Annotated in this window: 97 protein-coding genes and 1 riboswitch (2 of these 98 running past the window's edge); of the genes, 60 read left to right on the top strand and 37 right to left on the bottom strand. The window is 74.0% G+C overall.

The features are described 5' to 3' along the window. The 3 genes in view from AB0J76_RS30335 to AB0J76_RS30345 are tightly spaced (each overlapping or abutting the next) and all read left to right on the top strand, a layout consistent with a single transcriptional unit that may run on beyond the window. Positions 1-1,293, top strand: the 3' portion of a protein-coding gene (locus tag AB0J76_RS30335) for an aldehyde dehydrogenase (protein ID WP_352326643.1). The gene continues 168 nt to the left of window position 1, outside the view; 1,293 of the gene's 1,461 nt are visible here — the last part of the coding sequence; the start codon falls outside the window, past its left edge; the stop codon is at positions 1,291-1,293. Beyond that, positions 1,286-2,194 carry a 3,4-dihydroxyphenylacetate 2,3-dioxygenase gene (locus AB0J76_RS30340; RefSeq protein WP_352326645.1) on the top strand — a complete coding sequence of 303 codons (909 nt, stop codon included), beginning with the start codon at positions 1,286-1,288 and terminating at the stop codon, positions 2,192-2,194. The genes AB0J76_RS30335 and AB0J76_RS30340 overlap by 8 nt, the downstream gene beginning before the upstream one ends. Further along, positions 2,187-3,035: a fumarylacetoacetate hydrolase family protein gene (locus AB0J76_RS30345; protein WP_352326647.1), complete on the top strand. Its 849-nt coding sequence runs from the start codon at positions 2,187-2,189 to the stop codon at positions 3,033-3,035. The genes AB0J76_RS30340 and AB0J76_RS30345 overlap by 8 nt, the downstream gene beginning before the upstream one ends. 45 nt (positions 3,036-3,080) lie before the next feature. On the opposite strand, the gene AB0J76_RS30350 is transcribed toward AB0J76_RS30345, so the two are convergent. Genes AB0J76_RS30350 through AB0J76_RS30360 form a run of 3 tightly spaced genes read right to left on the bottom strand, consistent with a single transcriptional unit; the run spans position 3,081 to position 5,699 of the window. After that, the gene (locus AB0J76_RS30350) at positions 3,081-3,521 is read right to left on the bottom strand and encodes a GNAT family N-acetyltransferase (protein ID WP_352326648.1); all 441 of its coding nucleotides are present in this window, start codon (positions 3,519-3,521) and stop codon (positions 3,081-3,083) included. Next, positions 3,499-4,224: a gamma-glutamyl-gamma-aminobutyrate hydrolase family protein gene (locus AB0J76_RS30355; protein WP_352326650.1), complete on the bottom strand. Its 726-nt coding sequence runs from the start codon at positions 4,222-4,224 to the stop codon at positions 3,499-3,501. Before AB0J76_RS30355 ends, AB0J76_RS30350 begins: the two co-directional genes overlap by 23 nt. Further along, the gene (locus AB0J76_RS30360; RefSeq protein ID WP_352326652.1) at positions 4,221-5,699 is read right to left on the bottom strand and encodes an aldehyde dehydrogenase; all 1,479 of its coding nucleotides are present in this window, start codon (positions 5,697-5,699) and stop codon (positions 4,221-4,223) included. The genes AB0J76_RS30355 and AB0J76_RS30360 overlap by 4 nt, the downstream gene beginning before the upstream one ends. A 224-nt stretch (positions 5,700-5,923) precedes the next feature. Between AB0J76_RS30360 and AB0J76_RS30365 the strand changes: the two genes are divergently transcribed. After that, entirely contained in the window at positions 5,924-6,562 is a 639-nt protein-coding gene (locus AB0J76_RS30365) for a hypothetical protein (protein ID WP_364391241.1), read from the top strand. 86 nt (positions 6,563-6,648) lie between these two features. Here AB0J76_RS30365 and AB0J76_RS30370 read toward each other — a convergent pair whose 3' ends face one another. After that, positions 6,649-7,551 carry a polysaccharide deacetylase family protein gene (locus AB0J76_RS30370; protein WP_352324577.1) on the bottom strand — a complete coding sequence of 301 codons (903 nt, stop codon included), beginning with the start codon at positions 7,549-7,551 and terminating at the stop codon, positions 6,649-6,651. A 219-nt stretch (positions 7,552-7,770) separates the two neighbouring features. Between AB0J76_RS30370 and AB0J76_RS30375 the strand changes: the two genes are divergently transcribed. The 7 genes from AB0J76_RS30375 (at position 7,771) to AB0J76_RS30405 (ending at position 14,649) form a co-directional block, all read left to right on the top strand. Further along, the gene (locus AB0J76_RS30375) at positions 7,771-8,949 is read left to right on the top strand and encodes an Ig-like domain-containing protein (RefSeq protein WP_352324578.1); all 1,179 of its coding nucleotides are present in this window, start codon (positions 7,771-7,773) and stop codon (positions 8,947-8,949) included. An 81-nt stretch (positions 8,950-9,030) separates the two neighbouring features. Continuing rightward, positions 9,031-9,720 (top strand): hypothetical protein, encoded by a 690-nt coding sequence (locus tag AB0J76_RS30380; RefSeq protein ID WP_352324579.1) that lies wholly within the window; start codon positions 9,031-9,033, stop codon positions 9,718-9,720. A 227-nt stretch (positions 9,721-9,947) separates the two neighbouring features. After that, complete coding sequence (locus AB0J76_RS30385; RefSeq protein WP_352324580.1) at positions 9,948-10,967, top strand: ABC transporter substrate-binding protein; 1,020 nt, start codon at positions 9,948-9,950, stop codon at positions 10,965-10,967. Beyond that, positions 10,964-11,800, top strand: a complete 837-nt coding sequence (locus AB0J76_RS30390) for an ABC transporter ATP-binding protein (RefSeq protein WP_352324581.1) — start codon at positions 10,964-10,966, stop codon at positions 11,798-11,800. Before AB0J76_RS30385 ends, AB0J76_RS30390 begins: the two co-directional genes overlap by 4 nt. Continuing rightward, positions 11,793-12,797 carry an ABC transporter permease gene (locus AB0J76_RS30395; protein WP_352324582.1) on the top strand — a complete coding sequence of 335 codons (1,005 nt, stop codon included), beginning with the start codon at positions 11,793-11,795 and terminating at the stop codon, positions 12,795-12,797. Before AB0J76_RS30390 ends, AB0J76_RS30395 begins: the two co-directional genes overlap by 8 nt. Continuing rightward, complete coding sequence (locus AB0J76_RS30400; protein WP_352324583.1) at positions 12,794-14,125, top strand: LLM class flavin-dependent oxidoreductase; 1,332 nt, start codon at positions 12,794-12,796, stop codon at positions 14,123-14,125. The genes AB0J76_RS30395 and AB0J76_RS30400 overlap by 4 nt, the downstream gene beginning before the upstream one ends. Next, positions 14,122-14,649 (top strand): NAD(P)H-dependent oxidoreductase, encoded by a 528-nt coding sequence (locus AB0J76_RS30405; RefSeq protein WP_352324584.1) that lies wholly within the window; start codon positions 14,122-14,124, stop codon positions 14,647-14,649. The genes AB0J76_RS30400 and AB0J76_RS30405 overlap by 4 nt, the downstream gene beginning before the upstream one ends. Positions 14,650-14,774: 125 nt before the next feature. On the opposite strand, the gene AB0J76_RS30410 is transcribed toward AB0J76_RS30405, so the two are convergent. The 3 genes from AB0J76_RS30410 to AB0J76_RS30420 all read right to left on the bottom strand — a co-directional run bounded on the left by AB0J76_RS30410 (position 14,775) and on the right by AB0J76_RS30420 (position 18,570). After that, a complete protein-coding gene (locus AB0J76_RS30410; protein ID WP_352324586.1) occupies positions 14,775-15,569 on the bottom strand; it encodes an SDR family oxidoreductase in 795 nt (264 codons plus the stop codon). Positions 15,570-15,612: 43 nt separating this feature from the next. Then, positions 15,613-17,613 (bottom strand): glycosyl hydrolase family 28-related protein, encoded by a 2,001-nt coding sequence (locus AB0J76_RS30415; RefSeq protein ID WP_352324587.1) that lies wholly within the window; start codon positions 17,611-17,613, stop codon positions 15,613-15,615. 177 nt (positions 17,614-17,790) lie between these two features. Next, positions 17,791-18,570 (bottom strand): CPBP family intramembrane glutamic endopeptidase, encoded by a 780-nt coding sequence (locus AB0J76_RS30420; RefSeq protein WP_352324588.1) that lies wholly within the window; start codon positions 18,568-18,570, stop codon positions 17,791-17,793. A gap of 144 nt (positions 18,571-18,714) precedes the next feature. Here AB0J76_RS30420 and AB0J76_RS30425 point away from each other — a divergent pair, with 144 nt between their 5' ends. Continuing rightward, positions 18,715-19,611, top strand: a complete 897-nt coding sequence (locus AB0J76_RS30425) for an NAD(P)H-binding protein (RefSeq protein WP_352324589.1) — start codon at positions 18,715-18,717, stop codon at positions 19,609-19,611. 27 nt (positions 19,612-19,638) lie between these two features. Then, the gene (locus AB0J76_RS30430; protein ID WP_352324590.1) at positions 19,639-20,025 is read left to right on the top strand and encodes a DoxX family protein; all 387 of its coding nucleotides are present in this window, start codon (positions 19,639-19,641) and stop codon (positions 20,023-20,025) included. Between the two features lie 4 nt (positions 20,026-20,029). Here AB0J76_RS30430 and AB0J76_RS30435 read toward each other — a convergent pair whose 3' ends face one another. From AB0J76_RS30435 to AB0J76_RS30450, 4 genes are all read right to left on the bottom strand, one after another. Then, positions 20,030-20,362: a putative quinol monooxygenase gene (locus AB0J76_RS30435; RefSeq protein WP_352324591.1), complete on the bottom strand. Its 333-nt coding sequence runs from the start codon at positions 20,360-20,362 to the stop codon at positions 20,030-20,032. Positions 20,363-20,486: 124 nt separating this feature from the next. Beyond that, positions 20,487-21,092 carry a superoxide dismutase family protein gene (locus tag AB0J76_RS30440; protein WP_352324592.1) on the bottom strand — a complete coding sequence of 202 codons (606 nt, stop codon included), beginning with the start codon at positions 21,090-21,092 and terminating at the stop codon, positions 20,487-20,489. Positions 21,093-21,213: 121 nt separating this feature from the next. Beyond that, positions 21,214-23,406, bottom strand: coding sequence for a transglycosylase domain-containing protein (locus tag AB0J76_RS30445; protein ID WP_352324594.1), 2,193 nt, complete (start codon positions 23,404-23,406; stop codon positions 21,214-21,216). Positions 23,407-23,586: 180 nt separating this feature from the next. Then, positions 23,587-24,750 carry an SRPBCC family protein gene (locus tag AB0J76_RS30450; protein ID WP_352324595.1) on the bottom strand — a complete coding sequence of 388 codons (1,164 nt, stop codon included), beginning with the start codon at positions 24,748-24,750 and terminating at the stop codon, positions 23,587-23,589. Between the two features lie 221 nt (positions 24,751-24,971). On the opposite strand from AB0J76_RS30450, the gene AB0J76_RS30455 reads away from it, so the two are divergent. Then, the gene (locus AB0J76_RS30455) at positions 24,972-26,015 is read left to right on the top strand and encodes a DUF6221 family protein (protein WP_352324597.1); all 1,044 of its coding nucleotides are present in this window, start codon (positions 24,972-24,974) and stop codon (positions 26,013-26,015) included. Positions 26,016-26,034: 19 nt separating this feature from the next. Here the strand turns inward: AB0J76_RS30455 and AB0J76_RS30460 are convergent, their stop codons facing one another. Then, entirely contained in the window at positions 26,035-26,517 is a 483-nt protein-coding gene (locus AB0J76_RS30460) for a proteasome activator (RefSeq protein WP_352324598.1), read from the bottom strand. Positions 26,518-26,632: 115 nt separating this feature from the next. On the opposite strand from AB0J76_RS30460, the gene AB0J76_RS30465 reads away from it, so the two are divergent. From AB0J76_RS30465 to AB0J76_RS30495, 7 genes are all read left to right on the top strand, one after another. Further along, positions 26,633-26,995, top strand: coding sequence for a hypothetical protein (locus AB0J76_RS30465; RefSeq protein ID WP_352324599.1), 363 nt, complete (start codon positions 26,633-26,635; stop codon positions 26,993-26,995). Between the two features lie 77 nt (positions 26,996-27,072). Further along, positions 27,073-27,324, top strand: a complete 252-nt coding sequence (locus tag AB0J76_RS30470; protein ID WP_352324600.1) for a hypothetical protein — start codon at positions 27,073-27,075, stop codon at positions 27,322-27,324. A gap of 115 nt (positions 27,325-27,439) precedes the next feature. After that, positions 27,440-27,973 carry a 2,4'-dihydroxyacetophenone dioxygenase family protein gene (locus AB0J76_RS30475; protein ID WP_352324601.1) on the top strand — a complete coding sequence of 178 codons (534 nt, stop codon included), beginning with the start codon at positions 27,440-27,442 and terminating at the stop codon, positions 27,971-27,973. A 36-nt stretch (positions 27,974-28,009) separates the two neighbouring features. Then, positions 28,010-29,251 (top strand): MFS transporter, encoded by a 1,242-nt coding sequence (locus AB0J76_RS30480; RefSeq protein WP_352324602.1) that lies wholly within the window; start codon positions 28,010-28,012, stop codon positions 29,249-29,251. Beyond that, positions 29,248-30,297, top strand: coding sequence for a 2,3-butanediol dehydrogenase (locus AB0J76_RS30485; protein ID WP_352324603.1), 1,050 nt, complete (start codon positions 29,248-29,250; stop codon positions 30,295-30,297). The genes AB0J76_RS30480 and AB0J76_RS30485 overlap by 4 nt, the downstream gene beginning before the upstream one ends. Continuing rightward, positions 30,294-31,028 (top strand): SDR family NAD(P)-dependent oxidoreductase, encoded by a 735-nt coding sequence (locus AB0J76_RS30490; RefSeq protein WP_364391260.1) that lies wholly within the window; start codon positions 30,294-30,296, stop codon positions 31,026-31,028. Before AB0J76_RS30485 ends, AB0J76_RS30490 begins: the two co-directional genes overlap by 4 nt. A gap of 54 nt (positions 31,029-31,082) precedes the next feature. Beyond that, complete coding sequence (locus AB0J76_RS30495) at positions 31,083-32,048, top strand: helix-turn-helix domain-containing protein (protein WP_352328079.1); 966 nt, start codon at positions 31,083-31,085, stop codon at positions 32,046-32,048. A 49-nt stretch (positions 32,049-32,097) separates the two neighbouring features. Here the strand turns inward: AB0J76_RS30495 and AB0J76_RS30500 are convergent, their stop codons facing one another. After that, positions 32,098-33,567 (bottom strand): IclR family transcriptional regulator C-terminal domain-containing protein, encoded by a 1,470-nt coding sequence (locus AB0J76_RS30500; RefSeq protein ID WP_352328078.1) that lies wholly within the window; start codon positions 33,565-33,567, stop codon positions 32,098-32,100. A gap of 142 nt (positions 33,568-33,709) precedes the next feature. Between AB0J76_RS30500 and AB0J76_RS30505 the strand changes: the two genes are divergently transcribed. Genes AB0J76_RS30505 through AB0J76_RS30540 form a run of 8 tightly spaced genes read left to right on the top strand, consistent with a single transcriptional unit; the run spans position 33,710 to position 41,261 of the window. After that, on the top strand, positions 33,710-34,492 hold the full coding sequence (locus AB0J76_RS30505) for a CoA transferase subunit A (protein ID WP_352328077.1): 783 nt from the start codon (positions 33,710-33,712) through the stop codon (positions 34,490-34,492). Further along, positions 34,489-35,118 carry a CoA transferase subunit B gene (locus AB0J76_RS30510; RefSeq protein WP_352328076.1) on the top strand — a complete coding sequence of 210 codons (630 nt, stop codon included), beginning with the start codon at positions 34,489-34,491 and terminating at the stop codon, positions 35,116-35,118. Before AB0J76_RS30505 ends, AB0J76_RS30510 begins: the two co-directional genes overlap by 4 nt. After that, on the top strand, positions 35,115-36,263 hold the full coding sequence (locus AB0J76_RS30515) for a thiolase family protein (protein WP_352328075.1): 1,149 nt from the start codon (positions 35,115-35,117) through the stop codon (positions 36,261-36,263). Before AB0J76_RS30510 ends, AB0J76_RS30515 begins: the two co-directional genes overlap by 4 nt. Positions 36,264-36,268: 5 nt before the next feature. Continuing rightward, positions 36,269-37,021: a protocatechuate 3,4-dioxygenase subunit beta gene (gene pcaH, locus AB0J76_RS30520; RefSeq protein ID WP_352328074.1), complete on the top strand. Its 753-nt coding sequence runs from the start codon at positions 36,269-36,271 to the stop codon at positions 37,019-37,021. Continuing rightward, positions 37,018-37,542, top strand: coding sequence for a protocatechuate 3,4-dioxygenase subunit alpha (gene pcaG, locus AB0J76_RS30525; RefSeq protein WP_352328073.1), 525 nt, complete (start codon positions 37,018-37,020; stop codon positions 37,540-37,542). The genes pcaH and pcaG overlap by 4 nt, the downstream gene beginning before the upstream one ends. Next, positions 37,529-38,704, top strand: coding sequence for a 3-carboxy-cis,cis-muconate cycloisomerase (pcaB, locus tag AB0J76_RS30530; RefSeq protein ID WP_352328072.1), 1,176 nt, complete (start codon positions 37,529-37,531; stop codon positions 38,702-38,704). The genes pcaG and pcaB overlap by 14 nt, the downstream gene beginning before the upstream one ends. Before the next feature lie 2 nt (positions 38,705-38,706). Next, entirely contained in the window at positions 38,707-39,804 is a 1,098-nt protein-coding gene (pcaC, locus tag AB0J76_RS30535) for a 4-carboxymuconolactone decarboxylase (protein WP_352328081.1), read from the top strand. Beyond that, positions 39,801-41,261, top strand: coding sequence for an aldehyde dehydrogenase family protein (locus AB0J76_RS30540; RefSeq protein WP_364391267.1), 1,461 nt, complete (start codon positions 39,801-39,803; stop codon positions 41,259-41,261). Before pcaC ends, AB0J76_RS30540 begins: the two co-directional genes overlap by 4 nt. A 72-nt stretch (positions 41,262-41,333) precedes the next feature. Here AB0J76_RS30540 and AB0J76_RS30545 read toward each other — a convergent pair whose 3' ends face one another. Next, positions 41,334-44,228 carry a M36 family metallopeptidase gene (locus tag AB0J76_RS30545; RefSeq protein WP_352327823.1) on the bottom strand — a complete coding sequence of 965 codons (2,895 nt, stop codon included), beginning with the start codon at positions 44,226-44,228 and terminating at the stop codon, positions 41,334-41,336. A gap of 171 nt (positions 44,229-44,399) precedes the next feature. Here AB0J76_RS30545 and AB0J76_RS30550 point away from each other — a divergent pair, with 171 nt between their 5' ends. From AB0J76_RS30550 to AB0J76_RS30560, 3 genes are read left to right on the top strand one after another with little or no spacing between them, the layout of a single operon-like run. Continuing rightward, complete coding sequence (locus AB0J76_RS30550) at positions 44,400-45,146, top strand: SDR family oxidoreductase (protein ID WP_352327824.1); 747 nt, start codon at positions 44,400-44,402, stop codon at positions 45,144-45,146. 34 nt (positions 45,147-45,180) lie between these two features. Next, a complete protein-coding gene (locus AB0J76_RS30555; protein WP_352327825.1) occupies positions 45,181-45,528 on the top strand; it encodes a metalloregulator ArsR/SmtB family transcription factor in 348 nt (115 codons plus the stop codon). Continuing rightward, entirely contained in the window at positions 45,521-45,991 is a 471-nt protein-coding gene (locus AB0J76_RS30560; protein WP_352327826.1) for an SRPBCC family protein, read from the top strand. Before AB0J76_RS30555 ends, AB0J76_RS30560 begins: the two co-directional genes overlap by 8 nt. 4 nt (positions 45,992-45,995) lie before the next feature. Here AB0J76_RS30560 and AB0J76_RS30565 read toward each other — a convergent pair whose 3' ends face one another. Both AB0J76_RS30565 and AB0J76_RS30570 read right to left on the bottom strand, forming a co-directional pair. Then, positions 45,996-47,354, bottom strand: a complete 1,359-nt coding sequence (locus tag AB0J76_RS30565) for a hypothetical protein (protein ID WP_352327827.1) — start codon at positions 47,352-47,354, stop codon at positions 45,996-45,998. 81 nt (positions 47,355-47,435) lie between these two features. Continuing rightward, positions 47,436-48,176, bottom strand: coding sequence for a lytic polysaccharide monooxygenase (locus AB0J76_RS30570; protein ID WP_352327828.1), 741 nt, complete (start codon positions 48,174-48,176; stop codon positions 47,436-47,438). Between the two features lie 328 nt (positions 48,177-48,504). Here AB0J76_RS30570 and AB0J76_RS30575 point away from each other — a divergent pair, with 328 nt between their 5' ends. From AB0J76_RS30575 to AB0J76_RS30585, 3 genes are all read left to right on the top strand, one after another. Beyond that, positions 48,505-49,509, top strand: a complete 1,005-nt coding sequence (locus tag AB0J76_RS30575; protein ID WP_352327829.1) for a TerC/Alx family metal homeostasis membrane protein — start codon at positions 48,505-48,507, stop codon at positions 49,507-49,509. Positions 49,510-49,610: 101 nt separating this feature from the next. After that, a complete protein-coding gene (locus tag AB0J76_RS30580; RefSeq protein WP_352327830.1) occupies positions 49,611-50,327 on the top strand; it encodes a GNAT family N-acyltransferase in 717 nt (238 codons plus the stop codon). Next, positions 50,324-51,271: a lysophospholipid acyltransferase family protein gene (locus AB0J76_RS30585; RefSeq protein WP_364391275.1), complete on the top strand. Its 948-nt coding sequence runs from the start codon at positions 50,324-50,326 to the stop codon at positions 51,269-51,271. Before AB0J76_RS30580 ends, AB0J76_RS30585 begins: the two co-directional genes overlap by 4 nt. Here the strand turns inward: AB0J76_RS30585 and AB0J76_RS30590 are convergent. From AB0J76_RS30590 to AB0J76_RS30600, 3 genes are read right to left on the bottom strand one after another with little or no spacing between them, the layout of a single operon-like run. Further along, positions 51,232-52,116, bottom strand: coding sequence for a carbohydrate ABC transporter permease (locus AB0J76_RS30590; RefSeq protein ID WP_364391278.1), 885 nt, complete (start codon positions 52,114-52,116; stop codon positions 51,232-51,234). The two genes, AB0J76_RS30585 and AB0J76_RS30590, sit on opposite strands and share 40 nt — an antisense overlap. Before the next feature lies 1 nt (position 52,117). After that, positions 52,118-53,041: a sugar ABC transporter permease gene (locus AB0J76_RS30595; RefSeq protein WP_352328307.1), complete on the bottom strand. Its 924-nt coding sequence runs from the start codon at positions 53,039-53,041 to the stop codon at positions 52,118-52,120. Next, entirely contained in the window at positions 53,038-54,390 is a 1,353-nt protein-coding gene (locus AB0J76_RS30600; RefSeq protein ID WP_352328308.1) for an extracellular solute-binding protein, read from the bottom strand. The genes AB0J76_RS30595 and AB0J76_RS30600 overlap by 4 nt, the downstream gene beginning before the upstream one ends. Before the next feature lie 353 nt (positions 54,391-54,743). On the opposite strand from AB0J76_RS30600, the gene AB0J76_RS30605 reads away from it, so the two are divergent. Together AB0J76_RS30605 and AB0J76_RS30610 are read left to right on the top strand one after the other, a co-directional pair. After that, complete coding sequence (locus tag AB0J76_RS30605; RefSeq protein ID WP_352328309.1) at positions 54,744-57,155, top strand: glycoside hydrolase family 3 N-terminal domain-containing protein; 2,412 nt, start codon at positions 54,744-54,746, stop codon at positions 57,153-57,155. After that, complete coding sequence (locus AB0J76_RS30610) at positions 57,142-58,167, top strand: substrate-binding domain-containing protein (protein ID WP_364336868.1); 1,026 nt, start codon at positions 57,142-57,144, stop codon at positions 58,165-58,167. Before AB0J76_RS30605 ends, AB0J76_RS30610 begins: the two co-directional genes overlap by 14 nt. Here AB0J76_RS30610 and AB0J76_RS30615 read toward each other — a convergent pair. The 5 genes from AB0J76_RS30615 to AB0J76_RS30635 form a co-directional block, all read right to left on the bottom strand. Then, positions 58,154-59,710 carry a PQQ-binding-like beta-propeller repeat protein gene (locus AB0J76_RS30615; RefSeq protein WP_352325886.1) on the bottom strand — a complete coding sequence of 519 codons (1,557 nt, stop codon included), beginning with the start codon at positions 59,708-59,710 and terminating at the stop codon, positions 58,154-58,156. The two genes, AB0J76_RS30610 and AB0J76_RS30615, sit on opposite strands and share 14 nt — an antisense overlap. Then, positions 59,707-61,296 (bottom strand): carboxylesterase family protein, encoded by a 1,590-nt coding sequence (locus tag AB0J76_RS30620; RefSeq protein WP_352325887.1) that lies wholly within the window; start codon positions 61,294-61,296, stop codon positions 59,707-59,709. Before AB0J76_RS30620 ends, AB0J76_RS30615 begins: the two co-directional genes overlap by 4 nt. A 129-nt stretch (positions 61,297-61,425) precedes the next feature. After that, on the bottom strand, positions 61,426-62,805 hold the full coding sequence (locus AB0J76_RS30625) for a xylan 1,4-beta-xylosidase (protein ID WP_352325888.1): 1,380 nt from the start codon (positions 62,803-62,805) through the stop codon (positions 61,426-61,428). 160 nt (positions 62,806-62,965) lie between these two features. Then, the gene (locus tag AB0J76_RS30630) at positions 62,966-64,546 is read right to left on the bottom strand and encodes a glycosyl hydrolase family 18 protein (RefSeq protein WP_352325889.1); all 1,581 of its coding nucleotides are present in this window, start codon (positions 64,544-64,546) and stop codon (positions 62,966-62,968) included. Between the two features lie 165 nt (positions 64,547-64,711). Next, positions 64,712-68,281, bottom strand: coding sequence for a discoidin domain-containing protein (locus tag AB0J76_RS30635; RefSeq protein WP_352325890.1), 3,570 nt, complete (start codon positions 68,279-68,281; stop codon positions 64,712-64,714). Positions 68,282-68,516: 235 nt separating this feature from the next. Between AB0J76_RS30635 and AB0J76_RS30640 the strand changes: the two genes are divergently transcribed. The 5 genes from AB0J76_RS30640 (at position 68,517) to AB0J76_RS30660 (ending at position 74,530) form a co-directional block, all read left to right on the top strand. After that, positions 68,517-69,509, top strand: a complete 993-nt coding sequence (locus AB0J76_RS30640; RefSeq protein ID WP_352325891.1) for a LacI family DNA-binding transcriptional regulator — start codon at positions 68,517-68,519, stop codon at positions 69,507-69,509. A gap of 141 nt (positions 69,510-69,650) precedes the next feature. Further along, complete coding sequence (locus tag AB0J76_RS30645; protein ID WP_352325892.1) at positions 69,651-71,024, top strand: extracellular solute-binding protein; 1,374 nt, start codon at positions 69,651-69,653, stop codon at positions 71,022-71,024. Between the two features lie 71 nt (positions 71,025-71,095). Then, positions 71,096-72,016 carry a sugar ABC transporter permease gene (locus AB0J76_RS30650; RefSeq protein WP_352325894.1) on the top strand — a complete coding sequence of 307 codons (921 nt, stop codon included), beginning with the start codon at positions 71,096-71,098 and terminating at the stop codon, positions 72,014-72,016. A gap of 2 nt (positions 72,017-72,018) precedes the next feature. After that, complete coding sequence (locus AB0J76_RS30655) at positions 72,019-72,978, top strand: carbohydrate ABC transporter permease (protein WP_352325895.1); 960 nt, start codon at positions 72,019-72,021, stop codon at positions 72,976-72,978. Between the two features lie 34 nt (positions 72,979-73,012). Beyond that, positions 73,013-74,530, top strand: a complete 1,518-nt coding sequence (locus AB0J76_RS30660) for a glycoside hydrolase family 13 protein (RefSeq protein ID WP_352325896.1) — start codon at positions 73,013-73,015, stop codon at positions 74,528-74,530. A 33-nt stretch (positions 74,531-74,563) separates the two neighbouring features. Here the strand turns inward: AB0J76_RS30660 and AB0J76_RS30665 are convergent, their stop codons facing one another. Continuing rightward, positions 74,564-75,550, bottom strand: a complete 987-nt coding sequence (locus AB0J76_RS30665; RefSeq protein ID WP_352325897.1) for an endonuclease/exonuclease/phosphatase family protein — start codon at positions 75,548-75,550, stop codon at positions 74,564-74,566. A 41-nt stretch (positions 75,551-75,591) separates the two neighbouring features. Then, on the bottom strand, positions 75,592-77,847 hold the full coding sequence (locus tag AB0J76_RS30670; protein ID WP_352328162.1) for a protein kinase: 2,256 nt from the start codon (positions 77,845-77,847) through the stop codon (positions 75,592-75,594). Positions 77,848-77,982: 135 nt separating this feature from the next. On the opposite strand from AB0J76_RS30670, the gene AB0J76_RS30675 reads away from it, so the two are divergent. Beyond that, positions 77,983-78,453, top strand: coding sequence for a PPOX class F420-dependent oxidoreductase (locus AB0J76_RS30675; RefSeq protein ID WP_352328161.1), 471 nt, complete (start codon positions 77,983-77,985; stop codon positions 78,451-78,453). Between the two features lie 81 nt (positions 78,454-78,534). Here the strand turns inward: AB0J76_RS30675 and AB0J76_RS30680 are convergent, their stop codons facing one another. Continuing rightward, positions 78,535-79,341, bottom strand: a complete 807-nt coding sequence (locus AB0J76_RS30680) for an alpha/beta hydrolase (protein ID WP_352328160.1) — start codon at positions 79,339-79,341, stop codon at positions 78,535-78,537. Positions 79,342-79,438: 97 nt separating this feature from the next. After that, complete coding sequence (locus tag AB0J76_RS30685) at positions 79,439-80,917, bottom strand: hypothetical protein (protein WP_352328159.1); 1,479 nt, start codon at positions 80,915-80,917, stop codon at positions 79,439-79,441. Between the two features lie 125 nt (positions 80,918-81,042). On the opposite strand from AB0J76_RS30685, the gene AB0J76_RS30690 reads away from it, so the two are divergent. Together AB0J76_RS30690 and AB0J76_RS30695 are read left to right on the top strand one after the other, a co-directional pair. Continuing rightward, positions 81,043-82,374, top strand: coding sequence for a hypothetical protein (locus tag AB0J76_RS30690; RefSeq protein ID WP_364391293.1), 1,332 nt, complete (start codon positions 81,043-81,045; stop codon positions 82,372-82,374). A gap of 85 nt (positions 82,375-82,459) precedes the next feature. Beyond that, the gene (locus AB0J76_RS30695) at positions 82,460-82,963 is read left to right on the top strand and encodes an NUDIX domain-containing protein (RefSeq protein ID WP_352328157.1); all 504 of its coding nucleotides are present in this window, start codon (positions 82,460-82,462) and stop codon (positions 82,961-82,963) included. A 22-nt stretch (positions 82,964-82,985) separates the two neighbouring features. Here the strand turns inward: AB0J76_RS30695 and AB0J76_RS30700 are convergent, their stop codons facing one another. Further along, positions 82,986-84,440, bottom strand: coding sequence for a glycine hydroxymethyltransferase (locus tag AB0J76_RS30700; RefSeq protein ID WP_352328156.1), 1,455 nt, complete (start codon positions 84,438-84,440; stop codon positions 82,986-82,988). 22 nt (positions 84,441-84,462) lie between these two features. Beyond that, positions 84,463-84,549: riboswitch (ZMP/ZTP riboswitch) on the bottom strand. 82 nt (positions 84,550-84,631) lie between these two features. Here AB0J76_RS30700 and AB0J76_RS30705 point away from each other — a divergent pair. Beyond that, positions 84,632-85,576: a MerR family transcriptional regulator gene (locus tag AB0J76_RS30705; protein WP_364391297.1), complete on the top strand. Its 945-nt coding sequence runs from the start codon at positions 84,632-84,634 to the stop codon at positions 85,574-85,576. Positions 85,577-85,599: 23 nt separating this feature from the next. Here the strand turns inward: AB0J76_RS30705 and AB0J76_RS30710 are convergent, their stop codons facing one another. Next, positions 85,600-86,817: a multidrug effflux MFS transporter gene (locus tag AB0J76_RS30710; protein ID WP_352329786.1), complete on the bottom strand. Its 1,218-nt coding sequence runs from the start codon at positions 86,815-86,817 to the stop codon at positions 85,600-85,602. A gap of 213 nt (positions 86,818-87,030) precedes the next feature. Between AB0J76_RS30710 and AB0J76_RS30715 the strand changes: the two genes are divergently transcribed. Beyond that, positions 87,031-87,615: a carboxymuconolactone decarboxylase family protein gene (locus AB0J76_RS30715; RefSeq protein ID WP_352329788.1), complete on the top strand. Its 585-nt coding sequence runs from the start codon at positions 87,031-87,033 to the stop codon at positions 87,613-87,615. Positions 87,616-87,623: 8 nt separating this feature from the next. On the opposite strand, the gene AB0J76_RS30720 is transcribed toward AB0J76_RS30715, so the two are convergent. The 6 genes from AB0J76_RS30720 to AB0J76_RS30745 form a co-directional block, all read right to left on the bottom strand. Beyond that, the gene (locus AB0J76_RS30720) at positions 87,624-88,640 is read right to left on the bottom strand and encodes a class I SAM-dependent methyltransferase (RefSeq protein ID WP_352329790.1); all 1,017 of its coding nucleotides are present in this window, start codon (positions 88,638-88,640) and stop codon (positions 87,624-87,626) included. Positions 88,641-88,660: 20 nt separating this feature from the next. After that, the gene (locus AB0J76_RS30725) at positions 88,661-89,716 is read right to left on the bottom strand and encodes a GNAT family N-acetyltransferase (RefSeq protein WP_352329792.1); all 1,056 of its coding nucleotides are present in this window, start codon (positions 89,714-89,716) and stop codon (positions 88,661-88,663) included. 29 nt (positions 89,717-89,745) lie between these two features. Then, positions 89,746-90,960 carry a hypothetical protein gene (locus AB0J76_RS30730; RefSeq protein ID WP_364391302.1) on the bottom strand — a complete coding sequence of 405 codons (1,215 nt, stop codon included), beginning with the start codon at positions 90,958-90,960 and terminating at the stop codon, positions 89,746-89,748. Beyond that, on the bottom strand, positions 90,957-92,567 hold the full coding sequence (locus AB0J76_RS30735; protein ID WP_352330275.1) for a carbamoyltransferase C-terminal domain-containing protein: 1,611 nt from the start codon (positions 92,565-92,567) through the stop codon (positions 90,957-90,959). Before AB0J76_RS30735 ends, AB0J76_RS30730 begins: the two co-directional genes overlap by 4 nt. A gap of 4 nt (positions 92,568-92,571) precedes the next feature. After that, positions 92,572-93,810 (bottom strand): hypothetical protein, encoded by a 1,239-nt coding sequence (locus AB0J76_RS30740; RefSeq protein WP_352330277.1) that lies wholly within the window; start codon positions 93,808-93,810, stop codon positions 92,572-92,574. A 125-nt stretch (positions 93,811-93,935) separates the two neighbouring features. Then, positions 93,936-94,997 (bottom strand): trypsin-like peptidase domain-containing protein, encoded by a 1,062-nt coding sequence (locus AB0J76_RS30745; RefSeq protein ID WP_352330278.1) that lies wholly within the window; start codon positions 94,995-94,997, stop codon positions 93,936-93,938. Positions 94,998-95,164: 167 nt separating this feature from the next. Between AB0J76_RS30745 and AB0J76_RS30750 the strand changes: the two genes are divergently transcribed. Both AB0J76_RS30750 and AB0J76_RS30755 read left to right on the top strand, forming a co-directional pair. Then, a complete protein-coding gene (locus AB0J76_RS30750; protein ID WP_364391307.1) occupies positions 95,165-95,824 on the top strand; it encodes an AMP-binding protein in 660 nt (219 codons plus the stop codon). 69 nt (positions 95,825-95,893) lie between these two features. Further along, on the top strand, positions 95,894-98,368 hold the full coding sequence (locus AB0J76_RS30755) for a LuxR C-terminal-related transcriptional regulator (protein WP_352324388.1): 2,475 nt from the start codon (positions 95,894-95,896) through the stop codon (positions 98,366-98,368). 86 nt (positions 98,369-98,454) lie between these two features. Here the strand turns inward: AB0J76_RS30755 and AB0J76_RS30760 are convergent, their stop codons facing one another. Next, on the bottom strand, positions 98,455-101,760 hold the full coding sequence (locus tag AB0J76_RS30760) for a BTAD domain-containing putative transcriptional regulator (protein ID WP_352324387.1): 3,306 nt from the start codon (positions 101,758-101,760) through the stop codon (positions 98,455-98,457). 214 nt (positions 101,761-101,974) lie between these two features. Here AB0J76_RS30760 and AB0J76_RS30765 point away from each other — a divergent pair, with 214 nt between their 5' ends. The 11 genes in view from AB0J76_RS30765 to AB0J76_RS30815 are tightly spaced (at most 14 nt apart) and all read left to right on the top strand, a layout consistent with a single transcriptional unit that may run on beyond the window. Continuing rightward, complete coding sequence (locus AB0J76_RS30765) at positions 101,975-103,600, top strand: amino acid adenylation domain-containing protein (protein WP_352324386.1); 1,626 nt, start codon at positions 101,975-101,977, stop codon at positions 103,598-103,600. A 14-nt stretch (positions 103,601-103,614) separates the two neighbouring features. Next, positions 103,615-103,833 carry a phosphopantetheine-binding protein gene (locus AB0J76_RS30770; RefSeq protein ID WP_352324385.1) on the top strand — a complete coding sequence of 73 codons (219 nt, stop codon included), beginning with the start codon at positions 103,615-103,617 and terminating at the stop codon, positions 103,831-103,833. Continuing rightward, entirely contained in the window at positions 103,830-105,158 is a 1,329-nt protein-coding gene (locus AB0J76_RS30775; RefSeq protein WP_352324384.1) for an FAD-dependent oxidoreductase, read from the top strand. Before AB0J76_RS30770 ends, AB0J76_RS30775 begins: the two co-directional genes overlap by 4 nt. After that, positions 105,151-106,848, top strand: coding sequence for a class I adenylate-forming enzyme family protein (locus tag AB0J76_RS30780; protein ID WP_352324383.1), 1,698 nt, complete (start codon positions 105,151-105,153; stop codon positions 106,846-106,848). The genes AB0J76_RS30775 and AB0J76_RS30780 overlap by 8 nt, the downstream gene beginning before the upstream one ends. Continuing rightward, positions 106,845-108,332 carry a lysine 2,3-aminomutase gene (locus AB0J76_RS30785; RefSeq protein WP_352324381.1) on the top strand — a complete coding sequence of 496 codons (1,488 nt, stop codon included), beginning with the start codon at positions 106,845-106,847 and terminating at the stop codon, positions 108,330-108,332. Before AB0J76_RS30780 ends, AB0J76_RS30785 begins: the two co-directional genes overlap by 4 nt. Then, positions 108,329-109,387: a hypothetical protein gene (locus AB0J76_RS30790; RefSeq protein ID WP_352324380.1), complete on the top strand. Its 1,059-nt coding sequence runs from the start codon at positions 108,329-108,331 to the stop codon at positions 109,385-109,387. The genes AB0J76_RS30785 and AB0J76_RS30790 overlap by 4 nt, the downstream gene beginning before the upstream one ends. Before the next feature lie 5 nt (positions 109,388-109,392). Continuing rightward, positions 109,393-110,622 carry an AMP-binding protein gene (locus AB0J76_RS30795; RefSeq protein ID WP_352324378.1) on the top strand — a complete coding sequence of 410 codons (1,230 nt, stop codon included), beginning with the start codon at positions 109,393-109,395 and terminating at the stop codon, positions 110,620-110,622. Positions 110,623-110,624: 2 nt separating this feature from the next. Then, the gene (locus AB0J76_RS30800) at positions 110,625-111,881 is read left to right on the top strand and encodes an MFS transporter (RefSeq protein ID WP_352324377.1); all 1,257 of its coding nucleotides are present in this window, start codon (positions 110,625-110,627) and stop codon (positions 111,879-111,881) included. Next, positions 111,878-112,729 (top strand): SDR family NAD(P)-dependent oxidoreductase, encoded by an 852-nt coding sequence (locus AB0J76_RS30805; protein ID WP_352324376.1) that lies wholly within the window; start codon positions 111,878-111,880, stop codon positions 112,727-112,729. The genes AB0J76_RS30800 and AB0J76_RS30805 overlap by 4 nt, the downstream gene beginning before the upstream one ends. After that, on the top strand, positions 112,726-113,148 hold the full coding sequence (paaI, locus tag AB0J76_RS30810; protein WP_352324375.1) for a hydroxyphenylacetyl-CoA thioesterase PaaI: 423 nt from the start codon (positions 112,726-112,728) through the stop codon (positions 113,146-113,148). Before AB0J76_RS30805 ends, paaI begins: the two co-directional genes overlap by 4 nt. Then, on the top strand, positions 113,145-113,647 hold the beginning of the coding sequence (locus tag AB0J76_RS30815; RefSeq protein WP_352324374.1) for an MFS transporter. It continues 811 nt past the right edge of the window; 503 of the gene's 1,314 nt are visible here — the first part of the coding sequence; its start codon is at positions 113,145-113,147; its stop codon lies beyond the right edge, outside the window. Before paaI ends, AB0J76_RS30815 begins: the two co-directional genes overlap by 4 nt.

Raw genomic sequence — 113,647 nt, forward strand, 5'->3', positions numbered from 1 at the left:
GCCGCCCAGGACGCCTTCCCCGGCTGGGCCGCCACCCCGCGCGCCGGCCGGGCCGCCGTGCTGCGGGCCGTCGCCGACGGCGTCGAGAAGCGGCTGGAGGAGCTGGCCGCCGTCGAGACCTGCGACAACGGCGCCCTGCTGCGCTCGCACCGCCGCGGCGTCATGCCCCGCGTGGCGCACAACTTCCGCTTCTTCGCCGACTGGCTGGAGAGCCTCGGCCACGACGACTTCGACACCCGCGGCCACGCCAACCACGTCTCCTGGGACCCGGCCGGCCCCTGCGCCCTGATCACGCCGTGGAACGCGCCCCTCATGCTGGCCACCTGGAAGATCGCCCCCGCGCTCGCCGCCGGCAACACGGTGGTGCTCAAGCCCGCCGAGTGGTCGCCGCTCACCGCCTCCCTGCTGGCCGACATCGCCGCCGCGGCCGGGCTGCCGGACGGCGTGCTCAACGTCGTCCAGGGGTTCGGCGAGGAGGCCGGGCAGGCTCTGGTCGAGCACCACGGCGTGCGCCGCGTCAGCTTCACCGGCTCGGTGCCGACCGCGCGGCGCATCGCCCGCTCGGCCGCCGCCAACCTCACCCCGCTCAGCCTGGAGCTGGGCGGCAAGTCGCCGCTGCTGGTCTTCGCCGACGCCGACCTCGACCTCGCCGTGGACCTGGCCGTCGAGCAGTACGACAACGCCGGGCAGGTCTGCCTGGCCGCCACCCGGCTGCTGGTCGAGGCGCCGATCGCCGGGGAGTTCGTCCGGCGCTTCACCGAGCGGGCCGCGGCCCTGGTCCAGGGCGACCCGCGGGACGAGGCCACCGACGTCGGCCCCAACATCCACCCGCGCCAGGTGGAGAAGATCGACGGGTTCGTCCGCCGGGCCCTCGCGGCCGGGGCCCGCGCCGTCATCGGCGGCGAGCGCGGGGACGGCCTGTACTACCGGCCCACCCTGCTCACCGACGTGGCACAGGACAGCGAGATCGTCCAGGAGGAGGTCTTCGGCCCGGTGCTCACGCTCCAGACGTTCGAGACCGAGGAGGAAGCCGTCCGGCTGGCCAACGACACCCGCTTCGGCCTGGCCGCCACCGTCGCGACCGGTGACCGCGAGCGCGCCCGCCGGGTCACCGAGCAACTGGTCGCGGGCACGGTCTGGGTCAACTGCTTCTTCGTGCGCGACCTGCGCGCGCCCTTCGGCGGCTCCCGCGAGTCCGGCGTCGGCCGCGAGGGCGGCACCTGGAGCTTCGACTTCTACTGCGACCTGAAGAACACCGTCACCGCGCCGAAGGGCTGGAACGACCATGGGTGAGATCGTCGGGGCGGGCCTGCTCGCGCACGTGCCCACCATCGTGCTGCCCGAGCGCACCCGGCTGGAGCTGAACGAGGGCAAGGAGATCAGCCTCGTCACCGGCCTGCGCGAGCTGCGCAGGGACGTCTTCGAGCGCGACGACTACGACACCGTCGTGGTGCTGGACTCCCACTGGGCCACCACGGTCGAGTTCGTGGTCACCGCGCAGGCGCGCCGGGCCGGGCTGTACACCTCCGAGGAGCTGCCGCGCGGCATGTGCCGGATGCCGTACGACTTCCCCGGCGACCCCGAGCTGGCCCGCAGCGTGGCCTCCTTCGCGGGCCGGCACGGCACCTGGATCACCCCCATCGACGACGAGTACCTGCCGATCTACTACGCCACCACCAACCTGTGGAAGTACCTCGGCGAGGGCCTGCCCGCCAAGCGCTGGGTGAGCATCGGCGTCTGCCAGACCGGCGACATGGAGGACCACCTGCGGCTCGGCCGCGCGCTGGCCGACGGCGTCGCGGCCACCGACCGCCGGGTGCTGGTGATCGCCTCCGGCGCGCTGTCGCACACGTTCTGGCCGCTGCGCGAGCTGCGCGACCACGAGTCCAGCGACCCGCGGCACGTCTTCACCCCCGAGGCCCGCGCCGCCGACCTGCGGCGCATCGAATGGTTCCGGCAGGGCCGGCACGACGAGGTGCTGCGCACGATGCCGGAGTTCCGGACGTACAAGCCCGAGGCCCGCTTCCACCACTACGTCATGCTGGCCGGCGCCCTCGGCGAGGAGCGCTGCACGGCCCCCGCCCGCCAGTACGGCGAGTACGAGAACTCCGTCGGCACCGGCCAGGCCCTGCTCTGGTTCGACCGCCCGTCCGGCGGCTGGACCGCACCCCGACAGGAGAACGCCCATGCCTGAGTACCGCCGCGTCCTGCTGGACGGCGCCGTCACCGAGACCGTCCGCGACGGGGACGAGCTCGTCGCCGCGGACGGCCGCCGGATCGGCGCCGACGAGGCCGCGCACCTGCCGCCGGTCGTCCCCACGAAGATCATCGCGGTGCACCTCAACCACCGCAGCCGGGTCGAGGAGTTCCGCACCCGGCTGCCGGACGCGCCGACCTACTTCCACAAGCCCACCTCCTCGCTCAACTCCCACCGGGGCGCGGTCGTGCGGCCCGAGGGCTGCAAGTGGCTCAACTACGAGGGCGAGATCGCCATCGTCATCGGCCGGACCTGCCGCAACATCGCCCCCTCCGAGGCCGGCGCGCACATCGCGGGCTACACCGTGGCCAACGACTTCGGGCTGCACGACTTCCGCGACACCGACGCCGGCTCCATGCTGCGCGTCAAGGGCTCCGACACGCTCTGCCCGCTCGGCCCCGGCCTGGTGACCGGCTGGGACTTCCGCGGCAAACGCCTGCGCACGTACGTCAACGGCGAGGTCGTCCAGGACGGCAACACCGACGAGATGACCTGGGACATGCACTACCTGGTCGCCGACATCGCCCGGACGATCACCCTCTTCCCCGGCGACGTGCTGCTGTCGGGCACCCCGGCGGGCTCGCGGCCCGTCCGGCCGGGGGACGTCGTCGAGGTCGAGGCCGAAGGGCTCGGCCGGCTGACCAACCACGTCGTGACCGGGCCGGTGCCGATCCGCTCCGACGTCGGCGCGCAGCCGACGGAGTCGGAGGAGGTGCGCTCGACCGCGCTCGGCGGCGACTGGGAGTTCCGCGGCGTCCGCCCGCCGCGCCGCTCGTGAGCCGCCCGTGAGCCGCCCGGGGCGGCGGACGGCCGCCCCGGGCGTTCACAGGGGGTGGCTGAGGATGCGGCGGCCCTCGTCGCGGAAGCCGCGCTTGCCGTAGTAGGCGAACAGGTGGCTCACGTCGGCGCCGTTCGGGGCGATCACGACCTCCAGGGCCGTGCAGCCGCGGGCGGCGGCCCACCGGCGGCTGTCCTCGATCAGCTGCTCCGCCTCGCCCCGCCGCCGCGCCTCCGGCGCGACGAACAGGTCCTCCAGCTCGGCGTACAGCCCCTGCTCCAGCCCGAACGTGGTGGTGGTGATGCCGAACGCGACCAGCCGGCCCGCGCTCTCGCTCACCGCCACCCGGACGCCGGGCTCGGCGATCAGCCTGGCGAGGTTGGCCTTCAGCGTCTGCGCCGGGGTGGTGAAGCCGTCCTCGGCGTAGAAGGCGACGGCGAGGTCATGGAGTGCGGGCAGGTCGTCAGGGACGGCGGCGCGGATCATGGCAGCCATGATGCCCCGACTCGCGGACGAGCGCGTCGAACAGGGCTTGCTGGGCCGGATCACGGTGGGCGGTGTCCTCGGGATGCCACTGCACGGCGGTGAACCAGCCGGGCGCGCCGCCGTGCTCAAGGGCCTCCACCGTGCCGTCGGCGGCGTGCGCGGCGGGGGACAGGCCGTCGCCGAGCCGCTCGACGCGCTGGTGGTGGAAGCAGGACGCCTCCATCTTCGCCGCGCCGGTCGCGCGTTCCAGCAGGGTGCCGGGGCGCAGCGACACCGGGTGCACGACGTGCCGGTGGCCGCCCTCGGGGCCGCCCATGTCCTGCTCCAGCGTGCCGCCGAGGGCCACGTTGACGACCTGCAGGCCGCGGCAGATCGCCAGCGTGGGCAGCCCGGCGGCCAGGGCGTGGCGGGCCAGGGCCAGGTCGAAGGCGTCCTGGTCGTCGTCCACGTCGTAGACGTCCTCGTGGGTGTCGGGGGCGCCGTAGCGGTGGGGGGCGACGTCGCCGCCGCCGGGCAGCAGCAGGCCGTCGAACCTGGCCATCCGGCCCGCCACGTCGTCCGCGGCCGCCGGATGGATGGTCGCCGGTTCGCCGCCCGCCCGCCACACGGCCTCCACCAGGGCGCGGGCGCTCACCTCGGCGGCGTACCGCAGGGCCGAGGCGGTGGCGGAGAAGCGGGCGGGGATCGCGATCAGGGGTCTCACAGCTGGATCCAGGTGGTCTTGAGCTCGGTGTACTTCTCCAGCGCGTGCGCCGACTTGTCGCGGCCGTTGCCCGACTGCCGCATGCCGCCGAAGGGCACGGTCAGGTCGCCCTCCTCGTAGCAGTTGACCCAGACGGTGCCCGCCCGCAGCGCGCGGGCGATGCGGTGCGCGGTGCCCAGGTCGGAGGTCCACAGGCCGGCCGCGAGACCGTACTCGGTGTCGTTGGCCAGGCGGACGGCCTCCTCGACGTCGTCGAAGGCCAGCACGGACAGCACCGGGCCGAAGATCTCCTCCCTGGCCAGCCGGGAGCCGGGGTCCACCCGGTCGAAGACGGTGGGTTCGAGGTAGGCGCCGCCGGTGCCGGCCAGGATGCGGCCGCCGCCCGTACGCAGCCGCGCGCCCTCGGCGAGACCCGCCTCGACGTGGCCGCGCACCCGTTCCAGGTGGGCCTCGCCGACCAGGGCGCCCATCTCCGTGGCCGGGTCGAGCGGGTCGCCGACGCGCAGCGCGCGGGCCCGGGCGACCACGGCCTCCGTCACCCGGTCGGCCACCGACCGGTGGACCAGCAGGCGGGACGGCGCGGTGCACATCTCGCCCTGGTTGAAGAAGACGCCCCAGGCGGCGGTGGCCGCGGCGGCCTCCAGGTCGGGGGCGTCGGGAAGGATGATGTTGGGCGACTTGCCGCCCAGCTCCAGCCACACGCGCTTGAGGTTGGAGTCGGCCGAGTAACGGAGGAAGTGCCGTCCGACGGCGGTGGAGCCGGTGAAGGCCAGCACGTCCACGCCGGGGTGCAGGCCGAGCGCCCGCCCGGCGGTGGGGCCGTCGCCGGCGACCACGTTGAGCACGCCCGGCGGCAGCCCGGACTCGGTGGCCAGCCGCCCCAGCTCCAGGGCCGACAGCGGCGACAGCTCCGACGGCTTCAGCACGACGGTGCACCCCGCGGCCAGGGCGGGGGCCACCTTCCACGAGGCCAGCGTGAGCGGGAAGTTCCACGGCACGACCGCGCCGACGACGCCGGCGGGCTCGCGGGTGACCAGCGCGAGGGCGTCGGCGGGCACGTGCGGGGCCTCGTCGGCCAGTTTGCCGGCCAGCTCGCCGTACCAGCGGAAGGTGGTGATCGCGGCGCGCAGCTCGATGTCGTGCGCGTCGGTGATCGGCTTGCCCATCTCCAGGCTGACGAGCAGCGCCAGGTGCTCGCGCCGCTCCTCGATCAGGGACGCCAGCCGCACCAGCGCCCGCCCGCGCTCGGCGGGCGCCATCCGCGGCCACGGGCCCGAGTCGAACGCCCGCCGCGCCGCCGACACCGCGAGCCCGACCTCCGCCTCGCCGCCGTCGGCCACCTCGGCCAGCACCCGGCCGTCGCGCGGCGAGCGCACCGTGAAGGACGCGCCGCCGGGCTCGTCGGCGCCGTCGACGTGGTGCGCGGACGGCGGCGTGACCGCCGCGGCCCGGCTCAGCCATTCCTCGTGGGTCACGACGTGCCCCGCTCGCCGGCGGCCACGTGTTGTTCGGTGGCGAACGTCTGGTCGAGCGTCGGCATGTCGCCGTTGACCGGCATCGTCGGCCCTTCTGTCGCGGACGGGTGCTCCGAAAATGTACGGTCCCAAACGATCGGCCGTCAATGGCCTGCCGCCGCGCGCGGGGAACCGGGCCCGGCGGCCCGCTCGTTGGCCGGTCGTCACCCTTCCGTGGAGGATCCTTGTTACGACTCGCCTGCCTCGCGCTCGTCGCCGCGCTGACCGCCGGGTGCACCGTCGCCGACACCGGCCCGCCGGCCTCGCCGGAGGAGACCGAAGAGGTCATCGACGACGAGCCCGACGGCGGGTCCGACGACGGGTCCGACGCCGCGGCCCAGGACGGGTCCGCCCGCATCGCCGTCTGCGTGGACACCGGCACGCAGACCAGGGCCGACTACCGCCCGTGCGAGGACGAGCGCCGCGGCTACGCGTGGTACTTCTACGCCGGCGACGCCACCGTCCCCGCGGTGGGGAAGCGGGCCGACGGCGGCACGTACGAGGACCCCGGGGACGACGAGCTCACCAAGGCGTCGCCGCAGGGCGGCCCCGGCGCCGAGACGGCCATCGAGACGCCCTCGGAGTGGGTCGAGGTGTGCGTCGCGAAGCCGTCCCGGCGGCGCGTGGTCAACAACTTCTGCGAGGACCGGCAGGGCGGCTACGGCTGGTACTACATCGCCATCGACGGCCGCGTGCCGCCCGTCGGCGAGCGGGCCGACAACGGCGCCTTCAGGTTCTACGGCGGCGACAGCTACCGGGCCCGCGAGTCGGGCGGCGACGCGGCGGACGCCGCGATCGGCTACGAGGAGACCGTCGAGGAGTGACCCCCGCGGGCCGGCGGTTCGCGGGGACGGCAAGGCGGGCCGGCGGTTCACGGGTTCGCCCGGTCAGCCCGAAGGAGGGCCGGCCGCTACCTGGGGCCGCCGGAGAGCCCGCGGGCGTTGCGGACGACCTTCGGCGGCCGGCCGCCGAACAGCTCGCTGACCGTGACGAAGCGGTAGCCGCGGGCGGACAGGCCCTTCAGCACCCGCGGGAGGGCCTTGACCGTGGTCGGGTGGATGTCGTGGAACAGGATGACGCTGCCGGGGCGGACCCGCTTGAGCGAGACGCGGGCCACTCTGGCGCTGTCGCGGTAGCGCCAGTCGAGGGTGTCCACGCTCCACAGGACCAGCGGCCGGTGCGCCTGCCGCCGCACGTCGCGGTCCGTCGCACCGTACGGGGGGCGTACCAGGCCGGGCACGACGCCCGCGGCGGACTTCACGGCCTGGTCGGTGCGGGCGAGCTGGGACCTGATCGCGGCCGGCGACAGCCTGGTCAGGTCGGGGTGGGACCAGGTGTGGTTGCCCAGCTCGTGCCCCGCCTCGGCCGTGCGGCGCACCACGTCGGGGTAAACGCCGACGTTCCGGCCGACGACGAAGAACGTGGCGTGGGCCCGGTACTTCGCCAGGTGGCGCAGCAGCGTCCCGGTGTAGGGGCCCGGGCCGTCGTCGAAGGTGAGCGCCACGCACTTGACCTTGCGGCAGTCGGGCTTGTCCGCCTCGACGGGCTCGGCGGGCCTGGCGGGCTCGGCGGGCTCGGCAGGCCCGGTGGGCTCGGCGGACGGCCCGGTCCGGTCCGGCCGGTGGCCGGGCTTGTGGTCCGGCTTGTGGCCGGGCCTGTGGTCGGGCTTCGGCGCGGGGGAGGCCGACGGCGCCGGGTGCGTGGGGGAGGGCGTGGGGCCGGCGGGGGTGGCCCCGGTGAGCGCGGTCGTGACGGCCAGTGTCGCCGCGGTCATCCCGATACCGGACAGGTACCGCTTCATGCCGCCGTTCATGACGTTCCCCCTCATGCACCGCCCCCGGTGCGTCATCCCCTGAGAACGGCCCAGAAGGACCGTTCCACAGAGTTGGACACCAGATCCGCCCGCAAGGTTCGCAAGAGTGCTCCGGATGAAGGTTTCTCCCATGCTCATGGGGCAGAGGTGTCCGCACGTGACAGCACAGACCGTTCAATGAAGAAGCTGACGCCTTGTCAGGCACGGGAGGCATCGAGGATGCGGAACGGCCGGACCAGTACGACGCTCGCCCTCGCGGGGCTCCTGCTCGCCGGATGCGCCTCCGGTGGCGGCGGCGCCCAGCCGGCGGACGGCCCGCGGCAGGCCGAGGGCCCGGTGGCCAAGCTGGCGATCACCCCGGCGGACGGCGCCGAGAAGGTCGCCCCCGACACCGGGATCAGCGTGCGGGTCACCGGCGGCAAGGTCACCAAGGTGACCGTCGCCGACGCCAAGGGACGCCAGGTGACCGGCTCGACGGCGGCCGACGGCGCCTGGCGGCCACGGTGGCCGCTGCGGCCGGCGACGTCGTACACGGTGAGCGCGCAGGCCACCGGCGCCGACGGCAAGGCCGTCACCGGGCGGTCGTCCTTCACCACGCTCAAGCCCAGGAAGGCCCTGCAGAGCGGCATGTCGCCGCTGGACGGCGAGAAGGTCGGCGTCGGGATGCCGGTCCAGCTCCTGCTGTCCCACCCGGTCACCTCCAGGCAGGCCCGCGCGGCGATCGAGCGCTCGCTGGTGGTGGAGATGTCCGAGCCGGTCGAGGGCGCGTGGAGCTGGGTGAGCGACCGCGAGGTGCAGTTCCGGCCGCGCGAGTACTGGCCGGTGGGTGAGAAGGTCAAGGTCGTCGCCCATCTGGCCGGGCTGCGCGCGGGCGAGGACCTGTGGGGGACCAGGGACCGCAGCCTGTCCTTCACCGTCGGCCCCCGGCACGTCACCAAGGTGGACGCCGACCGCCACCGGGCCGTCGTCACCGCGGACGGCAGGGTCGTCCGGACGATCCCCGTCAGCCTGGGCAAACCCGGCGACGACAGCTACTCCGGCATCATGATCGCCCAGGAGAAGGCCGCGGAGACCGTCATGGACTCGGCCACCATCGGGGAGCCGGGCGAGTACCGGATCAAGACCAAGTGGAACGTCCGGATGACCTACAGCGGCACCTTCTTCCACGCCGCGCCCTGGTCGACCGGCGCGCAGGGCAACTCCAACGTCAGCCACGGCTGCGTCAACGCCAGCCCTGCCGACGCTCGCTGGTTCTACGACTTCACCCAGCGCGGCGACGTCATCGAGGTCAAGGGCACCTCGCGCAAACTCCGGTTCGGCAACGGCCCGACCCCGTGGGCCAAGTCGTGGACGGAATGGCTCGCCGGCAGCGCCACGGGCAAGCCCGTGACCGGTTAGACCCCCATCTGAGGGCAGGACCTGCGCGAACATCAGAATGTCGCCTTGCCCGCGGGGGCCCGCACCACGATCATGTCGCCAATGGACGCCGACGTACCCCTGGACTACTACCTGATCTACGCCGCCGACCGTGGCCGCGGAACACTTCCCCTGGGCATCCTGGTCGAGGAGTTCGTGCTCTGCGACGACTACACGGCCGCGGGCATCGACTGCGCGGAATGGACGGCCGAGTGCGGCGAGTGGCGCGAGTCGCCCGGATCCAGCCGGGCCATCCGGGCCGACCCCGCGCTGCGCGACCGGGTGCTGCCCGTGACCCGGCGCGACGCCCGCGAGACCTACTCGATGCTCGGCGGCGGCGCGCTGCCGGAGGAGGCCGAGCTGCGGGCCTTCTTCCAGTACCGCCAGGCGCTGCCCGCCGCGCCCCCGCTCGACCTGGGCGGCTCCCCTTCGGCGCAGACCCGGCGCTACCGCATCCTGTTCGCGGGCGAGCTCGGCGAGCGCGGCCTGGCGAACGTGCGCACGGTCCTGCGCCTGGAGCCGCCGCGGGAGAACCCGCGGGCCAGGATCGCCGGCACCGCCACGGCGACCGCCGCCGGGCACACCTTCACCTGGGAGCTGCGGCGCATCGGCCCCGGCATCGCCTGGTGCCTGGACGTCACCGTACGCCTGAGCGCCGGCCCGCTGGCCGCCATCGGCGCCCTGCTGCACCACCACCGGCAGGCGATCCGCGGCCAGGGCCTGATCCCCGTGACCATCGAACGCTTCGCCTGACGCGGGAGGGCGGGGAAGGGGCGGGGCCAGCTATTCATGTAAAGCCAGTAGGAAATGTTGACTTAGCGTTCCGGGTTCCGTAGCTTCGTACGCATGAGCCCCGGCCTCTACCTGACCCGGCGCCCGCACGTGGACTACGGCCACGTCGCCAGCGCGCAGTGTCGCTGATCACGCACCTCCGGCAGACCTCCCTCCCCCCTGCGCAGTTCTCCCCAGAGGAACTCATCGTGATCAACGTCAGACGTGCACTCCTCGCCGTGCTGCTCGCGACCGTGACCGTCGGCTGCGGCGCGGCCGAAGGCTCGGCGATACCCGGCGAATCGGAGGTGAAGGAGCTTCGCTACCAGGGCAGCGTGGGCGCCGTCACCTTCCCCGAACTGGCCGCGGAGCTCGGCTACCTCGGCGACGTCAAGCTCAAGTGGGTGGGCAACACCACCTCCGGGCCGCAGGACATCCAGTCCGCGGCCACCGGCCAGACCGACTTCGGCGGCGCCTTCAACGGCGCCGTCATCAAGCTCAAGGCGGCCAAGGCCCCGATCAAGGCGGTGATCGGCTACTACGGCTCGGACGAGAAGTCGTTCAGCGGCTACTACGTCAAGGACGACAGCCCCATCAAGACCGCCCGCGACCTCATCGGCAAGAAGATCGGCGTCAACACCCTCGGCGCCCACCACGAGGCCGTGATCAAGGAGTACCTCAAGCGTCAGGGGCTGACGCCGGCCGAGATCGAGCAGGTCCAGCTCGTGGTCATCCCGCCGGTCAACACCGAGCAGGCGCTGCGGCAGGGGCAGCTCGACGTCGGCACGCTCGGCGGCGTGCTCAAGGACAAGGCGCTCGAACGCGGCGGGCTGCGTCCGCTGTTCACCGACGTCGAGCTGTTCGGGCCGTTCACGGCCGGGTCCGTCGTGCTGCGCGAGGACTTCATCGCCAAGAACCCCGGCACCGTCAGGACCTTCGTGGCCGGCTTCGCCAAGGCCATCGCCTGGGCGCAGACCCACCCGCGCGAGGAGGTCGTCGCCAAGTTCGAGCAGATCATCGCCAAGCGCGGGCGCAACGAGACCACCGACGTCGTGAAGTTCTGGAAGAGCACCGGCATCGCGGGCAAGGGCGGCGTCATCGACAGCCGGGAGTTCCAGCGGTGGATCGACTGGCTCCAGCGCGAGGGCGAGATCCGTCCCGGCCAGGTCAAGGTCACCGACCTCTACACCAACGAGTTCAACCCCTACGCGAACGGGAGCGGCTCATGACCGCCACGATCAGCGAGACCGGCGTCCAGACGAAGATCGGCATCCGGAACGTCTCCAAGGAGTTCACGGTCAGGGACGCGGGCGAGCCGTTCACCGCCCTGTCCGGGATCGACCTCGACGTCCGCGAAGGGGAGTTCCTGACGCTCGTCGGGCCGAGCGGCTGCGGCAAGTCCACCCTCCTCGACCTGGTCGCGGGCCTCACCGAGCCGACGTCGGGCCAGATCGTGGTCAACGGCGCGCCCGTCACCGGGCCCGGCCTCGACCGGGGGATCGTCTTCCAGCAGTACGCGCTGTTCCCGTGGCGGACCGCGCTGGCCAACGTGGCCTTCGGGCTGGAGGCCAAGGGCGTGCCCAGGGCCGAGCGTACGGAACGGGCGCGGCGGCACCTGGAACTGGTCGGACTGTCCGGCTTCGAGGACCGCTACCCGCACGAACTGTCGGGCGGCATGCGCCAGCGCGTCGCCATCGCCCGCAGCCTGGCCTTCGACCCCGACGTCCTGCTGATGGACGAGCCGTTCGCCGCGCTCGACGCGCAGACCCGCGAGTCGCTCCAGGAGGAGCTGCTGCGCATCTGGCAGCACACCCGCAAGACCGTCGTGTTCATCACGCATGGCATCGACGAGGCCGTCTACCTGGGGCAACGCGTCGCCGTGATGACCTCCAGGCCCGGCCGGATCAAGGAGATCATCGAGGTGGAGTTCGACTCGCGCGAGGGCGACCTGCGGGCCGACCCGCGTTTCGGCGAGTACCGGCACCACGTGTGGGGGCTGCTGCGCGACGAGGTCGCCGCGGCGCAGGTGCAGGAGCGGAAGGCGGCGATCCGGCATGACTGACGCGCGCGCCGACGAACGGACGCGCCCCGAGGGCGACGTCCACTGGTACGACCTCCCCGACGACGACCCCGACCCCGCCACGCGGGACGAGCCCACCGCTGTCCGGCCCACCGCTGTCCGGCCCACCGAGGGGGAGGACCGGAAGGCGGCGCCGGCGGGAACGGCGGGAACGAGCCGGAAGGCGGCGCCGACCGGAACGAGCCGGAAGGCGGCGTCCCCCGCGGCGACGTGGCGGCGGGCGGGCGGGCTGGCGCGGCGGGCGGGGCGGAACTCGGCCGCGATCCTGCTGCTGATGGCCGCCTGGGAGGCGCTGCCCCGCCTCGGCGTGGTGGACCCCGTCTTCGTGCCCCCGCTGTCGGAGAGCCTGGCCGCCGGCGCGGACCTGCTGCTCACGGGCCGGCTCCCGGAGCACCTGGAGGCGTCGCTGGCGCGCTCGCTGTCCGGGTTCGGGCTGGCGATCGTGCTGGCCATCCCGCTCGGGCTGCTGATCGGCTGGTACAAGCCCGTCGCCGACTTCCTCACCCCGCTGCTGGAGGTGTTCCGCAACACCTCGGCGGTCGCGCTGCTGCCGGTCTTCACGCTCATCCTCGGCATCGGCGAGACGACGAAGGTGGCGTTCGTCCTGTACGCCTGCTCCTGGCCCATCCTGCTCAACACCGTCAGCGGCGTGAAGACCGTCGAACCCCTGCTGATCAAGTCGGCCCGGTCGATGGGCCTCGGCCCGGTGCGGCTGTTCCAGAAGGTGATCCTGCCGGCCGCCGTGCCCACCATCTTCACGGGGGTGCGCCTGGCGGGCGCGTACTCGATCCTCGTCCTGCTGTTCGCCGAGATGGTCGGCGCCAAGGCCGGGCTCGGCTACCTCATCCTCGACGCCCAGTCCAGCTTCCGCATCCCCGACATGTACGCCGGCATCATCACGATCTCCGTGGTCGGCCTGCTGTTCAACCTGCTCCTGATCGGCGTCGAGCGCCGCTTCTCCACCTGGAGGACCACGTGACGAGAAAGCTCCACCTGAACGCCTTCCTCATGGGCGTCGGCCATCACGAGGCCGCCTGGCGGCACCCCCGCACCGAGCCGAGCCGCCTGACCGACGTCCGCCACTACCAGGAGCTGGCCAGGATCGCCGAGCGCGGCAAGCTCGACTCGCTCTTCCTCGCCGACGGCGTGGCGCTGCAGGGCGACGTCCGGCACAACGCGCTCGGCGGGCTGGAGCCGCTCACGCTGCTGGCCGCGCTCGCCTCGGTGACCGACCACATCGGCCTGATCGCGACCGTCTCCACGACCTACAACGAGCCCTTCCACGTGGCGCGCAAGTTCGCCTCCCTCGACCACATCAGCGGCGGCCGGGCCGGCTGGAACATCGTCACCTCCGCCAGCGAGGCCGAGGCGCTCAACTTCGGCGTCGAACGCCCCACGCACGCCGCCCGCTACGCCAGGGCGGACGAGTTCCTGGAGGTCGTCGGCAAGCTCTGGGACAGCTGGGAGGACGACGCCATCGTGGGCGACCGCACCGGCGGCCGCTACGCCGACACCGGCAAGATCCATCCCGTCGAGCACATCGGCCGCCACTTCGCCGTCCGGGGGCCGTTGAACACCTCCCGCTCCCCGCAGGGCCGCCCGCTGCTGGTGCAGGCCGGGTCGTCGGAGGACGGCAAGGAGTTCGCCGCCCGGCACGCCGAGGCCGTCTTCACCGCCCAGCAGACCCTGGAGGAGGGCCAGGAGTTCTACAGCGACCTCAAGCGGCGGGTGGCCGCCCACGGCAGGCAGCCCGGCGACGTGCTCGTCCTGCCCGGCGTCTCGCCGATCATCGGCTCGACCGAACGGGAGGCGCTGCACCTGGAGAAGGAGCTCGAAGACCTGATCATCCCCGCCTACGGCCTGGCCCAGCTCTCCCACCTGACCGGCATCGAGCTGACCGAGGACGACCTCGACCGGCCGCTGCCGGACGTGGCCGTCGAGACCGAGGGTGCCCAGAGCCGGCGCAAGCTCGTCATCGACCTGGCCAGGCGGGAGCGCCTGACGGTCAGGCAACTGCTCAACCGGCTGGCCGGCGGCCGCGGCCACCGCGTGGTCGCCGGGACGCCCGAGCAGATCGCCGACCAGCTCCAGGAGTGGTTCTTCACCGGGGCCGCCGACGGCTTCAACATCATGCCGCCGCTGCTGCCGTCGGGCCTGTCCGACTTCGTGGACCACGTCGTGCCGGAATTGCAGGTCAGGGGCCTGTTCCGGTACGAGTACGAGGGCCGTACCCTCCGCGACAACTACGGCCTGACCCGGCCCGTCTCCCAGTACGCGGCCGGGCTGGCGGCGGCGGTGGCCGGATGAGCGTCGTCGCGCTGGTCGGCAACCCCCGCGAGGGCTCCAGGACGCGGACCGTGGCCGTGGCGGCCGCCGAGGCCGTCGCGCTGCGGCTCGGCCTGCCGGGCGTGCAGGACGTGATCGACCTGTCCGCGCTGGGGCCGCACCTGCTCGCGCCCGGGCCCGCGCCCGGCGTCGAGGTGGCGCTGGAGCTGGTCGCCGAGGCTCGGGTGCTGGTGGTGGCCAGCCCCACCTACAAGGGCACGTACACCGGGCTGCTGAAGGCGTTCCTCGACCGGTTGCGGCCGGAGGCGCTGGCCGGGGTGGCGGCGTTGCCGCTGCTGGTCATGGGCGATCCGAAGCACGCGCTGGCGGTCGAGGTGCACCTGCGGCCGCTGCTGGTGGAGCTGGGCGCGACCGTGCCGACGCCGGGGCTCGCGGTGCTGGAGTCGCAGCTGCCCGTGCTGGAGGAGCTGCTGGGCCGCTGGGCGGAGCGGGTCACGCCGCAGGTGGCCGCGGCCCTCGCGGTCGGCCATCCGGCCACCGCCTGAAGGGCGGTGGGCCGGCTGAATAGCCGCGGCCCGCCTGAAGGACGGCGGGCCGGCCGAAGGACCGCAGTGCCGTGCGCCTGAGGGCGGGGGCGCCGCGTGGGTAGCGGGCGGGCGGGGGTGCGGGGTCAACGCCAGTCGCCGGACTGGAGCGCCCCCGCCGCCTGCGGTCCCATCGTGACCAGGCCGCCGTCCACGAACACCGACGAGCCCGTCATGTACGAGGCGGCCGGCGAGGCCAGGAAGGCGATGACCGCGGCGACCTCCCGGGCGTCGCCCGGCCGCGGGATCGGGTACCCCGGACGGCTCCCGGCCCGCGGCGGCCGGTCCTCCTGCCCGGTCATCGGGGTGGCGATCTCGCCGGGCGCGACCGTGTTGACCGTGATGCCGTGCGCGGCCAGCTCCAGCGCCAGCACCCGGCTGAGCAGCTTCAACCCGCCCTTGGCCGCGCAGTACGGCCCCGCCCCCACCCTCGGGTACTCCTCGTGCACGCTGGTGACGTTCACGATCCGGCCGCCGCGCCCCTCGGCGACCATCCGCCGGGCCGCCCGCTGCGCGCACAGGAACGGCCCGTCCAGGTCCACCGACAACACCGAACGCCAGCGCTCGTAGTCCATGTCGAGCAGCGGCTCCGACGACCCGGTGCCGGCGTTGTTGACCAGCACGCCGAGCCCGCCCAGATCCCCGGCCAGCTCGTCGACGACGTGCGCGGCGCGTACCGGGTCGGTCAGGTCGTGGCGGCGCACGGCCGCCGCCTTGCCCGCCTCCCGTACCAGCGCGGCGGTCTCCCGGGCGCCGTCCTCGTCCTCGTGGTAGGTGATCCCCACGTCGAACCCGTGCTCGGCCAGCAGCACGGCGGTGGCCCTGCCGATGCCGGAGTCGGCGCCCGTGACGACGGCGACCCGGTCGTAGGTGTCGGTCATGCCGTCCCCCTGCCCCGCACCCCGGCGCCTAACGCGGCCGGGCTCACCAGGGGGCGGGGGCCGGTGGGGGGACCACCGGAGGGCGGTCGTCGCAGGTGAGGGTGTTGGGCAGGAGCCAGGGGGCGAGCCAGCCGTCGTTGCCGCCGCCGTCCGTCAGCGCGAACTCCGAGCCGGACGGGGTGAAGTGGAAGGTGCCGCAGTTGTTCACGGGGACCGCGCCCACGTTGCGGGCGTGCACGTTCTCGAAGGCGGCCGAGCCGGCGGCGCGGGCGCTGAGCACCGAGGTGCCCGTGCCGTCCACCCGGACGTCCTTGAAGCGCAGGCCGGTGATGGAGTAGAGGTCCTTGACGGGCCAGTCGGCGACCAGCATGACGGCGTTGTAGGTGTTGTCCAGGTAGTGGTCGCCGGTCACCCGGATGTCGGCGTCGATGTCCCGCTCCAGGGCGTAGAACCAGATGGCGCCGAGGCCGATCTTCCAGTTCAGCTCGTACGTGCCGGCCCGCACGGTGGTGTTGCCGGTGATGTCCAGGCGGCCGGTGAACGGCTCGGCGCCGAAGCGGGAGCCGACCTGCAGGGCGCTGCCCTCGCGGACGGGGTCGGCGATCAGGTTGGCCGAGACGGTGTTGTCCGTGCCGCCGTAGATCGCGATGCCGTTGGCCAGCACCGGCGTCTGGACCGTGTTGTGGTCGAACGTGTTGCGCGCGTCCGCCGTGCGCTCCGACCACATCGCCAGGCCGTCGTCGCCGGAGTTGCGGACGAAGTTGTCCGACACGACCGTGCCGGTGACGCCGGTGTGCAGGTTGAGCCCGTCGGCGATCTGGTCGGCGATCACGTTGCCGGTGACACGGGTGCCGCTCATCGGGCCGTCGAACCAGAGGCCGACCTTGGTGTGGTGGATGTAGAGGCCCTCGATCGTGGAGTCGCTCATCGCGCCGCCGACGCCGTTGACCTGGTCGGTGTCGATGCGGCGGCGGACGTCGCCCTCGATGGCGAACCCGGACAGGTGCACGTTGCGGCTGCCGCCGGCCGCGGCGTCCTTGCCGTAGAAGCCGACGCCGGTGTGGACGGACCCGTCGGGCGCCGGGGCGTCCAGGGCGACCTCGCGGCCCTTGATGATCGTGTACCAGCTTCCGGCGCCGGTGATCGTCACGTCGTCCACGACGATGTGCCGGTTGACCTGGTACGTGCCGGGCGGGACGTACACCTTCAGATGGGCGCGCCTGGCGAAGGCGACGGCCCGGTCGAAGGCGGCCGACGACTCGCGGCGCCCGGACGGGTCGGCGCCGAAGGCCAGCACATCGGCCGCGACCGGCTCGATCCGCGGCGGGGCGACGAGCTCGGAGTCGAGCAGGTCGATGACCGTCCAGGCGGCCCCGGCGCCCGCCGTCAGCCGGATCCGGTCGCCCGCCCGGTAGGTGCGCCCGAGCAGCAGGCGCTGTTCGTCGTAGAAGTGGCTGGGCCGGAACGGCTTGACGATCGCCGGGGCCGGGGTGGTGGCGCTGGGCACGCAGGAGCACTCGGTGATCCACCAGTCGGGGTGCAGCAGGTCGGCCCCGGGGTCGTCGGTGAAGGGGTACTGGTTGTACAGCCAGGAGTACTGCGAGGTCAGCGTCATGGTGGCCCGGTGGCGGCCGTTGACCGCGACGTCGAGCGGCGCGGTGATGCCGCCGCCCGCGGGCGCGTCGGGGATGCTGTAGCGCACCGTGATCGCGTTGGCCGCGGCCGGCAGGGTGAACTCGACGTGCCGGCCGGGCGTCAGCCGGACCGCCCGCCGCCCGGACGCCTCGGCGGGCAGCGTGTAGGCGGTGCGGTCGGGGCCGATGACCGTGCCGTCCGTCGGGGCGTTCTCGGCCTCCTGCTCGGCGAAGCCGACGCGCGCGCCCCGGCCGGCGACCAGGGCGGGGTCGAGGGCTGCCCTGGTGACCACGGGCCGCGGCGCCGTACCGGCCTTGGTGGCGGTCTCGGCGGCGGTCTCGGTGGCGGCCTGCGCGGGGACGGCGAGCGAGGCGAGGGGGAGAGCGAGAGCCGCGGCGAGCACCGCCACGACCCTCCGGGATGTGCTCGTGCCTGACATCCGAAGCTCGATTCTCTCGGGGGGTGAGGTGACAGTAGGACCCCACGCCCCCGAGACACAAGCCTTCTGTGAAGGAGTTCCGGAGTTCTGTGTTTGAGCTGCAAATGTTTGTCGATTTCTTGCGCGCAGGCGCGCAAGCGGTTTGCGTCAGGGCAGCCAGCTCACCCGGCCGTGCAGGGCGGCGTACCCGACGAAGGCCACCACGTCGATCAGCGTGTGCGCGATCACCAGCGGCATCGCGCGCCCCCACCGCTGGTACAGCCGCCCGAACACCAGCCCCATGACCACGTTCCCGACGAACCCCCCGAACCCCTGATACAGGTGGTACGACCCCCGCAACACCGACGACACGACCACCGCCCGCCACGGCCCCCAGCCCGCCTGGTTCAGCCGGTGCAGCAGGTAGCCGCTGACCAGAACCTCCTCCAGCACGCCGTTCTGCGCGGCGGCCAGCAGCAGGACCGGCACCCGCCACCACACCTCGGGCAACTGGCCCGGCACCACCGTCAGGTTGACGCCCAGCGCGTAGACCACCAGGTAGAAGGCCAGCCCCGTGCCGCCGATCGCGGCGGCGAGCAGCGCGCCGCGCAACGTGTCGCGGCCCGGCTCACGCAGGTCCACCCCGATCGTCCGCAACGACTCGCCCGAGCGGACCAGCAGGTACGCCACCAGCGCGACCGGCGCCACCGAGATCGCGATGTCCACGAGCTGCAACGTCAGGTCCAGCCACGGCCGCCCGGGGGCCAGCGAGCCGACCAGCACGGCCTGCTGCCCCTTCAGCTCCTTGGGCGCGGTCAGCGAGCCAATCAGCCGGACCAGCGACAACACCGCGCTGGCGCCGAGCGAGACCGACAACACGACGAGGATCTCGGCTCTGATGAGCCTGGGGCCGAGGGCCGGAGCGGGTGCGAGTGACTGGGTGTGCATGGGCCGCAGAGTAGCCGCCCAGCGCTCCGATCCGGATAAAGCACCCCTTGTCGGCGGGTCCCGGAGCTCGGTGGCCGGAGCGGGCGGACTTCCGCCGGCTCAAGCCGATGTCACACTTCCCGTCCCGGGTTCCTCTCAACGGGCATGAACGACATGATTCTGGTCACCGGCGCCACCGGGACGTTCGGTCGCCCGCTGGTCGAACTGCTCACCGCCCGAGGGGTCAAGGTGCGCGCCGTCACCCGATCGGCGGCCGGGGTGCGCCTGCCCGCCGGGGCCGAGGCCGTCGAGGGCGACCCGGCCCGCCCCGAGACCCTCGCCGGCCACCTGGACGGCGTCACCGCCGTCTTCCTGCACCCGCGTGCCATCGGCGACGGGGCGCCCGGCCTGCTCGCCCGTGCCGCCGAGCGCGGGGCGCGGCGGGTGGTGGCCCTGTCCGCGATGAACGTCGACGAGCCCCTCGACGAGCAGCCCTCCCGTTTCCGCGGCGACCGCAACAAGGAGGCCGAGGCCGCCGCCGTGGACAGCGGCCTGGAGTGGACCAGCCTGCGCGCCGCCTCCTTCGCCGGGAACGCCCTCCAGGCGTGGGCCCCGCAGATCCGGGCCGGGGACGTCGTCCGGTACGTGCACGCCTCCTTCCAGGAGGTGCCGATCGACGAGCGGGACCTGGTCGAGATCGCCGCCAGGACGCTGCTCGGCGGCCACGCCGGACGCCGGCTCGAACTGACCGGGGCCGAGTCGCTGACCCACGCCGCGATGGTGGCCGTGCTCGGCGAGGCGATCGGCCGGCCGCTGCGCCTGGAGGAGATCCCGCCGGAGGCCGCCGCACGGCGCCTGGTCGCGGGCGGCCTGCCGGAGCCGTTCGTCCGTGCTCTGCTGGCCCGCTACGCCAGGTACGCCACGCGCCCCCAGCACCCGGTCACCGGGGACGCGGCCGCGGTGCTCGGCCGCCCGCCCCGCACCTTCGGCGACTGGGCCGCCGCCCACGCCCCGGCCTTCGCCCGCCAGGACCACCCGGCCGCCCGCCAAGAGCAGGGCTGACCAGCCGACGCCGACCGGAGGTTTCCCGTGCCGCACTCCACCGCCTACGTCGTCATCGCGCTGGTGACGATCGCCTGCAACGCCTTCTCCGGATTCGCCGCCATGACCCGGCTCGCACCGGTCATGCGGTCGCTCGGCCCCGCGCTCGACCGGTGCGGGGTGCCGCGGTCGTGGCTGGTCTGGCCGATCGGCACGCTGAAGGCGGCCGGCGCGGCGGGGCTGACGCTCGGCCTGTTCGGCGTGCCGCTGGCCGGGACGGCCGCCGCGGCCGGGCTCGTCCTCTACTTCGTGTGCGCCCTCTACACCCACCTGCGCGTGGCCGACCGATCGCCGCAGTTCTACCTGGCGATCGGGTTCCTCGCGCTCGCGGTCGCCACCCTGGCGCTGGACCCGGCGCTGGTGCTGCGGCCCTGAGCGGTCAGCCGCGCTCGGGGACGGCCATCTCGCCGAGGGGCGACCAGTCGTCCTGCGGGACGTTGGCGTTGACGATGCGCGGCGTCTCGGCCAGGTAGCCGGGCAGCACCTGCTGGGCCTGCTTGAAGTGCGCCGACGTCACGTGCGCCGCCCCGGCGTCGTCGTCGCGGAAGGCCTCGACGAGGACGTACTCGGCCGGGTCGTCGAGGCTGCGCGACCAGTCGAACCACAGGCAGCCCGGCTCGGCGCGGGTGGCCTCGGTGAACTCGGCCGAGATCTCCGGCCAGCGGTCGGCGTGCTCCGGCAGGACGCGGAACTTCGCGGTGATGAAGATCATGACGGGCACTCCCCAGGTCGGCGGCGTTACGGCACGAGACTAGCCGCACACCGCCACCCGCCCACGGCGGGCCTCACACGCGTCGCGTCGCCGCCCGCCCACGGCGGGCCGCACGCGCGTCGCGTCACCTGATCACGCCGCAGGCGGTGCGGCCGCCCGCGTCGCCGGTCCTGTGGGTGGCCTCGTCGGGGCCGTCCGGGGCGTAGCGGGCGGGGATGTTGGCCAGGTTGTCGGGGAGCGCGTGCACGATGACCGCGCTGCCGTCGGCGTCGGTCAGCTCCCGCAGCCCGAACCGGTCGGTGACGACCGACGCGGAGCCCGACCCGTCCTTGCCGACCAGCAGCGGCGGCAGGTCGCCCGAGTGCCCGGGGTGGACGGCGCCGGCCAGGTCGAGGTGGCCTCCGGCGGTGAAGAAGGGGGAGACCTGGCCGGTCGCGGGATCGACGGCCTTCGGGTCGCACAGACCCGTCGTGTGGATGTGGAAGCCGTGGAAGCCGGGCGTCAGGCCCTTGACCGAGACCGAGACGCGCGCCGTCCCGAACCCCTCGCGCAGGATGCTGAGCCGCCCGACCGCGACGCCGCTCGTGTCGCGGATGACCACGGGCCGCGGGTCGCCCGGGCGCGCGGCGGTGGCGTCGGCCACCGCGCTCACGCCGATCGCGGCGACCCCGGCGGCGAGCGCGAGGCAGAGCGCCAGATGTGTCCGGCCGAACGTCCGTGCCTTGGGCATGGCGGAACCGTCCCTCGTGAGGCGGAGATGTGCGGACTCATCGAGGGTACGGGCGCGCCGCGCCGCCTGTCGTATAGCTCTTGAGTCACCCGTCGGGGTTATGGACCGGCCGGCGCGCCGCTCAGGGCGTTCCGCCCGCGCCCTGGTCGCCGGGGCCGGTCTCGCCCGGGTCCGTCTGGCCGAGGTCCGGCTCGCCCGGGTCCGTCTGGCCGAGGTCCGGCTCGCCCGCGTCGGGACGGGCCGGCGCGCAGGCGTCCCCGCAGCCGCCGAAGCGCCCGGCGTCGATCGGCGTGAACCGCGTGGCGGGCACGCCCTTCAGCGCCGCCCGCATCGTGTCGTTCCAGATGGGCCCCGGCAGCGAGGCCCCGGCCACGATGGCGAAGTACCGGCCGCCGATCGTGGTGTTCACCAGCTTGTACCGCTGCGACCCGCGCGGGTCGCCGATGCTGACCGCGCCCGCCAGGTCCGGGGTGAACCCGGCGAACCACGCCGAGGCGTACCCGTCGGTGGTGCCGGTCTTGCCCGCCGCCGGGCGGCCGATGCCGCCGACGCGGCTCATCGTGCCCTTGGTGAACACGCCCGACAGGATGTGCGCGGTCGCGTCGGCGACGCCCGGATCGAGCGCCTGCCGGCACGAGGGCCGGTACGAGGTCGGCCGGCCGGTGGCGGCATCGGTGATCCTGGTGATGGCCATCGGCGCGCAGTACCTGCCCCGGGCGGCGAGGGCGGCGTACGCGGTGGCCACCGTCACCGGGTCGGTCTCGTTGATGCCGAGGGTGAACGTCTCGTACTCCTGGAGCTTGCGGCCGTCGGCGCGGGCGATCCCGAGCGACTTGGCCGTCTCCACCGTCCGGCACAGGCCCACCCGCTGCTCCAGCGCCATGAAGAACGTGTTCACCGAGCCCCACGTGCCGGTCCGCAGCGTCTTGAAACCGGGGGAGCCCTCGTCGTTGGTGACCGTCCAGGACGGGTCGCCGACGCCGGCGCCGGCGCAGTTCCTGAAGGCGGCGTTGGAGGGCGCGGTGTAGCCGTTGCCCACGGTGATGCCGTCGTCCACCTTCATGCCCTGCTTGAGCGCCTCGACCAGGGTGAACGTCTTGAACGTCGAGCCCGCCTGGAAGCCGATCAGCCCGCCGTGCCGCGCGTCGGCCACCGCGTTGAAGGAGATCTGCTTCTTCCCGGCCGAGGAGCCGTAGCCGCGGCTGGCGGCCATGGCCCTGATCGCGCCGGTGCCGGGCTCGACCAGCGCCTCGGCGGCCAGGGCGTGGTCGGTGGCGTCGACGTGCTTCCTGATCGCCCGGTCGGCGGCGGCCTGGGCCTTCGGGTCGAGCGTGGTGTAGATCTTCAGGCCGCCCTGCGCGAAGGCGTGTTCCCTGGCCCGCCGCGTGCTGCCGAAGGCCGGGTCAGCCAGCAGCTCGTGCCGGACGTACTCGCAGAAGTACGGGTAGGCGCTGTCGCCGCAGCCATTGGGCAGCCGGACGTCCTTGAACCCCAGCTTCTTGGCCTTGGCCGCGGCCGCCTGCTCCGGCGTGATCCGGCCCAGCTCGGCCATCCGGTCGAGCACCACGTTCCGCCGGGCCAGCAGCAGCGCACGGGCCTTCCTGCCGCGGCTGGGGTCGGTGGTGTTCGGGTCCTGCACGGCGCCCGCCAGCGTGGCGGCCTGTGCCAGGTCCAGCCGGGACGCCGGGACGCCGAAGAACCGCCTGGCCGCGGCCTGCACGCCGTTGGCCCCCGCGCCGAAGTAGGCGATGTTGAGGTAACGGCGCAGGATCTCGTCCTTGCCGTACTTCTTCTCGACGCCCATCGCGTAGCGCAGCTCCTTGAGCTTGCGGGCGTAGCTGGCCTCCAGGGCCTTGTTCTTGTCCTGCTCGGTGTCGGCCGCGTTGAGCAGCACCTGCTTGACGTACTGCTGGGTGATGCTGGAACCGCCCTGGCTGAGCCGGTCGGAGCTGAGGTTCTTGACCAGGGCGCGCAGCGTGCCCTCCATGTCGATCGCGCCGTGCTGGTAGAACCGGTCGTCCTCGATGGCGACGACCGCCGTCCGCATCACCTCGGAGATCTGGTCCAGGCGGACGATCTCGCGGTTCTGGTCGTAGAAGCGGGCGATCACGTTGCCGCGGACGTCGTACACGGTGGAGGTCTGCGCGAGTGGCGGCTCGGCCAGCACCACCGGCTTGAGGTTCAGCTGCTCGGTGGCGGAGACGACCAGCGTGCCGGTGCCGCCGACGGCGGGCAGCGCGATCGCGGCCGTCAGCAACCCGGCCGACATCGCCGCGACCGTGAGCCGGGCGACGTTCGACAGGCGATGGGGCATACGAGAGCACCTCCGGGCGGAAACAGGGCAAGCCCGGACATGACAGCACAGCACGAAAGGCGGCGTCCAAGACCGATATCAGCCGTCCGGTGATATCGGGAGCGATATCACGCCAGCTTACGGGCCACGCGCGAACCCGCGTCGCGCGTGGCCGTCCGGCGGTTCGGAGGGGGAGAGCGGTCAGAGCAGGGACGGCGCGGCCGGCTGCACCTGGTTCTCGACGTGCTCCTTCAGCCGCACCAGATCCTGCCGCAGCTTGCGCGCGGGATGCGCGCCGAGCAGCCCGGCGATGGCGTGCCCGGCCGCCCCCGCGATGGGGTTGTAGCACAGGTGCACCTGGACGCGGGTCCGGCCGTCGGCCTGGGCGTCCACGCGCAGCACGCCGGTGTGGGCGATGAGCTCGCCGTCGCCGGACTTCCAGGCGATCTCCGCGCCCTCCTCGCGCTTGGTCTCGGTGGCGGTGAAGCGGATGCGCGTCCCGGCCGGGCCCCTGATCACCCAGTGGGAGCGCAGCTCGTCGGCCGACAGCCGGACCTCCTCGACGTCCGGCATGAAGCGCGGGAACAGCGAGTAGTCGCTCACCAGCGGCCACACGGCCGCCACCGGCGCCGCGATCGAGACGGCCGCGTTGACGTCGATCGCCTCGCGACCGGCGTTGACGCCGGTCAGGCGGCGCAGCGGCAGGTTCGTCGCGGCCCGCACGGCCAGCGCGGACGCGGCGCAGCGGGTCAGCCAGGACAGCGGCCTCGGCAGCTTGCCGGTGACCGCCCAGACCGAGGCCGCCGCCCCGCCCGCGACCAGCCTGGCCGAGGGCGACCAGCGCTGCTGCAGCAGCTCCGGCACCGCCTTGCGGCGGCGGCCCTGGCCCTGCAGCCGGGGCGCGTCGGTGCCGTCCCTGTGCACATGCCAGTTGGTCTCCACCCGCTTGACGCCCGGGATGCGGCGCACCTTCTGGCGGGCGCGCTCGTCCTCGCCCGCGAGCACGTCGCCGGAGAGCGTCACGACGCGCTCGCGCACGTCGACCTCGACGGCGTGCGGGTGGCTGATGTGGCGGCCCAGTTCGGCGCGTACGCGTTCGTGCAGGACGCGGTCGTCGGCGGTGCCGCCGGTCAGGCGGTACCTGGCCGCCGCGGCCGACCCGCGGCCCCTGTTGGACAGGTCGCGGCCGAGCACGCCCAGGCCGTCGCGCACCTCGTGGGTGGCGTGCGAGCCCTTGTCCCGGACGCGGGCGCGGCGCGACCGGCCCCGGTCCGGATCCAGCAGGTACGTCACCGCGGCCCCGGCGCAGGCGCCCAGCACGGCCGCGACGAACGGGTGCGACCGTCCTCGCGACTCCGTGTGCACGATCTGGATGCGCCGCGGAGCCGGTTGCCGCGATTCCCCGTTGAAGGAGCTGATGCCCCGAAAAGCAGTCGTGCGCATGACCACAATCCCCCTCGCTCGCACTTCCCGCTGGCCGTGGCCTACCCCGCAGGTCACAGCGCTAACGGAGGGCCGTCCGGAGGCGTTGGTCGCCCGCGATACCGGGCAGAGGTGACGATAGGGGATTTAAGGGGAGTTTTGCGATGAAGAGCACGGTTCGCACCGCGACGCAGGCGTTCTGGATCGACGCCGGGCACGGCGGGACGCAGGAGCACTACGGCGAACAGCTGCGCAGGTGGCGGCACGCGTTCGCGGCCACGGGCGGGGAGCCGGGAGCGAGCGGCGTCACGCTGGACCCCCTGCACTTCGCGCTGGCCGCCTGGGAGGTCGCCACCAGACCCGTCGCCGACTCCCCGTACGTGCGCACCCACCCCCGGGTCCTGGACGCGGCCTGCCACCGGGCCGAGGACGGCCGCGACCCGCTGGCCGTGGTCGAGCTCGCCACGCCGCCGCCCGTCCCGCTGCCGGACGGCTGGTCGAGCTGGCGGCGCCAGGGCGAGCAGCCGTACGCGGCCGGCGCGGAGGGCACGCCGACCGCCCTGAGCACGCTGGAGCTGCGCATCCCCCTGTCCGGCGACCGGCTGCCGACGCCCACCCGGCCGCGCGCCGAGGGCCTGCCCAACCTGGACGACGCCCAGGCGTCGCTGGAGGCGTTCGTGGCCGAGCTGAACGCGGCGGTCACCCCGTTCCTGCGCGAGCTGGACGGCGCCGAGGGCGTCCCCGGCACCGGCGGCGCCACGCTGGTCCAGTGGCTGCGCACGCAGATCGAGGCCGACAAGGCCACCGCGGAGGCGGCGGGCGCCGGGCCCTGGCGCTACCTCACGGCCGCCGGCCCGGCCGGCGCCCCGGTACGCCAGGGCGCGGGCGGCGCGCGACGGCTGGAGTTCGGCGGCGGACGGACGGTCACCCGCGTCGGCTTCCACGACGACGACCTGCTCCACCCGGTCGAGGCGATCCACATCGCCCTGCACGACCCGGCCGACGCGATCGCCCGCTGCGGCGCCGAGCTGGCGTTGCTGAACGAGCACACTCCGCCGCTGTCGGCCGGGGACACCGGGGACGCCCGGGACGCCATCTGCCCGCTGTGCGGCGAGGCCGCCGGCTCCCCCTGCCAGACGCTGCGCCACCTGGCCTACGGTTACCGCCTGCGCCCCGGCTGGCGGCCCGAATGGAGCCCCTCCCGCTGACCGCTCCCGGCCCTCGTGTCTACATGTAGTTGCCGTCGCCCTGGGCGCGGACGCCGTCGGGGAGGGGGAGGGCGGCGCGGCCGGCGTGCAGGCCGAGCTGCTGCTGGCGGGCGGCGGCCTGCTGGAGCTGGAGCCCGGCCTGGATGCCCTGGAAGACGCCCTCCAGCCAGCCCACGAGCTGCCCCTGCATGACCCGGATCTCCATCTCCGTCGGCGTCTCGCCGTTCGGGGTGGGCCGCAGGCGCTCCAGCTCGTCGCGCAGCTCGGGCGCGACCGCCCCGGCGACCTCCCGGATGGCCTGCTCGTAGATGCGGTGCATGCGCTCCCTGGCACGCTCCTCCAGGTGCACCCCCTTGGCCTCCTCCAGCAGGCTGCGGGCCATCGCGCTCACGCGGAGCAGCCGGGCGGGCTCCTCGACGCTTTCGATGTCCGTCCTCACGGCATCGCGCAGGGTGTGCTCGCGCTGCTCGTCCCCCGATGCTGGATGCGGCGTCGTCGTCATGTCCTCAGTCCTCGTTCACGCAGGTGAGCGGCTCGCTACCGCCAGCAACAGCCCTTCCCGGTGCCCCGCGGTTCACTCGTGGGAGCGGCCGGAATCCTGGGTAGGGGTCACCCTCATGAACCGGCGAGACGACGATCCAGAGGACGAGTTCTTCGCTCCGGTGCTGCGCGAGCCGCCGCCCCCGGACGAGATCAGCCGCACAGGCGTGGTGAGCGACACCGGCGTGCCCGGCGTGCACGGCGGCGGCGAGGGGCACTGGCCGCGCAGGCCGCCGCCGTCGAACGCGCTCGGCGTGCGGCTGCTGGCCGCCGCGCTGCTGCTGCTCGCCGGGGTCGTGCTGGCGGTGCTCGCGGTGCTGGCCGGACGGCTGCCGCTGGCGCTGCCGCCGGCGGTCCTGGCGGTGGCAGCCGCCGCGTACCTGGTGGTGTTCGCACGGCGGCGCGCCCGCGACGACGGCGGCCCGCCCACCTTCGGCTAGCGCGACGCCGGGGCGGCCACCTGGGGTTTCGTCCTGGCTGTGGGGGTACACGCCCGCTGAGGGGAAGAGGAGCCGAGATGTCTCTCATCGACCGTGACTGTGTCCGCAGGCTGCTGGAGTCCGAGCACGCCGACGCGACGCTCGTGTTCGTCCGGGGCGACTGCGTCGTGCTGCGGGCCGCGGAGATCGACGACGCCCACCGGGGGCTGGTGATCGCCAGCCGCGAGGACGTCATGTCCCAGCTCCCCGACGGCGCCGCGACGGACGGGCAGGCCCTCGACGACCTCGCCGTGCGGCTGGACAACGTGGTGCGCGACCTCGGCGCCTGACCGCGCCGCGGCCGCATGTCCTGAATCTGCAAGCCGCCACGTCCACCTGGGGAAAGACGGTGTCGGTCCCGCCGGGATTCACTGCCGGGAACACGACACGAAAGGGGCCGTTCAGATGCCCGACAACCCCACCGGCGAGTTCTGGAAGGACCTGCGGCCGATCGAGAACTCCTTCCGGCCGGACGCGCTGCCCGAGGTGTACCTGTCCAAGGTGGCCACCGACGACGACCGGTACTACGTGCCGTTCACCGAGACCGTCGGCTCCCGGCCGCTGTGGATCAACGTCAAGGACAACAGCTGGGCCGACATCCTGCGGGCCAAGGAGGCCGGGCTGGTCAACCGGCACTACCACCCGCACGAGGTGTTCGCGTACACGATCTCCGGCAAGTGGGGCTACCTGGAACGCCCCTGGACGGCCACCGCCGGCGACTTCGTCTACGAGGCCCCTGGCGAGGGCCACACGCTGGTCGCCTACGACAGCGGCGAGCCGATGAAGACGTTCTTCATCGTCAAGGGCCCGCTGGTCTGGCTGGACGAGAACGGCGACCCCGACGGCTTCTTCGACGTGCACGACTACATCAAGATGTGCCGCGAGCACTACGAGAAGGTCGGCATCGGCGCCGACTACGTCAACTCCCTGTTCCGCTGACCGCTGCCCCGCCGCATCCCCCGAAATGAGTGCGTCATGACCGACCTCGCGGCCGCGCCGGACACCAGGGCCGCCGACCGGTACGAGAACCGCCTTCTCGTCATCCTCTTCCTGTCCTTCGGCTTCGTCTTCTTCGACCGGCAGGCGCTGTCGTTCCTGGCGCCGTACATGGACCAGGACTTCGGCCTGTCCAACGCCGAACTGGGCACGCTGTCCGGCGTGCTCGCGCTCACCTGGGCGCTGGCCGGGATGTTCGCCGGCCGCCTGTCCGACGCGCTCGGCCGGCGTAAGCCCATCCTGGTCGTGGCCGTGGTGCTGTTCTCGCTGTTCTCGGCCTCCTCCGGGCTGATGGGCGGGTTCGCCGGGCTGCTGGCCGCCCGCGCGCTGATGGGCACGGCCGAGGGCGCCGTGCTGCCGATGGCGCAGTCGCTCATGGTCGAGGCCAGCCGGGAGCGCCGCAGGGGCTTCAACATGGGCCTGCTGCAGGGCTCGTCGGCCGGGCTGCTCGGCGGCATCCTCGCGCCGCTGGTCGTGGTGTGGATCGCCGAGACCTACGACTGGCGGGTCGCCTTCTACGTCACGATCCTGCCGGGCCTGGTGATGGCCCTGCTGATCGCGAAGTTCGTCCGCGAGCGGTCGCCGCGGACGGCGGCCGAGGCGCCCGCCAAGGAGCCGCGGGTGCCGCTGGGCGAGGTGCTGAAGCTGCGCAACATCGTCGTGTGCATGCTCATCGCCTGCTGCTACCTGACCTGGTTCGTCACCATCATCACCTTCACGCCGACGTACCTGACGCAGGTGAAGGGCTTCGGGCCGGGCACGATGAGCGGCGTCATGACGTGCCTGGGCGTGGCCTGGGTGCTCTGGGGCTTCGCCACCCCGGCCATCTCCGACCGGCTGGGACGCAAGCCCGCGCTGATCGGCTTCACCGCGCTCGCGGTGTTCTGCCCGCTGGCCGTGGTCTACGTCGAGAGCCCCGTGCTGCTCGGCGCGATCATGATCGTCACCTACACCGGGCTCGGCTGCTTCACGCTGTTCATGGCCACCATCCCGGCCGAGACCGTGCCGCGCGGCGCGCTGGCCACCGCGCTCGGCGTGATCATGGGCGTGGGCGAGCTGGCGGGCGGCTTCCTGGGCCCGATGGTCGCCGGGTGGGCGTCCGACCAGTGGGGGTTGCAGGCCGCGATGTTCATCGCCGCCGGCGGCGCGCTGGTCGTGGTGGGGCTCGCCTTCGCCCTGAAGGAGACGGCCCCCGCCGTGCTGCGCAGGGCGGCCGCGTGAGGGCCGCGGTCTGGCACGGGGCCAAGGACGTGCGGGTCGAGGACGTCCCCGTGCGCGAGCCCGGCCCCGGTGAGGCGGCGATCGCGGTGGCGTACTGCGGGATCTGCGGCAGCGACCTGCACGAGTACGCCGACGGCCCGCACGCGATCCCCGTGGCCGAGCCGCACCCGGAGTCCGGCGTGCGCGCGCCGATCGTGCTCGGCCACGAGTTCTGCGGCACGGTCACCGGCCTCGGCGCGGGCGTGACCGGCCTGGCCGTGGGCGACCGGGTCGCGGTCGAGCCGCACTACCGGTGCGGGAACTGCCCGCGCTGCCTGGCGGGGGAGTACAACATCTGCCGCCATTTCGGGTTCGCCGGGCTGATGGGGCACGGCGGGCTCGCCGAACGGGCCACGGTGCCGGCGTACATGCTGCACCGGCTGCCCGAGTCGGTGCCGCTGGAGCAGGCGGCCGTGTTCGAGCCCGCGGCCGTCGCCCTGCACGCGGTGCGGCGGGCCGGGATCCGCGCCGGCGACACCGTCGCGGTCCTCGGGCTCGGCCCGATCGGGCTGCTCGTGGCCCGCTTCGCGGCGCGGGCCGGCGCGGGCCGCGTGGTGGCCGCCGACCGTTCGCCCGCCCGCCTGGAGCTGGCCCGCCGCCTCGGCGCGGAGACGGCGGCGGGCGACGGGCTGGCCGCGGCGGTCGGCGGGGAGGGCGCGGACGTCGTCTTCGAGGCCGCCGGCTCGGAGGGCACGCTGCGCGCCTGCCTGGCCGCCACCAGACGCGGCGGCCGGGTGGTGTTCCTCGGGCTGACCGGCACGGTCTCCCTAGACGCCTTCGCCCTGGTCAACAACGAGCAGACGATCGTGACCAGCGTCGGCTACCGCGACGCCTACCCCGAGCTGATCCGCATGGTCGCCGAGGAGGGCGCGGACCTGGCCGCGATCGTCACCGCGACCATCCCGCTGGAGCACGTGGTCCGCGACGGGTTCGAGGCGCTGCTGCGCGGCGAGGACCAGGTCAAGGTGCTGGTACGACCCACTCAGGACGGGGGGCGGCTCCCGTGACCGGCGCACTCGCCCCCGGGCTGTTCGCCGGGCGGCACGCGTTCGTGACCGGCGGCACCTCCGGCATCGGCGCGGCGACCGCCGTGCTCCTCGCCGAGCTGGGCGCCGCCGTGACCGCGCTCGGCCTGCCGCCCGCCGACCCGGCCGAGCTGCCCGTGCACCCGCTGGTCCGGGTGGTGGAGCACGACGTGCTCGACCGGGGCGGCCTGGCCCGCCTGCTGTCGGCCGGCGACCCGCTCGACGCGCTGGTCAACTGCGCGGGCGTCAGCCACGACCGGCAGGAGTACGACCTGGCCCGCTGGCAGCGCGTCATCGAGGTCAACCTGACCGCCACCATGGTCGCCTGCCAGGCCGCCCGCCCGGCGCTGGCCGAGCACGGCGGCGCGATCGTGAACGTCTCCTCCATGTTCGCCTTCTCCGGCAGCAGGGACCGGCCCGCCTACAGCGCCAGCAAGGGCGGCGTCTCCCAGCTCACCAAGTCGCTGGCGGCCGAGTACGCCGCCGACGGCATCAGGGTCAACGCCGTCGCCCCCGGATTCGTGGTCACCCCGCTGGCCCGCGGCGTGCTGGACGACCCGCCGGCCCTGGCCCAGGTGCTGGCCCGCATCCCCGGCGGGCGGCTGGGCAGGCCGGACGAGGTCGCCTCGGTGGTGGCGTTCCTGTGCTCGCCGGCCGCGTCGTACGTCACCGGGGCGGTCGTCCCCGTGGACGGAGGCTATCTGGCTGTGTGACATCTCACCTAAGCTGTGTGTCCCCTGACCGGCACGAACGCGAGGAGGGTCGCCTTGTCCGCCGTCTCCGTGATCTCCCAGGCCACGACCGAGCACGTCGAACCCGCCGAGCGCATCCATTTCTGGGAGGACTACAACCGCAGGGCGCTGGTGGGCCTGTCGTGCACGTCGTACTCCGAGCACGGCCTGCTGGCCAGGCAGACCAACATCGAGCTGGCCGGGCTGCGGCTGGCCGAGATCGCCGGGAACGCCCACGCGATCGAGCGCAGCCCGCAGACCGTCAGGTCCGCGCCGAAGGACTCGGTGTTCGCGACCCTGCTGCTCAAGGGCGAGGCGGTGTTCCTGCACGAGAACGGCTGCCTGGCCGCCACGGCGGGCGAGCTGGTCGTCTACGACACGCGCCGGCCGTACCTGTTCGGGTTCTCCTCCTCGATGCGGCAGATCCTGGTGGACGTCCCGCGCGAGCTGTTCACGCAGGCGTGCGTGGCGGGCGGGCTGCCGGGGCCGATGGTGTTCGGCAGGGCGACGGCGCGGGAGGGCGCGCTCGTGGCCGCGCTGCGCTCGATGATCGGCGGCCTGGCCGCCCTGCGGGCCGCGCCCGACCCCGCCGAGGCCGAGCGGGCCGTGCTCGACCTGCTCAGGCAGCTCGCCGAGGAACGTACGGGCGGGCGCCCCGGGCCGGACGCCTACCGGTCGCAGCTCATCGTCGCCGAGGACTACATCGACCGGCACCTGCACGACCCGTGCCTGGGGGCGGCGCAGGTGGCCGGGGTCATGGGCATCTCCGTGCGGCACCTGGCGCGCATCTTCGAGTCCACCGGCCGCTCGCCCGCCCGGCACATCGTGGAGCGGCGGCTGGTCCGGGCGCACGCCGAGCTGACCGGGCCGCGCGCGCTGGAGACCACGATCGCCGACGTGGCCCACCGGTGGGGCTTCTCCAGTCAGGCCCACTTCGCCCGGCTCTTCCGCACCCGGTACGGCCTGACCCCGAGCGAGGCCCGCGCCGAGGCCACACGGTAGGCAGCGCCCGCTCAGGCCCGCTTAGACAGGGCCCGCTCAGGCAGGCCCGCTAGGGGAGCCGGCCGGTGTGCGCGAGGTCGGCCTCCATGCGCGCGGCCGTCCGCCTGAGCTCGGGCAGCACCTCGCGCAGCAGGTGGTCACGGCTGGCCCGGCCGGCGTGCGTGGCCACGTTGACCGCGGCCACCACGCGCCCGTCCGGCCCGCGCACGGGCACGGCGATCGACCGCACGCCCTCCTCCAGCTCCTGGTCCACCAGCGCGTACCCGTCGGCGGCGGCCTGCCGCACGGCCGCGGCCAGCCCTTCCGGCGAGGTGATCGTGTGCCGGGACAGCGGCTTCGGCTCGATGGCGGCCACCCGCGCGGCGGGCTGCCCGGCCAGCAGCACCCGGCCCATGGACGTGGCGTACGCCGGGAAGCGGGTGCCCACCGTGATGTCCACGCTCATGATGCTGACCGTGGGCACCCGGGCCACGTAGAGCACGTCGTCGCCGGACAGCACCGCCACCGACGCCGACTCGCGGACGCGCGCCACCAGGTCGGCCAGGTGCGGCTGGACGACCTCGCCGAACGTCCGCTCCGACAGGTGGGCGTAGCCCAGTTCGAGCACCTTGGGCAGCAGCACGTGGCGGTCACCTGCGGCGGCGGCGTAGCCCAGGCGCTCCAGGCTCTGCACCGCGCGCCGTACGGTGGCCCGGGGCAGGCCGGTCACCCTGGCGGACTCGGCCAGCGTGCAGCCGCCGCGCGCCGACCCGAGCGAGACCAGCACGGCCAGGCCGCGGGCGAGCGACTGCAGGTAACCCATGCCCAGCTCCTCCTTGACGGCCCGCGAACCGTCGAGGCCGGCGGGCGCGCGGCGCGGCTCCCGAGGGCGGGCGGACAGCGCCGCCAGGACGGCCTCCATGTCCGCCACCGTCGCGCGCAGGCGGGGCAGGGCGTGCTCGCGCAGCCCGGCCACCGTGTGCCTGCTGGTGTGGCTGACCACGCTGACCGCGCAGACCGCCGTGCCGCCGGGGTCGCGGACGGGCAGCGCGACCGCGATCAGCCCCGGCTCGATGAGCTGGTCGTCCTCGGCCCACGGCGCGGCGGGGTCGAGCAGGGCCAGCCCGGCCGCGCACCGCCCGGCGGGCAGGAGGTCGCCCACCCGGAAGGCCACCGACATCGTGCGCCGCCGGGTGAACTGGCCGACGAAACGCACGCCGTCGCCGTCGCGCACGGCCAGCGAGACCGACTCCTCCAGCTCGGCGGCCAGCCGCTCGGCCAGGGGCGACATGCTCTCCTGGAGGCCGTCGCAGGCCAGGTAGGCCGCGCCCAGCTCCATCAGCGGCGGTGCGAGCAGCACGTCGCGGCCGTCGGCCCGCAGGTGGCCGAGGTGCACGAGCGTGGCCAGCACGCGGTCGACCGTCGACCTGGCCAGCCCGGTGGCGCGGACGAGGTCGGTCGCGCGCATGGGCCGCCCGGGGTCGGCGGCCAGCACGCGCAGCACGGCCAGGCCGCGCTCCAGGGTCCCGGCCGGTTCCATCGGCGGCTCCTCGTCCAGGTGGGGGCTTTGACAGGAACGCCCCGGTTACAGATACTCGAACCCATAATAGTGAACTAAAGTTCGCAGAGCGAACACCCCCTGGGCGGGCACTCGGCGGACATCCTCGGCTGAACGGAGCGTCGTGCGGAGAGACAAGGTGGTCGCGACGGCCGCGGAGGCGCTGGCCGGCGTGCGGGACGGCGCGTCGTTCGCGGTCGGCGGCTTCGGGCTCAGCGGCATCCCCAACGTGCTGATCCAGGCCCTCTACGACACCGGCGTGACCGGCATCGGCGTCGTGTCCAACAACTGCGGCGTCGACGGCGGCGGCCTCGGCATCCTGCTGGCCGCCGGGCGCATCGCCCGCGTGACCGCCTCCTACATCGGCGACAACAAGGAGTTCGCCCGGCAGTACCTCGGCGGCGACCTGGAGGTCGAGCTGACCCCGCAGGGCAGCCTGGCCGAGCGGCTGCGGGCCGGCGGCAGCGGCATCCCCGCCTTCTACACCCCGGCCGGCGTCGGCACCCCCGTCGCCGACGGCGGCCTGCCGCTGCGCCACCACCCCGACGGCACGGTCGCCGTCGCCTCGCCGCCGAAGGAGGTGCGCGAGTTCGACGGCCGGGAGTACGTCCTGGAGCACGGCATCCGCACCGACTTCGCGCTGGTCCGGGCGGCCAGGGGCGACCGGTCCGGCAACCTGGTCTTCCACCGCGCCGCCAGGAACTTCAACCCGCTGGCCGCCATGGCCGGGCGCGTCACCGTCGCCGAGGTCGAGGAGCTGGCCGAGCACATCGACCCCGACGAGGTCCACCTGCCCGGCGTGTTCGTGCAGCGCGTGCTCCCGCTGACCCCGCAGCAGGCCGCCGACAAGGGCATCGAGAGGCGTACGATTACCCCGCCTCCGGCAGGAGGGACGGTCACCGAATGAGCTGGACCCGTGACCAGATGGTCGCGCGGGCGGCGGCCGAGCTGCGCGACGGCGACTACGTCAACCTCGGCATCGGCCTGCCCACCCGCATCCCGTCGTTCCTGCCGCCGGGCGTCGACGTCGTCCTCCACTCCGAGAACGGCATCCTCGGCGTCGGCCCCTACCCCGCGCCCGCCGACGTCGACCCCGACCTGATCAACGCGGGCAAGGAGACGGTCACCGTGCTCCCCGGCGCGTCGTTCTTCGACTCCTCGCTGTCGTTCGGCATGATCCGAGGGGGTCACATCGACGTGGCCGTGCTCGGCGCGATGCAGGTCTCGGCCCGCGGCGACCTGGCCAACTGGATGGTCCCCGGCAAGCTGGTCAAGGGCATGGGCGGGGCCATGGACCTGGTGCACGGCGCGCGCAAGGTCATCGTGATCATGGAACACAACGCCAAGGACGGCTCACCCAAGATCGTCGAGGAGTGCTCGCTGCCCCTGACGGGCCGGCGATGCGTGCACCGGATCATCACCGACCTCGGCGTCCTCGACGTCACCGAGCAGGGGCTGGCCCTGGTCGAGAGCGCGCCGGGCGTGGGCCTGGACGAGCTGCGCAACCGTACCGACGCGGAGGTCACCGCATGAAGGACGTCTACATCGTCGACGCCGTCCGCACGCCGTTCGGCCGCCACGGCGGCGCGCTGGCCAAGGTGCGCCCCGACGACCTGGCCGCGCACGTCGTCGCGGCGCTGGTCGAGCGGACCGGCCAGGAGAGCGCCGACGAGGTGGTCCTGGGCAACGCCAACGGCGCGGGCGAGGAGAACCGCAACGTCGCCCGCATGGCCGCGCTGCTGGCCGGGCTGCCGGTCACCACGCCCGGCGCCACCGTCAACCGGCTGTGCGGCTCCGGCATGGAGGCGATCATCCAGGCGTACCGGGCGATCGCGGTCGGCGACGCCTCGGCGGTGATCGCGGGCGGCGTGGAGTCGATGACCCGCGCGCCCTGGGTGCTGCCCAAGCCCGACCGCGCCTTCCCGGCGGGCGGCGGGGAGCTGGTCTCCACGACGCTCGGCTGGCGGCTGGTCAACCCGAGGATGCCCGCCGAGCACACGGTCGCGCTCGGCGAGGGCGCCGAGCTGATCGCCGACAAGCACGGCATCACCCGCGAGGAGCAGGACGCGTACGCGCTGGGCAGCCACCGGAAGGCGGCCAAAGCGGCCCTCGACCGCGAGATCGTCCCGATCGCCGGCCTGACCAGGGACGAGGGCATCCGCGACGACACCTCGGCCGAGGCGCTGGCCCGGCTCAAGCCGGTGTTCAGGAGGGACGGCGGCACGGTCACGGCCGGCAACTCCTCCCCGCTGAACGACGGCGCGGCGGCGCTGCTGCTGACCGACGAGGAGGGGCTGCGCGGCCGCGAGCCGCTGGCCCGCCTCACCGCGAGCGCCGCGAGCGCGCTGGAGCCGCGCTACTTCGGGCTCGGCCCGGTCGAGGCCGTGCGCAAGGCGCTGGCCAAGGCCGGCAAGGGCTTCGGCGACCTGTCCACCGTCGAGCTGAACGAGGCGTTCGCCGCGCAGGTGCTGGGCTGCCTGGCCGAGCTGCCCGAGCTCGACCCCGCCCTGGTCAACCCCGACGGCGGCGCGATCGCGATCGGCCATCCGCTCGGCGCCTCCGGGGCCCGCGTCACCGGCGCCGTGGCCCACCGGCTGGCCGCGGCCGGCTCGGGCGTCGGGCTCGCCTCCCTCTGCATCGGCGTCGGCCAGGGGCTGGCCGTCGTACTCGAAAGGTAGCGTCCATGTCCGAACCACTCACGCAGGCTGACATCGACCGCGAGATCGCCGCGCTGAGCGAGTCCCGCGGCGAGCGGCCCGCCGACCACCCCGCGCGCGACTACGCCCCCTACCGCAGCACCCTGCTGCGCCACCCCAAGCAGCCGCTGGTCGCGCTGAAGGACCCGGAGGCGAGCGAGCTGTCCGGCCCGGTGTTCGGCGTCACGGACGTGACCGCCCTCGACTCCGACCTGACCCGGCAGCACCTCGGCGAGCCGCTGGGCGAGCGGATCACCGTGACCGGCCGGGTGCTCGACCGGCAGGGCCGGCCCGTACGCGGCCAGCTCGTGGAGATCTGGCAGGCCAACTCCGCCGGCCGCTACCTGCACCAGCGCGACGACCACCCCGCGCCGCTCGACCCCAACTTCTCCGGCGTCGGCCGCTGCCTGACCGACGACGACGGCCGCTACCACTTCACCACGATCAAGCCCGGCCCCTACCCCTGGCGCAACCACCTCAACGCCTGGCGGCCCGCGCACATCCACTTCTCGCTGTTCGGCACGGCCTTCGCCCAGCGGCTGGTCACCCAGATGTACTTCCCCGGCGACCCGCTGTTCCCCTACGACCCGATCCTGCAGTCGGTCACCGACGACGGCGCCCGGCAGCGGCTGGTCTCCACCTACGCCCACGACCTGTCCAAGCCCGAGTGGTCGCTCGGCTACCGGTGGGACATCGTGCTCGACGGGCCCGCCGCGACCTGGATGGAGGAAGGCCGATGAACCCCACCCCCTCGCAGACGGTCGGCCCGTTCTACGGCTACGCGCTGCCCTTCCCCGGCGGCGGCGACCTGGCCGCCGGCGGCATCACCGTGCACGGCCGCGTCTACGACGGCGCCGGCGACCCGATCCCCGACGCGCTGCTGGAGTTCTGGCAGGCCGACCCCACGGGCGACCTGTCGGGCGCGCCGGGCTCGCTGCGCCGCGACCCGGTCAACGGCGCGGTCATCGGCCGGCACGGCGTCGACTTCACCGGGTTCGGCCGCGTCCCCACCGACGCCGACGGCCACTGGACCCTGCGCACGGTCGAGCCGGGCAACGGGTACATCAGCGTGTGCGTGTTCGCCCGCGGCCTGCTCCACCACCTGTTCACCCGCATCTACCTGCGGCCCGACGCCTTCCTCGACTCGCTGCCGCCCGAGCGGGCGCGCACGCTGGTCGCGGTCGAGGAGCGGGAGGGCGTGCACCGCTTCGACATCCATCTGCAGGGCGAGAAGGAGACGGTCTTCCTTGACTTCGGCTGACCCCGCCGGCGCATCCTCCGCAGGCGGTCTGGGGGACTTCGGGCTGCTCGCGCCCATGCGCGGCGGGGCCGAGGCGACCGGCGACCTGGCGGTCCTGCAGGCCATGCTCGACGCGGAGGCCGCGCTCACCCGGGTGCTGGCCGCGCTCGGGCGCGCGCCGCGGGAGGCGGCCGACGCCGTCACCGCCGCGGCCCGCGCCGAGCTGTTCGACCCGGCCGGCCTGGCCGCGCGGGCGCGTTCGGGCGGCAATCCGGTCATCCCGCTGGTGGAGGACCTGCGCGCCGCCGCCGGGCGGTACGGGGAGCACGTGCACGCGGGCGCGACCAGCCAGGACATCCTGGACACCGCCCTCATGCTGGTCGCCCACCGGGCGCTCGGGCCGGTCCTGGCCGACCTCGACCGGGTGGCCGCCGGGCTCGCCACGCTGGCGTGGGACCATCGCGACACCGTCATGGCCGCCCGCACGCTCACCCAGCAGGCCGTGCCCACCACGTTCGGGCTCAAGGCGGCGGGCTGGCGGAAGCTGGTCCTCGACGCCCGCGACCGCCTCCGCGCCGCCCGCGAGGCCCTTCCCGCTCAGCTCGGCGGCCCCGCCGGCACCCTCGACCGGTTCACCGCCCCCGACCAGGACGACGCAGGCGCGGGGGCGCTGGAGGTGGCCGTCCGGTTCGCCGCCGAGCTGGGGCTGGCCGCGCCCACGCTGCCCTGGCACGTGCTGCGCACCCCCGTCGCCGACCTGGCCGGGGCGCTGGCGTTCACCGCCGGCGCGCTGGGCAAGCCGGCCGCCGACGTGCTGGTGATGTCGCGGACCGAGATCGGCGAGCTGTCCGAGGGCGTCGGCGGCGGCTCGTCGTCGATGCCGCACAAGCACAACCCCGTGCGGGCCACGATGATCGCCGCGGCGGCCCGCCAGGTGCCCGCCCAGGCCGCCGTCCTGTACGCCTCGCTCGCCGCCGAGGACGAGCGGCCGCCCGGCGCCTGGCACGCCGAGTGGCAGCCGCTGCGCGAGGCGCTGCGCCTGGTCGCCGGCGCCGCCCGCGACGCCGCGGAACTCGTCGCCGGCCTGCGGGTGCATCCCGGGCGCATGCGCGCCGCCCTGACCGTCGCCGGACCGCCCGGCGCCGCCGCCGCCCTGGTCAAGCGGGCGCTGGAGGAGAAGTGACGTTGTTGCAGCACCGGCTGGACGGCCCGGAACACGCCGAGCCGATCGTCCTCGGCCCGTCGGTCGGCACCTCGGCCCGGGTGTGGGAGCCGCAGGTCGCCGCGCTGGCCCGCAGGTTCCGCGTGGTCCGCTTCGACCTGCCGGGGCACGGCGGCTCCCCGTCGCTCGGCGTGTCCACGATCGACGGCCTGGCCGGGCTCGTCCTCGACCTGGCCGACGAGCTGGGCCTGGACGCCTTCCACTACGCCGGCATCTCCATCGGCGGCGCGATCGGCGCCACCCTGGCCCTGCGCCACCCCGGACGCCTGCGGTCCCTGGCGATGATCTGCTCCTCGGCCCGCTTCGGCGAGCCGGCCGGCTGGCGCGAGCGGGCCGCGCTGGTCCGCGAGCGCGGCACCGCGCCGCTGCTGGAGCCCACGGCCAAGCGCTGGTTCGCCGGGCCGGGCGACCCGGCGCTGCTCGACGACCTCGCCGCCGCCGACCCCGCCGGCTACGCCGCCTGCTGCGACGCCCTGGCCGGCTACGACCTGCGCGCCGAGCTGCCCGGCATCGCCGTCCCCACGCTGGTCCTGGGCGGCCGCGACGACCCGGCCACGCCGCCCGCGCACGCCAGGGAGCTGGCCGACGGCATCCCCGGCGCGACGCTCGTGGAGGTGCCGGGAGCGGCCCACCTGGCCGGCGTCGACCAGCCGGAACGGGTCACCGCCGCGCTGCTCGCCCACCTGCCCGCCGCCCCCGGCATGCGGGTGCGCCGGGAAGTGCTCGGGGACGCCCACGTCGATCGGGCCGTCGCCCGCACCACCGCCTTCACCAGGGACTTCCAGGACCTCATCACGCGCTACGCCTGGGGGGAGATCTGGACCAGGCCCGGCCTCGACCGGCGCACCAGGAGCTGCGTCACCCTCACCGCGCTGGTCGCGCACGGGCACCTCGACGAGCTGGCCATGCACGTCCGCGCCGCCGTGCGCAACGGGCTGACGGCCGACGAGATCGGCGAGGTGCTGCTGCAGAGCGCGATCTACTGCGGGGTGCCGGCCGCCAACGCGGCGTTCGCCGTCGCCCAGCGCGTCCTTACCGAGATATCAGGGGAGTCCGCATGACCATCACCCGTGAGCTGCTGATCGGCGGCAAGAACGTCCCCGCCCTGAGCGGCCGTACGACGCCCGACCTGGCCCCCTACACCGGCGAGGTGTACGCGACCGTGGCCGCCGCGGGCGTCGAGGACGTCACCTCGGCCGTGGACGCGGCGCAGGCCGCCTTCGACGGCTGGGCCGCCACCAGCCCGTTCGCCCGCCGGGCGATCTTCCTCAAGGCCGCCGACCTGCTCCAGGAGCGCGGCGAGCAGGCCGTGGCGCTGATGGCCGCCGAGGTCGGCGGCACCCGACCGTGGGCGCTGTTCAACGTCGGGCTGGCCGCGAACATGCTGCGCGAGGCCGCCGCCGCGATCACCGCGCCGCGCGGCGAGGTGCTCACCGCGCAGGAGGAGGGCGTGCTCGGCCTGGCCGTGCGCGAGCCGCTCGGCGTGGTGGCCGCCTTCTCGCCGTGGAACGCGCCGATCATCCTCGGCGTGCGCTCGGTGGCCGCCGCCCTGGCCGCGGGCAACACCGTCGTCATGAAGCCCAGCGAGGACGCCCCCATCGCGTGCGGCCTGTTCGTCGCCGACCTGCTGCACGAGGCCGGGCTGCCCGCGGGCGTGCTCAACGTGGTCACCAACGACCCGGCCGACGCCGCCGTGGTCGCCGAGGCGCTCATCGCCGACCCCCGCGTGCGCGCGGTCAACTTCACCGGCTCCACCGAGGTCGGCCGGATCATCGGCACCCACGCCGCCCGCCACCTCAAGCCCGCCCTGCTGGAGCTGGGCGGCAAGAACGCCATCATCGTCCTGGACGACGCCGACCTCGACCACGCCGTGGACGCCGCCGCGTTCGGCGTCTACATGAACGCGGGCCAGATCTGCATGTCGGGCGACCGCGTGCTGGTGCACGAGTCGCTGGCCGAGGAGTTCGGCCGCCGGTTCGCCGACAAGGTGCGCGCGCTGCCCGCCGGCGACCCGTCCCGGCCGGAGACGGTGATCGGGCCGCTGGTCAGCGCGGACGCCGCCCGCCGGGTGGCCGGGCTGGTCGCCGACGCGGTCGCCAAGGGCGCGACGGTGCTGGCCGGCGGCGGCGAGCCCGACGGCGCGGTGCACCCGGCCACGGTGCTGACCGATGTGCCGAAGCACGCCCGCCTGTACTACGGCGAGGCGTTCGGCCCGGTGTGCGTGGTCGGCGCCTTCGCCACCGACGACGAGGCCGTGGCCCTGGCCAACGACACCGAGCACGGCCTGACCGCCGGGATCATCACCGAGAACGGCACCCACGGCCTGCGCGTGGCCAGCCGCCTGCGGACCGGCATCGTGCACGTCAACGACCAGTCCGTGGGCGACGAGCCGCAGGCGCCGTTCGGCGGCGCCGGCTCCTCGGGCTACGGCCGGTTCGGCGGCCGGTGGGGTCTGGAGGCGTTCAGCAACACCCGCTGGATCACCCTGGCCACCGAACAGGCCCACTACCCGTTCTGACCGCCCGGCCCGCCCCTGGGAGCGGCGGGCCGTGCTCCGAGCGGCGGGCCGGTCGGCCGGCCCGCCGCCGGGTCAGTGGGCGTACGCCTGGAACTCCGCCGCCCGCACCTGCTCGCGCGCCGGGCTCGCGGTGGCGCAGTCGGTCGCGGAGCCGGGGTCGGCGTCCTGCTCGCCCGCGTAGCGCGGGTTGCCGGTGCACTGGCTGCTGACCACCCGCAACATCAGGTGGGTGGCGCTGGTCGGCGGCACCCGGAAGGAGCGCACCAGCAGGTCCGCGCCGCGCGGCCGGGGCAGCGTGGCGTCGAACGCGTCCGCCGGGCTGGTGTAGACCTTCCTGAAGCTCGCCGGGTCGGCGCAGTTCGCGGCGCAGGCCAGCACCTCGAACGCGCGCAGCGCCGAGAACCTGTTCTGCCCGCCCGGGTCGGCGGCGTCGCCGACGTCGGGCCGGAGCATCGCGCTCACCTGGACCCTGCGCACCGTGACGGGACGGTCGCCGGCCAGGTCCACGACGACCGACCGGCCGACTGGCGCGCCGGTGCGCGAGGCCCAGTTCGTGGCCTCGGTGTCGTCGATCAGCCGGGCCTGGTTGACGCCGTCGCCGGCGGCCGTCGCGCCCGCCGCGGCCGAGGCGAGGTTGCGCGGCAGCGGCAGCGGGAGCGGCCGCCTGGCCCCGGCCACCACCGGGAACGTCAGCCGCGCGTGCCCGAACCCGGCGCCCGCCACCACGAACCGGTACGTGCCCGGCGTCATCTCGACGGTGTCGCCCAGCGGCGTGGCCGGGTCGGTGTCGGCGACCGGCACCGCGCGGCCCTCGTAGTCGCCCACGTACAGCCGCAGGGCCGCGTCCCTGGCCTCGCCGAGCGGCTTGAGCTGCAGGGAGCCGTTGCGGCCGGCCGGGTCGACGAAGCTCGGCGTCGGGTCGGGGTCGTTCGGGCCGTTGCTGGCCGCGCCCTTGCCCAGGCCGTGCTCGGCGAACGCCCGCCACAGGATGTCCTGGTTCGCGCCGTCGAAGCGGATGGCGTCGGCGGCCAGGATCGCGTCCCGGTGGTCGACGTAGCTGACCGCGCCGGAGGCCATCAGCAGCAGGGCGTCGTACGAGAGCTGCGCCCACCGCCGGTTGCCCGGGCACCTGTCCACCGCCACCTTGCCGTCGGCGCAGTCGCGCTGCCGGGCCGGCGTGCCCTTGCCGTACCGCCTGACGAACGCCTCGCGGACGTCGAACTGGGTGGCGGTCCAGATCTCGCCGTCCGCGTGCACCTGCGCGCCGACCAGGTCGTAGGCGATGTCGCTGTAGTTCAGCGGCGACCTGGACATGTCGTAGTTGCGGATGCCGCGCGTCCGGTCGCCCGTGACGTACGGGCCGATCACGTACGGGGTCGCGCCGGAGGAGCGGAAGCCGTACTCGTCGAGGTACTCCATGGCGAACAGGTCGGAGGTGCTCTCGTTCATGGCGCCCGCCTGCGCGCCGCTCCAGCCGGCGTTCGGGCCGCCGATCATGCGGCCGGAGATGGCGTGGCTGTACTCGTGGCCGATGACCGACATGTCGTAGTCGCCGTCCACGCAGGGGGAGTAGAACGAGCCGGCGATCGGCTGCCACAGGTACATGTTGGTGATCGGGGCGAGGCCGTCGGGGCCGGTGATCTGGTTGGCGTTGTCGCGCACCGACGCCACGCGCGCGCCCGCCTGGGCGTTGCCCAGCTCGGGGTCGTTGCCGAGCCCGCCGCGGTCGCCGTTGTCCACCTGCATGTTCCAGGCCGACTCGGTGAAGCCGAGCCGGTAGGACCAGTCGTGCATGCGGTTGTGCATGGCGTTGAGGTTGGCGATGGCGGCCTCCAAGTCCGCCTCGCCCGGCTGGTCGAACGTCGCCGGGTCGCACTTGGCCCGGTGCCAGGTGTTGCGCCACGGGTAGACGTAGTCGCGGCTGGGGGAGGGCGCGTTCGCGCGGGTGCCGACGGTGAACGGGTCGCCGCTCGCGCGGTTCTCATACGTCCGGGCGGCGTTGCCCGCGCTGGTGTGGGTGGGCGCGCCGGTGGCGTGGTCCACGTCCCAGGCGCGGCCGGTCGCCGGGTCGCCGCCGGTGGCGAGGTCGCAGCCGGGCCCGGCCGCCTGGCACCAGGTCCGCCGGGTGTCGGTGGCGGAGTAGTCGCCGGGCGGGTTGACCGGGAAGGCCGCCCAGCGCGGGTTCTCCGGGTCGAAGTGGTCGACCAGGTTCTCGCGGGTGAGGATGGCGCCGCTGACCGCGTCCACGTGGGTGGTGTACGCCGCCGCCTCGCCCTTCCCGCCGCCGATCAGCACCACCTGGTACGCGCTGTGCACGCCGTCGGGCGCGGGCACGGCCACCTTCGTGACCTGCTTGGTCGTCGCCGTGGCCAGGTCCACGCCGCCGTCGCGGGCCGCGATCTCCAGGGCCCGCGCCTCACTGATCGCGGCGGCGGGGGGCGCGGCCTGCCCGCGGGCGAGCGAGGAGGTCACGTGGCGCACCTTCCCCCGCACGACGCCGACCGCGACGAGCCCGTCCACCCCGGCCGGCAGCCCGCCGAACCGCTGGCGCAGGAGCACGACGGCACCGGCGCCGAGGGGGTTGACCGCGACCTTCTCCAGCCCGGCGACCTCCTCCGCCGACAGGCCGAACAGCGGCTCGTTGGCGGCCAGGTAGGCGCGGGCGGCCCGTTCGGGGTCCTCGCCCAGGCCCTCGGCGAGCGGCGCGGCGCCGGTGACGACGGCGGGGGTGCCGAGGGCGTTCCAGCGGATCTCCGCGCCGGCGGCCCGCGCGCCGAGCCCGGCGGGCGGCGGGACGCGGCCCTGCCGGTTGTCCAGGTCCGGTCTGCCGTGCTGCTCGGCCTGGAAGTCGTGGACGATCGGGGCCTGCCCGCCGGGTTCGCCCCGGGCGGCGCCGGTCAGGGGCAGGGCAGTGGCGGTGACCGCGAGGGCGATCACGGCGCTGCGTAACCAGGGTCTGGTGGACACGGTTCCTCCTGGGCGCGAAAGACGCGCGGTTGACGCCCGTCCCGCCAGAGGTAACACCGTCCCGGGGTCCTGACAAGATCGGATCGAGCCTCCAGGACTGTCCAGTTCTTGACAACGCCGCGTACTCAACCTGTAGGTTGATAAACCAGTGGGTTGAACAAGGAGGAAGAGATGCTGCTCCGAGAAAAGGTCGCGGTGGTCTACGGCGGCGGCGGCTCGATCGGCGGCGCGGTGGCCCGCGCCTTCGCCCGCGAGGGCGCCCGCGTCTTCCTGGCCGGCCGCACCCGGGCCCCGCTCGACGAGGTCGCCGACGACATCCGCGCGGCCGGCGGCACGGCGGAGACCGCCCTCGTGGACGCGCTGGACGAGCAGGCCGTCGACGCGTTCACCGGCTCGGTGGCCGCCCGCGCGGGCCGCATCGACGTCTCGTTCAACGCCGTCTCCGTCCAGGACGTGCAGCGCCCGCTGGCCGAGATCTCCGTCGAGGACTTCCTGCGGCCGATCCAGGTCGCCGCGCGCACCCAGTTCCTCACCATCAGGGCCGCCGTGCGGCACATGGCCGGTTCGGGGGTCGTCCTGCTGTTCGGCGGCGGCGGGCCGCAGACGCAGCCGGGGCTGGGCGGGTTCAAGGTGTCGCTGGACACCATGGAGGGCATCCGCCGCCAGTGGGCCTGCGAGGCCGGGGCGCAGGGCGTGCGCGTGGTCACCCTGATCACCGGCGGCGTGCCGGAGAGCATCCCCGACTCGTTCCCCGGCAAGGCCGCGCTGGAGGCGGAGCTGCGCGCGCCCACCCTGCTCGGCCGGCTCGCCACCCTCGCCGACGTGGGCGACGTGGCGGCGTTCGTCGCCTCCGACCGGGCGCGGACCATGACGTCGGCGACCGTGAACGTCTCCTGCGGCGCGATCGTGGACCATTAGGGTCGGGACCGCCCAGGAAGGAACGTACGCACCGATGCCCGACGACCAGCTCAGCCTCACCTTCGCCGCCCTGGCCGACCCCACCCGGCGGGCCATCCTCGCCCGGCTGGCCGACGGCGAGGCGACGGTCAACGAGCTGGCCGAGCCCTTCGAGATGAGCCTGCAGGCCGTGTCCAAGCACCTGAAGGTGCTGGAGCGGGCCGGGCTGATCAGCCGCGGACGCGACGCCCAGTGGCGGCCGTGCCGCCTGGAGACGGAGCCTCTGGACGGCGCCTCCGCGTGGATCGACCGCTACCGCGAACGCTGGACCGGCAGCTTCGACCGGCTCGACGAGGAGATCAGCAGGCTCCGGCACAGCGAGGAAGGACGTGACCATGGGTGAGACCGAATTCGTCATCGAACCCGGCCGCCAGGACATCATCATGATCCGGGCCTTCGCCGCCCCCAGGGACGTGGTGTTCCGGGCGGTGACCGACCCTGCGCTGATCCCGCGCTGGTGGGGCCCCCACTGGCTGGACACCCGGGTGGACGCCATGGAGGTCGCGCCGGGTGGCCGGTGGCGCTTCGTCAACACCGACGCCCGCGGCCGGGAGTACGCCTTCGGCGGCGTCTACCACGCGGTCGTGCCGCCGGAGCGGTACGTGCGCACGTGGGAGTTCGAGGGCACGCCGGGCGAGGTGGCCCTGGAGACCGTGCGGCTGGAGGAGGCCGGCGGCCGTACCCGGTACGTGGCCCGGTCGGTGCATCCGTCCGTGGAGGCGCGCGACGCCATCGTCCGCGCCGACGGCCCCAAGGGCGGCGCCCAGTCCATGGACCGCCTCGCCGAGCTGCTGAAAGCGCGCTGACGCCCTACTGCGGGCAGGCCAGGCGGCAGCCGCCGAAGCGGGCCTCGTCCGGCTCCGGGAAGCGGGACTTCGGCGCCCCGCGCAGCGCCTCGGCCATCGAGGCGCGCCAGATGGGGCCGGGGACGGTGGTGCCGTCCACGGTGTCGTAGCGGCGTCCGCCGACGGTCAGGCCGGTGAGCGTGGGCCGATCGGGCCCGGCGGTGGGCGGGCGCCGCTGGGACCCGTCGGGGAACGTGCGGGGCTCGGACTCGTCGGGGAACCCGAGGCTGACGGCGGTGGCCAGGTCGGGGGTGTAACCGGCGTACCAGGCCGACCGGAAGTCGGGGATCCTGCCCGCCAGGCCCGCCGCGTCGCGGCCGAGCCCGCCGGTCCGCAGCAGGCCGGTCACCGCGTCGGCGACGGCCGCGTCCAGAACCTGCTCGCACCGCGGGGCGAGGGCGTGCAGGACCTTGCCGGAGCCGTCGCGGACCTCCTTGACCGCCCTCGGCGCGCAGCGCAGGCCGTGGGCGGCCAGCGTGGCGTAGGTGGCGGCGACGGTGACGGTGTCCGCCTCGTTGATGCCGAGCGTGAACGTCTCGTACTCCTGCAGCGGTGTCCCGTCGCGGCGGGCGAGGCCGAGCCGCTGCGCCATGCGCACGGTCCGGCAGAGGCCCACCCGCTCCTCCAGCCGCAGGAAGAACGGGTTCGGCACGGCGCGGGCGGCCGAGCGCAGGGTGGTGAACGCGCCGCCGTCGTCGCCGCCGGGGCCGATGATCGTGTGGGCGGGGTCGCCGACGTTCTCGCCCCTGCAGTTGGTGAAGGAGGCGTAGCCGGTGGCCTGGAAGGAGCGGGCGCGGGGGAAGCCGTCGTCGTAGCGGAAGCCGCCCGACAGCGCCGCGGCCAGCGTGTACGCCATCGCCGTGGAGCCCTGGGGCAGGGCGTGCGCGCCCTCGCCGCGGCTGGCCGCCAGCGCCCTGATCTCGCCGCCGCCCGGCGCCACCATGGCCTCGACGGCGACCGGCGTGTCCCCGGGGCGCACCCGCGCCTCGACGGCCCGCTGCGCCGCCCGCTGCGCCCGCGGGTCGAGGGTGGTCGCCACGATCAGGCCGCCCCGGGTGAGCAGCCGCGGATCGATCGCGGTCAGCTCGTCGTGCACCCGGCGGCAGAAGGCGGGGTGGCGGCTGGCCGCGCAGTCGGCGGCGAGCTTCTCGACGACCTGGCCGCCGCCGTCGACGATCACGCTGTCGCGCACGACCAGCGGGGCGACGGCCAGTCGCTGCCTGGCCGGAGACTGCTCGGCCGTCGCCGACAGCAGCAGGACTACTCCCCAGACGGCCGCCGCCACCCCGGCGACGACGCCGACGGCGAGGAGAGGTCGCTTCATGGACGTCCTTCCGGAAGGGGGGTGCGGCCGGCCCGTCCATCATGGCCGACCGCACCGCCCCCGCGCACCGGAGCTAGACGATCACACCCGTTGCCACAGGGCGGGCACGTTCGGCGGCTCCCAGCCGGGCAGCGCCGTGTGCGGCTGGAGGCAGCGGTAGGTGACGTTGTTGTAGACCACCTGGTCGCCCGACTTGTACGCGGTGCCCGCCGTCCAGTTGCCGGTCGGGCCCTGGGTCGGGGTCACCGTGGGGGTCGGGGTGGGCGTGGGGGTCGGCGTCGGGGTGGCGGTGGGGGTCGGCGTCGGGCCGCCGGGGCCCACCTGCAGGTCGACGCAGTTGTAGAAGGCGTTCTCGGTGTCGGCGATGTTCCAGATGGCCAGCAGCTTGATGCGCCCGGTCCGGCCGCCCAGGCTGACCGAGTGGGTCACCGTGGAGCCCGGTTGCCTGCCGTGGTCGTCGAAGACCGCGATCCTTGTGCCGCCGACGTAGTACTCCCACGTGCTGGTGGCGTGCCGGGCCTCGATGAGCCACTTGAAGTTGACCGTGTCGCCGACGGACGCGGCGGGCCAGGCCTTGCTGTCGTCGTCCAGCGGGGCCCACCGGGGGTCACCGCCGCTGCAGTTGCGCAGGCCCTTGGGCCCCTCGACGCTCTGCGGCTCCCAGATGATCTGGCCGCAGTTCTTGACCTTGCCGGCCGCGCAGTTGGCCTGGCGGCTGGGCGGGTCGGAGATGTAACCGTGCGCCGAGGCCGGCGGGGAGAGGGCGACGACGGTGGCGACGGAGACCGCCGCCATGGCTAAGAAGGTCCATACTCTGCGCATGTCACCGTTCCTTCATGCTGGGGGATGCTCCCAAATATAAAGGAAAGTTTCCTAACGGTAAATGGCCCAGTCAGCGCTTTTCCGCCCGCCAGTCAGGTGGTCGTCACCTTCCGCCGGTGGCGAGGGCCCTGCGCCTGATGGCAGACGGGGCCGCCCAACAGGTGGTGACATGTCGTGACTTAGCCTAGGCTGAGGGTGCCGAGGGGAGTACTTCGCAAGCGCCGGCCCGGTCAGTACGGACGTCCCAGACGTCCCCGGGCGGCCGCCCGCGCGATCGGCGCACGGGCGAAGGAGACCTCGAACGATGACGCGCGTTCGAGGAGGACCCATGCCCCCGGGCACATTGCAGGCTGCCCCCGCCCTGACCACCATCGCCACGCCCACTCTCTGGCTGGTCGCGATCGCCGGGCTCGTGCTGCTGCTGGCGCTGGATCTTCTGCTGACCAGACGCCCGCACGAGGTCCGCATGCGCGAGGCGGCCGGCTGGTCGGTGTTCTACCTGGTGCTGCCGGTGATCTTCGGCTGCTACCTGTGGGCGGACCACGGCGGCGGCGTCGCCGTGGAGTTCTTCACCGGGTTCGTGGTGGAGAAGTCGTTGTCGGTGGACAACCTGTTCGTGTTCATGTTGCTGCTGGCCGCCTTCGCCGTCCCGCCCGCGCTGGCCCGGCAGGTCCTGCTGTACGGGATCGTCGGCGCGCTCGTCCTGCGCGGCGTCTTCATCTGGCTCGGCGCCGCCGCCCTGCAGAGCGGCACGTGGGCGTTCCTGCTGTTCGGCGCGATCCTCATCGTCACCGCCGGGAAGATCCTCAAGGACGTGCTCGGCGGCCACGAGCAGCAGGTGGACATCTCCAACATGCGCAGCGTCCGGCTGGTGCGCCGGTTCATGCCGGTCACCGACGACTACCGCGGCTCCCGGCTGGCCGTGCGCGAGGGCGGGCGGCTGGCCCTGACGCCGCTGGCCCTGGCCGCCGTCGCCGTCCTGGGGACTGACATCGTCTTCGCCGTGGACTCCGTGCCGGCCGTGTACGGCGTGACCGAGGACCCGTTCCTGGTCTTCGCCACCAACGCCTTCGCGCTGATGGGCCTGCGGGCGCTGTACTTCGTGCTGCAGGGCGTCCTGACCAAGCTGCGCCACCTCAACCACGGGCTGAGCGTCATCCTGGCCTTCATCGGGGTCAAGCTCGTCCTGCACTGGGCGCACGGCGTCTGGGACTGGATGCCGCAGATCCCGACGCTCGCCTCGCTCGGCGTGATCGTCGCCGTCCTGACCACGGTCACCCTGACCAGCCTGTACGCCAACCGCCGCGACCGCGAGAAGGAGGCCGCGAGCTAGTTCACCGCTCCGACGCCTGGGTGCCCCCGACGAGAGAGCCCGCCGTCATGTCGGCATGACGACATGGTCGCGAGACGCTTTCAGGGAAGGACCCCGCGCCCATGACGATCTCTCTTGACACGAGCCGGTACACGGTCGGCATGGCCACGAGCCCCGCCGACCTCCAGGCGGCCCAGCGGCTGCGGTACGAGGTCTTCGCCGAGGAGATGGGGGCGCGGCTCGACAGCCCGGTCTCCGGCCTCGACGTGGACCGGTTCGACGCCTACTGCGACCACCTCCTGGTGCGGGAGGGGCGGCGGGTGGTGGGGACGTACCGGCTGCTGCCGCCGGGGCGGTCCGACCGGCTCTACTCCGACGGCGAGTTCGACCTGCGGGCCCTCGCCCCCATCCGCAATGACCTCGTCGAAGCAGGACGTACCACCGTGCACCCGGACCACCGGGACGGCGCGGTGGTCGCGCTGATGTGGGCCGGGATCGCCCGGTACATGGTGAGCGGCGGCCACCAGTGGCTGGCCGGCTGCTGCTCGGTGCCGCTCGACGACGGCGGCGCGCTGGCGGCCGGGGTGGCCGGGCGGGTGCCGCTCGGCCCCGAGCAGCACCGGGTCACGCCGTACGTGCCCTGGGCGGACGGCGGCGCGCCGCGCTCCGACCGGTTCGTGCCGCCCGCGCTGCTCCGCGGCTACCTGCGGCTGGGCGCGTGGGTGTGCGGGCCGCCCGCGCACGACCGGGACTTCGGCACGGCCGACTTCTTCGTGTTGCTCTCGATGGCCCAGGTGAACACCCGCTACCTGCGTCACTTCCTGGGCGGGACGCCGTGACCGGCCCGTGGCTGCGTACGGGCCCGTGCACGCCGGACATGTGCGTGGGTGCGGCGGTCGTCGCGGCGGGGGCGGCCCGCCGGGCGCTGCGGCTGCTCGCCGCGGCCGTGGTGGTGCTGGCCGGGGTGCCGGTGGCGCTGTCCCTCCGCCACGCCGGCCCGGCCGTGCGGGCGCGCGTCACCGGAACGTGGGCCCGGCTGCTGCTGCGCGCCCTGGGCATCCGTCTGGACCTCGTCGCCGAGGAGGCGGCGGAGGCGACCCGGCCGCCGAATGCGGCCGGGGTGGGGGGCGGGGCCGCGGGTTCAGGGGGACGTGGGGAGGCCGGGGAGCTGGTCGTGGCCAATCACGTGTCGTGGCTGGACCCGCTGGTCATCGCGGCCGCCGTGCCCTCGCGCCCGCTGGCCAAGCGGGAGATCGCCGCCTGGCCGGCCGTCCGCACGCTGGCCGCGGGCTCGGGCGCGCTGTTCATCGACAGGGAACGCCTGTCCGCGCTGCCGTCGGCGGTCGCCGCCGTGGCCGCGGCGCTGCGGGCGGGCGACTCCGTCGTGGCCTTCCCCGAGGGCACCACGTGGTGCGGGCTCGGCATGGGCGACTTCCGGCCGGCGGTGTTCCAGGCGGCGATCGACGCGGGCGCCGCCGTACGGCCCGCCGCGCTGCGCTACCGCGAGGACGGCCGGCCCTCGACCCGCGCCTGCTACGTGGGCGAGGACTCGCTGCTCGCCTCGGTGCTGCGGGTGGCCGCGACCCGGCGGCTGGCCGTCGAGGTGCGCCTGCTGGCGCCCCTGCGCGCCGCGCCGCCGGCCGGTCGGCCGCGGGCGCGCGCCGCCCTGGCCGGGACCGCCGAGGCCCTGGTGCGCGCCGCGGCGGACGGCCCTCCCCGGCAGGAGCGGGGGAGGGCCGTCGCTCACTTGCCGAAGCCCGCGGTCAGCCCGCTGAGCAGCTGACGGCGGCCCACCACGTAGAGGATCAGGATGGGCAGCGTGGTCAGGACGACCGAGGCCAGCACGGCGGGCACGTTCACGCTGTACTGGCCCTGGAACGTCCACAACGCCAGCGGCAGCGTGCGCTTGTCCGGGCTCTGGGTCAGGATCAGCGGCAGCAGGAAGCCGTTCCAGATCGTCAGCGCGTTGTAGATGGTCACCGTCACCACGGCCGGGCGGGTCAGCGGGAACGTCAGCCGCCAGAGCATGCCCCAGTCGGTGGCGCCGTCCAGCCGCATCGACTCGAACAGCTCCTTGGGCACGTCCCTGATGAAGTTGGACAGCACCAGCACCGACAGCGGGATCGCGAACGCGATGGAGGGCAGGATCATGCCCAGCAGCGAGTCGTACAGGTGCAGCCGGATGATGATCAGGTAGATCGGGATGATCGTGGCCTGGAGCGGGATCGCCAGCCCCATGAGGAACAGCGAGTTCACCCCGCGCAGGAACCGCCCGCCGCCGCGCACGATCGCGTACGCCGCCATGAACGACACCCCGACGGCCGGGATCACCGCGCCGAGGGTGACGAGGAGGCTGTTGAGGAAGTACAGCGCGAAGTCCGACTCCAGCACCAGCCTGTAGGCCCCCAGCGTCGGCTCCGCCGGCGGCGCCAGCGGGTTGGAGGCGTAGTAGGAGCTCTGCTCCTTGAAGCTGGTGATGACGATCCAGTAGATCGGGACCACCACGATCGCCAGCCAGATCCACCCGGCCACCCCGGCCACCCAGTTGCGGCGGGCGGCGGCCGGCCCGCCCGCCCGCCGGGACGCCTCGGCGGCCCGCCGCGCCGGTTTCGTCAGCGTGGTCGCCATGTCAGGCCCCTTCCAGCTGGCTCGCCGCGGCGTCGCGGCCGCCCAGGCGGCGCAGCAGCAGCGCCAGCGCCAGGCCCACGAGGACGAGGATGACCGCGATCGCGCTGGCCGGTCCCATCAGGTTGGCCTGGAACCCCCGCTTGTACATGTCCAGGGCGAGCACCCGGGTGGCGTCGCCGGGACCGCCGGCGGTCAGCACGAAGATCAGGTCGAAGAACGTCAGCGACCCGACCACCATCAGCGTGGAGGACGTGATGATCGTGTACTTGAGCTGCGGCAGCGTGATGCTGAAGAACGTGCGCACCCGGCCCGCGCCGTCGAGTTGGGCGGCCTCGTACATCGAGCGCGGGATCTGCCGCACGCCGCCCTGGTAGATCAGCGAGTGGAACGGGATGAACTGCCACGACACCACGAAGATCACCACGCTGAAGGCGAGGACGGGCTCGCCCAGCCAGTCCTGGGCCAGCAGGTCCAGGCCGAGCCCGGCGCCGAGCCCGAAGTTCGGGTCGAGCAGCGCCTTGTAGGTGATGGCGATGGCGGCCGAGCTGAGCAGCAGCGGGATGAAGTAGAACACCGACAGCACGGCCCGATAGCGCTGCTGACCGGCCAGGAACACCCCGAGCAGGATGCTGGCCGGCGTCTGCACCGCCCAGGACGCGGCCATCACCAGGAACGTCACCCACAGCGCGTGCGGCAGCCCGGGATCGGCGAGCACGGCCTGCCAGCTCGACAGGCCGGCGAAGCCGATGTCGCCGAGCCCGTCCCAGGAGGTGAAGCTGAGGACGAGGACCCCGGCCAGCGGGATCACGCCGAAGGCGACGAAGAGCAGCAACGCCGGGACGGCCAGCCAGGCGAGGGAGCCGCGGCCCCCTCGCCCGGCCGCCGCCGGCGCCCGCCGCCCGGCGGGGATCGGGATCACGCTCACTTGCCGATGACCGCGTTCATGTTCGTCTGGAACTGCTGCGGCGAGATGGACAGCTGGAACAGCTTGGCGATGTTGTCCAGCAGCACTTCGGCGGCGGTCGGGCTGAGCGCCTGGTCCCACGACTGGGCGAAGGTCTTGGCGTTGCTGGCGATGCCGTAGACGAACTTCAGGAACTCGGCGTCGGGGGAGGAGGCGAAGGCGGCGTCGGCGCCCTTGACGATCGGGACGGCCCCCGTGTCCGCCCACTCCTTGACCTCGGTCTGGTCGAGCACGCCGCTGGTGAAGAACTTCTTGGCGATCTCCTTCTGCTCGGGCGTGGCCTTGGCGGAGATCGACAGGTACTGGCCGGGGTTGCCGACGGTGTTGCTCGGGTCGCCCTTGCCGCCGTCCACGGGCGGGAAGTTCATGTAGCCGAGGTGGCCGCCGGGGACGAAGTCGCCGCCGTCGTTCTTCATGCCGCCGTACGTCCAGCCGCCGTGCAGCATCATCGCGGCCTTGCCGGTGTAGAGCAGCGCCTGGTCGGCGTTGGAGTCGGCGGTGATGGAGGAGAAGCCCTTGATGAAGCCGTTCGCCTTGATCAGGTCCTGCATCTTGGTCAGGGCGTCGAGGGCGGCGGGGTGGGACCAGGCGTCCTTCTGGCCCTCGAACACCGCCTGGAACACCTCGGGGCCGCCGATCCGGTCGAACAGGAACTCCAGCCACATCATGTTGGTCCAGCGCGACTGCCCGCCGAGCGAGAACGGCGCGATGCCCTTGGCGTTGATCTTGGGCACGATGTCCATGATCTCGCCCCAGGTCGTCGGCGGCTGCACGCCGACCTTCTCCAGGACCTCCTTGTTGTAGTACAGGACGATCGGCTGCACGGTCTCGCACGGCATCGCGTAGATCTTGCCGTCCACGGTGGCCGCGCCGAAGGAGGAGGGGAACAGCCGGTCCTTGACGGCGGCGTTCTCGGAGAACCAGGACGTGAGGTCCTCGACCTGGCCCGCCTGCACGTAGCTGCGCAGCGTGCCGCCGCCCCAGCCCCAGATCAGCGTGGGGGCCTGGCCGGCGCCGATGGCCGTCTTGATCTTGGTCTTGTAGGCGTCGTTCTGGAACGCCGTGCCCTCGATCTGGGTGGTGGGGTTCGCCTTGTTGAAGCGCTCGATCGCCCGGCGGCGCACGCCTTCCTGCGGCTCGACCGACAGGTACCAGTAGGTGGCCTTGGCGCCGCCGCCGCCACCGCCGGTCGGGCCGCCGCCACCCGCGCGGGTGGGGCCCGACGTGCCGCAGGCGGCGAGCGCGGCTCCCAGGGGCAGCCCCATCGAGAGGCTGAGGAAGGTGCGGCGAGAGGTTGTCCTGGTCTCCACGCTGATCTCCGTACTCGAATGCCGTGGCCTGGCCGCGGCTCGGTTGTCCTTGGGACGCGTTGGCCGGCGGTCGGATCGGCAAACCCCCCAATGCCGCTCGTCCGCTCGCCGTTGAGTGAACTAGTCGAAACATTTGCGACATGACCGCGCGGCACGTCAATCTAGATTTCGACCATTACCCTGTCAAGACCCTGTCCCGGAAACCGGATCTGGGCGCCGGGCGGTCCTGTGTAGTAATCTCGCGCGGGCATCTAGCTGGCTATTCTGCGCCAGTTGCGGCATTGTGCAGGTGGCAGGCCCAGCTCCGAAACATTTCGAAATTTTGCGGCAGAACTCTTGAAGGAGTGCAGTTCATGACGGCTCTAGATCGGACCCCGGCGGATCGGGTCCTCGGTCCGTGGCTGGACCCGGCGCTTCCCGTGGCCGAGCGCGTCGAGGCCCTCCTTCAGGAGTTGACGCTGGAGGAGAAGGTCGCCCAGCTCGGCAGCCGGTGGGTGGGCAACGACATGGCGCACGAGGAGGCCGCGCCCGCCCCCGACCCGGACGGCACGGGCACCCACAACGTGGCCCCCATGCAGGACGTTTTCGCCGCCTCCGGCACCGTGCCCCTGGGCGAGGCCGCCCGGCACGGGCTCGGCCACCTGACCCGGGTGTTCGGCAGCGTCCCGGTGACGGTGGCCGAGGGCGCCGCCGAGGTGGTGCGGCTGCAACGCGAGGTCGTCGGACTGTCCAGGCTGGGCATCCCCGCCCTCGTGCACGAGGAATGCCTGACCGGTTTCACCACCTACGGCGCCACCGTCTACCCGGCGGCCATCGCCTGGGCCGCCACCTTCGACCCCGGCCTGGTCGAGCGCATGGCCGCGGCCATCGGGCGGGACATGCGCGCCGTGGGCGCCCACCAGGGCCTGTCCCCGGTGCTCGACGTGGTCCGTGACTACCGGTGGGGCCGGGTCGAGGAGACGATGGGGGAGGACCCGTACCTCGTCTCGATGCTCGGCGCGGCGTACGTGCGCGGCCTGGAGAGCGCCGGCGTGATCGCCACGCTCAAGCACTTCGCCGGGTACTCGGCCTCGCGGGCCGCCCGCAACCACGGCCCGGTCCCGATGGGCCGCCGCGAGCTGATGGACATGATCCTGCCGCCGTTCGAGGCGGCGATCACCCTGGGCGGCGCCCGCTCGGTGATGAACTCCTACTCCGACGTGGACGGCGTGCCCGCCGCCGTCGACTCCTGGCTGCTGACCGAGCTGCTGCGCGAGGAGTGGGGGTTCACCGGCACCGTCGTGTCCGACTACTGGGCGGTCCCGTTCCTGGCGACCATGCACCAGGTGGCCGCCGATCCGGCGGACGCGGGTGCGCAGGCGCTGGCCGCCGGCGTGGACGTCGAGCTGCCCGACACCCTCGGCTTCGGCGCCCACCTGGTCGAGCGGGTGCGCCGGGGCGAGCTGCCCGAGTCGCTGATCGACCGCGCCGCGCGCCGGCTGCTCACCCAGAAGGTGCAGCTCGGCCTGCTCGACCCCGGCTGGACGCCGGAGGGCTCGGTCGCCGGCGCGCAGGACGTCGAGCTGGACTCGGCCGCCAACCGCGCGCTCGCCCGCGAGCTGGCCGAACGCTCGATCGTGCTGCTGGACGCCGGGACCGCGCTGCCGCTGAGCGCGGACCTCGGCCGGATCGCCGTCGTCGGCCCGTGCGCCGACGACCCGCGCACGTTCATGGGCTGCTACGCCTTCCCCAACCACGTGCTGCCCCGCTACCCCGGGCTCGGGCTGGGCGTCGAGGCCCCGACCGTGCTGGACGCGCTGCGCGCCGAGCTGCCCGGCGCCGAGATCGTGCACGAGCCGGGGTGCGCGGTCCAGGGCGGCGACCGGTCCGGGTTCGCCTCGGCGGCCGCCGCCGCCCGCGCGGCCGATCTGTGCGTCGCGGTCGTGGGCGACCTGGCCGGGCTGTTCGGCCAGGGCACGTCGGGCGAGGGCTGCGACGCCGAGGACCTGCGGCTGCCCGGCCTCCAGGCCGACCTGCTGGCCGAGCTGTTCGCGACGGGCACGCCGGTCGTCGTGGTGGTCGTCTCCGGCCGCCCGTACGCGCTGGGCGAGGTGCACGACGGCGCCGCCGGGCTGGTCCAGGCGTTCATGCCGGGAGAGGAGGGCGGCGGGGCGATCGCCGGTATACTGAGCGGTCGTGTCCAGCCTGGAGGCAAGCTTCCCGTGCAGATACCCCGCCATCCTGGCGGGCAGCCGGGCACCTACCTGCAGCCCCCGCTCGGAGCCGACAGCAAGGGCATCAGCAACCTCGATCCCACCCCGCTGTTCCCCTTCGGGCACGGCCGCTCCTACACCACCTTCGAGGTCGGCGACCTGCGGATCAGCGCCGCCGAGGTGCCGACCGACGGCGAGTTCACCGTCTCGGTCCGCGTCGCCAACACCGGCGGCCGGGCGGGCGACGAGGTCGTGCAGCTCTACCTGCACGACGTCCTCGCCCAGGTCACCAGGCCGGTGAAGCAGCTCACCGGCTTCGCCAGGGTCCGCCTCGAACCGGGCGAGAGCAGGCGGGTCTCCTTCCTCGTCCACACCGACAGGACCGCCTTCACCGGGCGCGACCTGCGGCGGGTCGTGGAGCCGGGAGACGTCGAGGTGCTCGTCGGCACGTCCGCCGCCGACCTGCCGTGCCGCGGCGTGGTCCGGCTGACCGGCCCGGCGCGGCCTGCCGGCGCGGGCAGGCGGCTGGTCACACCCGTGGAGATCCGAGGAGGAACAGATGCCGGCTCCTAGGCGCGCCACGCTGGCCACCGTCGCGGCCTCGGCCGGCGTGTCCGTCGCCACCGTCTCCAAGGTGCTCAACGGCCGCAGCGACGTGGCCCCGGCGACCCGTTCGCTGGTGCAGTCGCTGCTCCAGCAGCACGACTACGTGCCCGCCACGCCGCGCCGCGGCGAGGCGGGCGGCCCCGCCACGGTCGAGGTGCAGTTCGACGACGACCTCAACGCCTACTCCACCGAGATCATCCACGGCGCGATCGAGGCCGGCGACGAGCTGGAGACGTCGGTCGTCGTCAGCATCAGGAAGAGCCACCAGCGCACCGGCGGCTGGGCGCGCGACCTGGTGGCCGCCGGGCGGCGGGCGCTCATCGTGGTGACCAGCGAGCTGACCGGCGCGCAGCTCGGGGCGCTGACGCGGGCCCGGCTGCCGCTGGTCGTGATCGACCCGCTCAACCTGCCGACCACCAGCGTGACCAGCGTCGGCTCGACGAACTTCGCCGGCGGCCTGACCGCCACCCAGCACCTGCTGTCCCTGGGCCACCGCCGCATCGCCTACATCGGCGGCCCGCCGACCTCGGCCTGCAACCAGGCCCGCCTGCACGGCTACCGCGCGGCGCTGGAGGCGGCCGGCGCGCCCGAGCCGCCCGGCTACGTGCGCACCGCCCACTTCCACTACCAGGACGGCCTGGTCAACGGCGCGAGCGTGCTCGACCTGCCGGAGCCCCCGACCGCGATCTTCGCCGGCTGCGACGAGATCGCGCTCGGGGTCATGGAGGCCGCCAGGTCGCGCGGCCTGCGCATCCCGGAGGACCTGAGCATCGTCGGCTTCGACGACACCCAGATCGCCCGGATGGCCTCGCCGCAGCTCACCACCGTGCGCCAGCCGCTGCGCGAGATGGGCCGGGCGGCCCTGCGCACCGCGCTGCGGCTGGCGGCCGGCGAGCGGATCGACTCCCACCACGTCGAGCTGGCGACCGAGCTGGTGGTGCGCGGCTCGACCGCCCCGGCGGCGCCTACGGAAGGCTGAAGGCCAGGAACACCGACCCGTACGGGTTCGGGTACGGCGTGAAGGAGTACCCCGACTGGACGAACAGCATGCCGTGCGACACCACGGCCCCGCCGCCGCCCGAGACGGCCCCGCCGCGCCCGGTCAGGCCGTTGACGCCCGGCACCTCCTGCATGGTGTCGTAGGCCCACACGACCTCGCCGGTGCGCGCCGAGTAGGCCCGCATCTTGCCGTCCATGCTGCCCTCCCAGACCAGGCCGGGCGTGCTGGAGACGGCCGGGGTGTGGCCGAGGCGGCAGACGTTCGGGTACTGGGCCGCGCCGCCGGTGGCGCAGCCGTCGGCCGGGTTGGGCGTCTCCCACAGCAGGTGCCCGGTCGCCGGGTCGAGGGCGAACAGGGTGCCGGGCTGGGCCATGTACGTGGCCACGTACAGGCGCTGCCCGTCGAACGAGGTGCCCCACTGGACGCCGGACAGGCCGCCGCCGGGCATCGGCTTGGACAGCTGCCGCTGCCAGACGATCTTCCCGGTACGCGCGTCGAGCACGTGGTACACGCCCGCCTTCTGCCCGATGCCGACCAGGGCGCGCCCGCCCGCCCTGAACAGGTTGGGCGCGGCCCCGAGGTCGAAGTCGAGCGCGGTGCCGTCGGGGAGGTTCGGGCAGTACTCGCGGTCCTCGGGGGTGGGCAGCGAGCACTCCAGCCGCCAGGTGTCCACGTCGGTCATCCGCCGGGTCCAGCGCGGCCGGCCGGTGTCGATGTCCAGCGCCAGCACCGAGTCGTAGTGGCCGGCGCTGCCGGTGTAGTTCTGGCCGGTGCCGACGTACAGGGTGCGGGTGAGCGGGTCGAGGGCCGGGGAGCTCCACACGCCGCCGCCCGAGGGGGCGTACCGGGGGACGCCGTTGGGCCAGGTGCCGTCCTGGCGGGCCTTCGGGACGGTGTTGAAGCGCCAGACCGGGCGGCCGGTGTCGGCGTCCATGGCGTCGAGGTGGCCGCGGAAGGTGCAGCAGGCGTGCTCCTTGCCGAGGATGTTCTCGCCGCTGGAGACGCCGACGTAGACGCGGTCGCCGAAGACCAGGGGCGAGCTGGTCACGATCGCCGTGACGGTGTCGTCGAGCCGGCGGGCCCAGGCCAGCCGGCCGGTGCGCTGGTCCACGGCGTAGAACCAGCCGCGCACGTCGCCGAAGTACACCTTGCCCCTGGCCACGGCCGGGCCGTCCTGCACCTGGGTGCGGCCGGTGCCGACGGTGGCCAGGTCGAACTCCCAGCGGGCGGCGCCGGTGGCGGCGTCCCTGGCGTACAGCTTGCCTTCGGGGGAGCCGAAGTACACGGTGTCGCCCACGACGGCGGGCTGGCTGCGCGGCGTGCCGGCCTCCTTGGGATAGGCGAAGGCCCACTTCAGCGCGAGGCCGCCGACCGTGCGCGGGTTGATCGCGCGTTCGGCCGCGTTGTGCCGCCAGCCCAGCGGGCCCTGCTGCCACATGGGCCAGTCGCCGCCGGTCGCCGCCTGCGCGGGCGCCGGGCCCTGCAGCAGTGCGAGGCAGAGCGCGGTCAGCAGCCGGATCATGAGGTCGCCTCCTTGTTCCAGAACGCGCACTGGTGCTGCCTGGCGATCTCCCGCGTCACCTGGCTGTCACCGGCCGGGGCCAGGGACATGACGGCGGGGTCGGTGCGGGTGTACCGGGGCCACAGCGGGGTCCCCTCCGCGGTCGGGTCGCCGGTACGGGCGAAGCCCGTCCACTGGGCGACGAGCTGGGCGCCGAAGGAGCGCTGGTTGGCGTCCAGGTCCTTGACGTCGGAGTACAGGAAGGGCGCCTCGCTGATGTGGAAGGCGCCGTTCGGCTTGGTCCGGTCGAGGAAGAACAGCGGCGGCGCGTCGGTGTTGTCCACCTGGAAGGCGTACACCGGCAGGTGCGCGGCCAGCCGTTCGTCGTTGAGCAGCGCAGGGCAGACCGAGTTGCTGTCGGCCACGATCGTCCGGTAGGCGATGAACGCCGCCGGGGCGGGGAACCTGGCCAGCGGGTAGCGGGCGAGCACCTCGGGGGCGAGGGGGCCGTACTGCCGGCGGACCAGGGTCTCGTACTCGTCCGGGGTGTTCGCGGCGGGGAGCTGGACCTCGTCGCGGCCGACGCCGTGCATGAGGGCGACCTTGTTGACCTTGCCCCTGGCGAACGCCCGGGACGGCGACATCGTCAGGATGCGGCCGTCCACGATGGGGGCGATCGTCCCGCGGTCCGGGCCGAGCCCGTCGCCGGACTGGTCGAGCAGCGCCTTGACCGGCTTGGACCGCAGGCATGCGGCCGGGTCGGCGGCCTGCTCGCAGCCGAGCGCGGCGGCGAACCGCCCGCCCTGGGCCTGCGCCTCGGCCTGCGTGGGCAGCTCGGCCTTGCAGTCCTGCGGCTGCCAGAAGGTGTTCACGCCGCGCAGCGAGTTGTACTCGCCGCTCTGCACGATGCCTTTCTCGAACAGGCCCTTCGCGGTCGGCGACGCCGTGTGCGCGCAGACGCTCGACCCGCCGGCGCTGGCCCCGAAGATCGTCACGTTGCCGGGGTCGCCGCCGAAACGGGCGATGTTGCGCCGCACCCAGCGCAGCGCCTCCTGCTGGTCGGACAGGGCGTAGTTGCCGGCGTTCCGGCCGAAGGCCCGGTGGGACAGGAAGCCCAGGACGCCCAGCCGGTAGCCGACGCCGACGTGCACGACGCCGCCGGCCTTCGCCAGGTAGGAGCCGTCGGAGGGGGCGCCGTAGCGGAAGCCGCCGCCGTGGAACTCCACCATGACGGGCAGGTCGCGCGCCCCTTCGGGGGCGGCGACGTTGAGCTTGAGGCAGTCCTCGTCCTCGGAGGGGGAGCCGAGCAGCTCGGCCTGCGGGCACGGGCTGCCCCGCCCGGTGCCGGAGAACACGCCGGGCCAGGGCGTGGCCCGGCGCGCGGGCGTCCAGCGCAGGTCGCCGACGGGCGGGGCGGCGTAGGGGATGCCGAGCCAGGAGCGCAGGCCCTCGCCCGCGATCCCGCACACCTGGCCCGAGTCGGTGGTGACGGTCGTGCCGGGCGCGCAGGCGGGCGCGCCGCGCGGGGCCGCCTGCGAGGGCGGCGTCGTCAGGCTGAGCGACGCGATCACGACGAGCGCGCTCAGCCCTGGTCGGAGCTTCAACATGCGCAAGTTCCCTCGGTGGATTCACACGGGACCTTGCGCATCGTGTCAAGGCGAGTCAGCCCGATCAATGGCGGCCGTCATACCGGACCGCCATCTCGCCCGTGTGATCACCGCCGCGCCGCCTCGCGGCTAGCGGTCGCTCCACTTGATCTCGTACGGCTTGAGCGTCAGCTCCTTGCCGTCCACCGTCGTGGTGACCTGCTTGCCGGCGGTGTTGACGGCGAGGAGTCGCCGGGGCTGGGCCAGCACCCGCACCCGCCGGTCGGCGGAGGTGACCGGCTCCAGCTCGGCCCCCGCCGGGAACCAGCGGGTGAAGTCGCTCACCAGCTTGCCGGTGGGCATCAGCGCGCCCGTGCGCGGGTCCCACATGCAGGCCCGGCACTCGCCGTCCTTGGCCTGCGGGTTCCAGTACAGGGCGGTGCTCGCGCCGCTCCTGGCGAACTCCATCATCGAGACGGCCTGCACGGCCAGCCGCATGGGCTCGTCCCAGACGGTGCCGTCCTCGGGCACGAAGTACCACTCCGACCACCACACCGGCAGGTCGCCGGTCTTCTCGCGCAGCCACTTGGTGATCGCGCCGAACTTGCCCAGGGCGCCGAACGCGTCCGGCAGCAGCTCGTGGGTCTCGGTGGGGGAGGCGCCGTCCACGACGACGAAGTCGGCGCCCTTCTTGTGCTTGAACCAGTACTCGAAGGCGTCGAGGGCGTGCTGGTTGACCGCCCCCCACGGGCCGCGCAGCTCGGTGTCGCCCTTGCTGTCGCTGTCGAAGCCCAGGTACGGGCCGCCGATCTTGGCGTCCGGACGGACCGCCTTCACCGCGTCGTACACCTTGTTGTACAGCTCGGTGTAGCCCTTGTAGTCCGCGGGCTTCGCGTGGTCCCGCCAGAAGCCCTTGAACTCGTTCCAGACCATGAAGTACTTCACGTCCCGGTAGCGCTCGGCCACGGTCGCCGCCAGCTTGGCGAAGTCGTCGAAGTGCTCCGGGTACGGCGCGTCCTCCAGGTGCTCCTTCCAGGCCGACTCCTCGGTCGGGCCCTCGGGGCCGCCCTTCATCCAGTCGGGGGCGCAGCACAGCGTGATGACGCCGATGCCGCCGGACTCCCGCATGAAGTTCGTCCGGCTGTCGAGGTCCTCCCAGAAGTACTCGCCCCGCCGCGGCTCGGGGTTGAGCGCCCCGAAGCCCATGATGTGCTGGTTCTGCAGCATCGGCGTCTCGGACAGCGCGCGGGCGACGTCCTGCTCCAGGCGCGGGGTGATGTTGTTGGCGCTGACGCCGGTGTGGGTCAGGCCCCAGCGCGGCCAGTCGGCGTCCACGGGCGGCGGCTTCAGCGCCTCGGCGGTGGCGGCGGGCGAGGACGTCTGCGGCGGCTGGGCGCCGGTGGTCTCCTGGTCGGCGGTGGCGCCGAGGGAGCAGCCCGCCGCGAGCAGCGCCATGGCGGCGAACCCCATGACGCAGGTGGCCAACCGGCCGGAACGCCGCGCCGCCGCCCTCCCGCTTACTGTTGACACCTGAATCCCCACCTGGTCCTCGGCGCTTTTTGCCTAGAGCGTTCCATGCCCCCGCAAACGCGGCAAACCAGTGGGCCGGATTCACAGCCAAGCGTTATCTCGCGGACACGGCGGCGCTTCCGGCGCCCCTGGCGCGCCGGAAGGCCGCCGCGTCCTGTCCCTAGCGGCCCTGCAGGCCCTTGACGTTGTCCCCGAACGTCCAGCCCTTCGAGCCGTCCCAGTTGATCGACCAGGTCATCAGGCCCTTGAGCTGGCCGTTGAAGGCGTTCCAGCCCTGCGAGACAAGCGAGGGGGCCATGTACCCGCCGCCGGCGCCCGGCTGCGCGGGCAGGCCCGGCACCTGCTTGTCATAGGGCACGGTGATCGTCGTGCCCTGGATGGTCAGGCCGTTGTTCAGGCAGGTGGTCTGCACGGTGAAGCCCTGCACGGTGCCGGCGGAGTAGGAGTCGCCGGAGCAGCCGTACATGCTGCCGTTGTAGTACTGCATGTTCAGCCACCACAGGCGGCCGTTGTCGGCGTACTTCTTGATGATCGGCAGGTACGCGCCCCAGATCGACCCGTACGTCACGCTGCCGCCCGTCACGTACGCCGTCTCCGGCGCCATGGTCAGGCCGAACCCGGCCGGCATCTGGGCGAGCACGCCGTCGATGATCCGGATGAGGTTCGACTGCGAGGCGGAGAGCTGGGTGATGCTGCCGCCGCCGGTCAGGCCGGTCTCGATGTCGATGTCGATGCCGTCGAAGTTGTACTTCTTCAGGATCGGCACGACGGTCGCCACGAACCGGTCGGCGACGGCGCTGGAGCCGAGGTCGATGCCGGCCGCCGCGCCGCCGATGGACATGAGGATCGTCGCGCCGGCGGCCTTGGCCTGGCACATCTCGGCCGGGGTGGCGACCTTGACGGTGGCGTCCATGCCGTCCTCCCACAACACGGTGCCGTCGGAGCGGATGACGGGGAACGCGGCGTTGATCACGTTGTAGCCGTGCGCCTTGATGCGCGGGTCGGTGATCGGGATCCAGCCGAGCGGCGGGTGCACGCCGTTGATCGCGCCGTCCCAGTTCTCCCAGTAGCCCTGGATCACCTTGCCCGCCGGCCGCGGCTTGGTCGGGCAGGTGGTGTCGGTGGGCGTCACGGTCGGGGTGACGGTGGGCGTCACCGTGGGGGTCACGGTCGGGGTGACGGTGGGCGTCACCGTGGGCGTGACGGTGGGGGTCACGGTCGGGGTGACCGTCGGGGTGATCGTGGGGGAGGCGGTGCCGCCGGGGCCGTCGAAGCTGACGTCGTCGGCGTAGTAGGTGCCCTGGCCGTACCAGCCGTGCAGGAAGATGACCGCGGTGCTCTGGCTCGCGGTGGTCGTGAACGACACGGTGAGCTGCGTGTACGCCCCCGCCGACGACGTCCAGGACGAGGAGCCGCCGGTCACGCCGAGGTAGACGTAGCTGCCGCGCACCCACGCGCTCAGCGTGTACGTCGTGCTCGGCCGCACCGACACCGACTGGGTGCACTGCGCGGTGTCGGACCCGCTGGCCGCCGCGGCCAGCGCCTTGGTGCCGGAGTGGACCGGGGTGGAGACCACCGACCCCAGCCCGCCGGTGCACGACCACGGCGACAGGGATCCGGTCTCGAAGTCCGGATTGGTGAGGAGGTTGGCCGCCTGGGCGGAGGTCTGGACGACGAGGACGCCCAGTGCCGCCAGGACGGAGGCCAGCAGCACGACGAGGAGACGGCGCGTTCGCTTCATGGTGGACAACCCTTTCGTCGCCCGAGCGCGGGCCCGCGACCAGCGGGTTCATCGGATTATGTAAAGAAACTTTAAAGTTGTCCACGGGGCTTGCATACCATTTGGGTCATATCGCGGACGTGCCGTCCGGGCCCCCGCGGACCCGGACGGCGCCTCCGGACGCGCTCAGTTCACATTGAGCGTGAACGTGCTCGTCGTGTTGCGGATGTCGGTCGCGTTGCCGCTCAGCCGCAGATTGCCGAACGTGGCCGAGCCGACCGCGGGGCCCTGCCCCGGCTCGGGCAGCTCGTTGACCCAGATGCCGAAGCCCGACTTGGCGTCGAAGGCGTCGCCGCTGCGCCGCGCCCCCGAGATCGACACGTTCGTGAACACGGTGTCGGTGACCGGGTTCAGCGGCGTGCTCGGGCTGGAGTAGGCGGTCTGGAACATGATCCCGCTGTAGGTCGGGTCCACGATGTCCACGTCGGTGACCCGGATCGCGGTGAACTTCTTGGAGGCGGAGAAGATCCACATCGCCGGGAACGTCTGCTGCCCCCAGAAGTGCCCGCCGGCCCGGACGAGCGAGATGTTCTCGAACTTCGTCTGGCCCGGCCCGAAGTCCCGCATCGGGATGCCGAAGTCCAGCGAGCTGATCGTGATGCCCGAGTAGACCAGGGTGTCGGCGATGTAGGCGTTGCGCACGACGTTGTTCTGGCCGCCGTACACCGCGACGCCCGCGGCCCGCCAGGTCAGCAGCGAGGTGATGTTCTCGAAGACGTTGCCCGACTGGTCGGCGTTGACGTTGTCGATCGCCGCGAACAGCGCGAAGCTGTCGTCGCCGGTGGCCCGGGTCTCGACGTTGGTGATCAGGTTGTTCGTGCTGCCGTTGGTGAAGTTCGCGCCGTCGGCGAAGGTGTTCCTGATGCGCGAGTTCCTGATCGTCACGTGGTCGACGTTCGTGCCCCAGAACATGCAGATCTGGTGCTCGACCCAGAGGTCGTCGATCGTGATGTTCGAGACCTTCGACAGGTCGAAGATCTTGCCGGGGCCGTCGATGCGCGAGGTGTAGTTGCCGAAGTGGGCGAACCCGGCGAACGTCGAGCCGTTCGACGACGCCTCGGTGCGCCAGCCGACGTCCGTGCCGTCCTGGCCCGCGGGCGAGACGAACCTGGTGTACCAGGGGCCCGCGCCGACCACCTTGACGGCCTTGCCGTACACCTGGAACTTGCCCGTCGTCTGGTACGTGCCCGGGGGCAGGTAGACGCCGGTCAGGCCGGCGTCCTGGCGCGCCTTGTCCAGCGCGTTCTGCACGTCCTGCTGGGAGAACCCGGCCGGCACGGCGTAGTGCGCGGGGTCGGGGTTGGCGACCGGCGAGACCTGCTCCAGGCTGACGAAGTCGACGGCGTAGGTCGTGTTGTTGGCCGGGTCCTTCTGCAGCCTGATCCTGCTGCCCTTGGGGACCGTGGCGTTCAGCATGACGTTGGCCTCGTCGTAGATGTGGCGGGCCGGGCCGGCGCCGGGCGAGTTGCCGGGGCTCGCCTCCGCGCCGTACAGCCAGGCGTACTTCGAGGTCAGGTCGATGGCCTTGTGGAAGGCGCCGTTGACGTAGATGTTCAGGGTCGAGCTCGTGCCGCCGCCGCCCGGGGCGTCCGGGATGGAGAAGCGGGTGACCAGGGTGTTGGTGTCGGCCTTGGTGGTCCACTCGACGTAGGAGCCGGTCTGGTTCAGCGTCACCGCGCGGCGGCCCGACGCCTCGCCGGCCACCGTGCCGACGTCCCTGCTCGGGCCGACGACCTGCGCGCCGCCGCCGGTCACGCCGTCCTCGGCCTCGTAGATGTCGTACGGCATGTTCGCGCCGCGGCCGACGAAGAGCTGCTGGACGCTGGTGTTGTTGGCCTGCTTGACCGGCAGCTCGTTGGCGTCGTTCGCGATGACGGTCTTCACGGTGTAGCGGCCGCCCGCGGCCGTCCAGGTGCCCAGGGACACGGGGGCGGTGGTGGCGCCGGCCGCGATCGCGCCGCTGTGGGCGCCGGTCAGGGTCCTGACGACCGTGCCCGCCTCGTTCGCGACGGTCAGCGTGACGCCGTGCGCGCCGGCGGCCGAGGCCACCGTGCCCTGGTTCCTGATCGCGACCGAGAAGGCGACCGTGCTGCCGGCGGCCGGGTTGCCCGGCGTCCAGGAGACCGGCGCGGCGACCAGGTCGGAGGTGTCCACCGGCTTGACGACCAGCGGGGACGGGCCGGTGAGGGAGTTGTTGGACTCGTTCTGCTCGATGACGGTCCCGGCGTCGTCGGCCTTGGCGGTGACCGGGTAGCTGCCGGCCTCCCGGGCGCCGATGTTCGCGGTCACGGTCGCCGAGGCGCCCGCGGCCAGCGCGCCCACGTTGGCGGTGGCGACCTTGCCGGCGCCGAGGGAGAAGGCGACGTCGGTCGCGGCCGACGCCGCGTTGCCGGCGTTCCTGACCACGGCCGACAACGTGACCGCGTCGGTCTCCACCGGCGCCTGCGGCGACCAGGACAGCGAGGTCACGGTCAGGTCGGGGTTCGGCGCGGGCACGCCCATGACCTGCAGCTCGGCCACCTGCCCCGCCGGGGCCCCGGTGTTGGCCGTGAACGAGAGCCGCACGTCGGCCACCCGCGCCCCGACCGGCACCGTCACCGTGTTGCCCGAGCCCGGGTCGAACGTGTACGCCGCCGAGGAGACCAGGTTCGTGAACCCCGAGGCGCCCTGCTCCCTGCCGAGCACCTGGAACGTCTGGGTGCGGGTGCTCCACACGGCGGCCGGGTCCAGCCTGACCACGACCGAGGAGACGTCGGCGTTCGCGCCGAGCTGCACGGTCAGCGTGTTGGGATAGCTGCCGCCCGCGCCCTCCCAGTACGTCGTCACGCTGTTGTCGTTGGCGTTGGCGGCGACGTAGGTGTGCACGTAGGAGGAGGCGGTGATGGGCTTGCCGGCGGCCAGGTTGGAGCCGCCGCCACCGCTGCCGACGCGGGTGACGGTGTTGCTCGCCGGGGACTGGTTGCCCGCCGCGTCCCTGGCCTTGACCTGGTAGGAGACCGTCAGCGTGCCGGGCTGGGCGTCGGTGTAGGTCAGCACGTTCCCGGCGACGCTGCCGCGCAGCGCGTTGTTGGCGTAGACGTCGTAGCCGGTCACGCCCACGTTGTCGGTGGCGGCGGTCCAGGTCAGCCTGATCTGGCCGGCGACCGGCTCGGTGTAGGCCAGGCCGCCGGGCGCGGACGGCGGCTGGGTGTCGCCCGAGCCGGGGCCGCGCACCTCGAACTCCGACACCTGGGCGGCGGGCCAGCCGGTGTTGGCGGTGACGGTCACCCGGACGTACCGGACGGTCGCCGCGGTGAACGTGATCGTCGCCGCCGGGGCGAACGTGCGCACGGCCGAGGCCGAGAGCGTCGTGAGCGGCGAGCCTTCGGTGCCGCCCTGCACCGTCAGCGTCTGCGTCCTGGGCTCCCAGGTGGAGGGCAGCTTCAGGACCACCTCGTTCACGCTGACGGCGGAGCCGAGGTCCACCTGGATCCACTGGGGGAAGGCGTTGTTGGCGCTCTCCCAGTAGGTGGCCTGGTCGCCGTCCGTGGCGTTGCCGCCGCCGTAGACGTCGGTGGTGCTGCTCACCGTGACCGGTTTCCCGGCCGCCAGGTTCGGGCCCGCGGCCGCGGCCGGCGGAGCCGTCCAGCCGATCAGGGCCAGGGCGACGGCCATGGCCGCCGCGAGCGGTCGTAAGAGGGAGGGCTTGCGTCTCATGGGGGGTGTCACCTCTCGTCGGGCTGGGAGGGTTGCCCGCACCTTAAGTTGACTCCTAGAAATCCGCAATGTTTCAACTTCGTTTCGCAAATAATCGACTATGACGTGATTTCGTGGGCTCGGCGAACGAAGCAGGTCGTGCCCCCTGCGGAAGCGGCGGAAAACCCGCCCATCGCCCGCAAGGATGGGCGCAAGCTGTTGCAAGTCTTTGCGGGATTGGCCGTATAGTTTGCGCATGACCCGACGACTCGGAGACGTGGCCAAGAAGGTCGGCATGAGCGAGGCGACCGTGAGCCGGGTGCTCAACGGCAAGCCCGGCGTGTCGGAGGCCACCAGGGAGGCCGTGCTCACGGCCCTCGACGTGCTCGGGTACGAGCGCCCCACCCGGCTGCGCGGCGACCGCGCCCGGCTGGTCGGCCTGGTGCTGCCCGAGCTGCAGAACCCGATCTTCCCGGCGTTCGCCGAGGTCGTCGGCGGCGCCCTGGCCCAGCAGGGCTTCACCTCCGTGCTGTGCACCCGCACGGTCGGCGGGGTGAGCGAGGCCGACTACGTCAGCCTCCTGCTCTCCCAGCAGGTCAGCGGCGTCGTCTTCGCCGGCGGCCACTACGCCCAGGCCGACGCCTCCCACGAGCACTACGAGCTGCTCTACGAGCGCAGACTGCCGACCGTCCTGGTCAACGCCGCCGTCGAGCACCTGGGGTTTCCGCAGGTGTCGGCCGACGACGTGGTGGCCGCCGAGATCGCGCTCGGCCACCTGCGCAGCCTCGGCCACGAGCGGGTGGGCCTGGTGCTCGGGCCGCGCGACCACGTGCCGTCCCGGCGCAAGCTCGCCGCCGTGGCGGGCCAGGTCGATCCCGCGCTGGTCGAGCACAGCATGTACTCGCTGGAGGGCGGCCACGCGGCGGCCGCCAGGCTGGTGGCCAGGGGGGTGACCGGCATCGTGTGCGCCAGCGACATGCTCGCGCTCGGCGCGGTGCGGGCCGTGCGCCGGGCCGGCCTGTCGGTGCCGGCGGACGTCTCGGTCGTCGGGTTCGACGACTCGGCCCTGATGAACTGCACCGACCCGCCGCTGACCACCGTGCGCCAGCCGATCGACGCCATGGGCCGGGCCGCCGTCGACCTGCTCATCGCCCAGATCGACAAGCACGTGGTGCCCGCCGACGAGCTGCTCTTCGACCCGGAGCTGGTGGTCAGGGCCTCGACGGGGCGGGTGCGCGGCTCGTCCTGAGAAGCCCTTCCGGTGACCTAGTCGTTATCTTGCAATCCCATGTCGAAACATTGCGGACATCTGAGGGATCTGCCATTGTGAGCGCACAGCGGGGCGCCTCACCGTCCCCCGGCTTCGTCAAGCTTCGGAAGGGTCAGATCGATGAAGAGATCGGACTATCGCAGGACTGTGGGGCTGCTCGTGGCGGCAGGCCTGAGCATGAGCGCCGCGGCCTGCGGCAGTGGCGACGACACCAAGCCCGACGCGCGGGGCAGCGCCCCGGGCGCCGCGCAGGTGAGCATCACCGTCGCCTGCCAGCCCGCGAAGTCCGCCCCCAAGGAGCGGCAGGCCTGGGACGACGACGTGGCCGCCTTCATGAAGGCCAACCCCGGCGTGACGGTCAAGAGCACCGACCAGCAGCCCTGCTTCGACCCCAAGACCTTCGGCCCGAAGCTGGCCGGCGGCCAGATGGAGACCGTGTTCGTGGTGCCGGTCACCAACTACGCCGACGTGATCGCCAAGGGGCAGGGCCTGGACATCACGCCGTACACCGGTGAGATCAAGAACTGGAACGACCTGCGCCAGGACGTCCGCGACCTGGTCACCAAGGACGGCAAGGTCTACGGCGTCCCCAACGTCCACTACAGCGTCGGCCTGGTCTACAACCGGGCGCTGTTCACCAAGGCAGGGCTCGACCCCAACAGCCCGCCCAAGACCTGGGCCGAGGTCCGCGAGGCGGCCAAGAAGATCGCCGCGCTCGGCGCCGGCGTCATCGGCTACGGCGAATACTCCGGCGGCAACACCGGCGGCTGGCACTTCAACCAGGCCCTGTACGGCCGCGGCGGCGACATGGTCTCGGCCGACGGCAGGACCGCCGCGTTCAACTCGCCCGAGGGCAAGGCCGTGCTGCAGTTCCTCAAGGACCTGCGCTGGGTGGACAAGAGCACCGGCGCCAAGCTGTTCAACGCCTGGGAACCGCTCATGCAGGCCATGGGCTCGGGCAAGGTCGGCATGATGCTCGGCGCCCCCGACGTCGTCACCGACGTGGTCAACAAGTTCAAGGGCGCCGCCACCGACTACGGCATCACCGGCTTCCCCGAGGCCAAGGCGTCGCTGAGCGGCGGCGAGGCGTTCTTCGTCAACCCCAAGGCCACGCCCGAGCAGGCCAAGGCCGGTCTGGCCTGGGTGAACTTCCGCTTCAACACCGTCGGCAAGGGCCGCTTCGACTTCGCCCGCGGCAAGTCGCTCGGCAACCCGGTCGGCGTGCCCGACAACGACGTCTACGGCGCCTCGCCCACCGGCAAGGCTATCCAGGACGCCCGCAAGGCCAACGCCACCCTGCCGGTGGAGAACTACCAGCCGTACGTCGACGCCTCGGCCACCATCCCGCCCAAGATGGAGCCGCCGCACGCCCAGGAGCTCTACGCCATCCTCGACGTCGCCATGTCGGCCGTGCTGAGCCGCGAGGACGCCGACGTCGACCAGCTCCTCGCGGACGCCGAGACCAAGGCGAACGCCATGCTCGGCAAGGGCTGAGCGGAACGTGAGACCGGGGCGCCGCGCCCGCCGGCGCCCCGGTACGTCGAGTCGGTGATCGGAGACACCCCATGAGCATTGCGACCGCCGGAGCCGCGCGACGGCCGAGGCCGCCCTCGCCGTTGCGCCGGGCGTTGCGGAGGAACCTGACGGCCTACGGGTTCATGGTCGGGGCGCTGTTCTGCTTCGTCCTGTTCTCCTGGTATCCCATCGTCCAGGAGTTCATCCTCAGCTTCCAGAAGACCGACCTGGTCAACGAGCCGGAGTGGGTCGGGCTGGACAACTTCAGGGCCGCCTTCGCCGACCCCGCCTTCGGGCCCGCGTGGCTGAACACGCTCATGTTCACCGTCCTCGCGCTGGTGCTCGGCTACGGGCTGCCGTTCGCGGTGGCGATCCTGCTCAACGAGCTCCGCCACTGCCGGGCCTACCTGCGGTTCGTGGTGTACCTGCCGGTCATGCTGCCCCCGGCCGTCGCGGTGCTGCTCTTCCGCTGGTTCTACGACCCCGACGTCGGCCTGTTCAACCAGATCCTCGGCTTCTTCTCGCTGCCCGGACTCAACTGGATCTACTCGACCGACACCGCGCTGCTCTGCCTGGTGCTCGTCTCGACCTGGATGAACATGGGCTCGGCCACCCTGATCTACCTCGCCGCGCTGCAGAACATCCCGCCCGACCTGTACGAGGCCGCCGAGCTCGACGGCGCCGGCGTGTGGAAGCGGATCAGGCACATCACGATCCCGCAGACCCGGCTGATCCTGCTGCTCATGCTGATGTTGCAGATCGTCGCCACCATGCAGGTCTTCATCGAGCCGTACCTGCTCACCGGCGGCGGCCCCGAGAACGCCACCGCCACCGTCGTCTTCCTGATGTTCCAGCAGGCGTTCACCTACAGCGACTACGGCGCGGGCGGCGCGCTGGGGATGATGCTCATGGTCGTCCTGCTCGCCTTCGCCGCCGTGCAGCTCCGGCTGACCCGCGAGGAGAAGGGCTGACCATGTCGAACGCCACCCTGCGCCGCCCCGCCGCGCCGCCCGCGCCAGGACGCCGGGACAGGAGACGGCCGCCCAGGCGCATCGAGGTGCAGTTCCGCACGATCATCTCCCCGCACCAGCTCAACAGCCGGTGGGGACGGCGGGTCTACTGGACGGTCCTGGTCGCGACGGTCGTCACGTTCACCGTCGTGTTCCTCCTGCCGATGTACTGGATGATCACCGGCGCGCTGAAGTCGGCCGAGGAGTTCGCCCAGGTGCCGCCCACGCTCTTCCCGAAGGAGCTGAACTTCGGGAAGTTCCTGGAGTCGTGGGAGCTGTTCGACATCGGCACGCTGCTGAGGAACACCGTCCTGTACGCCGGCGGCGGCTGGCTGATCACCATGTGCGTCGACGTCGCCGCCGCGTACGCGCTGTCGAAGCTGCGTCCGGCGTTCGGCAACGTCATCCTCGGCGCCATGCTGGCCACGCTGATGATCCCGCCGATGGTCGTGCTCATCCCCACCTACCTCGCCATCCACGACGTGCCGGTTCTCGGCTGGGACCTGCTGAACAACCCGTGGGGCCTGTGGCTGCCCGCCGCGGCCAACGGGTTCAACATCTTCCTGCTCAAGAGGTTCTTCGACTCCATCCCCCGCGAGCTGCTCGAAGCCGCCCAGATCGACGGCGGCGGCCCGTTCCGCATCCTGTGGTCGGTGGTGCTGCCGGTCTCCCGCCCGATCCTCGGCGTGACGTCGATCTTCACGATCGTCACCTCGTTCAAGGACTTCATCTGGCCGCTGCTCGTCATGAGCGACAGCGAGAAGATGACGCTCAGCGTGGGCCTGGCCCAGACCGCCGGGGCCGTGTCGCAGGACCAGGTCATGGGCGGCCTGGTGATCGCCAGCATCCCGACCGTCATCGTCTTCTTCATCTTCCAGCGGCACATCATGGCGGGACTCACCGCCGGCAGCCTCAAGGGCTGAGTGCCTCCACCTATGGCAAGGAGTTGTCTTCAGCATGTCCGAAACGTGGTGGCGGGGAGCCGCGATCTATCAGGTCTACCTGCGCAGCTTCGCCGACGGCAACGGTGACGGCGTGGGCGACCTGGCGGGGCTGCGGGCACGTTTGCCGTACCTGTCGGCGCTCGGGGTGAACGCGATCTGGCTCAACCCCTGGTATCCGTCGCCGCTGGCCGACGGCGGGTACGACGTGGCCGACTACCGGGACATCGATCCCGTGTTCGGCACCCTGGCCGAGGCGGAGGAGTTCATCGCCGAGGCGCACGGGCTGAACATCAGGATCATCATCGACGTCGTGCCGAACCACAGCTCGACCGCGAGCGCGTGGTTCCAGGAGGCGCTGCGCGACCCGTCCGTGCGCGACCGGTTCTGGTTCCGGGACGAGCCCGGCGAGTGGCAGTCGATCTTCGGCGGCCCCGCCTGGACCCAGGTGCCCGACGGCCAGTGGTACCTGCACCTGTTCGACCCCGGCCAGCCCGACCTCAACTGGACCAACCCGGAGGTGCACCGCGAGTTCCACGACGTGCTGCGCTTCTGGTACGACCGCGGCGTGGACGGCATCCGCATCGACTCGGCCGCCCTGCTCGCCAAGCCCGACGGCCTGACCGGCTCGTACGAGGACCTCGACGAGGTCCACGACGTCTACCGCAGCTGGCGCCGGATCACCGACGAGTACGACGGCCGCGTCCTGGTCGGCGAGGTCTGGCTGCCCGACCAGGAGCGCCTGGCCCGCTACCTGCGCTCCGACGAGCTGCACACCGTCTTCAACTTCCCGTTCCTGGCCTGCCCCTGGGAGCCCGCCGGGCTGCGCCAGGTGATCGAGCAGACCCTCGCCACCCACGCCCCGCTCGGCGCCCCGCCCACCTGGGTGCTGTCCAACCACGACGTCGCCCGCGTCGTCACCCGGTACGGCCGCGCCGACACCTCCTGGGACCACGCCGACCGCAGGGACGGCGCCCCCTCCGACCTGGAGCTCGGCTACCGCCGGGCGCGCGCGGCGGCGCTGCTGGCCATGGCGCTGCCCGGCGGCATCTACATCTACCAGGGCGAGGAGCTGGGCCTGCCGGAGGTGGACGACATCCCCGACGAGCTGCGCCAGGACCCGATGTGGCGGCGCTCGAACCACACGGTGAAGGGCCGCGACGGGTGCCGGGTGCCGCTGCCGTGGTCGGGCGACGAGCCGCCGTTCGGCTTCGGCACGGCCACGCCGTGGCTGCCGCAGCCGGACGCCTGGAACAAGCTCACCGTCGAGGCCCAGACCGCCGACCTGGGCTCGATGCTCAACCTCTACCGGGACGGGCTGCGCATCCGTGCCGAGCGGCTCGGCGACGGCACGCTCACCTGGCTCGACCTCGGGCCCGACGTGCTCGCCTTCACCCGGGAGTCCGGGCTGACCTGCGTGGTCAACCTGGGCGCCGACCCGGTGCCGCTGCCCGCCCACGGCACGGTCCTGCTGGCCAGCGGCGCCCTGGACGGCGACCGCCTGCCCAGCGACACGGCGGCCTGGCTGGCCTGACACCGCCCCGGCCCGTCGGGAACGCGCGGCCTGTCAGCTCCGGACGCGGAGGTCGGCGAAGAGGGCGCGGTGGTCGGAGCCGGGCAGGTCGAGGACGCGCACGTCCACCGCGCGGGCCCGCCCGTCCGTGAGCACGTGGTCGATCGCCACCAGCGGCGGGATCCGGCGCATCGGCCACGTGGGCACCAGCCCCTTGCCGGTGGCCGCCGCCGCGTCGGTGTAGCCGGTGCCCAGCAGCCGCCGGAACACGGCGTGGTCCAGCGTGGCGTTGAAGTCCCCGGCCAGGATCCGCGGCGCGCCCGTGGACGGCGCGGGCGGCAGCGTCCCGACCCCCGCCTCCCACTCCGGCACCGTCGAGGGCACCGGCGCCACCGGATGCACGACCACCACCTCCACCGCGCCGCCGGGCAGCGCCGCCTCCACGACCGGCATGTGGTGCCCGACCGGCTGGAACAGGCCCGTACGCTCGCGCAGCGGGTGGCGCGCGTACACGCCGCTGCCGACCGGCCCCCACGTCTCCGGCCTGGTGACCTGGTACGGCAGCAGCGTCTCCAGCCCGGCCGCCGCCAGCCGGTCGCGTTCGGCCCAGGTCAGCTCCTGGAGGCTGAGCACGTCCACGTTCAGCGTGCGGACCAGGTCGACGATCGTGCGGGCGTCGCCGCGGCCGCCGTTGAGGTTGGCGGTCAGCACCCGCAACGGGCGGCCGGCCGCGGCGTCCGTACCGCCGGCCAGGGCGCGCGGGAGCACCAGCCAGGCCAGGCACGCGCACACCGCCAGCATGACCGCGACCGCCGCCCTGCTGCGGACCAGCGCCGCCACCCCCAGCATCAGCAGCGCCGCCACGCCGAAGTACGGCGTGAAGGACACCAGCGGAACCAGCAGGACGCCCGATTCCAGGCCGCCGAGCCGGACCGCCGTCCCCGCCGCGAACAGCACCGCGACCGCCGTCGCCAGCCGCCGCCGCCAGACCCGGCGCGGACGCGTCCGCACGGGCTCCTTCACCGCTTCGTCCGTGAGCACAGCCCGAACCATAAGCCGCGATTCTTAAACCTGGATGAGCGTCAGGCGGGACCGAGGCTCCACGCGCTCAGCAGGGCGTCGCCGCCGGTGCCCACGACCACGGGACGGCCCTCCAGCTCGGCCAGCGCCAGGGCCCGCACCTCGGAGCCCGGCCCCGGGCCCAGCTCCCCGACGACCTTGCCGTCGGTCAGGCTCCAGACGCGGACCACCGTCTCGCCGCCGCCCGGCGTGTGCGCGACGACCGCGACGGGCCTGCCGCCGAGCGCGCCCACGACCAGCGCGGACGCCCCCCGGTCGTCGGGGCTGCGGCGGCTGAAGTCCCACTTCTTCCTGCGCCTGCCGGTCGCCAGGTCGTAGACGCGCAGGGTGGCGTCGAGGTGGGTGGAGACCAGGACGGGACGGCCGTCCAGCTCGCCGCAGGCGAGCAGCTCGATGCCGCCGATCTCGCCGGTCTTGTAGGTGTGTGTCACCTTTCCGTCTGACAGGCGGCGTACCCGGACGCGGTTGGCGCCGTCGCCGGTGACCAGCACCTCGTCGTCGCCGAGGCGGCCGAACGCCAGGCCGTTGACGCCCTGGAAGTGGTCGGTGACGGCGGGGCCGATCTGGCGGCCGGTGGCCAGGTCCCACAGGCGGACGACGCTGTGCAGGTCCTTCAGGCTGTCGTACTTCTGGGTGACGGCGACCGCGCGTCCGGCGGTGGTGACGGCGATGACCGGGTCGGCCGCCTTCTTCGTGCGGAGAGCGCCGCCCGCCGGGTTCCACAGCCGCATCGCGCCGTCGCCATGCCCGGTGGCGGCTTTGCCGTCGCCGCAGGCCACGGCGGTCGCGGCGGCGCCGCCGTCGCCGAGCCTGCGGACGGGCGCGGACGCCGGGCCGAGGTCCCAGACGAGCACCGTGCCCTTGGACGTGCCGCAGACGACGGTGGAGCCGGCGGCGGCCAGCACGGCCGGCGTCCCGCTGCCCGCGGGCAGCGCCACCGGCTCCCTGACGGGCGCGCCGAACGGCTCGGCCGCGGGGGACGCGGTGGTGGACGCGGTGGGGGAGCCGGTGGGCGACCCGGTGGGGGACGTGCTGGGCGCCGGGCTCGTCGCGGCTGTCGTGGGCGTGCCCGTCGCCGTCGGCGTGCCCGTCGCAGGGGCGCCGGTCAGGTCGCCGGTGGGACGGGGGGACGGGTCGTCGGCGAGGCCGTTCGCGGGGCGCAGAAGAAGGAAGGCGGACGCCGCCGCAGCCACCGCGGCCGTCGCACCGCCGACCACCACGGCCCGCCTGCTCACCCGCCGATCCGTACCCGGCCTGGTCGCCTCCCCACGAAACGCCGGCCCCGTCGCCCCACCCAGAGCCGGCGGAACCGTCGCCCCAACTCCGCCCCCGGCCGGCGGAACCGTCGCCCCAGGCCCGCGCGGCGGAACCGTCGCACCGGCTCCGGGTCCGGTCGGATGGGCCGTCGCTCCGGCTCCGGGCGGGGGGATCGGCGCACCGGGCCGCGCGGTGCCGGGGGCGCTGATGAGGTGGCGGAGCAGGCCGGCGGGCGTGGGACGGGCGGCGGGGTCCTTGGCCAGGCAGGACCGGATCGGGTCCATCAGCCGGGCCGGCACGCCCGTGAGGTCGGGCGCCCCGCTCATGACCTTGTGCAGGATGGCGGCGACCGTCTCGCCCGCGTACGGCGGATGGCCGGTGGCCGCGAACACCATCGTCCCCGCCCAGCTGAACACGTCGGACGCCGGCCCGACCCGCTCGCCCGCGAACTGCTCGGGCGACATGTACGCCGGCGTCCCCATCGGCGCCGAGGCCTGCGTCGTCGCCCCCAGGGCCTTGGCGATGCCGAAGTCGATGACGATCGGCCCCTCGGGCCCCATCAGCACGTTGCCCGGCTTGAAGTCGCGGTGCACGATTCCGGCCTCGTGGATGGCGGCCAGCGCGGTCAGCGTGGAGATCGCCAGCCGGTCCAGCGCGCCTCCCGTGCGCGGCCCCGACTCCCGGACGAGCCTCTGCAGCGTGTCGCCCGCGACGTACTCGCTCACGATGTACGGCCGCCCGTCGGCCACCCCGACGTCCAGCACCGCGGCCGTGCAGAACGCGGCCACCCGGCGCGCCGCCTCGGCCTCGCGCAGCAGGCCCCGGGTGACGTCGTCGTCCTGGGTCAGGTGGCTGTGCAGCAGCTTGATCGCGACCTCGCGGCCCGCGCCGTCGACGCCCTTGTAGACGACCCCCTGGCCGCCCGAGCCGAGCACGCCGAGCAGCCGGTGGTCGCCGATCCGGTCGGGATCGCCCGGCCGGAGCGGACGGACTTCCGGCATTCCGCCCTCCCCTCGGGCACGTACCGGCACATGCCGGCGAACCACACCATAGGGCCGTCTGGGCGAGCCCCGGAAGCCGGGGCCCGCGCCGGATGGCAGGATCGAAGCCGGCACCGCACAGGAAAGGCGTCCCGCATGGCTCCCAGGATCGCGACCGCCCGCCGCGTCGACCTGCCCGAACTTCTCGACTTCCTCCGCCCCCGGCACCACGGCCTGCTCTCGACGACCCGCGCCGACGGGCGTCCCCAGCTCTCGCCGGTCTCGTGCGGCGTCGACGACGAGGGCCGGATCGTGGTCTCCACCTACCCCGGGCGCGCCAAGGCCGCGAACGCGCGGCGCGACGAGCGCGTCTCGATCTGCGTCCTGTCCGACGACTGGGACGGCCCCTACGTCCAGGTGGACGGGCGAGGCGAGGTGCTGGACATGCCCGAGGCCCTCGACGCGCTGGTGGACTACTACCGGTGCATCGCCGGCGAGCATCCCGACTGGGAGGAGTACCGGCAGGCCATGCGCCGCCAGAACAAGTCGCTGATCCGGATCACGATCGACCGCTGGGGGCCGATCGCGACCGGCGGCTTCCCGGCGAACCTGACCCCCGGCGGCTGAGCCTCCCACCGGGAGCGCGCCGCCGGTAGCCCGCCGCCGGGAACGCGCCACCGGGAGCCCGCCGCCCGGGGGCCCGCCGCCTCAGCGGGCCAGCACCTCCCGCAGCACGTCGGCGAACTCCTTCGGACGGTCGACGAAGCCGGTGTGCTCGCCGGGGAACACCACCGGCGGCGTGCCGAGCAGGCCGGCCAGCGCCTGCGAGGTGCGATGGGTGAGCAGGCCGTCCGAGTCGACCCCGACGCCCACGATGACGCGGGCCGGCCCGGCCTTCAGCGCCGCGACGTCGGGCACGTAGCGGGTGGTGCCGCGCAGCTCGTGCAGGAAGAAGTGGGCGGCGGCGGCCAGGTCCTGCTCGGGCGACTCGCTCGGCGGCGGGGCCGGGGCGTCCTCGCCGGGCTGGAAGCCCGCGGTGGCCATGAACTTCCCGAACGCCGCCCCCGGACCCTCCCGGTGGAACGTCTCGATCATGTCGTCCACCTCGGCGCGGCGCTGGGCCGCGTCGGGCAGCAGCTCCAGCACGGGCGGCTCGTGCGCGACGAGGGTGCGCACGCGGGTGGGGTGGCGGGTGACCAGGGCGAGGCCGGTGACCGCGCCGCCGCTGCTGCCGAACACGTCGGCCGACTCGGCGCCGAGCGCGTCCATGATCGCGAGCGCGTCGTCGGCCCGCAGGTCGGGGGTGGAGTCCTGGCCAGGATCGTCGAGCGTGCTGCCGGCCACGCCGCGCGGGTCGTGGGTGACGACGGTGTGCTCGCCGGCCAGCTCCTCGGCCAGCGGGGCGAAGGGGGCGGCTTCCATCGGCGCGCCCACGAGCAGCAGCAGCGGGCCGCTGCCGCGGACGTGGTAGCGCAGGCGGCCGCCCGGGATGTCGAGGATGTGCGTGGTGCTCATCGGCGTGGGTCCTTCCGCGGAGTCGGGTGACACCAGGTTGGACCACCGGGGACGGGAGAACTCATCGGTCCGCGGGCTTTCTGTGGCAATCTGCCGATCAGAGCTCCTTGACCTCGTCGAACAGGTCCTCGACGGCCGCGACGATCCGCCGGGTGGCCAGGGAGGCGGTGTCCGGGCCGTCGAACGGGTGCGCCGCGCCCTCGGCGACGCCCTCGACGGTGGCGAGGTCGGCCCCCGGATGGCAGACGACGTCCGGCTCGGGCAGGTTGGCCAGCAGGAACTCGCCCTGGCTCGCCCGCGCCTGCGACGGGTGCGCCCCCCGCCGCACCCACCGCAGGCTCCCCGACCGGTCCAGACGGTAGACGCCGGGGCCGTGGGCGGCCGACACGCGGACGGGCGTGTCGCGGGCCAGGCGGACCCGGACGTGGAACGGCCCGCCCGGCCGGGCCGAGCGCAGCAGCGTGCGCTGGTTGAACTCCTGCGCGTCCCCCAGCCAGGTCACCGGCCCGCCGAGCATCACCGACAGGTGGGCCAGCACGAACGGGGGCAGCCCGGCGGCCTGCTGGTTGACCGACGACACCTCGGTGCCCTCCTGGTGCCGCCACTTGATCGCCGTCAGGCAGACCCGCTCGCCCGGGGTGAGGATAGCCTCCACGCTGAACAGGCCGGCCGCGCCGTACCTGCGCCAGGCCCAGAACGCGATGCGCTCGGCGCACTCGATGAGCAGCGCGGCGGCGGGCGTCGGCCAGGGGCGCGACCAGTCGTCGCCGGTGCTGCGCATCGGCCCGGCGCCCAGCTCGGGGATCCCGGCCGAGGTGTGGGCGGGGCGGTCGGCGTACACCCGGACGCCGCCGTCCCGGTCGGGGACGCTGAGCACCGCGATCGTGCACGGCCAGCCCGGCACGTACGCCGCCACCCGGTACGGCCCGAGCAGCCGGGCCGCGCGCGGCATGTCGTCCTCGCTCGCGACGACCACGGTGCCGTGCCGGTCCGCCCGCCGGCCCGCCTGCACCACGACCCGCTCGGTGCCGACCGCCCGCCGCAGCTCGGCCAGTCCGGGCAGCCGCTCGACGTGCACGCAGGGGACGCGGGCCACCGCCGGCACGCCGGCCGCCCGCAGCAGGTCGTCCAGCAGGTGCTTGGCCTCGATCGCGGCCCGCACGTCGGCGTCGATGGCCACCACGACCCCGCCGGGCCCGGCCAGCTCGCGCAGGCGGGCGTTGTCGTACCAGGTGAAGACGACCGGCGGGCGGTCCAGCTTGAGCAGGTGCCGGGCGGCCTCGTGCCGGACGCGGGGCAGCCAGGCGTGCCGCTCGGCGACCGACCGCGTCCTGGTGCGCTCCTCGGCGGCGACGACCATGCCGGGCAGCGCCGGGTCCCACGCCGAGTAGCAGCCGATGCTCAGCGCCGGGCGCAGCGCCTCGACCGGGGCCGGGCCGGTGTAGCCGGTGCGCAGCGCGGTGCTGAACCGTTCGACGCAGACCAGCGGGCGGCCCGCCAGCGCGGCCGTCAGCTCCTCCTGCGCCACCTCCTCCAGGCCTGTCTCGTGCCGGCCCGCGCCGTGCAGCCCGTCCATCAGCCCCTCCCTCGCCGTCCGCCGATCGAGGCCGTCCCACGAGGAGCACGGCCCGCACTCTTGACGGTGCGCCCCGTCCGGCGCACCGTCGAGGCCACAGTGATGTGAAGCGATGTGAAGACGAGATGCCGCCCCGCCGTACCCACCCAGTCGTCAACCGGGCGCTGGCGGCGTTGATCGAGCAGGCGGGCTGGACGCACGCGGCCACCGCGCGGCACGTCAACGCCGTCGCCGCCGAGAGTGGCGAGCGCGTGCACTACGACCGCTCGGCGGTCGGCCACTGGCTGACCGGCACGATCCCGCGCCCCGAGGCGGTGCGCGCGGCGGTCGAGGCGTTCCGCCGCCGCCTGGGCCGGCCCGGCCTGCGCCCGGCGCATCTGGGCTGGCCGGAGCCGGGCGGGTCGCCGTCCGCCGACGACCCCTGGCGCGGCGACCCGGTCGCCCGGCTCGCCGTGCTGGGCGAGGACGACCTGCTCAACCGGCGCACGTTCACCCTGGCCGCGTTATCCGGCTTATCCGGATTATCGGTCCTGTCCGCGCAGCGGGCGGCCGGCCGCGCGGCGGCCCGCCGGGCCGGCGCGGGCGACGTCGAACGCATCCGCGCCACCACCCGCGCCTTCGCCGACCTGGACGACCGCTACGGCGGCGGCCACGCCCGCGCCGCGGTCGCCGCCTACCTGTCCCGCGAGGTCACGCCCCTGCTGCACGGCACGACCGGCCGCCGCAGGCCCGACCTGTTCGCCGCCGCCGCCGAGCTGAGCTACCTGGCCGCCTACATGGCCATGGACGCCGGCGCCCACGCCCTGGCCCAGCGCTACTACATCAGCAGCGTGCGGCTCGCCGACGAGGCCGCCGACCTGCTGCTGCGCGCCACCGCCCTGCGCAGCATGGCCGTCCAGGCGGCCGAGCTGGGCCACGACGGCGAGGCGCTGGCCCTGGCCGAGGCGGCCGCGTCCGCGCTGGCCGGGCACGGGCCCGCCCGCACCCAGGCGTGGATCACCGGCATGCGCGCCGAGACCCACGCCGCCGCAGGCACCCGCTGGGACGCGCTCCGGCTGCTCAGCCGTACCGAGACCCAGCTCGAACGCGCCGACTCCGCCCCCGAGACGGAGTGGACGGGCAACTACCGGCGCGAGTCCCTGGAGCACCAGATCGGCCTGACCCTCACCCAGCTCGGCGACCACGCCACCGCCGCCCGCCACTTCGCCGCGTCCATGCGGGCCAGACGGCCGGTCGAGCTGCGCACCCGGGCCCTGATCGGGCTGCGGGCCGCCCACTCCCTCCTCCGCGCGGGGGAGGTGGACCAGGCGGCGGCCACCGTCCTCGACCTGAGCGACGACCTCCGGCTGATCTCCTCGGCCCGCGTCCGGGAGGAGCTGCGCGGCCTGCGCGCCGCCTGGCAACCCCACCGCGGCAACCCCCTGGTCAGCCGCGCGGACCGCGCGGTCGCCGGCTGACCCCGGGACACCGCCGTCCGGCCGTGCCGGTCACCGGGCCGGGCGATGCCCGTGTGCACGTCGGGCCGGGCTCTAGGATCGCGGCGTGATCAGGAACGCGTACTGCTCCTTCTGCGGCGCCGCCTTCGCCCCCGGCCAGCCCTGGCCCCGCACCTGCGCGGCCTGCGGGAACACCAGCTACCTCAACCCGCTGCCGGTCGCGGTGACGCTGCTGCCCGTCGACGACGGCCTGCTCGTCGTACGCCGGGACGTCGAGCCGCGCCGCGGCGAGCTCGCGCTGCCCGGCGGGTTCATCGACCTGGGCGAGTCCTGGCAGCAGGCGGCCGTGCGCGAGCTGCGCGAGGAGACCGGCGTGGTGGCCGAGGCCGCCGACGTCACGCTCTTCGACGTGGTCAGCGCCCCGGACGGAACCGTGCTGATCTTCGGGCTCGGCCCGCGCGTCACCGCGTCCGCGCTGCCGCCGATGGAGGCCACGGACGAGACGAGCGAGTGGCTGGTCATCGACGGGCCCGCCGAGCTGGCGTTCCCCGCCCACACCCGGACGGCGGCCGCCTACTTCGCGGGACGGGCCCGTCGCGGCCCGGAGTGAGCGGGGCGGGGCGGCAGGCGCGTCAGCCCAGGTCGAGGCCCGGGTAGAGCGGGTGGGCGGCCAGCAGCTCGGCCGCCGCGGCGCGGGTCTTCTCGGCGGTGCTCTGCGGCAGGTCGTACCTGGCCTTGGAGGTGGCCGACGGCGTGGTGTCGGTCAGCACGCCGACGATCAGCTCGGCGACCTGGTCGAACTCCTGCGTCCCGAACCCGCGCGAGGTGAGCGCCGGGGTGCCGACCCGGATGCCCGAGGTGTACCAGGCGCCGTTGGGGTCGCACGGGATCGCGTTGCGGTTGGTGACGATCCCGGCGTCGAGCAGCGCCGACTCCGCCTGCCGGCCGGTCAGCCCGTACGTGGACACGTCGAGCAGCACCAGGTGGTTGTCGGTGCCGCCGGTGACCAGCCGTACGCCGCGCCGCGACAGCCCCTCGGCCAGGGCGACCGCGTTGCCGGCCACCGCCCGCGCGTAGTCGGCGAACGCGGACTGCCGGGCCTCGGCCAGGGCGACGGCCTTGGCCGCCATCACGTTGCCGAGCGGGCCGCCCAGCACCATCGGGCAGCCCCGGTCGATCGAGTCGGCGTACTCGCGCCGGCACAGCACCAGGCCGCCGCGCGGCCCGCGCAGCGACTTGTGCGTGGTGGTCGTCGTGACGTGCGCGTACGGCACCGGGTCGTGCACGCCGGTGAACACCTTGCCCGCGACCAGACCGGCGAAGTGCGCCATGTCCACCATCAGGACGGCGTCCACCTCGTCGGCGATCTCCCGCATGCGGGCGAAGTCGATGCGCCGCGGGTAGGCCGAGTACCCGGCGATCAGCACCAGCGGGCGGAACTCGCGGGCGGTCGCGCGCAGCGCGTCGTAGTCGAGCAGGCCGCTCTCCGGGTCGGTGCCGTAGGAGCGCTGGTGGAACATCTTGCCCGAGATGTTGGGACGGAAGCCGTGGGTCAGGTGACCGCCCGCGTCCAGCGACATGCCGAGGGCCCGCTGGTCGCCCAGGGCCCTGCGCAGCGTCTCCCAGTCGTCCTCCGACAGGTCGTTGACGTGCCGCGCCCCGGCGGCGGCCAGGGCCGGGGCCTCCACCCGGTGGGCCAGGATGCCCCAGAACGCCACCAGGTTGGCGTCGATGCCCGAGTGGGGCTGGACGTAGGCGTGCTCGGCGCCGAACAGGGCCTTGGCGTGGTCGGCCGCCAGCTGCTCGACGGTGTCGATGTTCTGGCAGCCGGCGTAGAAGCGGTGGCCGATCGTGCCTTCCGCGTACTTGTCCGACAGCCACGTGCCCATCGTGAGCAGGACGGCCGGGGAGGCGTAGTTCTCGCTCGCGATGAGCTTCAGCGAGGCGCGCTGGTCGGCCAGCTCGGCGCGGATCGCGCCGGCCACGCCGGGCTCCACGGCGCCGATCACGTCGAGCGCGTTGCGGTAGGCGGCCGACACGGTGGCCGCGTCGTGGGCGCCGTAGGAATGGGGGTGCTCTTCAGCCATGACTTCTCCCGAGCCGTCGAAGTGAGGGCACCCAGGCGCGCGGCGACGTCCAGGACCGCTCCCCGGTGGTCAGTCCCACCTTACGATCACGCCAGTCACGATCCGAGGCTTGACACTACGGTCATCGTCCGCCGCCGCGCAACGAGGGAGGCGCTTGAGTCTCCACCAAGGGGAGACGCCAGGGTGGAGCCATGGACGGCGGCACCCTCTACACGATCGGCGACCTGGCACGGCGGACCGGACTGCCGGTCAGGACCATCAGGTTCTACTCCGACCGCGGGATCGTGCCGCCGGTGGAACGCAGCCCGGCCGGCTACCGCCTCTACGACGCCGCCGCCGCGGCCCGCCTCGACCTCGTGCGCACGCTGCGCGACCTCGGGGTGGACCTGGTCACGGTGCGCAAGGTCGTGGACCGCGAGCTGACGCTCGCGCAGGTCGCGGCGGCGCACGCCGAGGCCCTGGCGGTGCGGATCCGCACGCTGCGGGTGCGGCGCGCGGTGCTGAGGGCGGTGGCCCGGCGCGGCTCGGGACCCGAGGAGATGGAGCTCATGCACAGACTCGCAGGACTGTCGGAGGACGAACGCCGCCGCCTGGTCGGCGACTTCCTGGACGCCGCCGTCCCGGACGCCGGGCCGGGGCTCGCGGGGATCCGGGTCTCGCTGACCCCCGAACTGCCGGACGACGCCGAGCCGGAGCAGGTGGAGGCGTGGCTGGAACTGGCCGAACTGATGGCGGACCCGTCCTTCCGCGCGAGGCTGCACGACCTGACCACCGACCACGCCACTGACCACGCCACCGACCAGGCCGCGGGCCATGGGGGAGGGGTGCGGCGGGACGCCGTGTCGGTGGGCGTGTGGGCGGCGGGGAAAGCGCTGGCGGCGGGCGTGGACCCCGCCGCGCCCGAGTCCGCGCCGGTCGTGACGGCGGTCGCCGGCGAGTACGCACGCCTCCTGGGCCGTCCCGACGACGCCGGCCTGCGGCGGCGGCTGCTGGCCAGGCTGACGGCGGCGAACGACCCGCGCAGGGACCGCTACCTCCGCCTGCTCGCCGTGATCAACGCCTGGCCGCCCCCGACCCCGTCGGCCCCGGCCCTCGACTGGCTCGTCACCGCCCTGGGCACCCACCCGGCCCCCTGAAAGGGGGCCACGAGGACGCCGGATCAGCCGCGGGCGGGGGCCTCGGCGGCGGCGGGGCCGGTCTCCGGGAGGCCCCGGGTCAGCAGGCGGGCGCCGATGCCGAGCAGCGCGCTGACGACCAGCGTGACGCCCATCGGCAGCGCGGTGCCCGCGCCGCCCAGGCCGACCAGCGGCGAGACCAGCGCCCCGAGCGCGAACTGCAACGCGCCCATGACGGCCGCCGCCGTGCCGGTCGCGTACGGCGCCCGCCCCACCGTCAGCGCCGCCGCGTTCCCCATGATCAGCGTGAACGAGCTGACCAGCACGAACAGCACCGGCAGCACCGCCACCGCGGCCATCCCCGCCCCCAGCAGCACCAGCAGGACGGCCGACAGCCCCAGCACGACCCCCTGCCCGGTCCGCAGCAGCCCCTCCGGGCTGAACCGGCGCACCAGGCGCGCCGCGGCCAGGCCGGTCAGCGTCATGCCCAGCGCGTTGGCCGCGAACGTCACGGTGTAGGCGGGGGTGGACAGGCCCAGGACGTTCTGCACGACGAAGGGCGAGGCCGAGATGTACCCCATCAGCCCCGCGAAGCCGAACGCGAAGGAGAAGGCGTAACCGAGATAGCCCCGGTCGGCGAACAGCCGCCGCACGGTCCGCCCGGTGGCGGCCAGGCCGCCCGCGTGCCGGCGTCCGGGCGGCAGGGTCTCGGGCACGACGAGCGCCGAACCGAGCAGCATCACCGCCGAGATCCCGGCCATCACCCAGAACTCCGCGCGCCACCCGGCGGGCGACAGCGCGCCGCCGATCAGCGGGGCCACGACGGGCGCGACGCCGACCACCGAGGCCAGCAGCGAGAAGATCCGCGCCGCGGCCCGGCCGGACGTCAGGTCGGCCGCCACCGCGCGGCCGATGACGATGCCCGCCGACCCGGCGAACCCGTGCACGAAACGCAGGGCGACGAGCGTCCGGATGTCCGGGGCGAGCGCGCACAGGACGCAGGCGGCCAGGGCCGCGGCGGTGGCCAGCAGGATCGGCCGGCGGCGGCCGAACCGGTCGGACAGCGGCCCGATGACGAGCTGCCCCAGCGCCAGCCCGGTGAGGAACGCGGTCAGCGTGAGCTGCACCCCGGCCGCCCCCGCCCCCAGGTCGGCCGCCAGGTCGGTGAACACGGGCAGGTACATGTCGGTGGCCAGCGGCGCCACCGCCGACAGCAGGCCGAGCACGACCAGCAGCGGCCCGGAAACCCCGGTCCTGGTCACGAGACACGCCCCTGCGGACGGCGATGGCGGTGGCTGGGAGTGGCGAACTCCATGGTCATGGTCTCCAAGACGGCCGCGCGGCTAGAGACCTAGGATGTTCCGTGATCCGGCCCCGGCTAACCGCGCCACCGGCACCCGAGGGCGAGACGTCACCGCAGGTCCACCCGCCGGCGCAGCCCGGTGCCCGGGTCGTCGGCGAGACAGGAGCACCGCATGACCGCCCGGCTGCCCGCCCTTCCCCCGCAGGACCTGGACGACGCCCAGGCCGAGGTCTACCGCGCCATCACCGGCGGCCCCCGGGCGGCGGGCCCCCAGGTCTTCCCCCTCGCCGACGAGCAAGGACGGCTGCGCGGCCCGTTCAACGCCATGCTGCTGAGCCCGCCGGTCGGCGGCGCGCTGCAGGCGCTGGGCGCGGCGGTGCGCTACGGCTCGGTGCTGCCCGGCCGGGCCAGGGAACTGGCGATCCTCGTGGTCGCCGCCCACTGGGGCAGCGACTTCGAACGCGACGCGCACGAGGCGGTGGGCCGGTCCTGCGGCCTGACAGAGGCCGAGCTGACCGCGGTGCGCGAGGGACGTCCGCCCGGCCTGGCCGACCCGGCCGAACGCGCCGCCGTGCTCGCCGCCCGCGAGCTGACCCGGACGGGGACGCTGGGCGAGGAGGACTACCGGGCGGTCACGGCGGCGCTCGGCGAGCGCGGCCTGTTCGAGCTGACCACCCTGGTCGGCTACTACGCCACGCTGGCCCTCCAGCTACGCGTCTTCGCGGGCGAGCTGCCCCCGGAGCCCCGCGAGCGCTGAGCGGCGGCTCACGCCGGGAGGCGTCCGGCGGGTCTGGTGGACAGGGCGATCAGGGCCGTTCTCGGGACCTCCGCCACGTACTGCCCGTCGCGCCGGTAGACGACGGGGCGGGGCGGTGCGGCGGGCTCCGGCGGCCGGCGCGTCCCGTGGTCGAAGTGCCGTTCCAGCACCCGCCAGGCCGCCTCGACGTCCGCCAGGGCGGCGAAGTACGCGCCCAGGCCGTACATGTCGGCGACGTAGCGGCACATCCGCTCCTTGGCGGCCTGCTCGCTCCCGGCCCGGACGATCAGCGGGTCGTACAGGTCGAGCACCCGTACCGGCAGGCCGGCGTCGGCGAACAGGGCGGCCAGGCCGGGCCGGGTGAAGTGCCGGTAGGCGTGCCCGCCCGCCGCGTGCGGATGCACGACCCGGGCGAAGAAGTCCGCCATGGGGCCGGAGTCGTCGAAGTCGTGCAGCACGATCCGGCCGCCCGGCCGCGTCACCCGCGCCGCCTCGGCCACCGCGCCCGGCCGGTCGGCCGGGGGGATGTGATGGGTTCCGTACGCCAGCAGCACCCCGCCGACCGACCCCTCCCGCAGGAACAGGAACTGGGCGGCCTGGCGCACCGCGGGCAGCCCCTGCGCGAGGGCCCGGTCGACCATCTGGCCGGACAGGTCGCCGGTGATGATCGCCGGTTTGGCGTCCAGGCTGCCGAGCCGCCCGGCGGCCGCCCGCGCGACCGTCCCGTCCCCGCCGAGGACGTCCAGCAGCAGCGGCGGCCCGGCCGCCGGGTCGGGGGCGAGCAGCCCGAGCAGCGCCCGGATGCCGGTCCAGCGCACCAGCGCGTCCTGCTGCGCCCGGCGGTAGGAGTCGCCGCGCCCGTCGCGGTCGGAGTCGAACTCGCTGCTGGTCGCGGCCAGCACGCCGAGCGCCCGCGCCGCGCCCGGCCGCTCGAAGTCCAGCACGGCGTGCAACTGCGGGTGGACGGTCGCGACCAGGCGCAGGTACTCGTCCAGGGTCAGCGAAGGGAGATAGGAGGCGCGCACCGGCCCTCGTCCTTTCCGGGTCACGTGCTGGATGGCGGGAGCTGCGGCGGGTCGAGGCGGTGGCCCAGCCCGCCGACGAGCCGGGTGACCAGCTCGCTGCGGGCGGCGAACAACCGGCTGCGCGGCTCCAGCCGCACCCCGAACTGCTTCTTCGTCTCGTACGCCGCGCCGCCGAGCCGCAGCCTGCGCGCGCCCGAGCCGACGGCGGCCCGTACGCACGCCGTGAGCAGCGCGTGGTAGACGGCGGTGCCCTCCGTGAGGGCGTAGTCGCGCCCGATCCACCGGGCGACCAGCTCGTCGCCGTCGCGCAGCAGGGCGACGCAGCCGGCCGGCGCGCCGTGCCGGCGGGCGGCCAGGACGGTCAGGTCCGCGCCCAGGGCGCCGGCCGCCTCGGCGAACAGGCCCGGCCGGTAGAAGACGTGCGGCCCGTGGCGGAGGTCCACCGCGGCCACCATCGGGCCCAGCCGGTCCAGCAGCCGGTCCGGCTGCCCGCCCGGCCCGGCCGTCAGCGGGCGGACCTCGATGCCCTCCCGCGCGGCCCGGCGCTGCGTGCGCCGGATCTCGGCCCGCCTCTTGCGCGGCAGGTGGTCAAGGTACGCCTCGTACGACGGCCACGTCAGGTCCAGCAGCGTCTCCGGCAACCAGCCCAGGCGGCTGTAGCCCGGCTGCCCGGCGGCGTACGGCAGGTGGTCGACGACGCAGAACAGCAGCCGCTCGCGCCTGACCAGCGACCGCACCGCCCGCAGCAGCACCCGCCGCTGCGGCCCCGCACCGCCCAGCAGCCCGGACGTCGCCGTCATCGGCGCCTGCACCTGGAGGAACGGCCACCTCCTGGTCAGCCGCCCGAACCGGGACTCCAGCACCGGGTTGTGCAGCCGGTGCTCCAGCGCGCACACCGCCGCGGCCACGAGCCCGCCGTCCTTGCGGACCAGCAGGTAGCGCGGCCGGTGCCCGGACAGGACGCGTTCGGCCAGGGCCAGCCAGTGATGCCGCACGAAGGGCACGCCATCGGCGAGCGCGTCCCACTCCCCGGCCCCGACCTCGCCGATCGAGGCCGCCACCTCAACGCGGTACATCGGCCGCCTCGCCGGCCGGGCGGGCCACGTCAGCGCCGCCCATCGCCGCGCACCTCGAAGCGCAGCGCCCGGGTCACGGCGGCGGCGGCCGCGTCCAGCTCCGCCGGGCCGGAGGCGTGCACGACGAACCAGCCGAGCCGGTCGGAGACGTCGCGGTAGGGCCGCACCCGCTGCCCGGGGCGGGCCAGCAGCACCAGCTCGGCCACCTCCGGCAGCGCCCTGGCCGCCGCCACCCCGGACACCGACACCAGCTCGCCCGCCCGCCCGGCGGTCAGCACCTGCCACAGGACCGGCCGGGGCGGGTGCGGGCGCAGCTCGATCGGCAGGCCGACCGCCGCCTGCACGGCGGCCCGCACCGGATCGACGCCGTAGCAGGACCGCACCATGTCGTCGGTGCCGTTGCCGCCCGTGCGCAGCCCGAGCTCGATGACGTACGGCCGGCCGTCCGGGGTGACGATCAGGTCGAGGTTGAGCGGGCCGCGCCGGTAGTCCAGGCGCTCGCAGACCTTGTCCATGATCGAACGCGTGGTGTCCAGGACGCCGCCGGGCAGCCCGGCCGGCATCCGGCGGCTCATGGTCAGCACCAGCGGCGGCGGGCTCACCGTCTGCAGGCTGGTCGCGACGAACGCCACGCGCCCGTCGTCCACGACGCACTCGCAGTTGCACAGGATCCCGCGGATCTCCTCCTCGACCATCACCAGCCCCCCGTACGAGCTGCGCCGGGCCTCCTCGGCGGCGGCGCGCACCTCGCCGGGGGAGGCGCACCTGCTCACCCCGCGCCCGCTCTGGGCGTCGGCGGGCTTGACCACCACGGGGAAGGGCAGCCCGCGCGCCCGGACGGCCAGGTCGGCCGGGTCGTCGCCGACGATCCACGGGTAGGAGGACACGCCCAGGTCGTCGAGGATGCCGCGCAGCACCCATTTGTCCACCGAGGCCCGCGCCGCCGTCTCCGACAGCCGGCCCGGCAGCCCGTACGCGTCGGCCACCGCGCGCAGCGCGGGCACCGCGACGTCGCTGGCGGGCGCCACCACGCCCGCCAGGTCGGCGCGCCCGGCGAGCGCGGCCGTGACGGCGGCCGGGTCATGCGTGCTGACCGGCAGGTACTCGTCGGCGAGGGCGACGCCGGGCGCGCCGGCCGAACGGTCGACCGCGATCGTGCGCAGGCCCAGGCCGGCCGCCGCCCGGTAGGTGGACAGCGAGCCGTCGGCGGCCCCGAGCACCACCAGGGACCTCGCGCCGCTCATCGGCCCGCCTCCCGGTCGTCCCAGTCGTCGGTCCGCGGCTTGCGGGCCCAGAACGGGCCGAGGGCCAGCGCGTCCGCGCCGGTCCTGAGGTAGCAGGCGACGGCGTCCTCGGGCGTGCACACGATCGGCTCGTCGTCGTCCCGGAAGGAGGCGCCGGCCAGCATCGGCACGCCGGTCAGCGCCTCGAAGCGGGTGATCAGGGAGTGGAAGAGCGGGTTGGCGGCCCGGCTCACCGTCTGCACGCGGGCGCTGCCGTCCACGTGCGTGATCGCGGGCACCTCGCCGCGGCGGTGGTCCAGCACGTCGAACCCGAGCAGCATGACCGGCGAGGGATGTCCCTCGGCGAAGTAGTCCGCGGACCGCTCGGCCAGGCACGACGGCGCGAGCGGCAGGAACGGCTCCCGGCGCCTGACCCGCTCGTTCATGCGCGCGGCGGACGTGGGGTCGCGCGGGTCGGCCAGCAGCGAGCGGTTGCCCAGGCCGCGCGGCCCGCACTCCGTCCGGCCCTGGAACCAGCCCACGATCAGGCCGTCGGCGATGCGGGCGGCGGCGTGCCCGGCGATGTCGTCCGGCCGCCGGTAGTCCACGCCCGCGTCGCGCAGCGCCTTCTCCATGCGTTCCGCGGTGAAGCCGGGCCCGGCGAAGACGTGACCGCCCGCCGGGCGGGGCCTGCCGTACCGGCCGACGCTCACCTCCAGCGCCGCGCCGAGCGCGGCGGCGGCCGGCTGGGCGAACAGCTCCTCGAAGCCGGACTCGGCCAGCAGGCGGCCGTTCAGCATCGGGTTCATCGCCGTCTCGCCGGCCACCGCGAGCCGGGTCGCCCCGGTCGTCTCGCGCAGCCATCGGGCCAGGTGCAGTCCGGCCCGCTCAAGGGTGGCCTGGAGGGCGAAGGCGACGTCCACGGCGTGCTGGGTGAGGGTCTCACCAGCGGACGGGGGCGGCGGGCCGAAGGCGTCGAGGAACTTCGCCGAGACGGTGTGCCGCCCGCCGCCCGGATCTGGGTCGAACCAGCTCAGGTCCAGCTCGTGGCCGCCGTACGGGGTCAGGCGCAGCAGGTCGGCGAAGGGCTGCACGTAGGTGTCGCCGCCGTACGCCGCCAGCGCCATCACCTTGTCCTCGTCCAGGCCGGGACGGAAGCCGAGGTAGCCGGTGACCGCCGCGTACAGGGCGCCCAGCGCGTGGGGGTGACCGACGTGCCGCAGGTGCCTGATCCGGTCCCCGTCGGCGACGGCCAGGCCGGTGCCGGTCCCGTCCATCGTGAGCACGGCGGCGGAGTCGAACGGGCTCACGTGGAAGGCGCCGGCCGCGTACGCGCGGTGGTGGTCCACCCGGTGGACCCCGAACCCGGCCGGCCCGGTGTGCCCGGCGGCCTCCTTGACCTCCCAGCCGGGCGGGGAGCCGGTCCGCTGTCCGTGGAAGGCCACGTGGTCCACCTCGTCCAGGCCGATCCCCGCCTGTTCCAGGCAGTACGCGACCGCCCGGCGGGGGAACCTGCCGTCGTGCCGGACGCGGGTGAGCCGCTCCTCCTCGGCGAACGCCACGATCTCGCCGTCGCGCACCAGCGCCGCCGCGGAGTCGTGCGCCCGGGAGATGCCCATTACGTACATGTCGTCACTCCGAGTTCCGCGAGATCAGCATCCGGCGCATCACATGGGCCTTCACGGGCACCCCGAGGGCGAGCGCCACCAGGCCCCCGGCCGCCCCCGACCACGGCACGACGACGACCGCCAGCGAGGCGGTGGCCGTCAGCCCGGCGAACGCGCCCGCCGACGTCACGGCGAGCACGTCGTTGTTGGTGTTCTCCACCAGGTAGGCCGCGTACATCACGGTCAGGAACAGCGCGAGAACGACGACGACCAGCCCGGCCAGCACCGGCGGCGACGTCGCGAGCCCCCACCCGAGCAGGACGGCGCAGGCGACGGCGACGGCGGCCCCCGCCCACCCGGCCCGGCCCAGCAGCCGTGCCGCCCGCTCCCGCCCGGCCCGTCCGGCGAGCCCGCGCAGCCGTCGCGAGGTCGCGGGCTGCGCGACCCGCAGCAGGTAGATCACGAGCTGGCAGACCGCGACCGCCGGCAGCAGCGCGAGATACAGCACGCCGCTCTGCCCGGCCCGCCCCGAGGCGCCGAGCACCAGGTACACGACCGCGAAACAGAGCGCGTCGCACAGGTCGGCCGCCCCCAGCAACCAGGCGGCCCGCGACAGCGGACGCAGCAACGCCCGCCGCCCGCGGCCGGGGGGACGGCGCAGCCAGTCGCGGGGGAGCGCCGCGAGCGCCCCGCAGGTCACCGCGACCGTCCCCGCCAGGACGAGCAGCAGGTGCGTCAGCGGCGGCCAGCCGGTCCACAGGGTGGCGGCGGTGACGGCGAGAACGACGCCGCCGCTCGCCGCGAAGGCCGCCGTGTCCAGCACGGGCCGGCCCCGTACGCGGTGCAGCCCGGAGACCGTCATCAGCAGGCCCGTGCAGGCCGACCACGCCCCGGCCGCGAGACAGAGGGCCGCCACGGACGACGGCGCGGCCACCGCCACGGGAACGAGCACCGCCAGCAGCACCGCGACCGGCGCGGCGGACATGGCCACCGTCAGCCGGGCCACCGCCGGGCCGGTCCGGCTGACCCGCGCCAGCGTCTTCAGCGCCGCCTTCTCCGGCGCGTCCGCGACCAGGAGCAGCCATCCGCACAGCCCGAGCGCGGTGGCGTAGTGGCCGAACGTCACCCCGTCCCACACGGCCGCCGGCGCCGCCGCGGCGACCTGCGTACCGGCCCGGAACGCGCCCCGGCCCGCCAGCAGCCGCAGCACCGCCACCGGGCGGAGGCGGGACGCGGCATGGGCGTCGGCACTGGTCTGGGTCAACGTGGTCCCCCGTCGGTCGCCTGACGGCGTGGTGGCGTTCGTGCGCCGGGTCAGAGCGTCCGCCGCGCGGCCGGAATACCGGCCGGGGGGCCCAAAACAGATCAGCCGGCGGACGCCGGCGGTGGTCAGGCGGCGCCGGAGCGTTGTGCGGCCTGGTAGACGGCCATGGCCTCGTTCCCGAAGAACGGGCCGAACATGAAGTCGGGGGCGAAGTCGTACTTGAAGCTGTTGACGGAGTTCAGCCAGCCGAGGCCGCTGGCGGTGTCGAAGCCCTCGAACCACGGCCCGCCGCTCGACCCGCCGGTCATCGCGCAGCGCAGCCCCTGGTCGCGGGTCCTGACCGGGTCCTTGAACACCCGACCACTGCAGAACACCAGGTCAGAGCCGTCGAAGGGGGCGGCGGCCGGGTATCCGAAGGAGAACATCTGCCGTCCGGTGGGCTGGTTGAAGGCCACGCCCTGGCCGCCGACGACGTCCGTGAGCGTGCGTCCCTGTAAGGGCGCGACCACGGCGGCGGCGACGTCGAAGTTGATGTCCTCGCTGGTGTTCCACTGCTGGGTGGTCAGCAGCCGGGTGGCCACCCACGTGCCGAACGGGCGGCGACCGTCGTCGAAGCCCGGGACGAACACCCAGTTGCGGTGGGCGGCGCCGTTCATCTTGACGCAGTGGCCCGCGGTCATCACCACGCTCTCGTTGGCGCTGGTCACCGCGGTGCCCGAGCAGGAGGCCGTACGCCCCTCGGCGGTGGTGAAGAAGACCCGGCCGACCGTGCGGGCGACGCCGCCCCCGTCGGCCCACGCCTGGCCCGGACTGTCCTGCGCGGGCGCCGCCCGGCGGGCCGCCGCCGTGCTTCCGGCGAGCGAGGAGGCCGCCCCGCCGGTCCGGGAGCCGGTAAAGGACGAGGTCGTGATCCGGCGGCTGCCCGTGACCCCGCGCGTCGCCCAGGGCGTGCCCTGCGTCGGCCCGCCGGAGGACGTCCCGCGGCGCGGCACGGGCGCGGACAGCGGCCTGGCCGCCCGCATGCGCTCCGGCGTCCAGTACTCCATGACGGTCCTGCGCTGGGACGACGAACCGGCCCCCGACCAGCCCACGGGCCCGCGGTCCAGGGCGGTCCCGGCCTGCGCGGGGACCGGCGCGCCCGCCACGGCGAGCGCGACGACGGCGAGCAGGGCGACTCTGCGGTGCATGACGTACCTCCGAAACCGGAACCGGGATCTGCCGTCAGGAGGTACGCGCGCCGCCCCCGCGCGGGCTCAAGCCATGCGCGATCGGGTATGGCCGCGGCCGGATTACACACCCGGTTACACACTCTGGACCATGCCGCCCGGCCGCCCCCCTTCCTAGCCTGGGGGCCATGACTGGTTGGACGGAGACGGTCCTGCTGCGGGCCGCCGCTCTCGGCCCGCGGGTGGCGGTCGCCGAGGCCGCGAGCGGCGCCACGCTCACGTACGGCACGCTCGCCGTCCGCGCCCGCCAGGCCGCCCAGGGCCTGCGGCGGCGGGGCCTGCGCCCCGGCGACCCGGTGGTGGTGCTGCTGCGGGGCGGCTGCCACCTGCCCGTCGCCGGGTACGCCGTGCTCGCCGCGGGCGGCGTGGTCGTGTCCATCCCCGGCGGACCGGCCGCCGCCGGCGCCCGCATCATGATCACCGACCGGGACGACGCCGACGCCATCGCCCAGGAGGCCGACATCCGGCAGGTCTACTCCTTCACCGGCATCCCCGGCACGGCCGGCTTCGACAGCCTGCTCGGCGCCGACGGCCCGATCGAGCCCACCGCCCGGCTCACCACCGCCCGCAAGGTGGGCGCGGCCGACGTCGTCCTGGTCGCCGGGGCCGACCTGCGGGCCTACGACATGGTGCTCGGCGCGGGCGCGCGGCTGGTCGCGGCGCACGAGCCCGACCCCGCCGAGTGCCGCAGGATCATCGCCGAGCACGACGTCACCCTGCTGATCGACGCGAGGCTTCGGGTCGTCCCGGTCCGCGCCCCCGGTCCCGCGCTTGGGGCAAACCTCTGACAGCTCGTGAGGGCGGTGTCACACTGGGTGCCAATCCTGGGGTCCAGACACATGAGGATCATGGTGACGTTGCTCAGACACAACCTTCCCGCCGAGCCCGACAGGTTCATCGGCCGGGAACGGGACCTGGACGAGCTGTGCGGGCTGGTCGGTGAGGTCAGGCTGCTGACGCTCAGCGGCGTCGGAGGCACCGGCAAGACCCGGTGCGCGCTGCAGATCGCCTCCCGGCTGGTCCCGTCCTTCCCCGACGGGGTCTGGCTGGCCGAGCTGTCCAGGCTGACCCGGGCCGACCTGCTGGTCCACGAGATCACCAAGGTGCTGGGCGTGCACGAGGAGGGCGTGCGGCCGCTGCTCGACACGCTGGTCGACTTCCTGCGCGGCAAGAAGCCGCTGCTCGTCCTGGACAACTGCGAGCACCTGGTCGAGGCGTGCGCCGAGCTGGCCGAGCGGCTGCTGTCCTCCTGCGAGGACCTGCGGCTGCTGGTGACCAGCCGGGAGCCGCTGAAGATCCCCGGCGAGCTGGTGTGGCGGGTGCCGCCGCTGGCGCTGCCCGGCCCGGCGGAGGCGGCCGAGGAGGTCGAGCGGGTCGAGTCCGTGCAGCTCTTCCTCGACCGGGCGCGGTCGGCCGGGTCGGGGCTCGCGGTCACCGGCGCCAACGCCGGCGACATCGCCCGGCTCTGCCACGCACTCGACGGCCTGCCGCTGGCCCTGGAGCTGGCCGCGGCCAGGACCGCCGCGATGTCGCCCGGCCAGATCTCGGCCCGGGTCAACGACCGGTTCCGGCTGCTGACGGCGAGCGGCCGTACCGCGCCGGCCCGGCAGCGCACCCTGCTGGCCACCCTGGAATGGAGCCACGACCTGCTCTCGCCGCAGGAGCAGGTGCTCTTCAGGCGGCTCGCGGTGTTCAGCGGGCCGTTCACCCTCGACCTGGCCGAGTCCGTCTGCGCGGGGCCGAGCCTGGCCGCCGCCCAGGTCCTCGACGTGCTCAGCGGCCTGGTCGACAAGTCGCTCGTGCTGTTCGACCAGCGCAGCTCGTGCTACCGGATGCTGGAGTCGGCCCGCCAGTTCGCCGCCGGGAAGCTGGAGTCCGCCGGCGAGACCCGGCAGCTGCGCGACCGGCTGCTCCACGGCCTGGCCGACCTCGCCCACCACCACGGCCGCGACGTGTGGGCCACGCCGGGCCTGACCTGGCCGCAGCGCTACGCCCGGCTGCTCGCGCTCCAGGACCTGCTGGGCAACGCCCGCGAGGCCCTGTCCTGGGCCGTCGAGTCCGGCCTGGCCGAGCCCGGCCTGCGGCTGGCGTGCGGCTACATGCCGCTGTGGGCCGGGTTCGGCGAGCTGACCGAGGGCCGCCGCTGGTACGAGAGCCTGCTCGCGCTGCCCGCCGCCCGCCCACTCCGCGACCTGTCCGCCGAGGCCCTGCTCCACCACGCCAACCTGGCCTACGAGCAGCAGGACGCCGCCGCCTGCGGCGAGTCGGCCGCCCGCGCCCTGGAGCTGCGCCGGGCGACCGGCGACGACTTCATGCTGGCCTTCACCCTCGTGATCGCCGGCATGTACGTGGGCACCAAAGGCGACATCGCGCTGGCCGCCGAGCGCGGCGAGGAGGCCCTGGACCTGGCCCTGCGCGTCGGCAACGGCCTGATCGAGGCGTCGGCGCGGCTGCTGCTGTCCGGGGTGGCCGCCTTCCAGGGCCTCCGGCGCGAGTCGCTGACCAGGGGCGAGGAGGCCATCGAGGTCTACTCCCGGTTCGGCCACCGGTGGGGGGTCACCAGGGCCCACCTGGAGCTGGGCCGCTTCGCCGACTTCCTCGGCGACCTCGACAGCGCCCGCCGCCACCTGGAGGAGTGCGCCGAGCTGGCCGAGGAGATGGGGGCCAAGCCCGTCCTCGCCACCAGTCTCGGGCTGCTCGGCGCGGTCCTGGCCCGCCAGGGCGAGGCGGAGCGGGCCAGGGCGCGGCTGGCCCGGTGCGTGACGCTGAGCCGGTCCATGGGCCAGCACCTGCCGATCATCTCCGCGCTGGTCGCGCTGGCCGTCCTGGCCGAGAAGCAGCACGACCTGGAGACCGCCGTACGCCTGTGGGCCGCGGCCAAGGCCATGGAGGAGCGGCTCGGGCTGCCCGTGTGGACCTCCGCCACGCCCGAGCCGCTGCTCGCCCGCGCCCGCGCGCAGGCCGGCGAGGGGCAGGTCCAGCTCTGGTGGACGATGGGCGGCGGCATGACGGAGGAGGAGGCCCTGCGTTACGGCCTGCGGGGCGAGCGGCCGGCCCAGGGCGCGGCGCGGCCCGCGTCGGGGCCCGCGTCGGGCAGTGCGTCGGGCAGTGCGTCGGGCACTGTCGCCGGCCCGGCGTCGGTGCTCACGCCGCGCGAGCGGGAGATCGTCGTGCTGATCAGCCGGGGGCTGTCCAACCGGGCCATCGGCGAGGAGCTGTTCATCAGCCCGGCCACCGCCGCCCGGCACGTCGCCAACATCCTGCTCAAGCTCAACTTCGGCTCGCGCACGCAGGTCGCCGCCTGGGCCGCGGAGCACGGCGTCCTCCACTGATCCCGGCGAGACTGATCCCGGCGGGGCTGATCCCGGCGAGGCCGATTCCCGCGAGGCTGATCCCGGTGGGGCTCCGGCGGGGCCGGTCATCGGCCCGCGGCCACCTCGGCGGGCCGGGCCGGCGGCGGATCCAGGACCGCCGTGAACAGGTCGCCGGCCCGTGCCCGGAACCGCTCGGCGGCCGGCTCGTCGCCGGTGCGGCGGTGGGCGCGTCCCAGCGTCACCAGGGCCCGCGCCTCGCCCAGCTTGTAGCCGCAGCCGGCGTGGACGCGGGCCGCGCGGGCGGCGTAGGAGATGGCCAGGCCCGGGTCGCCGGCCGCCAGCGCCGCCTCCGCGCCCGCCGCCAGCGCCGCGCCCTGCACCAGCACCGCGCCCGCCTTCCTGGCCAGCGCCAGCCCCGCCAGCGTGTCGCGCATGGCGGTCACGTGCTCGTCCAGGCGGGTACGCGCCACGGCCAGCCCCACGAGCGCGTCCGCCTGGCCCACGGCGGCGCCGATGCCGCGGGCCCGCTCCAGCGCGGCGTTCAGCTGCCCGACGGCGGCCCCGGGGTCGGTCTGGCAGCGGATCCGGCCGAGCCCTAGCAGGGCGTCCAGCTCCAGCTTGGGATCGCCGACCGCCAGCGCCCGCCGCAGCGCCTCCTCGGCGTAGCCGAGCGCGTCGGCCCGCCGGCCCGCGTCCAGGTGCACGTCGGCCAGTTCCCGGCACAGGTCGGCCTGGTACCGTTCGCCGATCGCGGCGCCGAGCCCGCGCGCCGCCGTCAGGCACCGCACGGCCTCGCCCAGCCGGCCGGTCAGCCGGAGCACGTTGCCGAGGCTGGCCAGCGCGGCGGCCTCGGTCGCCGGCAGTCCGCGGTCGCGGCAGAGCGACACCGCCTCGCTCAGGCGTTCCTCGGCGGCGTCGAGCCGGCCCATCTGGGTCAGCGCCAGCCCGAGGTCGACGAGCGGCACGGCCCCCACCCGCGCGGAGCGCCGCGAGCCGTCCACGGCCAGGGTCAGCAGCCGCCGGGCCGCGCCGAGCCTGCCCTGCTGGAGGTGGACCACGCCGAGCGCGGCCAGCGCCGCGAGCTTCCCCTCCGGCCAGCCGGCCAGTTCGGCGGCCGTGAACGCCCCCCGCAGCTCCGCGACCGCCTCGGTCAGCTCGGCGGCCCGCCACCGGGTGGCGGCCAGGCAGTGCCCGACGGCCGCCTGGCCCAGGTGGTCGCCGGCCGCGCGGGCGGCCCGCCGCACGTCCCGCAGCACGTCCGTCCAGCCGGGCTGGCCGCCGGTCAGGTCGAGGTAGCCGTTCATGGCGTCGATGAGCCGCCAGGCGTCCGGGTGGTCGGTGGCGTTCCGCACGGCGGCGACGAGGTTGGCGCGTTCGGCGTCCAGCCAGGCCAGCGCGGCGGCGGCGCCGGGAAAGGCGGCCGGACGGCCGGAGCTGTCGGCGGGGGCGCGCAGCAGGTGGGGGTAGGCGACGTCGCCGGCCTCCCGGACCATCCGCAGGTACCAGGCCATCAGCGCGTCCAGGGCGCGGGCCCGTCCCGGCGGGGACTCCTCGGCCAGCACGCGTTCGCGGGCGTACTCCCGCATCAGGTCGTGGAAGGTGTACCGGCCCGGCTCCGGCTCCTCGACCAGGTGCGCGGCGGCGAGCCCGGACAGCAGCCGGTCGGCCTCGGCGGGGACGGTCCCGGCCAGCGCGCCGGCCGCCCCCGCGGTGAACGTGGGCCCGGGGACGAGCGCGAGCAGCCGGAACAGCCGCCGCGCCGCCGGATCCAGGCGGTGATAGGACAGGTCGAACGCGCCGCGCACGGCCGCGTGCGGATCTCCGGTGACCGCCAGGGCCGATAATCGGGTGCCGGTGAGCCGGCGCACCTGACCGGCGATGTCGCCGGCGGCGTCCCCGCCCGGCCTGGCGAGGATGCCCGCGGCGGCGATGCGCAGCGCCAGCGGCAGCCGGCCGCACGCCCTGGCCAGGTCGAACGCCGCGTCCCGCTCGGCGGCCAGCCGTTCGCCGCCGAGGATCCCGCCGAACAGCGTGACCGCCTCGCCGGTGGACAACACGCCGAGCGGGACGGGGATCGCACCGTCCCGGGCGACCAGGCCGTCCAGGCGGTCCCTGCTGGTGATCACGGTGGCGCAGCGATGTCCGCCCGGCAGCAGGGGGCGGACCTGCTCCTCGCTGCCGGCGTTGTCCAGCACGACCAGCACCCGCCGGTCGGCCAGCAGGCTGCGGTAGGCCGCGCTGGCCTCCTCCACCGTGCCGGGCACGCGCTCGGCGGGCAGGCCCAGCCCGCGCAGGAACCGGCCGAGCGCCTCGATCGGCAGCAGCGGCCGCTCGGCCGAGTGTCCGCGCAGGTCCACGTAGAGCTGGCCGTCGGGGAAACGGTGGCGGTTGCGGTGGGCCCAGTGCAGGGCCAGGGCCGTCTTGCCGGACCCGCCCGCGCCGGTCAGCACCGAGATCGCCGTCCCCCCGGCGGCCGGGTCGCCTCCGTCTGCGGGCGCGTCGCCGCCGGCCGCGAATGGGTCGCCGCCGGGCGTGAGCAGGTCGAGCAGCCGGAGCTGGGCCGTGCGGCCGGTGAACTGGCCGGGGGCGGGCGGCAGTTGGGCGGGTGTCACCGTTTCCCGGGAATCGGCCGGCCTGATCGGCGGAACGTTCCCGCGCAGGATGCGCTGGTGCAGTTGCCGCAGCTCGGGGCCGGGGTCGAGGCCCAGTTCCTCGGTGAGGCGGCGGCGGGTGCGCTCGTAGCGCTCCAGCGCGTCCACGCGGCGGCCGGCCCGGCACAGCGCCAGCATGAGCAGGCCGACCAGCCCCTCGCGGAACGGATGCTCGGCGACCAGCGCGATCAGCTCGGGGACCAGCACGGCCGCGCGGCCCGCCCGGACCTCGGCGTCCAGGCACTCCTCGACGGCGCCGAGGCGTTCCTCGGCCAGCGCGTCGCGCAGCCGGTCCAGCAGCTCGCCGCCGGAGACGCCGGTCAGCGGCTCGCCGCGCCACAGGGTCAGGGCGCGGCGCAGCCCGGTGGCCTGCCGCTCGGCCGTCTCCCCGGCGCGTGCCCGGGTGACCGCCGTCCGGAACTCGTGCACGTCCACCTGCCCGGGGTCCAGGCCGAGCTGGTAGCCGCGTGGGCGGTAGGCGATGGTGACGCCGGCCGCGGCCAGGAGGGGACGCAGCCGGGAGACGTACCCCTGCACCAGGTTGCGCGCCCCGGCCGGCGGCCGTTCGCCCCACAGGCCCTCGATCAGCCGGTTCACCGAGACGAGCCGGCCCGCGTCCAGCGCGAGCAGGGCCAGCGCCGCGCGCTGCCGGGGCGGCCCGAGCGGGATCTCCTGGCGCCCCCGCCATGCCCGGACCGCCCCCAGGAGCCCGATCTTCAGTACGTCCGCCAGACCCGCCCGTGCTGTTTCGTCTGACATATCGCATTTCCCCTTTGCCACGTCGCAGGCCGCCATACAGGAGACATGACAGGCAGTACAGCCGAAATCCTGACGCCATCAAGCCCCCGTGCAGCGCCCTGCTGCACTCTGAACGCGATCTCGCTTGGGTTCGCTCCACATTCGCTTGACACGGGCTGACAGACGCGCCGACGCGCGGCCGGCCCCGTCGCGTCACCCCGGGGAAGAGGCAGCGTTGTCCGAACCGCACCACGACGTTCTCCAGGAGTTCGCCCGCACGGCCGGGCTCCATCCCGATCGTCCGGCCCTGGTCCACGACGGTCGCACCGTCACCTACGCCGAGCTGGCCGCCTGGGTCCGCGCGATCGCCCGGCGGCTCGGGCCCGATCCCGGGGCGGTGGGCGTGCCGGCGTCCCGCACGCCGGGGACCGTGGCCGCGCTGCTCGGCACGCTGGCGGCGGGCGGCGCGTACGTGCCCGTCGACCCGGCGCACCCGCGGGCCCGCCGGCAGGCGATGCTGGCGGCGGCCGGCTGCCGCACGCTGATCGCGTCCGGGACGGACGCATGGGCCCCGGACGGCGTCCGGGTGATCGAGCCGCCCGATCACGGCGACCCCGGCGACGACCCGGCGGGCGAGCTGCCGGTCGTCGCGGGGGACGCGCCCGCGTACGTGCTGTTCACCTCCGGTTCGACCGGCGCGCCCAAGCCCGTGGTGACGCCCAGGCGGGCGATCTCCGTCGTGACCGGGGCGCTGCGCGAGCTGTTCGGCATCACCACGGCCGACCGGGTGCTCCAGTTCGCCTCGCTGAACTGGGACACCTGCCTGGAGGAGATCCTGCCCGCCCTGACCGGCGGGGCGGCGCTGGTCTTCCACGACGGCGCGCACTCGGGCTCGTTCCGCCGGCTGTCGCGCGCGGTCGCCGAGGAGCGGATCAGCGTGCTGGACCTGCCCACGGCGTTCTGGCACGAGCTGGTACGGCACCTGACCGACGAAGGGGCCGCGCTGCCTCCGTGCGTCCGGCTGGTGATCATCGGCGGCGAGGCCGTCAGCCCGTCGCGCCTGGCGGACTGGCGCGCCCTGGACACCGGCGGCGTCCGCCTGCTCAACACCTACGGGTGCACGGAGACCACGCTCATCACGCACGCGATCGACCTGCACGGCCCGATGGCCGACAGGGTCGCGGAGGAGCGGGTGCCGGCGGACCCGTCCGGCTCGGCGGTGGGGGAGCGGACGTCCGCGGACTCGTCCGGCTCGGCGGTGGGGGAGCGGGCGTCGGCGGCGGGGGAGCGGGTGCCGATCGGGTGGGCGCTCGCGCACGTCGAGCAGCGGGTGAGCGCGGAGGGCGAGTTGCTGGTCGGCGGGCCGGCCCTGGCGCTGGGCTACCTGGGCCTGCCGGAGGCGACCGCCGCGCGCTTCGTCGTCCCGGAGGCGGGCGGCGGGCGGTTCTTCCGCACCGGGGACCGGGTCACCGTGACCGGCGGCGGGGCGCTCGTCCACGAGGGACGGCTCGACCACGAGCTCAAGATCCGGGGCATCCGGGTGGACCCGGCCGAGGTCGAGGCGCACATCGCGGGCCATCCGGGCGTGGGCGCGGTGGCGGTGGCGGGCGTCACGGTCGCCGACCACACCACCCTCGCCGCGTACGTCGTCCCCCGCCCGCCGACCGGCCGGGGCGCCCAGGACCCGGAGTCCGGCCGGGGCGCCGAGGGCGGGCTGGCCGCCGAGGTGCGGGACTACCTGCGGGACCGGGTGCCGGGCCACCTGGTGCCCAGCCGGATCACCGTCGTGCCCGAACTGGCCTACACCACCAGCGGAAAGGTCGACCGCGCCGGTTCGCACCGGCGCTACACCACCAAGTGAAGGAGATCATGCACGTGGACGTCACCGCCGTCTCTGACATCTTCCGGCGGGTACTGGAAAACCCTGAAATAACGGATGATTCCGACTTTTTCGTCTTGGGTGGGGATTCGCTGCTCGCCACCCGCGTCCTCAGCGCCATCGCCCGCGACTGCGGCGCCGAGCTGGACTTCGACGACTTCCTCGACGCGCCCACCCCCGCCGCGCTGGCCAAGAAGATCGCGAGCCTGGCATGAGGGTCGTCGTCGTGGGAGCGGGCCTCGCGGGGCTCACCGCCGCCGCCGACCTGGCCGCGTCCGGCGCCGAGGTCACCGTGATCGAGGCCAGGGACCGCGTCGGCGGGCGTACGCACGGCATCGAGGTCGCCCCCGGCGGCTGGGCCGACGCGGGCGCGGCGTACCTGGGGGAACGGCACACCGCGCTGACGGCCCTGCTGGCCGAGCTGGACCTGAAGACCACCCCGGCCACCGTGGACGGCGCGGCCAGGTTCGCGCTCGGCGGCGAGCCGGGGACCGGCCGGTTCCCGCCCCTGTCGGCGGTCGCGCTGGGCGGCCTGTTCGACGCGCTGGAGGAACTGGCCGCCGCCGTCCGCCCCGACGCCCCCTGGCTGACCCCGGACGCCGCCCGCCTGGACGCCACCACGGCGGCGGACTGGGCCGCCGAGCACCTGACGCATCCGGACGCGCGGCTGTTCTTCCCGCTGTTCGCCGGCGAGATGATGGCCGCCGACCCGGCGGACGTGTCCGTCCTGCACCTGGCCTTCTACCTGCGCTCGGGCGGCGGCCTGCGCTACCTGAACGCCTTCGCGGGCGGCGCGCAGGAGGACCGGATCGACGGCGGCGCCCACCAGGTGTGCCTGCGCCTGGCCGCCCGGCTCGGCGACCGGGTGCGCCTCGGCGAGCCGGTGCGCGCGGTCCACCAGGACGCGACCGGCGTGGACGTCGTCACCGCGACCGGCGCCACCAGGGCGGACGCGGTGGTGGTCGCCGTCCCGCCGGCGCTGGCCGACGCCGTGGAGTTCCGTCCGGGCCTGCCCGCGCCGCGGTCGGGCCCCCGTACGGCGCCCGGCTGCGCGGTGAAGGTGCACCTGGTCTACCCCGCGCCGCTCTGGCGCGGGCAGGGCCTCTCGGGCTGGTCGGTCAGCGCGGACGGCCCCCTGCTGTCCACCGTGGACGACTCGCCCGCCAATGGCTCGGCGGGCGTGCTGACCGGGTTCGTGACCGGCGCGCAGGCCAAGGCGTTCGCCGCGCTGCCCCCGCGCGAGCAGGCCGAGCGGGCGCGGGCCCAGGTCGCGCGGCTGTTCCCCGGGCTGCCCGCCCCGGACGCCTGCCACGTGACCGACTGGCTGAGCGACGAGCACAGCCGGGGCTGCTACGCGGCGCTGTTCGGGCCGGGCGACTGGCTGCGGCTCGGCCCGCGGCTGACGACCCCCCACCAGCGGGTGCACTGGGCCGGCACCGAGACGAGCACCGAGTTCTTCGGCCTGATGGAAGGCGCCATCCGCTCAGGACACCGGGTGGCCGCGGAGATCGACGCGACGTGGAGGCACATCCATGACTGACCAGACCCCCATCGCCCCCCTTGCCGTACGGCAGGGGTTCATGACCGAGCCCGGCCTCGGCGCGGGCAACTTCCTCGACCACGCGCTCGCGGCCAACCCCAACCGGTCGGTGCCGTTCGTTTTCAGCCACCACACCGACCACCGCGGCCAAGTCGTGTTACGCGGCCACAGCCTGACCGACCTCGCGGCCCTGCGCGACCGGTACGCCACCTGGTACCACGCCAACGGCGTGCGGCCCGGCGAGCCCGTGGGCGTCGTGGTCGCCGAGGGCCTGGAGCCGCTGCTGCACTTCCTGGCGCTCACCGCGCTCGGCGCGATCCCGGCGATGGTCAACGACGCCATGCGGGCCGACGTCATGGCCGGCTACCTGGAGCACGTCGGCGTGGTGGGCGTGGTCGCCGACGACACGACCCGGTTGCAGCTCGCCTACCGCAACACGCCGCGCGCCCGGCCCCGGTTCGTCGCCCTGGCGGCCGAGGTACGGGCCCACGACGCGGCGTCGGGCGGGCTGCCGGAGCAGTACCCGTACCGGCACGAGCCGGACGACGTGGTGGCGCTCATCCACTCCTCCGGCACCACCGGCACTCCCAAGTCCACCATCCTCGGACATCGCAGCTTCTGGGACGGTAAACAGCTCCGGATGGTGCGTTTCCCGGCGGAGCCGTACGACCGGTTGATGTCGCTCATGCCGCACACGCACGCGGGCGGGCTCAGCTACTTCCTCACCGCGGTGCTGCTCGGGCTGCCGACCGTGATCATGTCGGACTGGCGGCGGGCCGGGGTTGAGCCCGTCATGGAGGCGTTCCAGCCGACCATGGTGGCCTCGTTCCCGCGCACGTTCGTCGAGCTGGCCACCGGCGAGCTGCCGGTTCGCGGTGCGGCCAGGGTGCACTCCTGGTTCAACACCGGGGACAGCGCCCACTACGGCCACATCCGGCGGCTCGTCCAGCTCGGCGAGCGGCCCGCGGGGCTGATCAGGTCGTGGCTGCTGCCGCGCGGCGAGGCCGCCGGCGAGCCGCTGCCCGGCTCCCAGTTCGTGGACGGGCTCGGCTCCTCGGAGATGGGCATGGCGCTGTTCGGCCAGGTCACCTCCCCCGAGACGCCGCGCGCCGACCGCTGCGTGGGCAAGCCCCAGGACGCGGTGATCAAGGCCGCCGTGCTCGACGAGAACGGCCGGGAGCTGCCCGACGGCGAGGTCGGCCTGCTGGGCGTGATCACCCCGTCGCGCACCCCCGGCTACTGGAACGACCCCAGGCTGACCGGCAGCTTCGAGCTCAACGGCTACTGGCTCACCGGCGACGTCGCCCGCCGGGACGCCGAGGGCAACTTCTACCACCTCGACCGCACCGTGGACGTGATCGACACCGCGGCCGGGCCGGTCTACAGCCTGCCCGTCGAGGAGGTCCTCATCGCCGACTGCGCGGACCTCGTCCAGGACTGCTCGGTCGTCGGCGTGCCGGGGCCTGAGGGGCAGGTGCCGATCGCCGTCGTACGGGCGCAGGCCGAGGCCGCCGCGGTCACCGCCGAGGAGATCAGGGAGAAGGCCAACAAGGCCCTGGCCGACGCGGGCCTGGCCACGCTGGCCGCGGTGATCCTGGCGCGTACCGAGCAGGACTACCCGCTCGGCCCCACAGGCAAGGTGCTCAAGCGCGAGCTCCGCACCCGGCACGCGGCGCTGTTCGCCGGATGAGCCCGAACGACGACAAGCCCCGCCGCCCCGCCGCCGACGTCGAGACCGCCCGGTCCGGGGCCGCAGGGCCCGGGGCCGCGGGGCCCGGGGCCGCGGGGTCCGGGGCCGCCCGGTCCGGGGGTGCGGGGTCCGGGGCCGCCGACCGCCCCTATGTGTACGCGCGGCGGGCGCTCGCCGAGCCCGACTGGCGGCGGCTGCCGGGGTGGCGCGGGATCACCGAGGCGCAGTGGCGCGACGCCCAGTGGCAGCGCGCCCACTGCGTGCGCAACGCGGCGCAGCTGCGCGCCGTGACCGGCGACCTGCTCCAGGACGCCTTCCTCGCCGACCTGGCCGCCGACGCGGCCCGGTACGCCACCATGTCCATCCTGGTCACGCCCCAGCTCCTCAACGTCATGGCACCGGACGAACCGGGCGATCCGGCCGCGTTCACGGCGGCGTTCCTGGCCAACCCGGTCCGCCGCTACCTGCTGCCGGTCGCCTCCGACCGGCACCCGGTCTGGCCGAGCCATCCGCGGGCCCAGCGGGACTCGCTGCACGAGGCCGAGATGTGGGCGGTGGAGGGCCTGACCCACCGCTACCCGACGAAGGTGCTGGCCGAGCTGCTGGCCACGTGCCCGCAGTACTGCGGCCACTGCACCCGGATGGACCTGGTCGGCACCTCCACCCCGCAGGTCGTCAAGGCCAGGCTCACGCTCAGGCCGGTGGACCGGCAGGAGCTGATGCTGGACTACCTCAAGCGCACGCCCGCCGTCCGCGACGTGGTGGTCTCCGGCGGCGACCTGGCGAACATGCCGTGGCCGCGGCTGGAGGCGTTCCTGCTGCGGCTGCTGGAGCTGGAGTCCGTACGCGACATCCGGCTGGCCACCAAGGCGCTGGTCGGGCTGCCGCAGCACTGGCTCCAGCCGGCCGTGGTCGAGGGCGTGGGCCGGGTGGCCGCCGTCGCGCGGGCCCGCGGGGTGAACCTGGCCGTGCACACCCACGCCAACCACGCCCGCTCGGTGACGCCGCTGGTCGCCGAGGCGGCCGCGGCCCTGCTCGCGGCCGGCGTGCGGGACGTGCGCAACCAGGGCGTGCTCATGCGCGGCGTGAACGCCACCCCGCACGACCTGCTCGACCTGTGCTTCGCCCTGCACGGCGAGGCCGGGATCCTGCCCTACTACTTCTACGTCTGCGACCTGATCCCCAACGCCGAGCACTGGCGCACCCCGCTGCACCAGGCCCGGCGCCTCCAGGAGGCCATCATGGGCCACCTGCCCGGCTACGCCACGCCCCGGATCGTCTGCGACGTGCCCTACGTCGGCAAGCGCTGGGTGCACCAGGCCGCCGCCTACGACCTCGAACGCGGCGTCTCGTACTGGACCCGGAGCCACGGGATCGGGCTGGAGCCGCCCGGCCCGGAGCGCCGCTTCCCCTTCTACGACCCGATCGACACCCTGCCCGAGCCCGGCCGCCGCTGGTGGGCGAGCCAGAAGGGAGAGTCATGAGCCCGTTGCGCCGTTTGTGCTGGATCTTCCCCGACCGGGAGTCCACCCGGGCCACCGCGATGTGGCACCCGTTCTTCTGGGACCTGTACGAGGAGGTCGCCGCCGAGCTCGGCCTGCGCTGGACCAGGAACTCCCCGGACTCGGTCACCGTGGACGCGCTGGAGCCCGGCCGGCCCCGCGTCTTCGTGGACGACGAGCCCGTCACCCCCGAGGACACGCTCTTCATCACCGCCCTGTACTCCCTGCCCTACCAGTCGATGGACGTCTTCAACCAGTACGCCCTCTACGCCGTGCTGGAGGAGGCCGGCTTCTACCTGCCGTTCCCGCCGTCCCTGTCGCCGGTGGCCAACGACAAGCTGGCCACCGTCCTGCGGCTGCGCGACTCGCCCGTGCCGCCGATCCCGACCCTGCGCATCGGCACCGGCCGGGACACCAGCAAGCACCTGTACGAGGCCGCCATCGACGGCCTCACCTACCCGGCCCTGGTCAAGCCGGCCGGCTGGTGCGGCGGCGGCGGGGTGAACCTGGCCCGCGACTCCGAGGAGCTGCGCGGCCTGGCCAGCCTCGCCCAGGGCGGCGACACCACGCTCGTCGTCCAGCCCTACCTGGGCGACGGCACCGTGGACTACCGCGTCTACGTCGTGGACGGCGAGCCGTACGCGGTCATGAAGCGCATCCCGGAGCCGGGCTCGCCGGTCGCCAACGCCAGCAGGGGCGGCACGATGGAGTTCCCGCCCGTGCCGCCCGAGCTGGCGGCGGCCACGGCGTACTTCTACGAGCGGCTGCCCATTCCGTTCTTCTGCGTCGACTTCCTGCACGACGGCGAGCGCTACTGGTTCTCCGAGCTGGAGCCCGACGGCGTGATCGCGCCCGACCTCGGCGACCCCGCCCGCACCCTCCAGCGCGACGTCACCCGCGCCCGCTGGACGGCCTACCGCGACGGCCACACCCGCTTCCTCAAAGACCGCCTCTCCCCGGACCGCCTCCCGCACGACCGCCTTCCGCAAGAACGTCTCCCGCAAGAACGCCTTCCGCACGAACCCGAGAGCTGGTGACCCCCATGACCGAATCGTTCTCGCTGACGTCCGCGGCGGCCGAGCCGCTGCTGCGCGTCCCGAGGCGCTCGCTGGAGCGGCTGAGGAGCGTGCCCGCGCTCGCGCCGCGCTACGAGGGCCACGAGAAGGTGCTCACGCTGGAGGACCTGGCCGCCCTGCCGCCGCTGGTCAAGGACGACCTCAACGTCGCGCTCGCGCACCTGGAGCCCAAGGCCGGACAGGGCGCGACCTGGCTCTTCCAGAGCGGCGGCAGCACCGGCGCGCCCAAGGTCGGCTACGCCCCCACCGGCTTCTACATGGACGGCGTGCACCGCCACTGGCAGCCGCTCGAACCGGACGACGTCTTCGTCAACGCCTGGGGCGCCGGCCGCATGTGGGGCGCCCACTTCCTGGCCGCGGCCCTCGCCGACCTGTCCGGCTGCCGGGTCATCGCGCTGGGCTCGGTCGGCAAGGAGGAGTACGGCGACTGGCTCGGCTTCTTCGCCGACCGCGGGGTGACCGCGTTCGGCGGCACGCCCAGCGTGCTGCGGCTGTGGTTCGCCCACGCGCGGGCGGCCGGCCTGCGCCTGCCCGCGCTGCGCAAGGTGCTCTGGCTGGGCGAGGCCTGGCATCCCCAGCTCGACGAGGACCTGGCCGAGGTCGCCCCGGACGCGCGCCGCTGGGGCATGTTCGGCAGCACCGAGACGTGGGTCGCCGCCACCAACACCCCGGACTGCCCGGCCGACGTCTTCCACCCGCTGCCCGACCAGCTCGTGCACACCGACGCCGACGAGCTGCTGGACTTCACCACGCTCAACCCCGACATGCTCAACCCGGTGCTGCGCTACCGCACCGGCGACGCCGGCCGCCTCGTCTCCTGCCCGTGCGGCCGGGACGGCAGGGCGCTGCGCATCCTCGGCCGCCGCGACTCGGTCGTTCAGGTGCGCGGCCTCGGCCTGCACGTGGACGACGTCGTCGCCCAGGCCGAGCGCGAGCCCGGCGTGCTGCGCGCCCAGGTCCTGGTCACCGAGCGGCAGGGCCGGGTCTCCGGCGTGGACGTGCTGCTGCTGACCGGCCCCGACACCCCGCCCGACCTGCCCGGACGGCTGCGCCGCGACCTCCTGGCCGCCACCTTCACCCTCAGCACGGCCTTCCAGCACGACCCCGGCTCCTTCCGGGTGCGGACGGTGGACGCGCTGATCGGCAACGACCGCACCGGCAAGACGTCCTCCTTCGTCGTGCGGGAGGAGCAGTGAGGATGCCGGGGTCGCTCGGCAGGGAGTTCGGCCTCTACTGGAGCGGCCAGACGGTGAGCCTGCTCGGCGACCGGATCACCGTGTTCGTCGTGCCGACGCTGATGATCTTCGTGTTGCACGCCTCCGCGCTGGAGGTCGGCATCGTGGCCATGGCCCAGTACCTCGGCATCCCGCTGCTCGGGCCGATCGCCGGGGTGCTCGTGGACCGGTGGGACAAGCGGCTGACCATGGTCGTGTGCGACCTCGTCCGGCTGGTGGCGGTGGGGGTCATCCCGGTCGCGTACTGGTGCGGGGTGCTCTCGACGCCGGTGTTGTTCGTGTGCGTGGCGCTGATCAGCGGCGCGACCATCTTCTTCAACATCGGCTACCTCGTCGCCGTGCCCACGACCGTGCCGCAGGACCGGCTGGTGCGGGCGTACTCGCGGCTGGAGGGCAGCAGCACGGTGTCGGAGGTGGCCGGGCCGTCGATCGCGGCCGGCCTGTACCACCTGCTCGGCGTCGCCTCGCTGCTCGTGGACGCGGCCAGCTACCTGGTCTCGGCGGCGTGCCTGCGGGCCATGAAGCCGTGGGGCGTCACGACCGGGGAGCGGGTGCCGGTGCGCTCGCGGCTGATGCTCGGCTTCCGGCTGAACTGGGCCGACCCGGTGCTGCGCCGGGTGGTGCTGGCCGCGGTGGTGCTCAACTCGGGCGGGCCCGTCTTCGTCACGGTCCTGCCGGTGCTGGCCTACCAGGGGCTCGGCGTCTCGGTGGGCGTGTTCGGCGCGGCCATGTCGGCGGCGGCCGTCGGCGCGGTCCTCGGCGCGCTGGCCGCCCCGAGGATCAGCGACCGGCTCGGCCTCGGCCGGACCATGGCCTGGGCGCTGCTGCTGCACTGCCTGGTCGGTCTCGGCGTGCTGGCCGCGCCCGCGCTGCCCGCCGCGCCGGTGATCGGCGTGACGTTCGGCTGCTACGGCTTCTTCATGTCGTGCATCAACGTGTGCAGCGCGCCGATCCGGCAGTCGCGGATGGCCGCCGAGAACCAGGGCGTCATGCACGCCGCGTTCCGCACGGCGACCTGGGGGGTGATCCCGCTGGCCGCGCTCGCGGGCGGGTCGGCGGTCACGCTGCTGACGCCCGCGCTGGGCGTGCTCGGCGCGGCGCAGGCCGTCATGGCCGGCGGCACGCTGCTGGCCGCGTTCTCGTTCCTGCCCGCCTCGGGGATCCAGGCCCGCATGGACCGGGCCGAGCCGCGGGCGCACCTGGCGGGGAGCACGTCATGACGACCGTGCTGATCACCGGGACCTCGTCGGGCATCGGGCTGGCCACCGCGGTGACCGCCGCGCGGGCCGGGCTGACGGTGGTGGCCACCATGCGCGACCCCGGCCGCGACGGCGACCTGCGCGCGGCGGCCGACCGGGCCGGCGTCGCCCTGGACGTCCGCCGGCTCGACGTCACCGACCCCGCCTCGGCGCGGGCCTGCGTGGAGGGCGTGCGCGAGACGTACGGAGGGCTGGACGCGCTGGTCAACAACGCGGGCGTGTCGAACTTCGACCCCACGATGGAGATGTCCACGCCGGAGGCGCTGCGCGCCAACTTCGAGGTCAACTTCTTCGGGGTGATCGAGGTCAGCCGGGTGGCGATGCCGCTGCTGCGGGCCGCCGGCGGGCGTCTGGTGACGGTCGGCAGCGTGCACGGCGTCGTGGGCCAGCCGTTCAACGAGGCGTACGCGGCGGCCAAGGCGGCGGTCGAGGGGTTCATGGAGAGCCTGGCGCCGGTCGCGGCCGCGCACGGCGTACGGGTGAGCGTGGTGGTGCCCGGCTTCGTCTCCGACACCCGGTTCGGGATTTTTCCAGATATCAACCGGAAGACCATCCGGGCCGCCTCCGGCCCGTACGCCCCCGCCTTCGACGCCTACCTCGACTGGGTGTGCGGCCCCGGCTGGGAGGGCGCCGGCCAGACCTCCTGGCAGGTGGCCGACGTGATCGTGGACGCGCTGACCGCCCCCGACCCGCCCTTCCGCATCCCGACCGGGCCCTGGGCCTCCCGCTACGTGGCCGGCAAGCTCGCCGACCCCGACGGCTCGGCCGTCCAGGCCATGGCCAGGACCTGGCTCGGAGCCACCCCATGACCGGCCCCGCGACCGAGCCCGCGACCGGCCCCGACCCGGCCTGCCGGGCGCTCGGGATCGCGCTGGAGGAGGCCGCCGGCGGCCGGGCCCGGCTGCGCATGCGCGTCACCGAGGACATGGTGAACGGGCACGGCGTCGCCCACGGCGGCTACCTGTTCCTGCTCGCCGACGCCGCCTTCGACCACGCCTGCAACAGCCGCGGCCCGGTCATGCTGGCCCACAGCGCCCAGGTGACGTTCCTGCGCCCCGCCGCCGCGGGCGACGTGCTGGTGGCCGAGGCCACGGAACGGGCAAGACACGGTCGGCACGGCGTCTACGACGTCACCGTACGCCGCCCGGCCGGGGAGATCGTCGCGGAGTTCCGCGGCCACGGCGTCGTGGTCGCCGGCCGTCCCACCAACGAGGGGAGAACCGAATGAACCGGCGGACCGGACGCTGGATCGAGCACTGGGAACCCGAGGACCCGGGGTTCTGGGCGGCCGTCGGACGCCGTGTCGCCACCAGGAACCTGATCTTCTCCATCTTCGTCGAGCATCTCGGCTTCGCGGTGTGGCTGCTGTGGAGCGCCGTCGTCGTCCTGCTGCCGAAGGCGGGCTTCCCGTTCACCGTCGACCAGCTCTTCTGGCTGGTCGCGGTGCCGAACCTGGTCGGCAGCACGCTGCGGCTGCCCTACACCTTCGCCGTCTCGGCCTTCGGCGGGCGCAACTGGAACGTGGCCAGCGCCCTGCTGCTCCTGGCGCCGACCGGGCTGCTGGCCTGGCTGGTCACCGATCCGGCCAGGCCCTACTGGATGTTCCTGGCCGCCGCGGCCACGGCCGGGCTCGGCGGCGGCAACTTCGCCTCCTCCATGGCCAACGTCTCCTACTTCTACCCCGAGCGGCGCAAGGGGTTCGCGCTGGGCGTGAACGCGGCCGGCGG

The sequence above is a fragment of the Nonomuraea sp. NPDC049624 genome (assembly GCF_040675255.1).
GTDB lineage: Bacteria > Actinomycetota > Actinomycetes > Streptosporangiales > Streptosporangiaceae > Nonomuraea.

Excerpts from the sequence above, each read along its gene's own strand:
- AB0J76_RS30795 (WP_352324378.1), top strand. The coding sequence starts at position 109,393 with ATGACCGAATCGTTCTCGCTGACGTCCGCGGCGGCCGAGCCGCTGCTG.
- AB0J76_RS30420 (WP_352324588.1), bottom strand. The coding sequence starts at position 18,570 with ATGCACACCCAGTCACTCGCACCCGCTCCGGCCCTCGGCCCCAGGCTC.
- AB0J76_RS30605 (WP_352328309.1), top strand. The coding sequence starts at position 54,744 with ATGACGGCTCTAGATCGGACCCCGGCGGATCGGGTCCTCGGTCCGTGG.
- AB0J76_RS30655 (WP_352325895.1), top strand. The coding sequence starts at position 72,019 with ATGTCGAACGCCACCCTGCGCCGCCCCGCCGCGCCGCCCGCGCCAGGA.
- AB0J76_RS30760 (WP_352324387.1), bottom strand. The coding sequence starts at position 101,760 with ATGTCAGACGAAACAGCACGGGCGGGTCTGGCGGACGTACTGAAGATC.
- AB0J76_RS30730 (WP_364391302.1), bottom strand. The coding sequence starts at position 90,960 with ATGAGCGGCGCGAGGTCCCTGGTGGTGCTCGGGGCCGCCGACGGCTCG.
- AB0J76_RS30405 (WP_352324584.1), top strand. The coding sequence starts at position 14,122 with ATGAGCGTCGTCGCGCTGGTCGGCAACCCCCGCGAGGGCTCCAGGACG.
- AB0J76_RS30785 (WP_352324381.1), top strand. The coding sequence starts at position 106,845 with ATGAGCCCGAACGACGACAAGCCCCGCCGCCCCGCCGCCGACGTCGAG.
- AB0J76_RS30435 (WP_352324591.1), bottom strand. The coding sequence starts at position 20,362 with ATGATCTTCATCACCGCGAAGTTCCGCGTCCTGCCGGAGCACGCCGAC.
- AB0J76_RS30410 (WP_352324586.1), bottom strand. The coding sequence starts at position 15,569 with ATGACCGACACCTACGACCGGGTCGCCGTCGTCACGGGCGCCGACTCC.
- AB0J76_RS30680 (WP_352328160.1), bottom strand. The coding sequence starts at position 79,341 with ATGAGCACCACGCACATCCTCGACATCCCGGGCGGCCGCCTGCGCTAC.
- AB0J76_RS30580 (WP_352327830.1), top strand. The coding sequence starts at position 49,611 with ATGACGATCTCTCTTGACACGAGCCGGTACACGGTCGGCATGGCCACG.
- AB0J76_RS30790 (WP_352324380.1), top strand. The coding sequence starts at position 108,329 with ATGAGCCCGTTGCGCCGTTTGTGCTGGATCTTCCCCGACCGGGAGTCC.
- AB0J76_RS30510 (WP_352328076.1), top strand. The coding sequence starts at position 34,489 with ATGAGCTGGACCCGTGACCAGATGGTCGCGCGGGCGGCGGCCGAGCTG.
- AB0J76_RS30500 (WP_352328078.1), bottom strand. The coding sequence starts at position 33,567 with ATGGAACCGGCCGGGACCCTGGAGCGCGGCCTGGCCGTGCTGCGCGTG.
- AB0J76_RS30440 (WP_352324592.1), bottom strand. The coding sequence starts at position 21,092 with ATGCCCAAGGCACGGACGTTCGGCCGGACACATCTGGCGCTCTGCCTC.
- AB0J76_RS30480 (WP_352324602.1), top strand. The coding sequence starts at position 28,010 with ATGACCGACCTCGCGGCCGCGCCGGACACCAGGGCCGCCGACCGGTAC.
- AB0J76_RS30575 (WP_352327829.1), top strand. The coding sequence starts at position 48,505 with ATGCCCCCGGGCACATTGCAGGCTGCCCCCGCCCTGACCACCATCGCC.
- AB0J76_RS30560 (WP_352327826.1), top strand. The coding sequence starts at position 45,521 with ATGGGTGAGACCGAATTCGTCATCGAACCCGGCCGCCAGGACATCATC.
- AB0J76_RS30775 (WP_352324384.1), top strand. The coding sequence starts at position 103,830 with ATGAGGGTCGTCGTCGTGGGAGCGGGCCTCGCGGGGCTCACCGCCGCC.
- AB0J76_RS30610 (WP_364336868.1), top strand. The coding sequence starts at position 57,142 with ATGCCGGCTCCTAGGCGCGCCACGCTGGCCACCGTCGCGGCCTCGGCC.
- AB0J76_RS30350 (WP_352326648.1), bottom strand. The coding sequence starts at position 3,521 with ATGATCCGCGCCGCCGTCCCTGACGACCTGCCCGCACTCCATGACCTC.
- AB0J76_RS30555 (WP_352327825.1), top strand. The coding sequence starts at position 45,181 with ATGCCCGACGACCAGCTCAGCCTCACCTTCGCCGCCCTGGCCGACCCC.
- paaI (WP_352324375.1), top strand. The coding sequence starts at position 112,726 with ATGACCGGCCCCGCGACCGAGCCCGCGACCGGCCCCGACCCGGCCTGC.
- AB0J76_RS30725 (WP_352329792.1), bottom strand. The coding sequence starts at position 89,716 with ATGTACCGCGTTGAGGTGGCGGCCTCGATCGGCGAGGTCGGGGCCGGG.
- AB0J76_RS30540 (WP_364391267.1), top strand. The coding sequence starts at position 39,801 with ATGACCATCACCCGTGAGCTGCTGATCGGCGGCAAGAACGTCCCCGCC.
- AB0J76_RS30390 (WP_352324581.1), top strand. The coding sequence starts at position 10,964 with ATGACCGCCACGATCAGCGAGACCGGCGTCCAGACGAAGATCGGCATC.
- AB0J76_RS30475 (WP_352324601.1), top strand. The coding sequence starts at position 27,440 with ATGCCCGACAACCCCACCGGCGAGTTCTGGAAGGACCTGCGGCCGATC.
- AB0J76_RS30380 (WP_352324579.1), top strand. The coding sequence starts at position 9,031 with ATGGACGCCGACGTACCCCTGGACTACTACCTGATCTACGCCGCCGAC.
- AB0J76_RS30745 (WP_352330278.1), bottom strand. The coding sequence starts at position 94,997 with ATGCACCGCAGAGTCGCCCTGCTCGCCGTCGTCGCGCTCGCCGTGGCG.
- AB0J76_RS30565 (WP_352327827.1), bottom strand. The coding sequence starts at position 47,354 with ATGAAGCGACCTCTCCTCGCCGTCGGCGTCGTCGCCGGGGTGGCGGCG.
- AB0J76_RS30750 (WP_364391307.1), top strand. The coding sequence starts at position 95,165 with ATGACTGGTTGGACGGAGACGGTCCTGCTGCGGGCCGCCGCTCTCGGC.
- AB0J76_RS30780 (WP_352324383.1), top strand. The coding sequence starts at position 105,151 with ATGACTGACCAGACCCCCATCGCCCCCCTTGCCGTACGGCAGGGGTTC.
- AB0J76_RS30425 (WP_352324589.1), top strand. The coding sequence starts at position 18,715 with ATGAACGACATGATTCTGGTCACCGGCGCCACCGGGACGTTCGGTCGC.
- AB0J76_RS30620 (WP_352325887.1), bottom strand. The coding sequence starts at position 61,296 with ATGTTGAAGCTCCGACCAGGGCTGAGCGCGCTCGTCGTGATCGCGTCG.
- AB0J76_RS30705 (WP_364391297.1), top strand. The coding sequence starts at position 84,632 with ATGGACGGCGGCACCCTCTACACGATCGGCGACCTGGCACGGCGGACC.
- AB0J76_RS30465 (WP_352324599.1), top strand. The coding sequence starts at position 26,633 with ATGAACCGGCGAGACGACGATCCAGAGGACGAGTTCTTCGCTCCGGTG.
- AB0J76_RS30805 (WP_352324376.1), top strand. The coding sequence starts at position 111,878 with ATGACGACCGTGCTGATCACCGGGACCTCGTCGGGCATCGGGCTGGCC.
- AB0J76_RS30570 (WP_352327828.1), bottom strand. The coding sequence starts at position 48,176 with ATGCGCAGAGTATGGACCTTCTTAGCCATGGCGGCGGTCTCCGTCGCC.
- AB0J76_RS30515 (WP_352328075.1), top strand. The coding sequence starts at position 35,115 with ATGAAGGACGTCTACATCGTCGACGCCGTCCGCACGCCGTTCGGCCGC.
- AB0J76_RS30660 (WP_352325896.1), top strand. The coding sequence starts at position 73,013 with ATGTCCGAAACGTGGTGGCGGGGAGCCGCGATCTATCAGGTCTACCTG.
- AB0J76_RS30340 (WP_352326645.1), top strand. The coding sequence starts at position 1,286 with ATGGGTGAGATCGTCGGGGCGGGCCTGCTCGCGCACGTGCCCACCATC.
- AB0J76_RS30700 (WP_352328156.1), bottom strand. The coding sequence starts at position 84,440 with ATGGCTGAAGAGCACCCCCATTCCTACGGCGCCCACGACGCGGCCACC.
- AB0J76_RS30455 (WP_352324597.1), top strand. The coding sequence starts at position 24,972 with ATGAAGAGCACGGTTCGCACCGCGACGCAGGCGTTCTGGATCGACGCC.
- AB0J76_RS30685 (WP_352328159.1), bottom strand. The coding sequence starts at position 80,917 with ATGGACGGGCTGCACGGCGCGGGCCGGCACGAGACAGGCCTGGAGGAG.
- AB0J76_RS30615 (WP_352325886.1), bottom strand. The coding sequence starts at position 59,710 with ATGATCCGGCTGCTGACCGCGCTCTGCCTCGCACTGCTGCAGGGCCCG.
- AB0J76_RS30375 (WP_352324578.1), top strand. The coding sequence starts at position 7,771 with ATGCGGAACGGCCGGACCAGTACGACGCTCGCCCTCGCGGGGCTCCTG.
- AB0J76_RS30590 (WP_364391278.1), bottom strand. The coding sequence starts at position 52,116 with ATGGCGACCACGCTGACGAAACCGGCGCGGCGGGCCGCCGAGGCGTCC.
- AB0J76_RS30715 (WP_352329788.1), top strand. The coding sequence starts at position 87,031 with ATGACCGCCCGGCTGCCCGCCCTTCCCCCGCAGGACCTGGACGACGCC.
- AB0J76_RS30635 (WP_352325890.1), bottom strand. The coding sequence starts at position 68,281 with ATGAGACGCAAGCCCTCCCTCTTACGACCGCTCGCGGCGGCCATGGCC.
- pcaG (WP_352328073.1), top strand. The coding sequence starts at position 37,018 with ATGAACCCCACCCCCTCGCAGACGGTCGGCCCGTTCTACGGCTACGCG.
- AB0J76_RS30645 (WP_352325892.1), top strand. The coding sequence starts at position 69,651 with ATGAAGAGATCGGACTATCGCAGGACTGTGGGGCTGCTCGTGGCGGCA.
- AB0J76_RS30800 (WP_352324377.1), top strand. The coding sequence starts at position 110,625 with ATGCCGGGGTCGCTCGGCAGGGAGTTCGGCCTCTACTGGAGCGGCCAG.
- AB0J76_RS30630 (WP_352325889.1), bottom strand. The coding sequence starts at position 64,546 with ATGAAGCGAACGCGCCGTCTCCTCGTCGTGCTGCTGGCCTCCGTCCTG.
- AB0J76_RS30690 (WP_364391293.1), top strand. The coding sequence starts at position 81,043 with ATGCCGCCCCGCCGTACCCACCCAGTCGTCAACCGGGCGCTGGCGGCG.
- AB0J76_RS30550 (WP_352327824.1), top strand. The coding sequence starts at position 44,400 with ATGCTGCTCCGAGAAAAGGTCGCGGTGGTCTACGGCGGCGGCGGCTCG.
- AB0J76_RS30670 (WP_352328162.1), bottom strand. The coding sequence starts at position 77,847 with ATGCCGGAAGTCCGTCCGCTCCGGCCGGGCGATCCCGACCGGATCGGC.
- AB0J76_RS30395 (WP_352324582.1), top strand. The coding sequence starts at position 11,793 with ATGACTGACGCGCGCGCCGACGAACGGACGCGCCCCGAGGGCGACGTC.
- pcaH (WP_352328074.1), top strand. The coding sequence starts at position 36,269 with ATGTCCGAACCACTCACGCAGGCTGACATCGACCGCGAGATCGCCGCG.
- AB0J76_RS30345 (WP_352326647.1), top strand. The coding sequence starts at position 2,187 with ATGCCTGAGTACCGCCGCGTCCTGCTGGACGGCGCCGTCACCGAGACC.
- AB0J76_RS30470 (WP_352324600.1), top strand. The coding sequence starts at position 27,073 with ATGTCTCTCATCGACCGTGACTGTGTCCGCAGGCTGCTGGAGTCCGAG.
- AB0J76_RS30650 (WP_352325894.1), top strand. The coding sequence starts at position 71,096 with ATGAGCATTGCGACCGCCGGAGCCGCGCGACGGCCGAGGCCGCCCTCG.
- AB0J76_RS30460 (WP_352324598.1), bottom strand. The coding sequence starts at position 26,517 with ATGACGACGACGCCGCATCCAGCATCGGGGGACGAGCAGCGCGAGCAC.
- AB0J76_RS30735 (WP_352330275.1), bottom strand. The coding sequence starts at position 92,567 with ATGTACGTAATGGGCATCTCCCGGGCGCACGACTCCGCGGCGGCGCTG.
- AB0J76_RS30675 (WP_352328161.1), top strand. The coding sequence starts at position 77,983 with ATGGCTCCCAGGATCGCGACCGCCCGCCGCGTCGACCTGCCCGAACTT.
- AB0J76_RS30370 (WP_352324577.1), bottom strand. The coding sequence starts at position 7,551 with ATGAACGGCGGCATGAAGCGGTACCTGTCCGGTATCGGGATGACCGCG.
- AB0J76_RS30445 (WP_352324594.1), bottom strand. The coding sequence starts at position 23,406 with ATGCCCCATCGCCTGTCGAACGTCGCCCGGCTCACGGTCGCGGCGATG.
- AB0J76_RS30640 (WP_352325891.1), top strand. The coding sequence starts at position 68,517 with ATGACCCGACGACTCGGAGACGTGGCCAAGAAGGTCGGCATGAGCGAG.